This window comes from Kitasatospora sp. NPDC048722 (genome assembly GCF_040650235.1).
Lineage (GTDB): Bacteria > Actinomycetota > Actinomycetes > Streptomycetales > Streptomycetaceae > Kitasatospora.
The window spans coordinates 15,445-123,058 of record NZ_JBEZGX010000024.1 but is presented as its reverse complement, the minus strand read 5'-3'; the positions used below and the strand labels follow the sequence as shown (position 1 = coordinate 123,058).

Genomic DNA, 107,614 nt, shown 5'->3' with positions numbered 1-107,614 from the left:
CAGGGGGGACCCTGTGGGAGAGTAGGACGCCGCCGAACAATTCTTCTGAATGAACCCCCATCCGGTTTCCGGATGGGGGTTCTTCGCGTTTCCGGGCTGTTCTCGGATTTCGGACCTCGGACGTCAGAGCTGGTATTTGAAGCCGTAGTGCGACCGTACGAAGCCGAGCCGCTCGTAGAACCGGTGGGCGTCGGCGCGGGTGGCGTCCGAGGTGAGCTGGACGAGGTCGGCGCCGAGCTCGCGGGAGCGCTGGATCGCCCACTCGATCAGTTCGGTGCCGAGCCCGCTGCCGCGCTCGTCGGCGTGGATGCGGACGCCCTCGACGATCGCGCGGGTGGAGCCCTTCCGGGAGAGGCCCGGGATGAGCGTCAGCTGCAGCGTGCCGACGGCTCGGCCGGCGCGTTCGGCGACGACCAAGTGCTGGTTCGGGTCCTCGGCGATGCGGGCGAGGGCGGTGCGGTACGGGGTCAGGTCGTCGGGGCTCTCGCGCGTCGCACCCAGCGGGTCGTCGGCGAGCATCGCCACGATCGACGGCAGGTCGGCCTCCGTCACCCGGCGGATCGTCAGAACGGTCGTCTCGGTCATGATCAGAGAATAGGGGCCCAGATCTCCCGCACCACCCCCATCTACGCCCGTAGCACCCCTTCACGGCCCTTCTCGGGGTGATTCCGCGTCACTCGCCGGGCTTGGCGCTGGTGATGACGGCGAACACGGCGCCGTGCGGGTCCTGCAGCTGTGCGAGCCTGCCGACGCCGTGCACGTCCATGGCGGGGATCCGGACCGTCGCGCCGAGGGCGGTCGCGATCGCGAGGCCGGCGTCGACGTTGGGGACCTCGAAGTAGGGGAGCCAGTGGGACGAGGTGCCCCGGGCGGTGTGCTCGGGGCCGAGCTGCATGATGCCGCCGTGGGCGTCGTCGGTGCCGCCGCCTGCCGGGGTGAGGACGGTGTAGAGCGCCTCGCCGAACGGGACGTCCTGCTCCTGCCAGTCGAAGACCGCGCGGTAGAAGGACTTCGCGCGTTCGGCGTCGACGCTGTAGCACTCCGTCCAGCAGAGGCTGCCCTCCTCGGTGACCACGTCGAGGCCGCGGGTGTCGTGCGGCTGCCAGACGGCGAAGTCGGCACCGGTCGGGTCGGTGTAGCCGGCCATCCGGCCCGCGGTGAAGACGTCGAAGGGCGCGAACCGGACGCGTCCGCCGGCCTGTCGGACGAGTTCGGTGGTGCGGTCGGCGTCTGGGGTCGCGAAGTACACCGTCCACGTGGGCAGCGAGCCCTCCTCGACGAGCGGGCCGAAGGCGGCGACCGTCCGGCCGTCGAGCCGGAAGAAGCCGTAGCCGCCGGACTCGGGTCCGGCGGAGTCGCCGGACCAGCCGAACAGGGCGGTGTAGAAGTCCGCGGAGGCCCGGATGTCGGGGCTGCCGAGGTCGAGCCAGATCGGGGCGCCGGGCCGGTAGTCGGTGGTGAGCATGGCGGCACTGCTCCTCGGACGGGGTCCGTGCGGGCACGGGTGCGGTCGGTGGCCCCCCGCCCCTCCCAGCCTGGCACCTGCACCGGTGGGCCGCACGGCAGGCGGTCGCTGCCGTGACGGGCCGTGACCGGGGCGGGTGGAGGGCGGTCGGAGGCCGGAGGGGCGCGGTCCGGGAGCGGTCCGGAGGTGTCCGACCGGGGCGGTACGGTGCGTAGCGCAATGGTCCGCCCGTACCGGTCGAAGGGGGTCCCGGTGGCCAGGCAGTCGCAGGCGGGACAGGAACCCGCGCAGCGCCAGCTCGCCCAGGTGGAGGGGGTGCTGGAGCGGATCACGTACGCCAACGAGGAGACCGGGTACACGGTGGCCCGGGTGGACACCGGTCGCGGCGCGAACGACCTGCTGACCGTCGTGGGGGCGCTGCTGGGCGCGCAGGTCGGGGAGTCGCTGCGGCTGCACGGACGGTGGGGCTCGCACCCGCAGTACGGGCGGCAGTTCACGGTGGAGAACTACACGACGGTGCTGCCGGCCACGATCCAGGGGATCCAGCGGTACCTGGGGTCGGGGCTGATCAAGGGGATCGGTCCGCGGTTCGCCGAGCGGATCGTGGAGCGGTTCGGGGTGGACACCCTGGAGGTGATCGAGAACGAGCCGGGCCGGCTGATCGAGGTGCCGGGCCTGGGCCCGAAGCGGACGAAGAAGATCGCGGCGGCGTGGGAGGAGCAGAAGGCCATCAAGGAGGTGATGGTCTTCCTCCAGGGGGTGGGGGTGTCGACCTCGCTGGCCGTGCGCATCTACAAGCAGTACGGCGACGGCTCGATCGGGGTGGTGCGCAACGAGCCGTACCGGCTGGCCTCGGACGTGTGGGGCATCGGTTTCCTGACGGCGGACCGGATCGCGCAGGCGGTGGGGATCCCGCACGACAGCCCGGAGCGGGTGAAGGCGGGGCTGCAGTACGCGCTGTCGCAGAGCACCGACCAGGGGCACTGCTACCTGCCGGAGGAGCGGCTGATCGCGGACGGCGTGAAGCTGCTCCAGGTGGACGTGGGGCTGGTGATCGACTGCCTCGCGGAGCTGGTGGCGCTGGAGGGCGTGGTGCGCGAGTCGGTGCCGGGGGAGGGCGGCGAGCCGATCACCGCGGTGTACCTGGTGCCGTTCCACCGGGCGGAGATCTCGCTGGCCAACCAGGTGCTGCGGCTGCTGCGTTCGGACGCGGACCGGATGCCCTGGTTCGCGGGGGTGGACTGGCCGGTGGCGCTGGAGTGGCTGGCCAAGCGGACGGGGGCGGAGCTGGCGCCGGAGCAGGAGCAGGCGGTGCGGCTGGCGCTGACGGAGAAGGTCGCGGTGCTGACGGGCGGTCCGGGCTGCGGCAAGTCGTTCACCGTGAAGTCGATCGTGACGCTGGCGCTGGCGAAGCGGGCGAAGGTGGTGCTGGCGGCGCCGACCGGCCGGGCGGCGAAGCGGCTCGCGGAGCTGACCGGGGCGGAGGCGTCGACGGTGCACCGGCTGCTGGAGCTGAAGCCGGGAGGGGACGCCGCGTACGACCGGGACCGGCCGCTGGAGGCGGACCTGGTGGTGGTCGACGAGGCCTCCATGCTGGACCTGATCCTGGCGAACAAGCTGGTCAAAGCGGTGCCGCCGGGGGCGCACCTGCTGTTCGTCGGCGACGTGGACCAGCTGCCGTCGGTCGGCGCGGGCGAGGTGCTGCGGGACCTTTTGGCGGAGGGCGGCCCGGTCCCGTCGGTGCGGCTCACCCGGATCTTCCGGCAGGCGCAGCAGTCGGGCGTGGTGACGAACGCGCACCGGATCAACGAGGGCAGGCCGCCGTTGACGGACGGTCTGCCGGACTTCTTCCTGTTCGCGGAGGACGACGCGGAGCGGGCGGCGGGTCTGACGGTGGACGTGGTGGCGCGGCGGATCCCGCAGAGGTTCGGGTTCGATCCGCGGCGGGACGTCCAGGTGCTGGCGCCGATGCACCGGGGGCCGGCCGGCGCGGGGAACCTGAACACGCTGTTGCAGGCGGCGGTGACACCGGCCAGGGAGGGGGCGGCGGAGCGGCGGTTCGGCGGGCGGACGTTCCGGGTGGGGGACAAGGTCACGCAGGTGCGCAACAACTACGACAAGGGGCGGAACGGGGTCTTCAACGGCACAGTGGGAGTGGTGACCGCCCTCAGCGTGGACGACCAGCGGCTGACGGTGCTCACCGACGAGGACGAGGAGGTGCCCTACGACTTCGACGAGCTGGACGAGCTGGCCCACGCGTACGCGGTGACGATCCACCGTTCGCAGGGCAGCGAGTATCCGGTGGTGGTGATTCCGGTCACCATGTCCGCCTGGACGATGCTCCAGCGAAACCTCTTGTACACCGCCGTGACCAGGGCACGGAAACTCGTCGTGCTGGTGGGGTCACGGAAGGCGATCGCGCAGGCCGTCAGGGCCGTCAGCGCAGGTCGGAGGCATGCCGCGCTCGATCATCGACTTGCCACTGGATGATTATCCAACAGGATGGTTGCCTCTAATGTTCTCTTGACGTGAAGAGATTTACGGCAGAGCCTAGGATGGCGCCGATCTTGTCCGGTTCGTACCGGCTGCGGCGGCAGGTTTTGTAGGGGAGGGCCCTTTCGGGCCACCCCGGGTGCGCGGCTGTCCTCCGGATGGGGGATGGTAGAGACAGTCAGGGCACCTTGGAAGAGGATTCATTTCGTCGGTGAGGAAGACGTGAGCGACAACTCGGTAGTACTGCGGTACCAGGACGGCGAGTACGAGTACCCCGTCGTCGAGAGCACTGCGGGCAACGCCGGCTTCGACATCTCGAAGCTGCTCCCGCAGACCGGCCTGGTCACCCTGGACAACGGCTTCGGCAACACCGCCGCCTACAAGTCCGCGATCACCTTCGTGGACGGCGACAACGGCATCCTGCGGTACCGCGGCTACCCGATCGAGCAGCTCGCAGCGCAGGGCGGCTTCGTCGAGACCGCGTACCTCCTGATCAACGGCGAGCTGCCGAACGCGGACCAGCTCTCCGAGTTCAACCGCGAGATCACCCAGCACACGCTCCTGCACGAGGACGTCAAGCGGTTCTTCCAGGGCTTCCCGCGCGACGCCCACCCGATGGCCATGCTGTCCTCGGTGGTCGGTGCGCTCTCCACGTTCTACCCGGAGAGCCACAACCCGTTCGACGCGGGCCAGCGCCACCTGTCGACCGTGCGCCTGCTGGCCAAGCTGCCCACCATCGCGGCCTACGCCTACAAGAAGTCGATGGGCCAGCCCTTCGTCTACCCGCGCAACGACCTGAGCTACGTCGAGAACTTCCTCCGGATGACCTTCGCGGTCCCGGCCGAGGACTACGAGCTCAACCCGGTCATCGTGAACGCGCTGGACAAGCTGCTCATCCTGCACGCGGACCACGAGCAGAACTGCTCCACCTCCACCGTGCGCCTGGTCGGCTCCAGCCACGCCAACCTGTTCGCGTCGATCTCGGCCGGCATCTCGGCGCTCTGGGGCCCGCTGCACGGCGGCGCCAACCAGGCCGTGCTGGAGATGCTGGAGAGCATCCAGAAGGACGGCGGCGACGTCGACGCCTTCATCACGAAGGTCAAGAACCGCGAGGCCGGCGTCAAGCTGATGGGCTTCGGCCACCGCGTCTACAAGGCCTTCGACCCGCGCGCCGCGCAGGTCAAGCTGCTGGCGCACGAGGTCCTCGGCCAGCTGGGCAAGCAGGACCAGCTGCTGGAGATCGCGCTCAAGCTGGAGGAGCACGCGCTCAAGGACGACTTCTTCGTCTCGCGCAAGCTCTACCCGAACGTGGACTTCTACACGGGCCTGATCTACCGCGCCATGGGCTTCCCGACCAGCATGTTCACCGTGCTGTTCGCCCTGGGCCGGCTGCCCGGCTGGATCGCCCACTGGCACGAGATGATCAACGACCCGACGAGCCGCATCGGCCGTCCGCGTCAGATCTACACCGGCACCGCCATCCGCGACTACGTCGCCCTCGGCGAGCGCTGACGCAGAACCCCGAAGGGCCCGGCCGCACGCGTGCGGCCGGGCCCTCGTGCGTCCCCGCGCGGTGGAGCCGTGCGGATCGTTCCCGCGGGGACGGGATCGTACGGCGCACGACTCCGGGGCCGGCCGCAGCCCGGGACGGCCGCTCAAAGCGTCCCTGGCCCGCCACAACCCCGGCGCCGTGCGCGAAGGCCGTCGATTCGACGGCCGACCCGGGGCCCGCCGGAGCCCCGTCGGCGGCAGCGGAGGCACGGGGACGCGTTGCCGTTCGTCGCGTCTCCGTCCCTCGGAAAACTGCCGCACTACCAACCTAAGACGTATCAGGGTGCGAGAAGTTACGCCCGGGGGGTGTGAGCTGCCTCTCGCCACGCTCCGTGTGCGCGTCGTCCCGGGCCCATACCACACGTTCCGGCGCGGGCGACGTCACCCTCCCCGCAGTCACGGCAACCGAGCGTGATAGGAATCGTGGCATTCCGGTACGGACCGTCCCGCACCCTCGCAGCGTGGCGGCGGAACTGGGGAGGGAGCGCGCAGATGGCCAGGAACGTCGTAGTCACCGGCGGTGGCACGGGAATCGGGTTCGAAGTGGCGCGGCGGTTCGCCGAGGCGGGCGAACGGGTCGTGATCGTCGGCCGCCGCCGGGCGGTGCTGGAGAAGGCCGCGGCCGAGCTCGGGCCGAACGTCACCCCGCTGGTCTGCGACCTCGCCGACCCGGACGCGGTCGAGGCCGCGCTCGCCGAACTGCCCGAGCGCGTCGATGTGCTGGTGAACAACGCGGGCAGCCGCGAGACGGTGATCGGCGGCGGCCCGCACGCGCTGCTGGCCCGCTGGCGCGGCGACTTCGAGCGCAACGTGCTGACGGTGGTGCTGCTCACCGAGTCGATCCGCGACCGGCTCACCCCGGGCTCCGGCCGGGTCGTCACGATCAGCTCGATCGCCGCCCTGCGCGGGGCCGGCTCCTACGGCGCGGCGAAGGCCTCGCTGCACGCCTGGAACCACTTCCTGGCCGCCCAGTTGGGCACCTCGGGCATCACCGCGAACATCGTCGCCCCGGGCACGGTGGCGGGCACCGAGTTCTTCGGGCCGCGGCTGGACGAGGCCGAGGTGGCCCGCCGTGCGGCGCGCACGCTGCTCGGCCGGATCGGGGAGACGGGGGAGGTCGCGGGGGCCGTGTACTTCCTCGCCTCGCCCGAGGCCGGGTTCATCACCGGCGAGATCCTGCACTGCAACGGCGGCGAGCTGCTCGGGCGTTGAGTCCGGACGGCGGCGGGCCCGGACCGGTTTCGACCGGTCCGGGCCCGCGATCGTTGCGGGACGGCCGTCAGGAGGCGGCCGTCAGGAGGCGGCCTCGAAGCGGCGCAGCCGGAGGCTGTTGGTGACGACGAAGACCGAGGAGAAGGCCATCGTCGCCCCGGCGATCATCGGGTTGAGCAGCCCGGCGGCGGCCAGCGGGATCGCGGCGACGTTGTAGCCGAAGGCCCAGCAGAGGTTGCCCCGGATGGTGCCGAGCGTCCGGCGGGAGAGCCGGATGGCGTCGGCGGCGGAGCGCAGGTCGGCGCGGACCAGGGTGAGGTCGCTCGCCTCGATGGCGGCGTCGGTGCCGGTGCCCATGGCGAGGCCGAGGTCGGCCCGGGCGAGCGCGGCGGCGTCGTTGACGCCGTCGCCGACCATGGCGACCGAGCGGCCCTCGGCCTGGAGGCGTTCGACGACGGCGACCTTCTCCTCGGGCAGGACGCCGGCGATCACGTCCTCGGGCGCGATGCCGACCTCGGCGGCGACGGCCTCGGCCACGGCCCGGTGGTCACCGGTCAGCAGGACCGGGCGCAGGCCGAGCGCGCGCAGTTCGGCGACGGCCCGGGCGCTGGTCGGCCGGACGGCGTCGGCGACCTCCAGGACGGCCCGGGCCTCGCCGTCCCAGCCGACCGCGATCGCCGTCCGGCCGGCCGCCTCGGCGGTCCGCTTGGCCGCGGCCAGGCGTTCGGGCAGGGGCTGGGCGTGCTCCGCGAGGAGTTCCTCCCGGCCGGCGACCACGGCGTGGCCGTCGACGACGCCCCGGACGCCGAGCCCGGGGACGCTCTCGAACCCGTCGACGGGCGGCAGCCCGCCGGTCCGCTCGGCCGCGGCGGTGGCGATGGCGGCGGCGACCGGGTGCTCGGAGGCGTGCTCCACGGCGCCGGCGAGGCGCAGGGCCTCGGCCTCGGTGACGCCGTCGGCGGTGTGGACGGCGAGCAGGGTCATCCGGCCGGTGGTGACGGTGCCGGTCTTGTCGAGGACGATGGTGTCGACCTTGCGGGTCGTTTCCAGCACCTCCGGGCCCTTGATCAGGATGCCGAGCTGGGCGCCGCGTCCGGTGCCGACCATGAGGGCGGTCGGGGTGGCGAGGCCGAGGGCGCACGGGCAGGCGATGATCAGCACGGCGACGGCGGAGGTGAACGCCGCGGTCGGGCTGTCGGTGGCCAGGAGCCGGCCGACCAGGGCGGCGAGCGCGATCAGCACGACGACCGGGACGAAGACGGCGGAGATCCGGTCGGCGAGGCGCTGGGCGGCGGCCTTGCCGTTCTGGGCGTCCTCGACGAGCCTGGCCATGCGGGCGAGGCGGGTGTCCGCGCCGACCCGGGTGGCCTCGACGACGAGGCGGCCGCCCGCGTTGACGGTGGCACCGGTGACGGCGTCGCCGGCGGCGACCTCCACCGGGACGGACTCGCCGGTGAGCATCGAGGCGTCCACGGCGGAGGTGCCCTCGACCACGACGCCGTCGGTGGCGATCTTCTCGCCCGGGCGGACCACGAACCGGGTGCCGACGGTCAGCCGGTCCACCGGGAGGCGCACCTCGCGTCCTGCCTGGAGCACCGCCACGTCCCGGGCGCCCAGGTCCAGCAGGGCGTGCAGGGCGGCGCCGGCCCGGCGCCTGGAGCGGGCCTCCAGGTGGCGGCCGAGCAGGATCAGCACGGTGACGGCGGCGGCCGTCTCCAGGTAGAGCGTGGACGAGGCGTCGGTGTCGCCGACCGTCAGCGCGAACGGGTGGCGCATCCCCGGTGCCCCGGCGTGGCCCCAGAACAGCGCCCAGAACGACCAGCCGAAGGCGGCCAGGGTGCCGAGCGACACGAGGGTGTCCATCGTCGCGGCGCCGTGCTTGAGGTTCGTCCAGGCGGCGCGGTGGAACGGGAGGCCGCCGTACACGACGACCGGGCCGGTGAGGGCGAAGGCCAGCCACTGCCAGTTGGCGAACTGCAGGGCCGGGACCATCGACAGCAGCACCACGGGGATGCTGAGGACGGTGCTGATCCGCAGCCGGTCGAGCAGCGGGTCGGCGGGCGGCTCCGGCGTGGCGGCCCCGGCCGGCTCGGGCGCGGCGACCGCCGGGGGCGCCGGGAGTTCGGCGGTGTAGCCGGTGCGCTCCACCGTGGCGATCAGGTCCTCGACCGAGACGCCGGGGCCGTAGTCGATCCGGGCCTTCTCGGTGGCGAAGTTGACGGTGGCCTCGACGCCGTCCATCCGGTTGAGCTTCTTCTCGACCCGGGCCGCGCACGCGGCGCAGGTCATCCCGCCGATCGACAGCTCGACCCGGTCCGGGGCGTGCTCCCGGCCCCCCGTGCCGGTGGCGCCCTCGATCCCGGGTGCCGTCGTACTCATGCTGCTCCTAGGGACGGTGTGGCGTGGGGCGTCCGGCGGGCCCGCTTTCCGGGGCCCGCCGGACGGGGCTCAGGCGGTGCGGCCGACCAGCTCGTAGCCGGCCTCGTCGACGGCCGCGCGGACCTGCTCGTCGTCCAACGGGGTGGCGGAGGAGACGGTCACGGTGCCGGCCTTGGCGTCGGCGGCCACCTCGGTGACACCGGCCAGGGCGGACAGCTCCTCGCTGATCGCGTTCTCGCAGTGGCCGCAGCTCATGCCGGTGACGGTGTAGGTGATGGTGCTGGACATCCGGGCCTCCGGGAGGTCTGTGCGGCCCCGGGCGGCGCCCGGGTTCTCATGCTCATCACACCATACCCCTGCGGGGTATTCCGTGGAGGGGTGCGGTGATGCGGATCGCACCGTCGTCCGGGCGGTTCACGGCGGGGCGCTCACGCCGGGGCGGACGGGAACTGGGCCGGGATCGGCGCCGTCCGGTCCCGGCGGGCCAGCACCCTCAGCCACAGCAGTCCACCCAAGGAGACCACGACCAGGCCGGCCGTGTCGTAGAAGGTGTAGAGGTGGACCTGTTCGGTGGTCGGGTCCGGCATGTGGCCGAGGTCGAACAGGGCGCGCTGCCAGTCGCTCGTGGTGCTCCTCGCGACCAGCCAGACGGCGATCCCGCCCATGCTGTCCCAGAGCGCGTGCAGCAGCGATACGCCCAGGTAGGTGGCGACGACGGGGGTGGTGACGCGGAAGCGGCCGGCGCGCCGCTCGCGGAACAGCACCCCGCCGGCGATCGCCGTCCACAGGATGTGGCCGACCGGTGCCACCAGTCCGCGCAGGATCTCCGTCTCGACGAGGTCCCTGAGGGAGAGCCCCTGGACGCTCAGTACGGCGTTGAACGCGTAGCCGGCGCTCTCGAAGGCCGCGAAGCCCGCGCCGACCGTCGCGCCCAGCACCAGCCCGTACCGCAGGCCGCTCACCCGCAGTCGCCGGCAGACCAGGACCAGCGCGCCGAGCTTGACCGCCTCCTCGATCAGCCCGACGCCCACGTACATCCACACCGACGGCGAGAGCAGGTACGTCTCCAGGACGGAGGCGCCGAGGACGCCGATGATGCCGCCGACGCCGAAGCAGGCCAGGATCCGGTCCGGGCCGAGGTCGGCCGCGTGGCGCTCGTAGGCCCGGACGACCACGGTGGCCGGCACGAGGAAGCTGCCGAGCAGCACGATCGTCGGGACGAGGTTGCTGTCGGCCGTGAAGAACGTGACGACGACCGTCGCGACCCACAGGGCCGAACCGGCGAGGAGGACCCGTGGCCACTGGACCGGCTGCGCCGCCGGGCCGGTCCGGCGGTCGTAGATGCGCGAGGTGTTGCGGTACCCGGACACCGGTCATGGCCTCCATCTGCGTGGCTGGTCTGGTCGGTTGCTCGCGCAGCCGCTCGCTCGGCTGCCGTGGTCGCACTGTATGACAAATGGGGTGTTTCGGTACGGTTCGCCCTTGTCCGGAAGGGTCTGGAAGGGCGTGGAAGGGGTTCGGAAGGGTCCGCGGAGGACCCGTGCGGGGTGGTCGGCCGGGCCGTCGCGGACCGAGGGTGTCCCCGGCCGAAGCCGGGGGAGGGTGGACGCCTGGATCGTCCGATATGTTCGATATGTGTTCCCGATCCGCCGCGCCCAGTCGCCCGCGGCCCCCACGGCCGCCGGGCTGCCACCGGACCGGCAGCGCGACGCCCTGCTGGCCACGGACCTCCAGGACGTCCCGTTCTGGCGGCGGGCCACCCCGGCGCTCGCCGCGATCGTCGTGGTCGGGCTGGCCGACCTGCTCTCCGGCAAGGACCGCTACCTCGCGCCGCTGATGACCGTCGTCCCGGTGATCGCCGCGCTGACGCTCAGGCCCGGCGAGCTGTTCGCGGTCTGCGCGGTCGGGCTGCTCGCGGTGTTCGGGCTCAGCCGCTACGACGAGGTCGTCAACATCAACGACGCGCGGTTCGTCTACGGGGCGATGCTCACCTACATCGTGCTGACCCTCTTCTCCGCCTGGGTCGCCAGGATCAGGATGCGGCGCGCGGCGGCGTTCGCGGCCGTCAGCTCCGTGGCGGAGGCCGCCCAGCGGGCGATCCTGCGGCTGCCGGGGCCGGTCGTCGGACCGCTGCGGCTCGCCGTGCGGTACGTGTCGGCGGCGGACGCCTCGCGCATCGGCGGGGACCTCTACTCGGTGCTGGAGACCCCGCACGGCACCCGGGTCGCGGTCGGGGACGTTCGGGGCAAGGGGCTCGGGGCCGTGCAGACGGCGGCGGTCGTGCTCGGTGCGTTCCGCGAGGCCGCGTACGACGAGACCGGGCTGCGGGGCGTCGCGGCGCGGGTCGAGGCGAGCGTCGAGCGGCACGTGCCGGACGGGGAGTTCACGACGGCGCTGTTCGTGGAGTTCCGCACGGCGGGGGTGATCGAACTGCTGCAGTACGGGCACGTGCCGCCGATCCGGGTCGACGGGGAGGGCAAGGCGCAGGTGCTGGACTCGCCGGACCCGTGGGTGCCGCTCGGGCTCGGGCGGCTCGCGGCGGGGGAGCCGGTCAGCTGGGAGCAGGACTTCGGGGTGGACGACGTCCTCGTGCTCTACACGGACGGGGTGATCGAAGCCCGGCACCGCACGAGCGGGGAGTTCTATCCACTGGCGGAGCGGGTCGGGGAGCTGGTGCGGGGGGCCGCTCGCTCGGCGGGGGAGCTGGAGGCGGCGGTGGAGCGGGTGTACGGGGATCTGCTGGCGCACACGGGCGGCAAGCTCGGCGACGACGCCCTGCTGTTGTTGATCACTCGGACGGATGACCAGGCGGCGGAGGGGACGTGACGGGCAGGGGCGTGACGGCCGGGGACCCGCCGTCACGCCCCCGCCCGGCTAGCCCGCCGTGACGTCGGCCAGGGTGCGGAAGATCAGGGCCGTCGAGGTGGCGCCCGGGTCCTGGTGGCCCTTGCTGCGTTCGCCCAGGTAGGAGGCGCGGCCCTTGCGGGCTTGCAGGGGGGTCGTGTCGCGGGCGCCCTGTTCGGCGGCGTCGGCCGCCGCCGCGGCGGCCTCGGGGAGGCCGGCGCCCGCAGCGGCGGCGGTGCGGAAGGCGGCCACGGCCGGGGTGTACGCGTCGACGATGGTCTTGTCGCCGGGTTCGGCCTTGCCGAGGGCACGGACGGCGTCGAGGCCGGCCGAGAGGGCCTCGGCGAGGGCGGCCGGGCCCGCCGGTGCGGGCAGGGCGGCGCCGATCGCGCGGAAGGCCTTGCCGTACAGCGGGCCGGAGGCGCCGCCGACCTTGGAGATCAGCGTGGTGCCGGTCCTGGCGAGCACCGCGCCGGGGCCGGCCGGCTGGAGGCCGTCGGGTGCGGCCAGGGCGGCCAGGGCGGCGGCGAATCCGCGCTGGAGGTTGCTGCCGTGGTCGCCGTCGCCGATCGCGGAGTCCAGCTCGGTGAGCCGGCCCTGCTCCTTCTCGACGGCGGCGGCGATCGCGCGGATCCAGGTCTCGGCCAGCGGGGTGTCGAAGTCCACGTGCGTCTCCTCGCTCAGGGCTCAGGCCCGCTTGAGGGCGGGGGTGTCGACGGGGGCGTCCCAGAGGTCCAGCAGCTGTTCGTCCGCCTTGGTGAGGGTGAGCGAGAAGCCCGCCATGTCGAGGCTGGTGACGTAGTTGCCGACGAGGCTGCGGGCCACCGTGATGCCGCGCTCGGCGAGCCGGGTGGCGACTTCGCCGTAGACGACGTACAGCTCCAGCAGCGGGGTGCCGCCCAGGCCGTTGAGGAGGGCGATGACCTCGTCGCCGGGGGCGAGGTGGTGGTCGGCGAGGATCGTCTCGACGACCTCGGCGGCCAGGTCGCGGGCCGGGCGCAGCTTCTCGCGTCGGCGGCCGGGTTCGCCGTGGATGCCGACGCCGACCTCGATCTCGTCCTCCGGCAGGTCGAAGCCGGGTTTGCCGGCGGCGGGGACGGTGGCCGCGGTGAGCGCGATCGCGAAGGAGCGGGAGGCGGCGTTGACGCGCTCGCCGAGGGCGGCGACGTCGTCGAGCGGGGCGCCGCGTTCGGCGAGGGCGCCGGCGATCTTCTCGACGATGACGGTCGCGCCGGTGCCGCGGCGCCCGGCCGTCCAGGTGGAGTCCTCGACCGCGACGTCGTCGTCGACCAGGACGGTGCGGACCTCGACGCCCTCCTCGGCGGCGAGTTCGGCGGCGAGCTCGAAGTTCATGACGTCGCCGGTGTAGTTCTTGACGACGAGGACGACGCCCGCGCCGGAGTCGACGGCCTTGACCGCGGCCAGCACCTGGTCGGGCACGGGGGAGGTGAACACCTCGCCGGGGCAGGCGGCGTCGAGCATGCCGGGGCCGACGTAGCCGGCGTGCAGCGGCTCGTGCCCGGAGCCGCCGCCGGAGACCAGCGCGACCTTCGGCGCGCCGGGGCGGGCGGCCCGGGTGACCACGCGGTTGGCGACGTCCACCGTCAATTCGGGGTGGGCGGCGGCGAATCCGGTCAGTGCGTCCTCCAGGACGCTCTCCGGGGTGTTGATCAGCTTCTTCAACGCTCTTCGCTCCCTCGGTCAGGACGCTGCTGCCGTGATTGCTGTCGCCCCCGACGCTATGCCAGCCGGGGGCGCGGCGGCACGGGATACGACACGGGCGGTCCCCGTCGCCCACCCGGAGCGCTTCCGGAGCGGCTCCTGGAGCGGCCTGCGGCGCGGCTTCCGGCGCGGCTTCCGGCGCGGCGCGGCGGGTCGTAGGGTCGGGGCATGACCGAACACGTGGGTATCGTCCTCGTCTCGCACAGCGCCCAACTCGCCGCCGGGCTGCGGGAGCTGCTCGGCGAACTGGCCCCGGACGGGGTGCGGGTGGTGGTCGCCGCCGGGACGGAGGACGGCGGGCTCGGCACCAGCTACGACCTGATCGCCCGGGCCGTCGGCGAGGCGGACGGCGGGGCGGGCGTGGTCGTGCTCCCCGACCTCGGCAGCTCGGTGCTGACCGCGGTGACCGTGCTGGAGGACGCGCCGCGGCCGGGCGTGCGGCTGGTGGACGCGCCGTTCGTGGAGGGCGCGGTGGCCGCCGCGGTGACCGCCTCGACCGGGGCGGGGCTGGCCGAGGTGGTCGCGGCGGCCGAGGAGGCGCGCGCCTTCCGCAAGCTGTGACGGCCGGCCGCTACTTCGCGTCCGCGTAGCAGTCGACGACGGCGGTGGTGAGCGGGAAGCGGACCGGGGTGTCGCCGAAGACCAGCAGCCGGGCCTCGTCGGCGGCCTCGGCGACGGCGGCGGCGACCTCGTCGGCGAGGTTGGCCGGGGTGTGCACGATGACCTCGTCGTGCTGGAAGAACACCAGGTGCGGGCGGTCCTCCGGGACGGCCGCGGGCAGGGCGTGCAGCCGCCGGCGCAGCGCCGCGAGCAGGGCGAGGGCCCAGTCGGCGGCGCTGGCCTGGATGACGAAGTTGCGGGTGAAGCGGCCGCGGGCGCGGGCCCAGCGGCCGCCGGCCTCGGCGGCGGTGTCGGGCGCCTCGGTGAGGTCGAGGAAGTCGGCGGAGGCGGGCGGGCAGGCCCGGCCGAGCCGGGAGACGACCACGCCGCCGTCCTCGCCGGTGCGGGCGGCGGCCTCGACGTAGCCCATCGCGGCGGGGTAGCGGTGGCGCAGGGTGTTGAGGAGCGGGCCGATGTCGCCGCTGGTCTGCCCGTACATGGCGCCGAGCAGGCCGAGTTTGGCCTTGTCGCGGTCGCCGCGGAAGGCGCTGGCGGCGAGGGCCTCGTAGAGGTCGCCGCCGGCCGCGGTGCGGGCGAGGCCGGCGTCCTGGGAGAGCGCGGCGAGCACCCGCGGCTCCAGTTGGGCGGCGTCGGCGACGACGAGCAGCCAGCCGGGGTCGGCGACGACGGCGCGGCGCAGGATGCGCGGGATCTGCAGGGCGCCGCCGCCGCGGCTGGCCCAGCGGCCGGAGACGACGCCGCCGACGACGTACTCGGGCCGGAACCGGCCGCCGCGGGCCCAGGCGTCCTGCCAGGCCCAGCCGTGGGCGGCGTGGATCCGGGCGAGCTCCTTGTAGCGGATGAGCAACTGCGCGGCCGGGTGGTCGACGCGCTTGAGCTCCCAGGAGCGGGTGGAACTCAGCTGGATGCCCCGGTCGGCGAAGGCGCGCAGCACCTGGGTGTGCGAGTCGGGGTTGAACGGGCGCCCGCCGAGGGACCGCTGGAGTTCGGCGGCGAGGTCGGCGAGCAGTTTGGGCTGGGCCCCGGGCACGGTGGGACGGGGGCCGAGGAGTTCGGTGAGCAGGGCGTCGTGGACGTCGGCGCGCCAGGGCAGTCCGTCGTGGGCCATCTCGGCGGCGACCAGGGAACCGGCGGACTCGGCGGCGACCAGCACGCGGAAGCGGTGCCGGGCGGCCGGGTCGGTGATCGCGGCGATCCGGCGCTGCTGTTCGGCGTGGACGGCGACGACGGCGGCCAGCGGGTCGGCGCCGGGCGGCAGTTGGAGCCGGTCGGGGGCGAAGAGGGTGTCCTGGCCGTCGTCCGTCTCGGCGGAGCCCGGCTCGGGCAGGTCGTCCGGGACGGGCAGGCCGCGCAGCCGGGACCAGGCGGCGCCGAGCGAGCGGGGCGCGCCGAAGCGGCCCTCGTGGGCGAGCAGGAGGGCCTCGACGAGCCGCAGGTCGTGGCAGCGGCCGAGCCGGTCGGGCAGCCGGGGCAGCAGCGGGGCGTAGGCGCTGTCGGCGGCGGCCCAGACCCAGCGGGGCCCCGGCTGACGATCGCCTCCGGCGGCCTCCCGGGCGGCGACCGCGGCGGCGAGGTCGGGGACGGTCTCGGGCGGCCCGAGCGGGGTGCCGGCGTCGTCGAGCGGCTGGAGACGGCCGCCGGGGCCGTGCGGGTCGGGGACCAGGGCGGTTCTGGGGGCCACGGGGGCTCCTCCTCTCGGGGCGCGCGGGCGGCTCTCGGTGTCGGGAGCGGTGCTGGTGTACAGGTCCGGGTACGTGTGTGCGGACCTGCGGGGGTCCGAGGACGACGGTAGCCGGTGGGTACGACAACGCGGGCAGGCGCGCGTAGGCAGCGCGCGGGACACGGCGTATGGTCCGTGCAATGACCGAGAACCCGTTCTTCAAGCCCAGCACCCTGGTCTTCGAACTGCCGCCCTTCGCCGAGATCCGTGCGGAGCACTACCTGCCGGCCTACGAGCGCGGGATGGCCGAGCAGCTGGCCGAGATCGCCGCGATCACGGCCGATCCGCAGCCGCCGACCTTCGCCAACACGCTGGTGGCCCTGGAGCGTTCCGGCGAGGTGCTGCGCCGGGTGGAGGCGGTCTTCCGCAACCAGGTGTCGGTGGACACCAGCGATGTCGTCGACGAGGTGGACGCGAAGGTGAGCCCGCTGCTGGCCGCGCACCACGACGCGATCCACCTGGACCGGGCCCTGTTCGCCCGGATCGAGGACCTGTACGGGCGCCGGGCCGAGCTCGGCCTGGACCCGGAGTCGCTGCGGCTGCTGGAGCGCCGGCACACCGCGTTCGTCCGCTCCGGCGCCCGGCTCGGCGCGGCCGAGCAGGAGCGGCTGCGCGAGCTGAACGCCGAACTCGCCGCCCTCGCAACGACCTTCCAGCAGAACGTGAACGCCGCCACCAAGGCCGCCGCGCTGGTCCTGGACTCCGCCGACGAGCTCGACGGCCTGTCCGCCGACGCCGTCGCCGCGGCCGCCGAGAACGCCCGGGTGCTCGGCCACGACGGGAAGTACGTGCTGAGCCTGCGCAGCACCTCGGGCCAGCCCGAACTGGCGCTGCTGACCGACCGGTCGGTGCGCGAGCGCCTGCTCGCCGCCTCGCTCGGCCGGGCCGCGGACGTCAACGGCCCGATCGCGATCCGGATGGCCGGGCTGCGCGCCGAGCGGGCCGGACTGCTCGGCCACTCGACCCACGCCGCGTACGTCGTGGCCGACGAGACCGCGGGTTCGGTCGAGGCGGTGGCCGGCCTGTTGTCGCGCCTGGTGGAGCCGGCGGTGGCGATCGCCCGCCGGGAGGCCGCCGAACTGGCGCAGGCGGCCGCGGCGGACGGGATCGAGGAGCTCGCCGCGCACGACTGGGCGTACTACTCGGAGAAGGTCAGGCAGGACTCGTACCACGTCGACGCGGCCGCGCTGCGCCCGTACTTCGAGCTGGAGCGGGTGCTGCACGACGGCGTGTTCTTCGCCGCCGGGCTCGCGTACGGGCTGAGCTTCACCGAGCGGCCGGACCTGACGGCCTACCACCCGGACGCCCGGGTCTTCGAGGTCGCGGAGGAGGACGGCACCCGGCTGGGCCTGTTCGTCGGCGACTTCCACGCGCGCGCGTCCAAGCGCGGCGGCGCGTGGATGGACGAGCTGGTGTCGCAGTCCGCGCTGACCGGCCGGCGGGCCGTGGTGATGAACAACCTGAACGTCCCGAAGCCGGCACCGGGCGAGCCGGTGCTGCTGACCTGGGACGAGGTGCGCGTCCTCTTCCACGAGTTCGGGCACGCGCTGCACGGGCTGTTCTCGGACGTGCGCTACCCGCTGTTCGCGGGCACGGCGGTGCCCCGGGACTTCGTCGAGTTCCCGTCGCAGGTCAACGAGATGTGGATGGTCCGGCCTGAGGTGCTGGCCAACTACGCCCGCCACCACGTGACGGGGGAGCCGCTGCCGGCCGAGCTGGTCGAGCGGATGGCCGCGGCCGAGGGCTTCGGCCAGGGCTTCCGGACGGTGGAGTACCTGGCGGCGACGCTGCTGGACTGGGCCTGGCACACCCTGCCGCGGGGCCGGGAGGTCGCCGACGCCGAGGAGTTCGAGGCGCGGGCGCTGGAGGAGGCCGGGATCGCGGTGCCGGCGATCCCGCCGCGCTACCGGTCGGCCTACTTCCAGCACGTCTTCTCGGGCGGTTACAGCGCCGGCTACTACGCGTACATCTGGTCCGAGGTGCTGGACGCGGACACCGTGCGGTGGTTCGGCGAGAACGGCCGCTCGGTGCGGGAGAGCGGCGAGGTGTTCCGGCGCGAGCTGCTGTCGCGCGGGTTCAGCCGCGACCCGCTGGAGTCGTTCCGCGCGGTGGTCGGGCGGGCGCCGGAGACCGGGCCGCTGCTGGCGCGCCGGGGGCTGGCCTGATCACCCCGGTCGCCCCGGTCGCCCCGGTCGCCCCGGTCGCCCCGGTCACTTCGGGGTGAGCGTGACCGTCACCGGGGTGCCCGGGCGTGCGTGCGGGAGCCGGATCCGGACGGTGCCCGCGTGCCCGTCCGAGGGCTGGCGGACTTCGACCCGCGCGCCGGCGGGCGAGACGGTGACCTGCGCGCCGCGTGGGAACGCGGCGGGCGGCAGGACGAGTTCGCTGCCGCGCCCGGTGCCGTCGGCGGCCCAGCGGACGGTGTCCGGGCCGGTGCGCACGTCCGTCCCGGCGACGGCCGCCGGGTACGGGCCGAACGCGGGCCCGTCGCCGGGGGCGGGCCGCCCGGCCGGGTCGAGCGCGCAGTAGCCGCCGGTGCCGCGGCACCAGTACCACATCGTCCAGCCCCCGGCGAAGCCGTCCATCGCCGCGACCTGCTCCCGGACCAGCCGGGTGTTGCCCGGCGTGCGGGAGTCGGGCGGGCCCCACTCGCCGACCAGGACGGGCAGCCGGTGGGCGGCCGGGTAGGCGGTGATCGCGGCGGTGTAGTGCTCGACGAAGCCGTCGGACGGGTCCCAGTCGGCGCCGTTCTCGACGGCGGTGTCGTAGAAGTGCGGCGCGTAGCCGAGCCGGGGCGCGCCGGGCCGGGGGTCGTCGAAGCCGGGCAGTCGGGTGGGCACGCCCTGGCCGACCAGGACGGTCGGTTCGACGAACAGCCAGGCCCGGCGGTCGGCCCGGCGGACGGCGGCGATCAGGCGGCGGTACATGTCGGCGAGGCGGCCCTGTTCGAGGGCGGCGGAGGCGGCGGCGAGGACGGCCGGGTCGGTGGGGTCGCCGTCCACCGGGCCGAAGGGCTCGTTGAACAGGTCGTAGCCCAGCAGCGAGCGGTGGCCGCGCAGTTCGCGGGCGAGCCGGGCGTAGAAGTCGGCCTGCCAGGCGCGCAGGTCGCGGTCGTCGTAGAGGTGGCGGAAGGCGGCCTGGACGGCGGGCTGGAAGTAGCCGGCGAACCAGTCGTTCGGATCGGGGGTGAACGGCAGGCCGTCGTCCCGGGTGGCCCAGCGCGGGATCCCGCGGTCGCCGCCGCCGAACGCCGGCCCGTAGACGTCCTGGTGGAAGTCGACGAGGGCGAGCACGCCGTACCGGTCGGCCCAGCCGAGGAGCCGCTGGAGGCGGTCCAGCTCGGCCGGGTCCAGGTGGCCGCGCTCGGGCTCCAGCCGGTTCCAGGAGACCGCCACGCGGACCAGCGTGAAGCCCTGGGCCGCGATCGACCTGACGTCCGCCTCGGTGGCCTCGGCGTACTTGTCGAGGTTGAAGCCCCGCAGCTGGATCCGGCGGCCCTGGGCGTCGGTGAGCGCGGTGCGGCCGTCCGGGCCGGTGGCGGTGCCGGTCGGGAAGCGGGTTGTCGTGGCAGCCGTGGCCGCGGCGGCCCCACCGGCGGACGCGCCGGGGGCGTCGGCCAGGACGGCGGCGCCGGCGAGCAGCAGGGCAACGGCGGTGCGGCGCAGGCGCATTCGGACCTCGCACGGCGGTGGGTGGGGCCCGATGATGCCCGCGGTGCCGGGGCCGGCACAAGGGTTCAGACGGCGCCGTTCGCCTCGGTGGGTTCGGCGGGCGCGGCCGGCAGGACGGCGGTCGGCAGGTCCGCGGCGGCGGCGAGGCGGCCCCAGAGCAGGTCGGCGAGGGCCTGGACCATGCGGGTGCGCGAGCAGGGCTTGGACTCCAGCCACCAGTCGCCGGCCGCCAGCACCATGCCGGTGATGCCCCGGCCCCAGGCCTCGGCGAGCAGGTCGCGGTCGGCGCCGAGGTCGACCTGGCTCTGCACGGCCCGGGTGATCTCCTCGGCGATCTGCCGCAGCGCGGGGGCGAGCGCGTTGCCCGCGCCGGTCGGGTCGCCGGGCTCGGGGTGGGTGAGCAGCCGGTAGACCTGCGGGCGGGCCTCGATGCCGGCCAGATAGGTGTCCAGGACGTGCTCGACCCGGTCGCGGCGCTCCAGCGGCTCGGCGAGTGCGGCCCGCACGGCGGCCAGGAGACCGCCGGTGTGGCGCTCGGTCAGGGCCCGGATGAGGCCGTTCCGGTCGCCGAAGTGCCGGTAGAGGATCGGCTTGGTGATGCCGGCCTCGGCGGCGATGGCGTTCATGCTCGCGGCCGGGCCCTCGCGCTGGATGACCCGGTCGGCGGCGTTGAGCAGCTGCTCGCGGCGGGGCTCTCGGGACATGCGCTGCTCCTCGGGTCGGGTGGGCCGGCGCGGGGGCGCCGGGCGGTGCGGGGCGTTGACACCGGTTACCAATCAGTAGCAGACTCCGACGATGTTACCCGAGGTAACACCCCGGTCGGCCGTACCCCTTCTTCGGAGGCAAGCACCATGAGCAGCACGTTCTCGATGGATCCGGGTGCGGACCAGCTCGCCGTGCGCGACTGGCTGCACGGCTTCGCCGCCGATGTCGTGCGGCCCGCCGCGGCCGAGTGGGACGAGCGCGAGGAGACTCCCTGGCCGGTCATCCAGGAGGCCGCCAAGCTCGGCATCTACTCGCTCGACTTCTACGCCCAGCAGTACTTCGACCCCTCCGGCGTCGGCATCCCGATCGTCATGGAGGAGCTGTTCTGGGGCGACGCGGGCATCGGCCTGTCCATCGTCGGCACCACGCTGGCCGCCGTCGCCGTGCTGGCCAACGGCACCGACGAGCAGATCGGCACCTGGACGCCGCAGATGTTCGGTACCCCCGACGACGTCAAGGTGGCCGCGTTCTGCTCCTCCGAGCCGGACGCCGGCTCCGACGTCTCCGCGCTGCGCACCCGGGCCGTCTACGACGAGGCCAAGGACGAGTGGGTGCTCAACGGCACCAAGACCTGGGCCACCAACGGCGGGATCGCCGCCGTCCACGTGGTCGTCGCCACCGTCGACGCGGAGCTCGGTGCCCGCGGCCAGGCCTCCTTCGTCGTCCCGCCGGGCACCCCCGGGCTGAGCCAGGGTCAGAAGTTCAAGAAGCACGGCATCCGCGCCTCGCACACCGCCGAGGTCGTCCTGGACGGCGTGCGGGTGCCCGGCAGCTGCCTGCTCGGCGGCAAGGAGAAGCTGGACGAGCGGTTGGCCCGGGCCCGCGAGGGCGTGCGCAGGAGCGGCCGGGGCAACGCGGCCATGGCCACCTTCGAGGCCTCCCGCCCGGCCGTCGGCGCTCAGGCGATCGGCATCGCGCGGGCCGCGTACGAGGTCGCGCTGGACTACGCGAAGACGCGCGAGCAGTTCGGCCGCCCGATCATCGACAACCAGGGCGTCGCCTTCCAGCTGGCCGACATGCGGACCCGGATCGACGCCGCACGGCTCCTCGTGTGGCGGGCCTCCTGGATGGCCGCCAACAACCGGCCGTTCACCGCGGCCGAGGGCTCGATGTCCAAGCTGTACGCGGGCGAGACGGCCAAGTGGGTCACCGCGCAGGCGATGCAGATCCTCGGCGGCAACGGCTTCACCCGGGAGTACCCGGTGGAGCGGATGCACCGGGACAGCGCGATCTACTCGATCTTCGAGGGGACCAGCGAGATCCAGCGGCTGGTGATCGCCCGCGCGATCTCGGGGATGCCGATCCGCTAGACGGGCCTCAACGGGCCAGCCAGAACACGAGCCCGGCGCTGAGGGCGCCCACCACCGTGCCGACGACGGTCTGCGCGGTGGTGTGGTCCCGCAGCACCGTCCGGGACCAGCCGACGACGGCGACCAGCGGGGAGAGCGCGAGCCACCACGGGCCGAGCGCGATCGCCAGGCAGACCACCGCGCCGCTGGTGACGGCGGTGTGCACGGAGACCTTCCACCACACGGTGATCACCAGGATCGGGATCAGCGACGCGAACATCGCGGCCACCAGGGCGGTCAGGTCGGCCGGGGCGTCGAGCCACAGCATCACCGCGAAGGCGATCGCGACCGAGCCCATGATGAACGGCAGGACCGTCAGCCGGCTCTGCCGGTGGCCCACGTGCCGGTCCCCGACGGTGCCCCGGCGCATGGCGCGCCGGATGAACAGGGTCGGGATCACGGCCGCGAACAGCGCGGCGAAGGCCGCCCAGGCGATGCCCCGCCAGCCGTAGCGCAGGCCGCCGAGCAGCGGCAGCAGCACGATGATCACGTTCTTCGGCTCGACGCCGTCGGTGATCCGCCGGGCCCAGAGCGTGCGGGGGGCGGGGGCGGGGGCGGTCGAGGCTTCGGTCATCGGGGTCGCTGCTCCGGGATCGGTCTGGGCGGCCTGGGCGGCCTGGGGCGGTCGGGCCGGACGATCGTACGTGCGCGCGGCCGCCGGCCCGCGGTCGGGCGGGTCGGACCGGGTGCTCGGAAACGGGCGGGTCGGACCGGGCCGGTCAGAACCGGGCCGGGCGGCCCTCCAGGAACGCGGCCAGCCCCTCGTGCACGTCCGAGGCCTCCCGTGAGCGCCGCTCCCACGGCTCCAGCGCCTCCGCCGCCCGCTCCTCCGGGACGGCCAGGGCGGCCTTCACCGCGCCGATCGTCTGCGGCGAGCGCCGGGTCAGCAGCCGGGCGAACTCCAGCGCGGCGGCGTCCAGTTCGGCGTCCGGCAGGACCCGCTCGGCGAGGCCGAGCACGAACGCGTCCCGGCCCCGCACCAACTCGCCGGAGAACAACAGGTACTTGGCACGCGCCGGGCCGACCAGCCGGGCCAGCCGCAGGGTCGGCACCGCCGGGTAGACCACGCCGAGCTTGGCCGGGGTGATCCCGAGCCGGGCGTCCTCGGCGACGAACCGCAGGTCGCACGCGACGGCCAGCTGGCAGCCGCCGCCGACGCAGGCGCCCCGGACGGCGGCGATCGTCGGGTGCGGGAAGGCGGCCAGCGCCTCCTCGGCGGCGACGTTGACCGCGTGGTAGGCGTCCGCGCGCTCCGGATCGCCGTACACCTCGGCGAGTTCGGCGATGTCCGCGCCCGCGCTGAAGGTGCCGCCGGCGCCGGTCAGCAGCAGGGCGCGGACGCCCGCGTGCTCGGCGAGCTCCCGCAGCACCTCGGGCAGCGCCCGCCAGATCGCCAGGGTGACCGCGTTGCGCCGGTGCGGGCGGGCGAACTCCAGCACCGCGACGCCGTCCTCGCCGAGGTGGGCGTGCAGCCCGTCGGCACGGGCGGGCAGGGTGGTGCGCCCCCGCGTCAGCAGCGACTGGTCCGCGCGGTCCCTGTGGTCCGTGGGGTTCATGCGGGCGGCACCTCCGGGGTCTCGTGGTGCGCCCACTGTCTCAGGCGGCGCCGGCGCAGTAGTCGCCGAGGCCCCGCTCGACGAGGGCGAACGCGCGGCGGGCGCGGTCGAGGGCGGCGGGCAGGGCCTCGGCGGCGCGCTCGCCGGCCAGCATGCGGAGCTGGTTCTCGGTGGTCAGGGTCAGTCGGACGGCCAGCAGTTGGGCCCCGGCGACCCGGGCGGTGAGCTCGTCGTGGGCCGGGTCCTGGGCGAGCAGCTCGGCGGTGAGCAGCGCCTGGGCCTCGCGGCCGAAGCCGGCGGTGGCGCGCGTCGCGAGGGCCGGGGTGCCGTGCACCAGCCGGACCACGTCGAGCACGACCTGGTCGTCGTTGAGGCCGGTGGCCGGGTCGAGCCGTTCCAGTGCGGCCAGGAAGTGGTCGCGCAGGGCCGTCACCGCCGAGGCGCCCGGGGCGCGGTCGCGCACCACCCGGGCCGGCTCGTCGAGGTGCTGCTCCATCGGGCCCATGACCAGGTCTTCCTTGGTGGGGAAGTAGTTGAAGACGGTCATCTTGGACACCTCGGCGGCGGCCGCGATCTCGGCCACCGACACCTGGTCGAAGCCGCGTTCGGCGAACAGGCCGACGGCCGCGCGGAAGATCCGGATGCCGGTCTGGATCTTCTTGCGCTCGCGCAGCGGGAGCGCGTCGAGGTCGCGGTCGGGGCCGAGGTCCAAGCCGTGGTTCGTCGCCATGGCCAGACTATACCAGGCTCAAAGATGGTCCGGGATGAATATTTGCCTTGGCTGAAGAATCGATCCAGCTAAAGAATTGACTCGGTACAAGTTGACTGCCATCGTGATGGACGTGCCGCCGGGCCGCACCGGTCCGGCTCCGAACTCCACCGTCTCCGGGGGGACTCACCGATGGCATCCGAAAGCCCGATGACACCCGCCCAGCGCAATCTGGGCATGCTGCTCTGCATGGTCACGATCGTGCTGGCCATCCTCGACTCGAACATCGTGTCCGCGGCCACCGTGCCGATCGTCCGCGATCTCGACCCGGTCCACGGCGTGGACCGGCTGCCCTGGCTGATCAGTGCGTTCTCGCTGGCGGCCACCGCCCTCCTGCCGCTCTACGGCAAGCTCTGCGACGTGTACGGCGCCAAGCGCGTGCTGCTCGGGGCGGTCGGCACCTTCCTGCTCGGCTCGGCGGCCTGCGGCGCGGCGCAGACGATGGGTCAGCTGATCGCCTTCCGGGCCGTCCAGGGCGTCGGCGGCGGCGGGTTGATGAGCGTCACCATGGTCGTCATCGCCCACCTCAAGGACCCGGAGGAGCGCGGCGCCGGCAAGGGCGGCGCGATGGGCGGCATCTTCGCGGGCGTGGGCATGGCCGTCGGCCCGCTGGTGGGCGCGCTGTTCACCGACCACGTCGGCTGGCGCTGGATCTTCTACGTGAACCTGCCGCTCGGCCTGCTCGTCCTGGTCGGCACCGCCCTGGTGATCAAGCTGCCGCGGACGACCGGCCGCCGCGGTCTGGACTTCCTCGGCGCCGCCCTCGCGGCCGCCTTCGCCACCGGCCTGCTGCTGGTCACCGAGTGGGGCGGCAAGGACTACGCGTGGACCTCCCCGGTGATCCTCGGGACCGCCGCCGCCACCCTCGCCGCGCTCGGCCTCTTCCTGTGGCGCCAGGGCACGGCCGCCGAACCGGTGCTGCCGCTCTCGCTGTTCCGGATCCCGGTCGTGCGGATCGGCTTCGCCCTCCAGGGCCTCGCCGGGATGGGGATGATGGGCGCGATCGTGTACGTGATGATCTACCTGCAGATCGCCCGGGGGGTCGCCCCGACCTCGGCCAGCCTCTACCTGATCCCGATGGCCGCCGGGATGACCGCGGCCGGCGTGCTGGTCGGCCGGCTGACCGCCCGGGGCCGCGCGCCGCGCACCTTCCTGGTGGCCGGGGCCGCCTTCGGCGCGCTCGCCCTCGCCCTGCTGGGGCTCAGCGGCCCGGACACCGGTCTGTGGGCGGTCGGCCTCGAACTCGCCCTCCTCGGCGCGGGGTTCGGTCAGCTGATCGGGCAGCTGATCCCGCTGGTGCAGGACGCCGCCCCGCGGCACCAGCTCGGCGTGGCGACCACCGGCATCAGGTTCTTCCAGACCCTCGGCAACGCGCTGGGCGCGGCGCTCTTCGGCACGCTGCTGGCCCGGGTCTTCGCGGCGGGCGAGCCCGGCCGGTCGATGGGCGCGCTCCGGACGCTGACCGGGGCGGCCCGGGACCACGCGGTGCACGGCTTCACGGACGCGGTCGACGTCGTCTTCCTGTCGGCGTCCGGGGTGATGGGGCTGGTGATGCTGCTCGCGCTGCGGCTGCGGACGCCGGCCGCGGAGGTGGCGGCCGACGCGGCGGACCGGCCGGTGCTGGCGGCCTGAGCGGGGTCCGTCTCGCTGCGGAGCGGGGCCCGGTGGATCGCAGGGGAATCCACCGGGCCCCGCTCTTCGCGCGGCCGGGCCCGTCAGGCCTGGGGCTTCCACTCGGTCGCCAGGACCGCCCAGATCTGCTTGTCGTGGCGGACGCCGTTGTGCGGGTACCACTCGCGCAGGGTGCCGTCCAGCGTCATGCCGACCCGCTCGGCGACGGCGCGGCTGCGGGCGTTCCCGGCGGAGCACCACCACTCGGCGCGGTGCAGGCCCCGGGTGGCGAACGCGTAGTCGAGCAGGTGCCGGACGGCGGCGGTGATCAGCCCGCCGCCCTCGCCGGCCGGCTCGGTCCAGGCGCCGATCTCGCAGACGCCGTTCTGCGTGCTGAAGCTCACGAACATCACGCCGCCGACGAGCGTGCCGTCGCGCCAGATGCCGAAGATCCGGCCGGCGTCGGCGGCCTGCTTGTCGGCGTAGCGCTGCAGGGTGGCGCGGGCCGAGTCGAGGTCGGTGGAGAAGGTGGCCCACGGGATCCACGGGTCGGTGTGGGCCCGGGCGCGGTCGATGTGGGCCAGGAACTCCGGGGCCTGCCACGGCTCCAGCGGGCGCAGTTCGGCGTTCTCGGCGAGCGGTACGGCAAACAAGGGTGGGGCCTTTCCGGGGAGTGCGCGGGACGGGCGTTCCGCCTGGAGCATCATTCATAACAAACGTTTGGTATGTACGATAGCCCCCATGACACCGGCCCGTGGAGACCATGACGCCCGCCGCCTCGAAGTCTCCGAGGGGGTCTGGCGGGTGCTCTCGACCCGCGGCTTCGAAGGGCTGACACTGCGTGCGGTGGCCGCCGAACTGGGTGCCTCCACCGGTCTGCTGACGCACTACTTCCCCAACAAGCGGGCCCTGCTCGGCCACGCGCTGGAGGAGCTGGACCGGCGCTCGCTCTCCCGGCCCCGGCGCACCGCCCCGGCCGACGGCACCCCGCCGCCGCCCGCCGGGCTGGCCCGGCTTCGGGCCGCGCTGCTCGACGTCCTGCCGCTGGACGAAGCGGCCGTGGCCGGCAACCGGATCTGGGTCGGCTCCTGGGACGTCGCCCTGGCCGACGCCGAGCTCACGGCCGCCCACGCGGGCCGCTACGGGCGCTCGCGCGAGGCCCTGGCGGGGCACGTGGCGGACGCGCAGCGCCTCGGGGAGCTCCCGGCCGGGACGGACGCCGGGGAGCTCGCGGCGGGCGTGCAGGCCTTCGTGCTGGGGCTGGTGGTGCAGGCGCTGTTCTCGCCGGGGGAGTTCCCGCCGGAGCGGCAGGTCGCGCTCCTGGACGCCCACCTGGCGGGGCTGGCGGGGCCTTCAGGGCCTCCGGGGCCCGCCGGGCCGGACGCGGACTGAACTCCGGCGCCGGTCGTGCGCCGGAACGGCCGAATCCGCACCGAGAGGGCGGAATCGCCGGATTTCCGTCGTTAGGCGGGCGTCGTGCGTTTGGTCCTCAGTGGCGCCGAATGCCGGAGTGAGTTTCTCGCGATGCCCATGACACGCATTGTCACGGGTTATGAGCGGTGCGTGTGCGGGGGATTTCCCGGCGGCCGCGACGGCGGCCCGCGAATTGGCAGGTGGTGCCCCCAGCAGGATTCGAACCTGCGACCTACCGCTTAGAAGGCGGGTGCTCTATCCGCTGAGCTATGGGGGCGGGACGGGCGGCGCCCGGGTGGGCGTGACCGTTGCCGGGATCGGGCGGCGGGCGCGTGGGGCGCCCGGGTCCGTCCCCGTACCTGAGGGTTGGGGGTGGGGGTTGGCAAGCCCTCGCCCTGTCGGGGACAGGATAAGGGTGTCCAGTTCCTCGGCCGGGTTCGACGGCACCGCCGTTGGTGTGTCGGCTCCGGTGGAGCGGTCCGATAATCGCAGGTGAACGCCGTGTGTGCAGCGTTCTGGCAGTGTTCCGCGCCGGACGTTGTGCAGTCGTTACGGGGCTGCCGCCTCACCCGTTATGGATTCGGCACGGAGAAACTACCGCGTGCGGCGCGGGTGGGGGACCCTATTCGGCTTCCTTCGGTCGGATGACGTGGGCGGACGGCGACCGGCCCGCGTTCCCCGGCGGAGGGGCAGGGCGGGGAAGGGCTCCGATTGTTGTCATGCTCGCGAAGAGTCGGGCTCCGCGGGGGAGTGGACGGGCGAAATTCACCCCTGCGGGTGACAAGAGTTTTCCACAAGGCCGAGTTGTCCACAGGATTTCGGAACTTCCTGGCGTGGATTTCCCGTGAAGCGCACTCTCGTCCCGCACCGGTCGATTCCGTACGGTGCATCGGCGAGAACGGAGAGTGCGTTGTGAACGAGACTCAGGTGACGGTGATCGGCAATGTCGCGACGGAGGTGAGCTACGGCGAAACGGGCAGCGGCGTGCCGATGGCCAACTTCCGGCTCGCGTCCACCGAGCGGCGGTACGACCGTGAGCGCCAGTGCTGGGTGGACGGCGAGACGCAGTGGGTGACGGTGACGGCCTGGCGGGCGCTGGCGGTGAACCTGATCGGCTCGCTCTCCAAGGGGGATCCGGTGGTGGTGAGCGGGCGGCTCCGGGTGCGGGAGTGGGACGGGGGCGAGGGCAGGCGCAGCCGGGTGGAGATCGACGCCAGGTCGGTCGGGCACGATCTCAACCGCGGTACCTCGGCGTTCCGTTGGGCGTCGGGTGCGCGGGGGCATCCGCCGGCGGTGGTCGGGGCGGCGGGCGGCGAGCCCGGGGGGTCGCCCGCGGGTGAGGCGGTGCCGGGGTGGATCGCGCACGCCCTGGCCGCGCGGAAGGCCTCGGCGGCGGTCTCCGCGGCGGTCGTGGCGCCGTCCGATGGTGGGGCGGATGGGGCGGGTGTGGCGTCCGAGGGGGCGTCCGGTGACGATGGCGAGGTGTCCGGAAAGGGAAGTGAAGGTGACGTCCAGGGGCTGTTGATCTGACGCCGGGTCGATCAGAAGTGTCGACAAATACGTAGATCGAGGCGGTTGTTGCGCCCGCACGCGCAATCTCCGCCCGATAACAGAAAGTGGCCGAGAGTTTCTGGCCGATCGTCAGCTTGTGTGGAAACTGGGAGGGTTGATAACGATACAGATACGGAATCGTCCTGATTTCGCATGGCGGTTTGCGGACCTCTGGGGGTCAATAGGATTCATCTGGTTCATACCCCGCAGCGGCGCCACAGGGGGCGCGCGCGGCAAGGCAAGTCGGCGGGCTGCCCATCGGCACGGCCCGGCCCGGAGGGAAACCAGATGGTTCAGGTGCAGGGGCGGAGTCTTCCCCGCATAGCTAGTGTCATGCTCACGACCAGTATCGCGCTGGGCGGAGGTCTGTTCGCGGCCGGTGCGGCGGCTGCGGCCGCACCTGGCTCGGGCGTGACCGCCATCGTCCAGGACACGATGCTCGGCGAGCGGATCGACATCGAGGGCGGCGAGACCGTCAACGGCGGTCTGTTCACGCTCAAGACGGACAGTGGCGAGCTCCAGACCTACTGCATCGACTTCGGCAACCCCGTGTACCTCGACAGCGGGGCGCAGTACCAGGAGTCGGACTGGAAGTCGAGCTCGCTCGGCCGCAAGGACAAGGCGCAGGACGCCGCCAAGATCCGCTGGATCCTGGAGAACTCCTACCCGCAGGTCACCGACCTCGCCAAGCTGTCCAAGGACGCCGGCGTCACCGGCCAGCTCTCCCCGCAGGACGCCGCGGCCGGCACCCAGGCCGCGATCTGGAAGTTCTCGGACGGCAAGAACGCCACCCCGCAGAACTCCAAGGCCAAGCAGCTGCGCGACTACCTGATCGGCGACACGAACAAGGGCATCGCGGCCGAGCCGAAGCCCTCGCTCACCCTCGCCCCGGACTCCGTCTCCGGGAAGTCGGGCGGCAAGCTCGGCCCGTTCACGCTCAACTCCAGCGCCGCCCAGGTGAAGCTGGCGGTGGCCGGTTCGGCCGCCGACAAGATCAAGGTCCTCGACAAGGACGGCAAGCAGGTCAACGGCGCCCTGAACGGCCCGATCGCCAAGGACACCCAGCTCTTCCTCGACGTCCCGGCCGGCACCCCGGACGGTGGGGCCACCCTCACCGCTTCGGCCGAGACCGTCGTTCCGAGCGGCCGCGTCTTCCTCAGCGAGGGCTACACCCCCGAGAAGCACAGCCAGACCATGATCCTGGCCGGCTCCAGCAAGCTGAGCGTCAGCGCCACCGCCAAGGCCAGCTGGAAGCAGGGCAAGGGTGCGCTGCTCGACAGCATCGCCCAGGTCGAGTGCGACAGCAACGGCGTGCGGGTCACCGTCGCCAACGGCGGTGACGAGGCCGGCACCGTCAACGTGAAGCCGGTGGGCAAGGACCTGACCGTCCAGCCCGGCAAGACCGAGAGCCTGGTCGTCCCGGTCAACAACAAGGCCGCCTACGACATCACCGTCACCGGCCCGAACGGCTACACCAACAACTTCAAGGGCATCCTGGACTGCAAGGGCACCGGCACCACCCCGGTGACCCCGAGCTCCGGCCCGTCCACCCCGGCCGCCACCGGCAAGCCGTCCACCCCGGCCGGCACCCCGTCCGCCTCGGTGAGCACCGCCGCCCACCCGGCCCCGGCTGCCACCAGCTCGGCCCCGGGCACCGGTGGTCTGGCCCAGACCGGTGCCAGCAGCAACACCCCGATCCTGGCCGGCGTCGCCGGCGCCCTGGTCGTCGCCGGTGGTGCCGCGGTCTTCTTCCTGCGTCGCCGCGGCCGCCACGGTGGCAGCGCCGCCTGAACCGGTAGCACGCACTAGTCGCACGGCTCAGTAGCGCGACGGCCCGGCTCCCCGCACCAGCTGCGGGGAGCCGGGCCGTCGGCGTTCCGGGAGGCGTTCCGGAGGTGTTGCGGGCGGGCCGGAGCAGGCGGGCCGGAGCACGCGGGCCGCAGGTGGGCCCCGCGCGAGCCCGCCGGCCCGTCCGGGATACCCCGGTGGGGTCACCCGGGCGGTTCGGGGCTCCCGGCCGGTGCGGCACAATGGAAGGCTGCAAGCCGAATTACTCCCGACGACGCCGGAGCGATCTCACGTGGCGGAATACATCTACACGATGCGCAAGGTGCGCAAGGCGCACGGAGACAAGGTCATCCTTGACGACGTGACGCTCAGCTTCCTCCCCGGGGCGAAGATCGGCGTCGTGGGCCCCAACGGTGCCGGTAAGTCCACCGTGCTGAAGATGATGGCCGGCCTGGAGCAGCCCTCCAACGGCGACGCCTTCCTCTCGCCCGGCTTCACCGTCGGCATGCTCCTCCAGGAGCCGCCGCTCGACGAGTCCAAGACGGTCCTGGAGAACGTCCAGGACGGCGTCAAGGAGATCAAGGGCAAGCTCGACCGTTTCAACGAGATCGCCGAGCTGATGGCGACCGACTACTCGGACGCGCTGCTCGACGAGATGGGCAAGCTCCAGGAGGAGCTGGACCACGCCGAGGCCTGGGACCTGGACGCCCAGCTGGAGCAGGCCATGGACGCCCTGGGCTGCCCGCCCGGCGACTGGGCCGTCACCAAGCTCTCCGGTGGCGAGAAGCGCCGCGTCGCGCTCTGCAAGCTGCTGCTGGAGGCGCCCGACCTGCTGCTCCTCGACGAGCCCACCAACCACCTGGACGCCGAGTCGGTGAACTGGCTGGAGCAGCACCTGGAGAAGTACAAGGGCACCGTCGTCGCCGTCACCCACGACCGGTACTTCCTGGACAACGTCGCCCAGTGGATCCTGGAGCTCGACCGCGGCCGCGCCTACCCGTACGAGGGCAACTACTCCACCTACCTGGAGACCAAGCAGTCCCGTCTCAAGGTCGAGGGGCAGAAGGACGCCAAGCGCGCCAAGCGCCTCAAGGAAGAGCTCGAGTGGGTCCGCTCGAACGCCAAGGGTCGCCAGGCGAAGTCCAAGGCCCGTCTGGCCCGCTACGAGGAGATGGCGGCCGAGGCGGACAAGATGCGGAAGCTGGACTTCGAGGAGATCCAGATCCCGCCGGGCCCGCGCCTGGGCAACGTCGTCATCGAGGTCGAGAACCTCAACAAGGCCTTCGGCGAGAAGGTCCTGATCGACGACCTCAGCTTCACGCTGCCGCGCAACGGCATCGTCGGCATCATCGGCCCGAACGGCGCCGGCAAGACCACCCTGTTCAAGATGCTCCAGGACCTGGAGACCCCGGACAGCGGCACGGTCAAGGTCGGCGACACCGTCAAGATCAGCTACGTCGACCAGACCCGCTCCAACATCGACCCGAAGAAGACCCTCTGGGAGGTCGTCTCCGACGGTCTGGACTGGATCAACGTCGGCCAGGTCGAGATGCCGTCCCGCGCCTACGTGTCGGCCTTCGGCTTCAAGGGCCCGGACCAGCAGAAGCCGGCCGGCGTGCTCTCCGGCGGTGAGCGCAACCGCCTGAACCTGGCGCTCACCCTCAAGCAGGGCGGCAACCTGCTGCTCCTCGACGAGCCCACCAACGACCTCGACGTCGAGACGCTCTCCTCGCTGGAGAACGCCCTGCTGGAGTTCCCCGGCTGCGCCGTGGTCATCTCCCACGACCGCTGGTTCCTGGACCGGGTGGCCACCCACATCCTCGCCTACGAGGGCGAGAGCAAGTGGTTCTGGTTCGAGGGCAACTTCGAGTCGTACGAGAAGAACAAGATCGAGCGACTGGGCGCCGACGCCGCCCGTCCGCACCGGGCCACCTACAAGAAGCTGACCCGCGGCTGACACCCAGCTGTCACGACGGCCCGGCAGACCGCCCTCCCGGGGGGCCTGCCGGGCCGCGGCCCGCCGCCGCCGAACGGCGGCGGGCGACCGGACACCGAGGAGAACACCTGTGGCCCGCCACATCTACGCCTGCCCACTGCGCTGGTCCGACATGGACGCCTTCGGGCACGTCAACAACGTGGTCTTCCTGCGCTACCTGGAGGAGGCCCGGATCGACTTCATGTTCACCCAGGCCGCCGCGGCCGGCGCCGGGGAGTTCGCGGGCGGGTCGGTCGTGGCGCGCCACGAGATCGACTACAAGCGGCCGTTGGTGCACCGCCCGGAGCCGGTGACCATCGAGACCTGGGTGACCAAGATCGGTGTCGCCTCGCTGACCGTGGCGTACGAGATCAAGGACACGGCCGAGGACGGCAGCGACATCGTGTACGTCCGCGCCTCCACCGTGGTCGTGCCCTACGACCTGGCCGAGCAGCGCCCGCGCCGGATCTCCGAGGTGGAGCGGCAGTTCCTGTCCCGCTTCCTGGACGAGTCCGCCCCGGCGAAGAAGGGCGTGCGGAAGGCCGAAGCGGCCGTCGCCGTCGCCTGAGCGCAGAAACCTTCTACCGATGAGAGCCGAACCGCGTTGACCACCACCGACCGCCTCGCGCTGACCGACGCCGGCGAGGCCGCCGACCTGTCCGCCTTCCTGCTGCGCCTGCTGCGCTTCGACAAGGCGGCGTCGGTGCGGTTGCAGGCGGTGGCCCCGGCCGGGGGCGAGGGGGTGCTGGCGGTCTTCGGCCGGCTGCCGCTGGGCGGTTCGGGCGCGCTGGCGATCCGCACCGCGCGGCTGACCGGCCTCGGCGAGCCGGTCGACCGGACCGTCTCGGCGGGCCAACTGCTGGACGCCGTCGACGCGGAGACGGGCGCGGTCGCGCTGCCCGCGCCGGTGACCGGCCCGGCCTGGGCCGGGCTGCTGCCGCCGCGCACCGGCTGGCGGCCGGTCGGGGAGCCGGCGGTGGCCCGGGTGTACCCGGAACTGATGGCCGGCGTGCGGGAGTTCCGCGAGCGCAGCGAGGCCGTCCCGGCGCACCACCGCAGTCGCGCGGTGCTGGACGAACTGGCCGACGAGATCTGGTCCCGCCCGGTGGCGGCGCTGCCGGAGCTGCCGCTGCGGGCGGTTCACGCGGCGTACGTGATCGGCTTCCTGAAGCCGGACGCTCCGCTGACCGTGCACCGGGCCGGCGGCTGGCTGCGGCTGAGCGCCCCGACCGGGTCGGTGGCGGTCCGCACGGCGGCCGCGCCCGGCGCGGGGCTGGGGCTCAGCCCGCTCAGGTAGGCCGTCGAGGCCGCTCAGCCCTCGGTGTTGATCATCGAGGCGGCGGCGTAGGTGAGGTAGTCCCACAGCTGCTGCTCGTCCTCGGCGGGCAGGGCGAGCTCGTCGACGGCCGCGCGCATGTGCTTGAGCCAGGCGTCGTGGGCCGCGCGGTCCACCTTGAACGGCACGTGCCGCATGCGCAGCCGCGGGTGGCCGCGGTGCTCGCTGTAGGTGCGCGGGCCGCCCCAGTACTGCATGAGGAAGAGGACCAGGCGCTCCTCGGCCGGCCCGAGGTCCTCCTCGGGGTACATCGGGCGCAGCAACTCGTCCTCGGCGACGCCCTGGTAGAACCGGTGGACCAACCGCCGGAAGGTCGGCTCGCCGCCGACCTTGTCGAAGAAGCTCTCCTCGCTGAGCGTGCCACGCCGGATCTCATTCACCCGACCATGGTCGCAGACGCCGACGGGGCCGTACACCGGGACCAGAGGCGTACGACCCCGCGGGGTCGGGTCAGTGCCGTGGCACTACCGGGGAGCGACGATCAGACGTCGTCCCACTTGAACAGCTTCGCCGAGACGAGCGTCAGCACGACGGCGAATCCCAGCAGGATGCCCATGGCGGGCAGCGCGTCCATGACGCCGCCGCCGCGGCTGAGCACGGACCCGGCGGCGTCGACCAGGTGCCGCAGCGGCAGCACCTCGGAGATGGTCTTCAGCCAGCCCGGGGCGTCGTCCATCTTGAAGAAGGAGCCGGAGAGGAACGACATCGGCAGCACGATGATCTGCGAGATGCCGTTGGCCGCCTCCTCGGTCTTGGCGATCGAGCCGGCCAGCAGGCCGATCGACATGAAGGCGATCGTCGCGCAGATCACCAGCGGGATGATCAGCCACCAGTCACCGCTGAGCTTGAGCCCGAAGAACGGCGTGGTGGCGACGACCAGGAAGATCGCCGTCTGGGCGAGGGCGGTGATCACCGACACGACGACCCGGGAGGCGATGACCGAGAAGGCGCTGACCGGGGCCAGCCGCAGCCGGCGGAGCACCTTCTGCTTGCGCCAGCCGACCAGGGTCAGCGAGGCGCCGAACACGGCGCCGGTGGCGACGGCCCAGCCGAGCAGGCCGGGGGTGAGGAACTGGATCGGCTTGAGCGACTGGTCCTCGACCTGGGTCGCGTCCAGCGAGAACGCCGGCGGCTTGCCGGTGGCCTGCTGGTAGGCGGCCTGGTTGGCCTGCTGGACGATCGCGTTGAGGATGCCCTGGACGGAGCCGGCGCGGACCTGGTCGGCCGCGCTGAAGTGCAGCTCGATCCTGCCGTCCGGGCCCTGCTTGATCAGCGCGTCGAGGTCGCCCTTGCGCACCTTGGTGAGCGCGGCCGCCTCGTCGTCGGTCCTGCTGATCTCCAGGACCTTGCCGAGCTCCGCGCGGCCGTCGCCCTGCACCGAGTCCAGCACCTGCACGGCGCCGATCTGGGCGACCTTGGCGTGCGGGCTGGTGGCGCCCTTGAGCAGGGTGCCGAACAGCAGCAGGAACATCAGCGGGAACAGCATGACGAAGAAGACGGCGCTGCGGTCGCGCTTGAACGACAGCAGCATCGAGCGCGACAGGCTCCAGAAGGCGCTGACCCGCTCGTCGTCCGCGGCGGCGCCGGCCGCACCGCCGCGCTGGGCGGGCACCTTCGGTTCGGTGGACGTGGTGGGGGTCATGCCCGGTACTCCCGTCCGGTCAGCTGGAGGAAGACGTCCTCCAGGGTGGCGCCGCGCACTTCGAGACCGCGCAGGGCGTTGTGCTCGGCGAGGACGGCCAGGATCGGGGCCGGGAGGCGGGTGGAGAGGGACAGCGTGGTGCCGTCGTCCTCCAGGGAGGCGATCTCGGCGCCGGCCGCGGCGAGCAGGTCGCGCGCCCGGTCGAGGGCGAGCTGGCCGGATTCGACGCTGATCCGGACGGTGTCGTCGATCTCGCGGATCAGCGCCGCGGGGGCTCCGGTGTGCAGGATCTTGCCGTGGTCCATGATCGAGACCCGGTCGCAGAGGATCTCGGCCTCGTCCAGGTAGTGGGTGGTCAGGACGACGGTGCGGCCCTCGCGGTTGATGTCCCGCAGGAGGTCCCAGAGGTTGCGCCGGGCCTGCGGGTCGAGGCCGGTGGTGGGCTCGTCGAGGAAGACGAGCTCCGGGTCGTGGGCGAGCGCGCAGGCGATGGACAGGCGCTGGGCCTGGCCGCCGGACATCTGCTCGGTCATCACCCCGGCCTTGTCGGCCAGGCCGACCCGCTCCAGCATCGCGTCGGCCCGCTTGGGACCGACCCCGTAGAACGACGCGAAGGTGCGGATGGTCTCCCGGGCGGTGAGCTTGCGGAAGAAGGCGGAGGCCTGGAACTGCACGCCGATGCGCGGCAGCAGCTGCGGGTTGCGCGGCCAGGGGGCCATCCCCAGCAGCTCGATCCGGCCCTCGTCGGGCTTGCGGATCCCTTCCAGGATCTCCAGTGTGGTGGTCTTCCCGGCGCCGTTGGGCCCGAGGATTCCGTAGAATTCGCCGGCTTCGACCGTGAGTGACACCCCGTCGACAGCCTGCACGTCCCCGTACCGCTGGCGGATGCCGTCAGCGGATATAGCTGCAGTCATGAGCCCAGAGCGTAGGGCTTTTCTCCGACGATATGCATATCGGCGACCAGGGATTTGTGCATTGTTTGAGGAAGCGGGAACACGCAGGGCCGGGCGGATGTTCCAATCCGCCCGGCCCTGTTGACCGTCGGTCAGGCGCGGTGCACGGTGATCGTCGTCCAGGCGCCGATGTGGATCCGGTCGCCGTCGTTCAGCGGCACGGCGACGTGCGGCGCGATCGGCTCGGTGCCGCCGTTCACCGTCGTGCCGTTGGTCGAGTCCTGGTCGACCAGCACCCAGCTGCCGTCCGCCTGCTCGGCGAGCAGCGCGTGCTGGTGCGAGGCGCCCGGGTCCTCCGGCGGCACCGACAGGTCGATCTCCGGGACGGTGCCGCGGTGCTGGCTGCGCCGGCCGATCCGCAGCTGGCCGCGGCCGGTCAGCGGGACGCGGCGCTCGGGGCAGTACGGCGGGAAGAACAGGCCGGCCGCCTCGGGGCCGCTGCGGGCCATCATCTCGGTGAAGTACTCGCGGTCGGCCGCGACCACGGCGATCCAGTTGGTCCGCACCGGCTGCGGCGGGGCGGCCGCGTGCTGCTGCGGATCCGGCTGCGGTGGCATCGGCGGGGCCAGGTTGAACGACGTGCCGAAGTCGCGGTTGCCCGGGTCGGCGTAGACCGGGCCGGAGTCCTCGCGCACCGGGGCCTCCGGGAAGGCGGCCTCGGGGAAGCCGTTCGCAGGCGTGGGCCCTTCCTGCCCGTTGGCGGGCGGGTAGCCGTAGGTGTGCGGCTGCACCGGCGGCTGCGGCTGGGCCGGGGCGTGCTGCTGGGCCGGCGCGTGCTGCTGGACGGGCGGCTGCACCGGTGCCGGCGCCGGGCCGCCGTACGCCGCCGGGATGTTCAGCGGCGCGGGCGCCTGCACGGGCGGGGGCACCGGGGCGTGGCCGGCCGGGCTCTGCCGGCGCGAGGGGGTGGACAGGTCGTAGTCGTACCCGCACTCCTCGCAGAACCGGCCGGTCTGCGGGCTCCGGCAGATCGGGCAGACCGCCAGGCCCTCGGTCATGCCCTGCGGCGCCGACGCGGGCGGGGGCGGCGGCACCGCGCCCGGCGGCATCGGCGCCCCGTACGGTGCACCCCCGTGCTCCGTGTGCCCGGCGGGTGCGCCGGGCGCGGGCGCGGCTCCGTACGCCCCCGGGTGGGCCCCGGGCGGGGCCGGGGGCGGCGGTGTCATCGGAAAGCCGCAGAAGTCGCACCAGTCCTCGGCCTGCGACTCATGGCCCCTCGGGCAGATCGGCATCAGGTCCCCCTCAGTTCGTGCCGGCTTGGGGCGGCGGTCGCGCCGGGCGGCGGCCCGGTCACGTCTTCAGCGGTAACGGTCACTTCTTCACACGTACGGTCTTCGTCGACCGGGTCTCGAGGGTCATCGAGTCGGCCTCGCTCACGTTCTTACGGAACCGAACCGTACCCTCCTTCGCGTCCACGACGTCCACCACCTTCTGGAGCAGCTTGTAGGTGCCCTCGTTCCCGGTCGCGTGGGCGATCCGGACGGCGGCGCCGAGCTTGGCGGTCGCGGTGTCGACGTCCCCGGCGCGGTGCGCCTCCAGGCCCTCCTGGATGGAGGAGGCGAGCTCGGCCTGGCCGGTGTAGTGGGCGACCTGCGGGCTGATCCGGGTGGAGGAGGCGAGGTCGTCCGTCCAGACGGCCTTGACCAGGCCCTGGGAGAGCACCTCGGGGGTGCCGCCGGCGGCCTGCGGGGGCAGCACCAGGCTGACCCGGGCGGCGAGCATCTCGTTGCCGATGGAGGCGGCCGGGACCTCGACGCACACGTGGTAGTCGCGGCTCTCGTCGCCCCAGGAGCCGGTCGGGTAGTCGCCGGCCCGCGGCCCGGCCTCGGCGCGCCGGGCGGTGAGGTCCTCGACGCTCGGGGCGACCTGCTTGACGAACTTGACCGAGGCGTTGGCCGGGGTCCAGATCCGCAGTGCGACGTCGGCGACCTGCTTGCCCATGGCGCCGGCCATCATCGAGCGGAAGTCGTCGGCGAGGCCGGCCGGTTCGGCGACGATGTCGACGGTGCCGAGCAGCGCGGAGGAGATCGTGCGCAGCTCGTCGATCCGCCAGTCGGTGCCGACGCCGCGGCAGTCGGCGGTGAAGTGACCGGTGACGCGCTCGATGTTGCGGGCGAGGTCCTGCGCCGACTCGTGCTCGTTGTTGCCGTCGGTGAGCAGGATGGCGTGCCGGATGGAGATGTCGCGGCGGGTCAGGAAGAGCTTGTCGGCCTTGGCGAGCCAGGTGCCCATGGCGGTGCCGCCGGCCGCGGTGAGGCGGCGCAGGGACTCCTTGGCGTGGTCGCGGGTGGCGGCGGAGGCGATCGCGAGGGTGCCGTCGCCGGGGTAGATGTCGCGGGCCTCGTGGGTGCCGGCGACGACCGCGAAGGCGGTGCCGTCGCGCAGGGCGTCGATGGCGGCGGCGGTGGCCTCGCGGGCGCCGTTGATCTTGCTCTTGGGGTAGTCCATCGAGCCGGAGCAGTCGACCAGGATGACCACGGCGGCGGTGCCGGCGGCCCCCTGCGTCCCGGCGTCGGCGACGCCGAGCGGGCGCCCGCCGGTGGTGCCGCCGCCGGTCGCGGTGACGGTGACGATGGCGTTGACCTCGCGGGCGCCGTCGGCGAGGAACTCGTTCTGGAAGATGTCCACGTCGAACCTGGGCAGGTTCGGCTTAGCCAGTGTTGCCATGGGCCGGTGGCTCCCGTCGGGATGAAGGGTTGATGCGGGATCGGTCGGTGCACCCGCCCGGCGCGCGGGCCGGGCGGGGCGGGTGGGGACGGACCGTCGGGCCGTCAGGCGGTCGGCGGGTGCGGCGGCTGCGGCGGGACGGGCGGCACCCCGGGGGCGCCCGGCGGCCCGGCCGGCGGCGCGGGCGGTGCGGGCGGGGCGGACGGCGCCGGCGGGACCTGCGGCGGCAGCGGGGCGGCCGGGGAGCCGATCACCGGGAGGTCCGGCAGGGTCGGCTCGTAGTCCGGGTCGTCCTCCGGGTCCGGCCGCGCACCGGCCGGGGTGATCACCGGCAGGTCGAGGGCGGTCGGGGTCTGCTCGACCGCCTCGGGGTCCGGCCGGGCGGGCGGGTCGATGGGCAGGACGGCGACGGTGATGTTGTCGTGGCCGCCGGCCGCGACCGCGAACCTGACCAGGGCCTGCGCCGCCGCGAGCGGTTCGGTCCGGGCGTCCGGCCGGACGTAGTAGGCGAGGTCGGTGGCGGCCTCGGCGTAGTTCCAGAGGCCGTCGGTGCAGACCAGCAGCACCCCGGGGACGTGCGGGGTGAAGTCCAGCGTGTGCGGGACGACCTCCTCGGCGTCGGCGCCGAGCCAGCCGGTGATCGCGTGGGCGCGCGGGTCGGCGTAGGCCTCGGCCTCGCCCATGAGACCGGCCTCGACCATCCGGGCCGCCCAGGAGTCGTCCTGGGTGAGCCGGAAGGGCTCGGCGGCGGCCCGGTCGTCCGGGATCCAGTAGGCGCGGGTGTCGCCGACCCAGCCGATGGTGACCCGGCCGCCGGCCGCGATGGCGCTGACGTAGGTGCAGGCGGGCGCGTTGAGGTCGGGCCGGGCGGGCCCGGCGGCGGCCCCGGCGAGGTCGGCGACGGCCTTGGCGGCGTCGGCGATGGCCCGGCGCATCGCGGCGTCCGGGTCGGTGCCGGCCTCCAGGGCGCTGAGCAGCGACTCGGAGGCGGCGTCGACGGCGGTCTCGGAGGCCTGGTCCGGGCGGTCCGAGGAGGAGACGCCGTCGCACACGACGGCGACGACGACGGGCTCGCCGCCGGGCAGCGAGGTCGCGGCGACGGTGAAGGAGTCCTCGTTGCGGTGGTGGCGCACGCCGCGGTCGCTGACCCCGGCGACGCCCGCGAGGGCCTTCTCCATGTGGTCGCGCGGGCGCGGCTGGGCGCCGCCGCAGGCCTCGCAGTAGCCGTCGGCGCCGACCTGCGGCAGGCCGCAGTGGACGCAGACCGGCCCGTGCTGCTGCGCGGGGACGGACTCGGCGCGGGGGGAGGCCCAGCCCGCGGGCATCGCGCCCGGGGCGGGCCGGCTGTCCCGGCCGGTGCCGCAGGCGCCGCAGAAGGCGTCCTCCGGGGCCAGCGGTTCTGAACAGCTCGGGCACACGGTCTGCTGCGGCATCGGCTACACCCACGTCCTGGGGCGGGCGCGGTTGGCCCGTTCCACCATCTCGATCCTGGTCTCGGCCCGGTCGGCCAACCGGGCGAGTACCCGGTAGGACTGTTCCAGGGCGAAGCGCAGTTCCCGCTCGTCGGCGGGTCGTCCCAGCACCGTCGGCCGTCCGTCCTGGCCGGCCCCGGCGGAGCCGGCGGTGACCCAGCCGAGGGCGGCCTGGAGGACCTCGACGGACAGTTCCTCGCGCCGCCGGTCGTCCAGCCGAAGGGCCGTCAGCTGGTCGGAGCCGGCCGCGAGGTCGGCGCCGATCGGCTCGGTCGCGGCGCGCTCGCGCAGCCGGGCGCGGACGGCGGCGATGCGGGCGGCGGTGTACTGGCTGGAGGTGGCCGGGACGGACTCCAGGACGCTGACGGCGTCCGGCCGCATGCCGTCGTCGAGGCGGACCCGGGCGAGGCCGAAGGCGGCGCTGAGGTAGGACTGGTCGGTGGTCCAGACGAGCCGGTAGAACTCGGCCGCGTCGCCGCCGTCGCCGAGCAGTTCGGCGCAGATGGCGAGGGCCAGCTTGGGGGCGCTCTCGCCGGGGAAGGCGTCGTAGACCGCGTCGAAGGCCTCGGCGGCGGCCCGCAGGGAGGCCTCGTCCGGCGTGCCCGTGGTCGCGCCGGCACCTGCGGTGGAGCCGACGAGGGCGGTGAGGCCGCGGTACCAGACGACCCGCCAGTCGTCGGAGTGGTCCTGCTCCAGGGCCGCGAGCGCGGCCAGGGCCTCGCTGTGGCGGCCGAGTTCGAGCAGGGCGCGCAGTTCGCGCAGGCGGCGTTCGGCGGAGTCGGCGGGGGCGCCGGCCAGCGCGGCGAGCGCCTCCTGGGGGTCGGTGGCGAGCAGCGTCGCGAGGAAGCCCGCGTTGGGGTCGCCGGGGTCGACCCGGGGGACGGGCAGCGCGAGGGCGGCGGCGGCCGGGTCGAGCTCGGCCACCCTGAGCTGTCCGGTCTGCTCGGTGGGCAGTACCAACTCGGTGTCGACGACCCGCAGTTCGGGTCCGAACAGGGTGGAGAGTGCGGGCCTGGCCCGGCCGTCCTGGAGGGCCAGGATCTCCCGCAGCACGCCGGTGAGCTGGTCGGCCATCTCCTCGGCGGAGGCGAAGCGGCGGGCCGGGTCGGGGTCGGTGGCGCGCACCAGGAAGCGGTAGTACGACTCGTACGTGGCGAAGACCTCGACGTCCTCGGGGCCGGGCAGCGTGTCGCGGTAGGTGGTGCTGTAGCCCTGGAAGTCGAAGGTGAGCACCGCGAGGGTGCGGGCGACGGTGTAGAGGTCGGAGGCGGGGGAGGGGCCGAGGTTCGCGATCTCGGGGGCCTGGTAGCCGACGGTGCCGTAGATCGGGCCGTCGTGGTCGAGGCGGCAGACCGCGCCCATGTCGATGATCTTGAGCGCGTCGCCGCTCTGGATCACGTTGTCGATCTTGAAGTCGCAGTAGATCAGGCCCCGGGCGTGCAGGTACCCGAGCGCCGGCAGCGCCTCCAGCGCGTACGCGATCGCCACCTCGACGGGCAGCGGCTGGCGCCGGCCGTCCGCGGCGCGGCGGTCGTTGGCGATGTCCTTGAGCGACTTGCCGCCGACGTACTCCATGACGATGTAGCCGTCGGTGGAGCCCGAGCCGATGTCCAGGTGCTCGGCGAAGTTGATGATCCGGACGATGTTCGGGTGGTCCACCTCGGCGAGGAAGCGCCGCTCGGCGACGGCCGCGGCCAGCGCGTCCTCGTCGCCGGTGTTCAGCAGGCCCTTGAGGACGACCCACTTGTCGTTGACCCGGCGGTCCACCGCGAGGTAGATCCAGCCGAGGCCGCCGTGCGCGAGGCAGCCCACGACCTCGTACTGCCCGCCGACGAGGTCCCCGCGGCGCAGCTTGGGCGTGAACGAGTACGGGGTGCCGCACTTGGTGCAGAACCCGTCCGGGCGGCCCGGGCGGCCGTCCTTCTCCCGGCCCACCGGGGCCTCGCACTTGGCGCAGAAGCGCTTGCGCTCGGGCACCTCGGGGTTCTCCAGCACCGCGAGGGACGGGTCGGCCGTCTCCACGGTCGGGACGGTCACCAGGCCGGCGCCGAGCCGGCTGCGGGTGCCCGCGCTGACGCTGCCGCGGGTGCTGCGCACCGAGACCGAGCGGCTGCTGCCGGTGCGGGTCGAGCGGTGCGAGCGGGAGCGGCCGGACATCGAGCGGGAGGAGCCGGTGCGGGCCGAGCGGACGGAGTTGCCGGTGTCCGGGGCGACCCGGGCCGAGGGCACGTACGGCTGGGTGGTGCCGGTGTCGCCGCCGGGCGCGGTGAGGCCGCACTCGTCGCAGTAGCCGTCCGCGTCGATCGTGCCGGAGCAGTCGCGCGGGCAGGGGGAGCCGGGGCCCGCCGCCGCCTTCGGGGGCGCGGCGGCCTTCGCGGAGGTGGTGCCGCCCACCGGGGCCAGCCCGCACTCGTCGCAGTAGCCGTCGGCGTCGATCGTCCCGTTGCCGGTGCAATCCGGCCGTGTGCACGCCTCGCCCATCAACCTCAGCCCCCCTGTACCTGTCCGTCGACCGGCGTCTGGCCGGCCTCCTCGTGTGCGGACTCGGCGTGCGCCGGCCGCAGCGACTGCTGGAAGCGGGCCACCGCGGCGGCCGCCGCCCGCAGGTCGCAGGGCGCGCTCCACAGCAGCCAGCGCGCCTTCTCGTACCGCTCGATCACTTCCGGGTCCTCGGAGACCCGCAGCCGGGCGGCCATCGCCTTGTAGGCGTCCAGCCGGCCGCGCAGTTCCGCCCGCACGGCGAGCGGCTGGGTGACCTCGGTCAGCGACTGGCGGGCGCGGGCCAGCTCCTTGGCGGCCGCGTCCTCCAGCGCGTCCAGCAGCGGTGCCAGCCGGCCCCACTGCCCGGCCTGCCGCAACTCCAGTGCCACGACGATCCGTTCGCGCAGCGCCGAGGCCGGGCCCGGCACCGCGGGGACGTCGCTGGCGGCTATCTTCGCCAGCACCTCGCCGCGCGCCCGGCGGGCCTCGCCGAGCGTCGCGTCGGCCCGCTGGAGCAGGTCGCCCACGCCCTGGAGGCGCTCCTCGGCGTCGTCGCGCAGCCGCAGCAGGTTCTCCAGCTCCAGCCGGACGCCGTCCAGCGCCCGCCCGGCCCGGTCGAAGCGCTCGGTGTCCACCACCCCGGACGGGGAGGCGAACGCGCCGCCCTCCGGCACGGTGCCGCGCTGGGCGGGCACCCGGGCCGGGCGCCACAGCGCCAGCGGGTCGCCGCGCACCTCGGTGCGCAGGGCCGTCAGGTCGGCGTCCAGCCCGGCCAGGTCGTCGCCCAGCGGGTGGGTGGCGGCGTGGACGCCGAGCGAGGCGGCGAGCGTCCGCACCCGCTGCAGTTCGGCGAGCAGGAGGTCGATCCGGGCCGGCAGCGCGGACCACACCGCGTCGGCGGCGCTGACCACCTCCAGGACGGTGGCGTACCAGGAGTTCATCCTGGCCATCAGCGCGTCCAGGCTGACCCGCTCGACCAGCTTGGCGGGCGCGCCGAGCAGCTGCGGGCCGTCCGGCAGCGCGCCGCCCGGGACGGTCACCGCGTCGCCGGTCAACAGCTCGCTCAGCTCGGCGAGTTCGGCCGAGCCCGGCTTGGCCCTGCGGGCCCGCACGGCACGCGCCGAGGCGAGTGCCTCCGAGTACCGGTCGAACAGCGCCCACAGCAGCGGCAGGCCCTTCCCGGCGACGGCCCAGCGCTCCTGAGTCCGCCCGGACAGCTCGGCGCCGTCCAGCAGCCGCAGGCCCGGGTGGTCCTGCAGGGCCAGCAGCGCCGACTCGACCGCGTCGCGCTCCGCGCCGAGGCGCGCGAGCGCGCGGTCCACCTCCTCCCGGCTCAGTACCGGGCCAGCAGATGCCACCGCCGTCCATCCTTCCTTCACCGACCCGGCCCTGACGGGCTGCGGATCTCCCCGTGCACGACGGGTCTCCCCGTGGTGATCGTCCCGAACCCTAGCCGGTGCTCCTTCGGGCGGAGCGGGCGCGGGGCGTCAAGACGGCGTCAACGGCCCGCGTGCGCGCCGTGGGCGCCCGGCGGCCCTCCGGCGCCCCGTCGGCGGGCCGCCGACGGCCGTTCCTAGTGGGCCGTCGCGCCCGGCCAGTAGTGGTCGGCGTCGTTGAGCATGTACGGCTTGAGCCACCGCTCGTACGAGCTGCGCCAGGCGCCGCTCGCGTAGTAGTCGGCCAGTACCTGGTTGACCCGCGCGGTGAGATCGGGGCTGGTCTTGAGCATCGCGACGCCGATGACCTCGGGCTGCGCCTCGCCGTCCACGATCCGCACCGTCTGGTCCTGGGCGGCCTGGCCGGCCGCGAGGCCGTCGTCGGTCATCGTGGCGTCGACCTTGCCGAGCTGCATGAGGACCAGGCAGTCCAGCTGGTTCTCCACCGGGACGACCTGCTTGGCGACCTTCTTGACGTCCTTCAGCACCGTCGCGGCCGTGGAGCCGTTGGCGGCGCACACGGTCTTGTCGGTGATCGCGTCGTCGAGGTTCTTCGCCGGGGACGACCGGGGCACCAGCACCCGCTGGGTGATGTTGAAGTACGGCTTGGAGAAGGCCACCTGCTCCATCCGCTGGCAGTTGACCGTCATGGTGCGGACGATCAGGTCGACCCGGCCCTTCTGGATGGCGTCGACCCGGTCCGCCGTCGCCACGGGCTTGAGCACGACCTTGTTCGGGTCGCCCATGATCGCCGCGCCGATCGCGCGGGCGAGGTCGATGTCGAAGCCCTCGATCTGGCCGGTGTTCGGGTTGCGGGCGCCCCAGCGGAAGCTGTTCTGGTCCACGCCGATCACCAGGCTGTGCCTGGCCTTGACGGCCTTCACCGCCGGGCCGTCCTCGGTGCTCGGCGGGACGCTGCTGTAGATGTCGCAGGGTCCGGCCTGCGCGGCCCGTGGTGACAGCGGTGCCGCCTCCGCCGCCAGCGGCGCGGCGCCGGACGGGCCGCCCCCGCCGAGCACGGCCGCGCAGGACGCCAGCAGCGCCAGCGCCGTCACCGTGCGGGTCCGTACGGTCCCCTTGCGCATGTGTCCGTCCCCCCTCTACCGGTACTCGGCCAGTCGGCGGCCGAGGCCGCGCAGCGCCGCCACCGCGGCCAGCAGGCCGAGGACGGCGACTGCCGCGGCGGTGGTGCGCAGGTCGCCGTCGGTGCCGTCGGCGGCCTTGTGGAACTCCCGCTGCTCGGTGTCGGCGGCCTTCGCGAGCTGCTGGTCGGTCGCGTTGAACGCGGCGTCGGCGGTCTGCGGCGCCTTGGCCGGGTCGGCGGTCACCGTCAGGTCCAGGGCGCCCTGGTAGTCGGCGTCGCCCGTCTCCAGGTTCTTCGCCGCGTCGTGCCGGGAGGCCCACGTGTCGAACTGCTTCGCCGCCTCGCCGACGGTGTCCCGGGCGGAGGCCGGCGCGAGCCGGAACGCCTCCGGCAGCGAGCCGGGGCGGGACTCCTCCGGGGTGCCCGCGGGCACGGCCTGCGACAGGTGCGTCGTCGTCGCGGACCACAGCTCCGCGTACTTGGTGGTCGAACCGCGGGCGACGTAGTGCAGGTTCTCCGCCAGGCGGGCCGTCAGCACGTCCACCCGCGCGGTGTTGAGGGCGCGCAGCGGGGTGGCGCCGAGGCGGTCGCTGTCGTCCAGCGCGGAGCTCGTGGTGGCGCCGGTGACGGCCAGCCAGAGCGCGCCCGCGAGGACGGCGGCGGTGGCGCCCAGCAGGCCGACGTTGAACACCCGGTTGGTGCGGCGGAACAGCACCACCTGCACCCAGACCAGCGCGCCGAGGGTGACCACCCCGAGCGCGTACCCGGCCCAGGGGGCGGACTTCGCCTCCGCGTAGTCGTCCGAGAGCTCCTTGTTCTCGAACGCCGTCAGCTCGCCGGCGGCCGGCAGCAGCACGTTGCGCATCTGGTCCGAGGCGTAGCGCAGGTAGGCGCCGCCGAGCGGGAAGCCCTGCCGGTTGTCCGCCCGCGCGCTCTCCACCAGGCCGGCGTAGACGGGCAGTTGCTGGTTCAGCCGGGCCAGCGATCCCTGTGCGGGGGAGGAGGACGTCGTCCGGGCGGCGGCCTCGGCGATCAGCCGGGCGGCCGTCGAGAGGTCCTGCTCGTAGCGGTCCCGGACGGCCTTCGGCTCGCTGCCCGCGAGCAGGAAGCCGGTGGCCGCGGTGGTGTCCGCGTCCGCGAGCGAGCGGTGGATGTCCGCCGCCGCCTGGCTCAGCGGCTGGCTGTACGACACCACCCGCTCGGCTGCCTGCGCCCGGCTCTCCAGCTGCCACGCGCTCAGCCCCCCGAACGCCACGGTCAGCACCGCCAGCACCGCCCCGGCCAGCCGCAGCCGGCCCGGCGCGGTCCGCGCGGCGCGCGCCAGCCGGGCCTTCACACCGGACGGCGACAGCGCCGACGGCAGCCGCCCCGCCGGCGCCCCGCCCGGCCGTGGCGCCGGGGCGCCGGTCCGGCCCGGCGCCGCCGGCGGACGGTTCGGCCGTGCCGGAACCACGGCGCCCGCCGCGCCGCTACCTCTTGGTGTCGCCACCCGCCTCATCCTCCCCTGGGGCCCGGCCCGTCCTCCGGTGCCCGGCCGATGCCAGCAGTATGGCCGCGACTCCCCCCGGCCACACCCGAGTTGCGCCGATCTTGAGCTTCGCCGTGCACGCTTGGGGCCCGCTGCCTCCGCGAATTCTTCATACGCATTCCCGTACCGACCCCTCGGGCGGAGGCGGGCGGCGACCGCTGCGACGCGGATCGGGGCCCGCGCGGTTCCCGGGCGTCCGGCCCGGGAGCCGGGCCCCGGCCCGTACGTCGTCCGGCCGTCGCCGCCGGGGCTCCCGTGCCCGTGCTCCGTACGATGGGGCCATGCGCCTGCTTGGATCGATCGCCCCCGACCGCCCGCTGCTCGTCGTCGCCGTCCGCGAGGAGGCCGCCCACCTGGACGACCGGCTGCCCGTGCTGCTCACCGGGATAGGGAAGGTCAACGCCGCCGCCGCGCTCGCCACCGTCCTCGCCCGGGGCGAGAAGCCCTCCGAGGTGATCAACCTCGGCACGGCCGGCGCGCTGCGCCCCGGCTGGGAGGGCACCCACCACGTCACCCAGGTGATCCAGCACGACCTCGACTCGCCCGCCCTGCTGGCCCTCACCGGCCGCACCTACGGCCCCCCGCTCGTGGTCGGCAAGGGCGAGGGCCCGATCCTCGCCACCGGTGACCTCTTCGTCTCCGACCCGGGCGCCCGCGACCGCCTCGCCGAGCACGCCGACCTCGTCGACATGGAGGGTTACGCCGTCGCCACCGTCGCCCACCGGGCCGGCCTGCCGGTGCGCCTGGTCAAGCACGTGAGCGACGAGGCCGGCGAGGGCGCCGCCCGCTCGTGGCGCGAGTCGGTCGACGACTGCGCCCGGCACCTCGCGCAGTGGGTCGCGGCGCAGGGCTGGTGACGGCGTTTCGGGTCCGGTCCCGGTCCGGTCCCGGTCCGGTTCCGCCGTGACCAGTGCAGCGCCGCGTTGATCCTGCGGGGGTTCGTGCGGCTTTGGGTGGGCTGCCGTCGTAGGTCCAGCGGTAGGGCTTGGCGTGGTGTTCGTCGTAGGCCGAGACGAAGGTGGCGCTCGACGATGCCGGCGAAGGGAACCCCGGGCCGCACGACATAGTCCCGGCGTATGACTCCGTACATCGCCGGGGCTACCGACGACACCGGAACGTTTACCCCTGCGGGGTGATTCGATACGGAGCTGCGGAACCTAGCGTCGATCCCATGAAACGCAATCGCCGTATCAGCGCTGTCGCGGCGCTGGCGCTCGCCGCCCTCGTCACCGGAACCGGCGCCGGGTTCGCCGCCACGACCACACCGTCGGCCACGCCGGTGGCCACGCACGCGTTCGACGCCGCGCCGGCCACGGCCACGGCCACCGCGCCCACCCGGTCCTTCCACGGCGCGCTCCCCGCGCCGACCGGCCCCTACGCCGCCGGCGAGGACGTCATCCACCTCACCGACGCGAGCCGTCTTGACCCGTGGGTGCCGTCATCCGGCCCCCGCCAACTGGCCGTCACGATGGTCTACCCGGCCGTCCCCGGGACCGGGACTCCGGCCCCTTACATGACGCTCGCCGAGGCAGCCGGAATCGTCCAGCGGCAGAATCTTCCGGCGAGCTCCGGCGTCACCCCACAGACCCTTTCCGGCGTCACCACTCACGCCTTCGACGGCGCGCGGCCGCAGCGCGGCAAGTATCCGCTGGTGGTCCTCTCACCCGCGTACGAGGACCCGCGCATCACGCTCACCTCGCTCGCGACCGACCTGGCCAGTCACGGCTACGTCGTCGCGCTCGTCGGCGACACCTACGCGGACAGCGGCGAGACGCTGGCGAACGGCCAGACGCCGCCGTGCGCGATCTGCGGTGACCCGGCGCGGATCGACTCCATCCCCGCCAGCCGCGCGCTGGACGTGTCCTTCTTGATCGACCAGTTGACGCACGGCGATACCGCGTGGCGCCTGGCCCACCTCATCGACAAGCACGAGATCGGCATGGCCGGACACTCCCTCGGCGGAGCGGCGGCCGCCGACACGATGATCGCCGACCCGCGAGTACGGGCCGGAGTGAACATGGACGGCAGCTTCCACCCGGTCCCGATGCCCGGCCAGATCGACCGGCCGTTCCTCATGCTGGGTACGGCCGACAACCACCCGTTCGGTGGCGGCGACTGGGGGCAGGCCTGGGCCGCCCTCGGCGGCTACAAGAAGTGGCTGACGGTCGCCGGCGCCGACCACTTCAGCTTCAGCGACCTGGACCTGCTTCACGAGCAGGCCGGGTTCCCGACGCCGCCCCTCTCGCCGGAACGCGGGGTGGAGATCACCCGCGAGTACGTGACAGCGTTCTTCGACCAGACGCTGAAGAGGATCCACCGTCCGCTGCTGGACGGCCCCTCGCCGAACGATCCGGAAGTACTCTTCCAGCCCTAGGCGTACTGCCCGGGGACGTCGGTCAACCTGGTGATGGGCGGTTTGCTGCCGACTGCGGTGTGGGGCCGGTGGTGATTGTCGTGATGGAGCCAGGCCGGCAGGGCTTTGCGGCGGGCTGACTCGCGGGCGTGGAAGCGGCCGAAGGCCCAGCCGTCGGCCTCCACCTCGGCGACCCCGCCAGCCGACCGGCAACCCCCGAGGGAGCAACGCGGCGCTGCACTAGGGTGGCGCGGTGACCGAGAACGCCGCGCCCTCCCCGCGCCCCGACGTCCGCCCGCCCGCTGTCAACGCCGACGAGCCGACCACGCTGCTCACCTTCCTCGACTACCTGCGCGAGGCGGTGATCGCCAAGCTCGCCGGGCTCTCGGACGACGACGCCCGCCGCCCCGGGGTCGCCTCCGGGACGAGCCTGCTCTGGCTGCTCCGGCACCTCGCGGTGGTCGAGCACAACTGGTTCGAGTGGGCGTACCGGGGCGTCGGCGAGCAGCCGCTGGAAACGGACGAAGTCCCGCTCGGCGACGCGACGGTGGCCGACGCGATCGCCGCCTACCGGGCCGCGATCGCCCGGTCGAACGCCGTCGCCGCGCAGGTCGGCGCCGACCTCGACCGGCCGGGCGCGCGCACCCTGCGGCCGGACGGCGAGGCGCCGTCGCTGCGCTGGGTGCTCGTCCACATGATCGAGGAGACCGGTCGGCACGCCGGGCACGCGGACATCATCCGCGAGCAGCTGGACGGCGCGATCGGGCGTTGAGGCCGGGTGGGCTCCCGTGAACCGGAGCCCACCCGCCCGCGCCCGTCTCAGTCGAAGAGCGACAGGTCCAGCGCGGCCAGCCGCTCCGGGTCGTTCAGCACGTCGATCGCGACGATCGCGCCCGCGACCACCGTGAACGCCATGACGGACATCGGCTTGCCGTTGGGGCCGATGACCACCGCGCCCGCCGTGCCGTTGACCAGCGCCGGCCGTGCGAACGGCGCCAGCTTGCCCCACAGCACCGCCTGCCCGGCCACCGTCGACGCCCCCGCGAACACCACCGAGTGCCGGGCCCGCACCGCGCCGCCGTCCGAGCGCAGCACGACGTCCGGGTCGAGCACGGCCACCAGCGCTTCGAGGTCGCCCTCGCGCGCGGCCGCGAAGAACGCGTCCACCGCCGCCCGCTGCCGGCTCATGTCCTTGTCCGGCGCGGGCGCCTGCCCCTGCACCTTCCGGCGCGCCCGGCTGGCCAGCTGGCGGGTCGCGGCGGCGGTCCTCTCGATCAGCGGCGCGATCTCCTCGAACGGCACCGCGAACATGTCGTGCAGCACGAACGCGACCCGCTCGGCGGGTGCCAGCGACTCCATCACCACCATCAGCGCCAGGCCGACGGAGTCCGCGAGCATCACCTCCTGCTCCGGGTCGACCACGCCCGCCCGCCCGAGGATCGGATCCGGGATGCGCGGTGCGCCCGCCGTGCCGTCCTCGCCCGTCTCCAGCGGTTCCTCCCGCCGCTGCGCGCGCGAGCGCAGCATGTTCAGGCACACGCGGGAGATCACCGTGGTCAGCCAGGCGCCGAGGTTCGTGACCTCGGCGGTCTCGGTGCGGTCGTAGCGCAGCCACGTCTCCTGGACGGCGTCGTCGGCCTCCGCGATCGAGCCGAGCATCCGGTACGCGACGGCGCGCAGGTGGGGCCGGTGCTCCTCGAACTGGTCGGCTGGTGCGGTCTTCTGATTCACCGTGATTTCCCTCGTCCCCGTTGGCCCGCTGGTTGAAGCTGCAGCACTGGCAACCTAGCCGCTCCCACGGGAACGTCGGCCCCCGGGTCTAGGGTGACCGCCATGACCGCCGTGACCGCCGTGACCGCAGGGACCTCCCTGATCGCCGCCATCCGCGCCAACCCCGCCGCCGAGGACTTCCTCGCGTGGCCGGGCGACTTCAGCCTCGACGCCTACCCGCACGTCGAGGACGTCGTGCTGGCCTCCGGCGAACCGCTCGAACTCCTCGCCAAGGAGGGCGGCGGCGGCACGTACTTCTTCTGCGGGCCGAGCGAGCTGGGCGAGGACCGCCCGGTCCTGTTCGCCGACTCCGAGGGCGGCGCGGCCCTCATGGCGCTGAACCTCCGCGAACTGGTCGAGCTGCTGATCACCGTCCCCTGGTGGCAGGACTGCCGCGCGTTCACGGCGGAGGAGAGCGCGGAGGCCGCCGAGGACTACCTGGAGGACGACCCCGACCTCCCCGCCGACCGCGCCGCCGCCGCCCGAGCCCTCGGCCTCACCCTCCCCACCGAACTCGAAGCCCTCACCCGCCTCCGCGAGACGGCCACCGGCCCCGGCCGCGCCTACGTCCTCCTCAACGCCGTGGAGGGCTGCGCCTACGAGCCGCTGCTCTGAGCCACCGTCTGGCGCGGTCGGCCGGCTCGGTGGCGAACTCCCCCACCGGGGCGGGGAGGGCGGAGCGGGAAGTCGAGCCCGCCGACTTCCCGCTCGGCGCCGATCCGAGTACCCGTGCTCATGCGTCGAGCCCTTCATGTCGCGAGAGTCGGGGCGGACGGGACCGATGGGGGAGGCGGCGTGTTCGGGTGGCGTCGGGTGGGCGGGCTGGTGCTCGTGGCGGAGGCGCGGGCTCGGTTCGGCACCGTGCTCGCGCTCTCGGTGAACGCGACGGGCTACTTCACCGTGGCCAGGAAGGGCTGAGCGGTGATCCCCCGTCTCAGCTGCCGCGGTTCAGCGCGCGGGCCGCGCCGCCCGCGACGGTGGTGGCGAGGGTCCAGCCCGCTACCGTCAGGGCGAGCGCGAGGGCCTTCGTGGTGTGGGCCGGGTCCCAGGCGCCGCGTTGGCCCAGGTTGAGGAAGGGGACGACGAGGTCGGTGGTGTAGAGGAGCGGGTCCCACGAGCGGGTCCCACGCCGGACCGCCGCCGGGGCTGACGGGGCGGGGCGGGCCGGTGAGGGTGAAGTAGGTGGTGCCGGCGGCGATGAGGCCGAGGAGCCAGGCGAGGGCGCGGGCGGGCCGGTAGCCGTAGCCGACGGCGGCGTCGAGGAGGCGGCCCCAGATCCGGCCGGGCCGTCCGAGGGACTGGTAGCGGGCGCGTTCCTTGCGGATGAGGACGTCCCGGGCGGCCTGTTCCTGTCCGGCTGCCCGGTAGGCGGCGGCGACCTGGGCGTGGACGGCCGGGGAGACGGCGGTGACGTGCCCGGCGAGCCAGCCGAGGCGGACCGGGGCGGGGCAGTCGGCGGTGGGTTCGAGGCCGGTGAAGGTGGTGGCCGCGAGGTCGAGGCCACCGTCGAAGCGGGCGTCGAGGAGCCAGAGTTCGTCGTCGACGGTGGCGTCGCGCAGTCCGAACCAGAGGCCGACGCGCAGCCCTTCGCCGTCGATGCCGGGGACGTGGGAGCCGTTGAGGTTCCACCAGGTGATCTGCGCGTAGTCGAGCAGGACGCGTTCGGCGAAGCCGCAGGAGTGGAACTTGGCCGGCACGCCGATCTGCGCGCCGGTGAGGTCGAGCCGGCCGCTGATGCGGGCGCCCATCAGGTCGAGCCGGGGGAGGCGGCCGGGTTCGGGGGCGGGGCCCTGGAGGAGTAATCGGGTCAGCACCTCGGCGCGGACGGTGCGTCGGCGCGGCCAGGCGGCGGAGCGGGCCGGGTCGTCGGCCCGGGTGTCGCCGGTGCGCAGGTCGAGGCGTTCGCCCCGGCGGTAGGCGTGTCGGAGGAGTTGTTCGGTGTCCGTCCAGTTGCGCGGCGGTCGTTCCGCCATGGCCACTCCCCGGATGGTGCGGTGGTCCGATCTTCGGGGAGGGGGCGGAATCGTTCAAGATCCTGTACGAGCGTGTCAGACAAATGTGTTGCACAAGTGTCTGACTCCTGGGTATGGTCATCCCATCAACCGCTCCACAGGGGGAACGAACCACCATGAACGACGCGATCCGCTCCGAGCTCCTCATCGACGGCCGCCGGCTCTCCTACCTCGACTTCGGCGGCGCCGGGCGCCCGCTGCTCGCCCTGCACGGCCACCTCGCGGAGGGCGCCGTCTTCGGGCCGCTCGCCGCCGCACTGGGCCCGGAGTGGCGGGTCATCGCGCCCGACCAGCGCGGGCAGGGCGAGTCGGACCGCGCCGCCGACTACTCGCGGGAGGGCTACCTCGCCGACGTCGAGGCCCTGCTCGACCACCTCGGACTGGAGAGCGTCGTGCTGCTCGGCCACTCGCTCGGCGCCGTCAACGCCTACCAGTTCGCGGCCCGGCACCCCGGGCGCGTGACGGCGATCGTCAACGCCGAGGGCCCGGCCGCGCTCGGGCTGGACGGGAGCCACCCGATGGCCTTCCTGCTCCACCTGCCCTACGACGCCTCCAGTCGGGACGCCCTCGTCACCGCCCTCGGCCCCGCCGCGCCGTACTTCGAGGACCGGCTGCGCGAGAACGCCGACGGCAGCTGGCGCCTGCCCTTCCACCCGCAGGACATGTACGCCTCCGAGGCGGACGTCCACGGAGACCACTGGGCGGACTGGACGGCCACCACCTGCCCGGCCCTGGTGGTGAGCGGTACGCGGGGCGTCATCCCGGCCGAGCAGGTCGCGCGGATGATCGCCCGCCGTCCGGGGACGGTTTTGGCGGAGCTGGACGCGGACCACATGGTGGTCACCGGCGCCGCCGCCGAATTCCAGCGTGTGGTCCGGGAGTTCCTCGACACGGTGTGGCGGGTGGAGGGCGGGGCGGCGGCCTTCAGCTCCGCCGCCCCCGTTGGCCTTTCGGCACCCGGCTCGGGGTTCGTTGAGCCAAACCCCACCTTGGGGTGGACTCAGCGGGCCGCCGGGTGACGGAGGACGAGGTCGGTGGCGGTGGCCCCGTGCTCGTCGACGGCGGCGACGATCACGTGGCCGCCGTCGAGGAGGGCGAGGGGGAGCGGGCGCTGCTGCGCCGGGCGGCCGATCTCGGCGGTCGGCGATCGGGGCTCCCGTTCGGCGACGACATTGCGGAACGCTCTTCCTCCAACGGGCCCTTGGTGACCGGTCGTCGGGGTTCAGTGCATCACCGGGCGACGGCCTCCGCGTGGGCGCGGCAGCGGGCGAGGGCGGGTTTGATGCGGGGGTCGGGTGGGGTCTGGGAGGCGAGGAGTTCACCGGCGGTGACGAGGGCGGACCAGTAGTGGGCCGCGTCGCCGATGCCCGGACGGGGCTGGGTGGCCGCGAGCGAGAGGTAGGCGGCGGTGAGGTTGCCGGTGACGAACCAGCGGGTGAGGCCGTGCTGGTGGCCGGCGCGGAGGGTGCCGAGGGCGTTGACGGCGAGGAGGAACTGGTCGACGACGGCGAGGTCGCGGGCGTCGAGCGGCTTGGGGACGTCGAACACGCCGAGTGCTTCGAGGAGTTCACCGGTGTCGGCCTCGGACCTGGGGTGGGGGTCGGCGAGGAGGGCGTCGTAGCACTCACCGATGCGGCGGGTGGTCTCGTCGGCGGCGATGCCGAGGGCGTGGCAGACGGCGCGGGCCGCGGTGGCGGGCTCACGGGTGCGGCGGGCGAGGGCGGCGTAGGCGTCGGCGGGGGTGGCGCCGGTGTCGAGCAGATGCCGGGCGAGGGTGGAGAGCTGCATCGGGCGGCCTTCAGGCGGTGAGGAGGACGGGAGAGGGGGCGGGCGCGACGAGGACCCAGACGAACTTGCCGATCCCGCCCGCCCGGGGGCAGCAACCCCACTTCTCGGCCAACTCGTTGACGAGGTGCAGGCCACGGCCGTGCTCGTCGGCGGCGGTGGTGGCGAGGAGGGAAGGGCGGCCGGTGCCGGCGTCGTGGACTTCGAGGCGGAGACGGTTGCCGATGAGGGCGAAGCGGACCTCGATCAGGCGGTCGGCGGGCGCGTCGGAGTGCTGGACGGCGTTGCAGAACAGCTCGGAGAGGAGCAGTTCGGCGATGTCGGAGTACCGGTCGCCGAAGGGGAGGGCGGAGAGGTATGCGCGGAGCAGGTGGCGTGCGATGGGGGTGGAGGAGGGGCGGGAGTCGAGGCGCGCGGCGAAGGTGCGGGGGCGGCGGGCGGTTCTGAGCATGGCGAGGCACCTCGGGGGCGGATGGGAGTGAGGGAGGAGCGTGCAATCACGCTGTGCATGCAGATGATTGCGTTCCGGTCTCAATGATCCGGGGTGCGGAGGTACCGTGATGGCCGAAATCTGGTACCGGGCACACGTGTTACATGAGGGGGCCGGCGTGGCACATCGGAGACTCAAGCAGGAGCCGACGGCCAGTTCGGCCGTGATGTTCGGCGAAGAGCTGCGGTTCTATCGAGAGATGGCCGGCTTCACGCAGGAAAAGTTGGGGAAGCTCCTGCACTGCACCCGGACGAATATCACGCGGTTCGAGTCCGGCCAGCGCCGCATGCAGCCTGAAATGGTCGAGCAGGCCGATGTGCTGCTCAACACTGGCGGCGCGCTGATGCGGCTCTGGGCCCGGGTGGACTGGAGCGTGGGGGTCGAGCATCCGGACTGGTTCCAGAGCCATGTCGACATGGAGTCCGAGGCTGTGGCTGCCAGGGCCTTCGAGCTGGGGGTGATGAATGGCCTACTTCAGTGCCGTGAATACGCGGAGGCGGTGTTCGCGGCCAGTGATGCTGAGGGCCAGCCCGATGTCATCGAGGAACGAACTGCGGCTCGACTGGCCAGGCAGAAGCGGTTCCTCGAACCGGGTGGGCCGTTGCTGGTGGCACTCCTGGACGAGAGTGCCATCCGAACCGTCTTCGGCGGACCTGGAGTAATGAGGCGCCAGATGGAGCACCTGCTGACTGTTGCGAAGCTCCCGAACGTGACCATCTATGTGGTGCCGTTCGCACGTCGGCAGACCATCATCGACACGTCAATGGTGTTGCTGGACATGCCGGATGGCCAGACCTGGGTGTACTCGGAGGCTCTTGATCGCGGGCATTCCAGCGATGCGCCGGAGTTCGTGGCGAGGCATCGCCGAAGCTATGATCGGCTGCGCGGAGACTCTCTGTCAGAGGCCGATTCGCTCGCGCTGATCGCCGACGCGCTGGAAGGGTTCAGAGATGACGAAGAACGAGCTCGACGTGATCGTCTGGCGCAAGAGCAGCTACAGCGGCGGTGCCGGCGGCAACTGCATCGAGGTGGCCCTCGAATCCCTTCCCGGCGCCGTCCCGGTGCGTGACTCCAAGGACCCGCAGGGCCCGGCCCTCGTCTTCCCCGTCCCCGCCTGGGAGTCCTTCCTCGCCGCCGTTCGCGCCGGCGACTTCCCGCTCTAAACGGCCAGCCTCGGTCGCACCCGAACGATTTCGATCGGTTCCGGCGTGGTCCTGGTGCGGTGAGTAGTCGAACCGTTACGGTCGATCACTGTGCGCACATGACCTGCTCGCATCGACCGAGGCGGTACCCATGGCACAAGACCCCCGTATCGACGTAGCGCTGACGGCCCTCAAAGAGGGCCAGGCGGAGCCCACCAAGGCCGAGTTGGCGGAGATCGCCGACTCGCTCAAGCCCGGCGTCTGGTTTGCCGGCGAGCTGTCGGGCGAGCGCGGCCGCGACGCCGACGTGGTGTGGGAGCTGACCGGCGCGCCGTACAAGGGGCAGACGGCTACCGGGCAGGCGGCCGTCTACTACGCCAACCCGAAGATCGGCCTGCGGAAGCCCTTCCTCTTCGCGGACGGCTTCAACTACGGCCCGAGCGACCTGCCCGGCCTGTTCGCGTACTTCAACACCGTCGCCGACGGCCGGCCGGGCCTCTTCGACGAGCTGCTGAGCAAGGGCTACGACATCGTCCTGATCGGCTTCACCGAGCGGCACACCCACATCCAGGCCAACGCCGAGGTCGTGATCAACGCCGTCCTCCGCGCCATCGCGGAGCGCGTGGGCGACGAGCGGCTGACCGTCGGTGGGGTGAGCATGGGCGGCATCATCACCCGCTACGCGCTCGCCAAGCTGGAGACCCAGCGGATGGACCACCAGACGGCGACGTACCTCTCCTTCGACTCGCCGCACAACGGCGCCTGGATCCCGCTGGTCCTCCAGCAGATGGCGTACTTCTTCGAGGACTACACCCCGGCCGGTCCGGACGGCGCCAAGCAGGCCGATCTGGTCCGCAGCCCCGCCGCCCAGCAGCTGCTGTGGGCGTGGGTCGAGAACGCCAAGTACTCCGGCCCGGTGGCCACCGCCAGCCCGCTGCGCAAGGAGTTCCTCGACGACCTCGCGCGGGTCGGCAACTTCCCGGTGATCCCGCGCAAGCTCGGCGTCTCCAACGGCCGGCGTGACGGGGTCGGCCTCCCGCTGCCGGTGGGCGAGGTGGCGTTCGACTGGCAGGCGCTGATCGCCAGTGCCACGGCCCGGTTCCAGCCGGACAAGGGCGAGAAGCAGCGGATCGGCGGCATGCACCTCGGCCTCGCCGTGCGCCGCAGCACCGCCACCGAGGTCCCGGCGCTGGACGCCGTGCCCGGCGGCACCCTGGACTCCTTCGGCAAGGTCGCGGACGCGCTCAAGGCGAAGATCACCGAGGACTACCGCAGCGGCACCTTCGTGCCGGCCGTCAGCGCGGCGGCGCTGGACTTCGACCCGGTGCAGTGGGACGTCGACCCGGCCGCCGCGATCACCGACGACGACCTGGACCGCGGCCACCTGGACGCCGTCGAGTTCGACGACGCCAACACCGAGCACAGCCATGTCTCCCGCGTACTGGTCGACTGGATCGTCGCGCAGCTCGCCGACTGACCCTCCGCCCCGTCCGGCCTGGTCCGGAGCACCCGCGCGGATGGGCTACGATATTCCTCATCACCCAGATGCGCGGGTGGCGGAATAGGCAGACGCGCTGGATTCAGGTTCCAGTGCCCGAAAGGGCGTGGGGGTTCAACTCCCCCCTCGCGCACAGCGAACGGCCGGTCGATCTTCGGATCCACCGGCCGTTTTGTCGTTCCCGGGTCTGCGCCTGTACCCGCATGGTCAAGGGCTCCCCAAAAAACTCATCGCGCTCGAAGGCCCCGCCGTGGGAACCTCTCGCGGGGTCGAGGGTGCTTCTCAACTTGTCCTTTGCGCTCGCTAGACTCCGCCCGCCTGCGAACTTCCGTGAAAGTCACGGGAATCAGGCGTTTCCGACATGGGGGGAAAGTGTGACGTTCCTGTCCACCGACAGACGAACGCGACACAGGGGGAGGAGAGCCTCACTCGCGGCTCCCGGCGCCCTGTTGCTCGCCGTCCTGGCCACGTTCGTGGGCCAGGCCAACCCGGCTGCCGCCGCCGCGCCGCCCGCAGCCACGTCGTCCGCGAGCCCGACCGCCGCGCCGACCACCACCCCGGCCCCGGCCGCCGCGCCCACCGCCGGGCCGACGACCGCGCCGACCCCGGACCCGAAGGCCGAGCAGGAGAAGGCGGCCCGCGAAGTCCAGCAGGCCGATCCGACCGGCCCCTGTCCGGCCACCCTGGACCCGGGCGTGGTGACCACCTGCACGGTCGACTCGAACAAGTCGGCCACCTTCTCGCTCACCCTGCCGCAACAGAACGACCTGGCCTTCGTCCGGGTGGTCGGGGCAAACTCCTGGGTCTATCCGAAGCTGACCGCGCCGGACGGCTCTGCGGTGGCCTGCGATACTTCCCTCCCGACGCTCCGATGCGTCACCAGCCAGGCGGGGACGTACAAGCTGGAGGTCCGCAACAACTCCTCCTCGACCGGCATCGCGGTGTCGTACCTGCCGGTGCTCTCCGGCGCCGCCTGCAAGACGGTGGACCCGGGTGACCGCACCCTCGCTGCTCCGAAGCCGATCCGCGTCTCTTCGTCTGCGGGCTGGGCGGGCGACTGCTACACGCTTGACCTGGCCGCCGGGGAGATGCTGCGCGGCTATTCCACCTACTTCACCCAGTACGTCTTCGATGCCACCGGCAAGGAGCTGTGCAGCTCGAAGGACCGCGAGTGGATCCCGCTGCTCTGCCGCCTCACCGGGACGGCGCCGTTCCGTGTCGTGGCGCAGTACAACGGCGGAACTCAGACCGCCGACCTCACACTGGAACGGCTCTCCTCGCCGGAGGGTTGTCCGACCGTCGAGCCGCAGGCCTTCGGCACCGCCCCGGACCTGACCGTGACGGCACGTTGTCGCGTCCTCCGGGTGACCGATGCCGGCCCGTACACGATGGCCGCGGTCAGGGCCGACTACACCCGGGTCAGTGGTCAGCTGTTCAACGCAGACGGCAGCGACGTGGCCAACTGTCCTCCGGCCAACCAGAGCTGTGATCTGGCGCCCGGCAACTACACCTGGGCGGTCGGAGCCGAGACCACGTCGGCCGGTGCCTTCGGCATGGCCTTCCGGTCGACCAAGGAGACCCGGGGCTGCTCCGCGACCGTTGACAACGGCCTGGTGTCGGGCCCGGTCACCGGAACGTTCGGCCCGTCGGGGCAGGTGCTCTGCCTGACCCTGCCCACTGCCCCGGGCAACGGTGTCTACCTGCTCAACCGGGCGCCCAAGGACGGCGCCGACGTCGGCGTCACCGTCTACGATGCGGCCGGTGCGAAGCAGTGCGACAACGGCGGCTCCCCGTCCGCCGTCTGCAAGCTGACCGGGACGGCTCCGTTCCGCGCCACCATGGGCGGCGCACCGAACAAGCCGTACGGGCTGGTGATCCACCGGACCGGTGAGACGGCTGGCTGTGCCGCCTGGCCGCGGAGCGGGTTCGACGGCACGTGGGGTGCGGAGGTCGCCCTGTCCGCCGACGTGAAGCAGGCCTGTCTCGGCCTGCCCGCCGATCAGCACTCGACCGCCGAGATGGCCGATTACACCAACACGGCGAACCAGGTCAACGCCTCGCTTCAGATCGTCGACCCGCAGGGCAACGTGGCGTGCTCGACCGCCCTCAGCTCGGTCATCACCTGCGCCCTGACGGCCGGTGTCCCGTACACCGCCCTGCTGACCAGCTCGACCTGGGGCGACAACTACAAGCTGGTCCGGCGGGACATCTCGCCCACCGCGACCTGCCTCGCCCCCAACTCGACTGCGGTCGGCGGCCGGGCCGTGTCCATGGACCTGACCTCGGCCCTGGACGCCCGCTGCGTCCGCGTCGATGCCGCAGCCACGGACAAGTTCTGGCTGAGTGCACGGACGACCGGCAACCGGTACGAGCCCGGCGTGCTGGCACAGGTCGTCGACGCGACCGGTAAGACCGTCTGCGTGCAGTGGGGCAACTCCTGCAAGGTCACCGGTTCGACCTCGTACACCATGCTGGTGCTCGCCTCCGGGTACCAGGGCAAGAACATCCACGCCAACGTGGACACCTGGAAGGTCGGTACGGCAGGCGGCTGGGTGCCGGAGTGCACCCAGCACCAGCTCTCGTCCGAGAGCATCCCGTTGCAGAGCGGTGTGCTCACCGACGACTCGGCGGCCTACTGCGCGGTGATCGACCTGCGGTCGGCACAGTACTTCGAGGTCTTCGGGGTCACCAGCGTCACCGGGAGCGAGCAGCCACGCGTCGACCTGGCGGGGCCGACCCGGTGGGACGTCAACGACTCGGACTACCTGTGCGCCGGCATCATGGGCGAGTTCGGAGGGCTCGACGCCCAGTGCCAGAGCCCCAACAGCGCCGCACCCGGCCAGGGCCTGCTGATGCTCAGCCCGGGGAAGACGACGACCCCGGTCGAGTACAGCTTCCAGGGCTCCTGCAACCGGCCGGGCTGCAACACTCACCCGGGACCGGGCCTGGTCATCGGCTCGATCAACTCCGCGACCGGCGCGGCCGGGACGCTGACCCAGGCCGAGATCCGGGGCACCGGTCTCTCTCTGGGCACCAAGCTGAGGCTGATCCGCAGCGACTCGACCGGCACCGCGCGCCCGTACCTGCGGCCGCTGTCGGTCAGCCCCGACGGCACCTCGCTCCATGTCCTGGTCGACACGACGGCCCTGACGCCGGGCAGCTACGACCTGGTGCTCGACGGGATCGGCTACACCTCCGGCACGCCCTCCTACGGCTACTTCCCCAAGGCCTACACGGTGACCCCGGCCGCGCCGGCCACCAAGGGCAAGCTCGTCCCGCTCACCCCCAACCGCATCCTCAACACCGTCTCCGGTGTCGGCGCGCCCGCCGGGCGCCTCGGCCAGGGCGGCGTGCTCTCGCTCCAGGTGGCGGGGGTCGGCGGCGTCCCGACGACCGGCGTCACGTCCGTCGTCATGAACGTGACGGCCGTCAACCCCTCCAGCACCAGCGCCGTCTCGGTGTACCCGAGCGGACAGAAGGTGCCCGACCTGCCGACCGTCAGCTTCGCCGCCGGGCAGATCGTCACCAACCTGGTGACGGTGCCGCTCTCCAACGGCAAGGTGGACATCCGCAACGCCTGGGGCGACGTCGACCTCGGGGTCGACATCCTCGGCTACTACACCGACGGCGGCGCCGGCTCCCTGCTGCGCCCGGTCGCCCCGTCGCGCATCCTGAACACCGTGTGGGGCGTCGGTGCCCCGGCCGGGCGGGTCGGTGCCGGTGGCGTCGTCCCGCTCAAGGTCACGGGAGTGGGCGGCGTCCCGGAGACCGGCGTCACCGCGGTCGTGATGAGCGTGACGGCCGTCAACCCGTCGCGGACCAGCTACCTCACGGTCTACCCGGACGGCCAGCCGGTGCCCGACGCCTCGGCGGTCAACTTCGCCGCCGGGCAGAACGTGACCAACCTGGTGACCGTCCCGGTCGTCAACGGCGTGGTGGACATCCGCAACGCCTGGGGCGACGTCGACCTCGGCGTCGACATCACCGGCTACTACACCGACTCGGGCTCCACCTACACGCCGTCCTCGCTGGTGCGGCTGATGGACACCCGTGACGGCGAGGGCGTCCGCGTGGGCTCCCTGGGCGGCTCTGGCGACATGGTGAGCCTTCGGGTGGCCGGCGTCGAGGGCATGCCCGCGACCGGGGTCACCGCCGTCGTCATGAACGTGACGGCGGTCTGGCCGACGAACACCAGCTTCCTGACGGTCTTCCCGCACGGGACGGCCCGTCCGGACGCGTCGAGCATCAACTACCGGCCGGGGCAGGTCGTCTCCACGCTGGTGGTGGCCCCCGTGGTGGACGGCCGGGTGTCGTTCGTCAACCAGTGGGGGAGCACCGACGTGGTCGCCGACCTGGTCGGGTACTTCTCGTCCTGAACCGCTCGGCAGGAAGGCCGGTGGGCCCGACGTCCCGGACGTCGGGCCCACCGGCCTTCTCTCATCGGACGTTCTCGGCTGCCTCGCCGAACTCCCGGTGGGCCGAGTCCGACGCGGGCAGCAGGCCGGCCCGGACCATCGCCGTGCCGAGCTCCAGCCGCCGCTCGGGGTCGGGGCACTCCAGCCCGCACTGGACGACCTCCGCGACCACCTCCGTCGTCCCGGCCAGGAAGATCGAACCGCTGTCCACCTGGTAGAACCAGGCCTCGTAGCGCGGCGCGCCGTCGGCCACCACGTCCCAGAGCTCGCAGAAGTCCAGCACCGCCTCGTCGTCGCCGTCGGCCGACAGCCGCCGGTCGGCCGGCAGGTCCTCGCCGTCGTAGAGCCTGCCGCTCAGTGCGACCTGCTCCGCCTGGACCGGGGTGAGGGAATCCGCCGACGTGATCGGGCGGCGATTGGTGAAGACAGCCATGCGCGGAACCTACCAACCCCCACTGACGGTCGACGGGGCGTGTGGAAGCCTGGCCCGAGATTCTCGCCGACCGATGTAGAGGACCCGGGCGCCGCTCCGACTGACAGGTGACAGGGCGCCGACGGACGGCGCACGAGGCACCGAGAGGACACCCGGCACCATGAAGTACATCGCGATGATCTACGGCAACCAGGAGAAGTGGAACGCCTTCCCCGCCGAGGAGTGGCCGGCCGCCATCGCCAAGGTCGAGGCCTTCAACGCCAAGTACCGTGCCACCGGCGAACTCCTCGGCGCCTACGGCCTCGCCGACGCTGCCGCCGCCCGACTGGTCCGGCGGACCGACGGCGCGGCGGTCGTCACCGACGGGCCGTACCTGGAGACCAAGGAGTACCTGGCCAGCTTCTACCTCCTCGACTGCGAGGACCAGGAGCGCGCCCAGCAGATCGCCGCCGACTTCCCGTTCGCGGACGTCGACCCCCTCGAGCTGTGGCCGATCCTGCACGAGTCGCCGTCGAACGCGCCGGACGCGTGAGCCCGCTGAGCCGGGACACCGAGGACCTGCTGCGCGAGCTGGCGCCGCAGGTCCTCGGCGTGCTCGTACGGCGGCACGGCGGGGCGGCGTTCGACGCGTGCGAGGACGCCGTGCAGGAGGCGCTGCTCGCCGCGGCGGTGCAGTGGGCGGACGGCGGCCTGCCGGCGAACCCGGGCGGCTGGCTGATGACCGTCGCGTCCCGGCGGCTCGTCGACCAGGTGCGCAGCGACTCGGCGCGGCGGCGCAGGGAGGAGGCGCTGGCGCTCGCCACCCCGCAGTCCGCGCTGCTCGTGCACGCCGCCGACGCGTCCGCGCCCGTACCCGACCGGGACGACTCGCTCGCGCTCCTCTTCCTCTGCTGCCACCCGGCGCTCTCCGCGCAGAGCCGCACCGCGCTCACCCTGCGGGCCGTCGGCGGCCTGAGCACCGCGCAGATCGCCGCCGCGTTCCTCGCGCCGGAGGCCACGATGGCGCAGCGGATCAGCCGGGCGAAGCAGACGCTCAAGGGCGTGTCACTGAAGGGAAGTCCGGGACGTCTCGCCGATGTCCGGCACGTGCTGTACCTGATCTTCAACGAGGGCTACAGCGCGAGCGCCGGTGAGGACCTGACCGCGCCGCAGCTGTCCGGCGAGGCGATCCGCCTCACCCGGCTGCTCCTGCGGCTCGCCCCCGACGAGGCCGAGACGGCCGGACTGCTCGCCCTCATGCTCCTCACCGACGCGCGTCGCCCGGCCCGCACGGGCCCGGCGGGGGAGCTCGTGCCGCTCGGGGAGCAGGACCGGAGGACGTGGGACCGTTCGTCGGTGGCCGAGGGCGTCGCGTTGCTGGAGGGGGCGCTGCCGGGAGGGCAGCCGGGGCCGTACCAGGTGCAGGCGGCGATCGCGGCCGTGCACAGCGAGGCGGAACGGGTGGAGGAGACCGACTGGGCGCAGGTCCTCGCGCTGTACGACGTGTTGCTGAGCTACGACGCGAACCCGGTGGCCGCCCTCAACCGGGCGGTGGCGGTGGCCATGGTGCACGGGCCGGCGGCCGGACTCGCGCTGCTCACGGAGCTGGAGGCCGACCGGCGGCTGGCGCGCCACCACCGGCTCTTCGCGGTGCGCGGGCACCTGCTGGAGCTGCAAGGGGAGTCGGCGGAGGCTGCCATCGCCTACCGCGAGGCTGCGGCCCGTACGATCAGCGCGCCTGAGCGGCGGTACCTCGCGGAGAGGGCCCGCCGGGTGGCGTCATGACGTCGCCCGGCGGGCCCGGAACTCGTCGAGCCAGCCGCTGACCTGCTCGTCGTCGTGGAGGTAGGGGGCTCCGGGGCCGTGGCGGAGGTCGATCCCGGCGAGTAGATCGAGGGCCCAGGCGGCCAACTCGTCGGTGTCGTCCTCGGTCAGGTGCATCTGCTGCACGGCCCACTCGTCCGCCGCCTCCCGGGTGAGACGGCCGTCGAGGAGGGCGACGAAGCGGGCCTCGATCTCGTCGAGGGTGGGCTCGGGGCTCACGCGGCGTCCTCGCTCCCGCCCACGGGCTCGCGGGTGAGGGTGGCGTGCGGTGCGGGGTCGGCGTGGACCTCCGCGAGGTGCCGCCACCGGGCCAGCAACAAGGCCACCGGGGCGTCGGTTTCACGTGCCGCATCGCCGATCTCGGCGAGCATCGTCCGGACATCGCCCTCCGACAGGAACACCGACCACGGCAGCGCGTCGGGCAGCACCCGGCGCAGCGCGGCGGCGTCCTCGGCGCGGGCGAGCTCGGCGAGCAGGCGTGCGGTGGGGTCGACCACGGTGGAGAACCGCTCCACCCGGTCGGCGCGCGCCTGCTCGGGGTCTTCGGCGTACGCGGGGAACGGCTCCGCCTCCGGGCAGCAGATGGTGTCCTCGTCGGCGATCACCGTGATGCAGCCCCCGCAGAGCCACACCGTCTCGGGCTCCACGGGCCCCGATGCGGACACCTCGTTGTCCCGGACCGTCAGCTGCCAGGTGTCCCACGCCTCCTCGCCCTGCGCGTCCATCACGCCGTTGAGCACGTGGTCGAAGGTGAAGGCCTCGAAGCCGGGCAGGCCCTGGGCGTGGGCGCCGGGCTTCAGGAAGTGGGCGACCAGGTAGGCCATCCACTCGGACGAGTCGTAGAACTTCTCGTGCTGGTTCCACTGGATCGCGGCGCCGTCGTCCGTGGGCTCCCACTTGCACCACAGGCCGGGCTGGCCCGCGGGGGGCCTGCCGCCGTCGCGGATGTCCGGGTCGGGGCCCTGTCCCGCGAAGCCGGTGCCGTCGACGAAGTAGGGGCCGTTGTCGCGGTCCATGCGCCGGGTGTCGGCGAACTTCCGCAGGTAGGCGATCTCGTGCGCGTTGAGCGGCGGCTCGACGGCGATCCGGCCGGTGAATTCCGTGGTGTAGCCCATGGCCGGGATCGTAGCCACGCCGTCCGACACCTCGGGCCGCTCGGCCGGGCGTCGGCGCAGGGCCGGTCGGTCCGTCGCCCTGGGTGCCCGGTGCCGGCGTAGGTGATCCACGCCGTGCGGTTGGCGTCGTCGACCAGGTACCGGGTGCGGCCGACGCCGGTCACCTAGCTGCGCGCGAACCGGAGGTCGTACTCGTCGCCGACTGGTGGCGGGGCCGCGCGCTCCCCGCGCTCGGGGCTCACTCGTCGGCCTCGCCTCGGGCTCCGGGACGGCGCCGAGATCGCCCTCGGGCTCGCGGGTGAGGGCGGCGTGCAGGGCGGGGTCGGCGTGCAGCGCGGGGTCGGCGTGGATTTCGGCGCTGTGCCGCCACGGGGTCAGGAGCAGGGCCACCGGACCCGGGTTCTCCAGGGCGGCGGCACCGCGCGCCGAGTCGGCGCCGCCGGGGGCGTACGCCAGTACGGCCCCGATCTCGGCGAGCATCGTCTCGACGTGGTCCTCCGGCAGGAACACCGACCACGGCAGGGCGTCGGGCAGCACCTCGCGCAGCGCGGCGGTGTTCTCGGTGCGGATGAGCCCGGCGAGCGGGTGTGCGGTGACGTCGACCACGGCGGAGTCCTGCTCCGGGTGGTCGGCGCGGGTCAGCGCGAGGTCTCCGGCGTCGCGTCTGCGCGGTCTCCGACGGTGGCCGTCGGGTGGTCTCCGGCGGTCGCCGTCGGGTGGTGGAGCAGTCGCTGAAGCACGTCCTCATGGGCTGCCGGCATGGCATCCACACCAGCTCGGATGTCTCGCCGCAGTCGTCCCCGCCGCGGACCGCGTCGGCGTGCCCGGGCGCCCGGAGGCTCGTGACCGCCTTGAGCGGGCGTCGAGGCGGGGTTCCCCCGACCGGCGGGCGGCCCCATCATGGGCTCCCCGGGAGAGCCCCAGGAGAGCCGCCAGGAGGCAGCGATGTCGATTCCACTCCCCGTCCGGATCCAGGCCGCCGTCGTCCGGGGCGCGTACGCGCTGCCGGAGGGGGTGCGGCGGGCGATCGCGGGGGCGCCGGTCGTGCGGGACGGGCAGACGCTCGCCCTGGACGCGCAGCTGATCCTCAAGCTGCAGCGGCTGTCGAAGGCGGCCCTCGTCCTCCCGGGCGGGGTCGGGCCCTCGCGGACGGCGATGGAGTACGCGCGCTACCTGGTGGGCGGCCCGACGATCGGTCCCGTGGCCGTCCGGGAGGTCGGAATCCCCTCGGACGGGGGCGAGTTGGCGGCGACGCTGTACAGCCCGGCCGGGCTGGGGGAGCGGTCCGGGCTGCTCGTGTACTTCCACGGCGGCGGGTGGGTGGTGGGCTCCCGGGCGAGCCACGACCACGTCTCGCGGTTCCTGGCGCAGCGGGCCGGGGTGCGGGTGCTGTCGGTGGAGTACCGCCTGGCGCCCGAGCACGCGTACCCGGCGGCGGCCGACGACGCCCTCGCCGCCGTCGACTTCGCCCTCGCCAAGGCGGGCGACCTGGGCGCGGACCCGGCACGGGTGGCCGTCGGCGGCGACAGCGCGGGCGGCAACCTCGCCGCGGTCGCCGCGCAGCGGGCCGTGCGCCGGGGCGGGCCCGCGCCCGTCTTCCAGCTGCTGCTGTACCCGGCGACGGACGCGTCCGTCCGGCGGCCGTCCCGGGACCTCTTCGCCGACGGCTTCTTCCTGACCAGCGCGGACATGGACTGGTTCGCGGACCGCTACGCCCCCGAGCCGGTCGACCGCGCGGACCCGGGCGTCTCGCCGCTGCGCGCCGCCGACCTCACCGGCCTGCCGCCCGCGTACGTCGGCACGGCGGGCTACGACCCGCTGCGCGACGAGGGCGAGGCGTACGCGGAGGCGCTGCGGGCGGCGGGAGTCGAGGTGGAGCTGAGCCGGCAGCCGGATCTGATCCACGGGTACGCCAACTACATCGGGATCGGGCACCGGTTCCGCGAGGCGACGGCGGAGGCGGCGGAGGCGCTGCGGAAGGCGCTGCGGTAGGTCCTGGTTCTCGGGCAGGCCCTGGTTCTCGGGCAGGCCCTGGTCTCCTTGACGGGCCCGCGCCCCGGGAATCGCTCCCGGGGCGCGGGCCTTTCGCTGTGCGCCCCCGCCCGCCGCGCGGGGGGTTCTCGGCGGCGGGCTCTTATTGTACTGTCCGTCTAATAAGCGGGTCAGCGGGAACCCGCAGGAGCAGGCACCTGGAGGCAGCCATGGCCCTCACCGACCCGGCGGCGCGGCGGAGAAGCGACCAGCACACCGTCGCCGACGACGACGTTTCGAAACGGCTGCTGGACTCGGCCGCCACGCTCTCGTACGACCCGTCGACCGAGATCGACTGGGACGCCCCCCTCCCCGACGAGCACTACGGCCTCAACCCGGAGTGGAGCACGCTCTACGGCACCCGGCTCTGGGGCGAGATGACCGAGCAGCAGCGCGTGACCCTCACCCGGCACGAGGTCTGCTCGATCATGAACACCGGCATCTGGTTCGAGATGATCCTCCAGCAGATGGTGCTCCGCGACCAGTACCTCAAGAACCCGGCCAGCTCCGAGTTCCAGTTCGCACTCACCGAGATCGCCGACGAGTGCCGGCACTCGATCATGTTCGCGCGCGCCTGCAAGAAGATGGGCGTGCCCGCCTACCGTCCGAACTCGGTGGTCGCGCACGCCGGCCGCGCCTTCAAGTCCCTCGCGAAGGGCGAACTCGCCTACGGCGGCATCCTCGTGGCCGAGGAGGTGCTCGACGTCATGCAGCGCGACTGGATGCGCGGCGAGAACGTCCTCGACATCGTCCGCGGCACCTCCCGCATCCACGTCGTCGAGGAATCCCGGCACATGAAGTTCGCCCGTCAGGAGATCCGCGAACGCATGCGGCACGCCGGCCCCACCCGGCGGCGCACCTCCGCGACCGGCATCGCCATGGGCGCGTACGTCATCGTCACCAGCATGGTGCACCCCGGGGTGTACAAGGCCACCGGACTCGACGTCGCGCGGGCCCTCGCCGAAGTCCGGGGCAACGAGCACCGCAAGGCCATGATGCGCACCAGCTCCCGGCACCTGATGGCCTTCCTCGCCGAGACCGGGCTCCTCACGCAGCGTTCCGCGGCCATCTACCGGCGCATCGACATGCTCTGACGCCCCCTCTCGTCCGCCCCCTCTCGTCCGGCCCCTCTCGTCCGGCCGCTCCCGTCCGCAGACCCCTCCCGTCCCAGTGAGGACCCACCCCCGGCCATGGCCTACGCGATCACCCGCACCTGCTGCAACGACGCCTCCTGCGTGTCCGTCTGCCCGGTCAACTGCATCCACCCGACCCCGGACGAACCGGAGTTCGGCACGACCGACATGCTGTACATCGACCCGGCGGCCTGCATCGACTGCGGCGCGTGTGCGGACGCCTGCCCGGTCGACGCCGTCTTCCCCGTCGACCGGCTGCGCGGGCCCGACACCGTGTACGGCGACCTCAACCGGGACTGGTACCGCGACCACCCCAACGACCACGCGTGGGGCACGCCCACCTTCCCCCGCAGCCTGCCCGACGGGCTCGGGCCGTTGCGGGTCGCCGTCGTCGGCACCGGGCCCTCCGCCGGGTACACCGCGCAGGAACTCCTGCGCACCACCGGCGCCGAGATCACCATGATCGACCGGCTGCCCGTCGCCGGTGGCCTCCTGCGGCACGGCGTCGCCCCCGACCACCAGTCGACCAAGCGCATCGCGGAGAGCTTCGCCGGCGTCTTCCACGACCCGCGCCTGCGGATGTACCTCAACGTCGAGGTCGGCACGGACCTCACCCACGGTGAGCTCGCCGCCCACCACCACGCGGTGGTCTACGCCGTCGGCGCTGCGGCCGACCGGCGGCTCGGCATACCCGGCGAAGACCTGCCCGGCAGCCTCCCCGCCACCACCTTCGTGCGCTGGTACAACGCCGAACCGACCGTGCCGGCCGACGCGGTGACGCTCGACGGCGGCTCGCGGGTCGTCGTGATCGGCAACGGGAACGTCGCCGTCGACATCGCGCGCATCCTGCTCACCGACCCCGACCGGCTCGCCGCCACCGACATCGCCGACCACGCGCTCACCGCCCTGCGCGGCAGCCGGGTGCGGGAGGTCGTCCTGCTCGCGCGGCGCGGGCCGGCGGAGGCTGCGTGGACGCGGTCGGAGTTCCTCGCGCTGCGCCAACTGCCGGGGGTGGAGGTCGTGGTGGACTCGCCGGCATCCGGTGTGTCCCTGCTCGACGGGCTGCCGCTGGTGCACTTCGACGGCTCGGCGGAGCCGGAGGGAGCTCGCCGCTTGGTACTCCGCTTCTTCTCCACCCCCGAGGCCCTGATCGGGGACGACGGGGGAGTGACCGGGGTGTCCGTCCGGCGGAGTACGGGAGAGGAGGAGGTGATCCGGACCGGCCTGGTCGTACGCTCCATCGGCCACCGGGGCGTCCCGATACCCGGCCTCCCGTTCGACGAGACGACGCAGACCGTCGCCCACCGCGGCGGCCGCGTCGACGGCCTCCCCGGCACCTACGTCGTCGGCTGGGCCAAACGCGGCCCGTCCGGCGGCATCGGCGCCAACCGCGCCTGCGCCCGAGAAACCGTCGACGCCCTCCTCGACGACGCCACCGCCCGTACCCTCCTCACCCCGGCCGCCACCCGCAAGGACCTCGACCACCTCATCCGCTCCAGGCGCCCCGACACGGTGGGCCTGAAGGAACTACGAGCCGTGGACCGAGCCGAACGCACCCGAGGCGAAGCCGAAGGCCGCCCGCGCGTAAAGCTGGCCACAGTCCCGGCCCTCCTGGCCGCCGCCCGATCCAAGCCCTGACCCCACCTCGGGCCGCCCGATGTCCCGAGCATCGGTGTTCCCTTCGTTCGCTCAAGCGCGGTGCCCGCCGGCGCTACTGTTCGCGCCCCAGCGCCCGCGCAGGAAGTCGGCCCGTCCGACTTCCTGTACGCAGCTGGCGCCTTCTTCCCCCGCTGGCTTGTAGAGGCGGCGTACCGAACGCGCAGGAGAAGTCGAGGAGACCGACTTCTCACGCTCCTGCGAGGCGTTGCCCAGCAGCGCCCCAACTCTTGTGCAGCCAGCGCGAGAAGTCGGTCTCCTCGACTTCTCGCGCTACCGGCTGATCAACTAGCGCCCCCCACTACAGAAGAAGTCGGGCCTGCCGACTTTTCGTGCGCCGGCTGGTGGGTGGTGTGCGGGGTCGGGGTCTCCGAGTGAGCGAGCGCGTGAGAAGTCGAGCTGATCGACTTCCTGTGCGAGCACGGCCGGCAGGCCCTCGCGCGGGGGAGGTTGGGCGGGTCGAATCCGAGGGTGCGAGCACACGGGAAGTCGGGGTGGTCGACTTCTGTGCAGGGGCGGCTCGTAGGGCATCGCGCGGGGGAGGTTGGGCGGGTCGAACCCGAGGTGCGAGCGCACAGGAAGTCGGCTGGGTCGACTTTCCGTGCGAACTGGGCCGGGGATTCGGGGTGAAGGGGTGGTGGGGGCGTGTCTCCGGTGGGGTGGGGCCGTTGGGCGGGGCGTGAGTGATTGCGTCTCGTCGGTTGGCGGGGAAACGTTTCTGCATGGTGGTCCGGAGTTGGACGCCGGGGTACCGATCTATGCCGAGCTGGTCCGGCTCTGGTGGGCGGCCGGGAGGGCGGTGCCGGGGGTGGCGGATCCGGTGTGGGAGAGTTTGGCGGCTCCGCCGCCAGGGTGGGCGCCAGGCAGTGCCGGGGCGATAAAACCTGGATGATCCACTGTCACCGCACCGCAGTTGGGCCTAGCCTTTGAGGGCTCGCGGGGAGGGGGAGACGGTGGAGCAACTCGGGCCCGCGGATCCGCGGCAGATCGGGTCGTACGCGTTGGTCGGGCGGCTCGGGGCCGGGGGCATGGGCGCCGTGTACCTGGGCCGGTCGGCCGGTGGACGGACCGTGGCCGTCAAGGTCGTGCGGCCGGAGCTGGCCGGGGACCCGGGCTTCCGCGCGCGGTTCCGGCAGGAGGTCGCGGCGGCGCGCCGGGTGTCGGGGGCGTTCACCGCGCCCGTCGTCGACGCCGACCCGGAGGCCGTCACCCCCTGGATGGCCACGGCCTTCGTCGTGGGCGTCCCGCTGCAGGAGGCCGTGGTGCGGCACGGCCCGTTACCCGAGGGGACGGTCCGCACGCTGGCCGCCGGGCTCGCCGAGGCGTTGCACGAGGTGCACCGTGCCGGGCTGATCCACCGGGACCTCAAGCCCGGCAACGTGCTGCTGGCGTTGGACGGTCCGCACGTCATCGACTTCGGCATCTCGCGCGCCGCCGACGGCACCGGGCTGACGACGACCGGTTCGGTGATCGGTTCGGCGCCGTACATGTCGCCGGAGCAGGCGCTGGGCGAGCCGCTCACCCCGGCGAGCGACGTGTTCGCGCTCGGGTCGACGGTCGCGTACGCGGCGCTCGGGCGGCACCTGTTCGGCGAAGGTGCCGGGGCGGCCGTACTGTTCCGCGTGGTCAACACCGAGCCGGACCTGAGCGGTCTGCCGGACGGCCTCCGGCACCTGGTGGGCGCCTGCCTCGCGAAGAACCCGGTGCACCGGCCGGCCCCGCGGCAGCTCGTCGAGCTGGTCGAACGGATCGGCCGCCCCGAGACGGCCGGCGGCTGGCTCCCGAGGGCCGTCACGACGGACGTGCTCGCGGTGCGGGGCGTCCTCACCGCGACGCCGGAGTCATCGGAGCCACCGGAGCCACCGGGGTCACCGGGGTCACTGGAGCCACCGGAGCAACCGGAGCCACTGGAGCCACCGGCATACCCACCCCCGTCCGACGCCCCGCCCCGCCAACTCCCGCGCCGCCGCCTCCTGCTGGCCGTCGGTGGCGGCGTGCTCACCGCAGCGGGCGCGGCCACCACCGTCGCTCTCCTCCGCCACCGGGACGGAGCCGCCGCCCCCACGGACGCGGCGATCACCCGCCCGGCCTCCTCCTCCGTTCCCGAGGCGACCCTCGCCTGGAAGGTGAACCTGCCGTCCGCCTGCCCCCAACTCCTCTCCGCCCCCGGCGTGACGGCCTGCATCGGGCCCAACCACATCTGGGGCGTGGACGGCGCCGGCCACACCAAGTGGACGGCGGACGCCGGCTACGCGTTGGGCGGCACACCCCGGAACTTCTCGGCCCTGGGCGGCGACCGCCTCTACACCGTCGGCACGGCGTTCGTCGAAGGCGCGTCGAGGAGCGAGCTGGTGAGCGTGAACCCGGCCGACGGATCGGTCGACTGGCGGCTCCAGCAGGACCGCCCGCACGCCGTGGGCGAGCTGCTGTTCGCCGGGATCCGCGCCGGCCGGGCCTACCTGATCGGCCTCGGCGACGGTGAGGACCGGGGGATCGCGGACACCGGCTTCCACGTGTGGGCGGTGGACCTGGCCGGCCGCCGCACCGCCTGGTTCCACGGAGACCAGACGCAGCTCCTCGAACTCGCGCTCCTGCCCGGCGACGACCACGCGGCGCTGTGCGCCCAGGACACCCTGAAGATGCTGGACGCCAAGGGCGAGGTCGCGTGGGAGCGGAGGATGCCCTCCGTCGGCCTGACCGCCGCCGGCGGCCACTACCTCGTGCCCGACGCAGTCCGGGGCACCCTGACCGCCCTCGACCCGGCCACCGGCAACCCGACGTGGACGACGGACGGCGTCATCGGCGCCTCCCTGCACGGCGACGGCTTCGCGGCCTCGGCGGACGGCGCCACGGTGCACTGCCTGATGAAGGACGCGGACGGAGGCGTCTCGGTCGCCGCCCTCGACACCGGCAACGGCCGCCCCCACCACCGCACCCCGCTGCCGCCCGACCCGCCGGACGCCGCGTACCTGGGCGCCCGCCTCCTTCTCGCCGACGGCAACCTCTACCGGATGGGCCCGGACACCGTCCTGTGGGCGCTCGACCCGGCGGACGGCAAGCCCCGCTGGAAGTACTCGGGGTTGAAGGGCAAGGGCCCGAACACCCTGGCCTGGACGGCCGGCGACGGGAGGCTGTGCGTGTCCGACCCGAGCACGTCCACGGTGACCGCCCTGCACGCGAACGGAGCGTGAGCGCGACCGTGCGCGACCACCCCGCCCCCGTACCGAACGGAGCCCGATGATGCGGCAGCTGGACCCCGCCGACCCGCCCAGGATCGGCCCGTACGCGCTGCTCGGCCGACTCGGGGCGGGCGGCATGGGCGTCGTGTACCTGGGCCGGTCGGCGGGCGGGCGGACGGTCGCCGTGAAGGTCGTGCGACCCGAACTCGCCGGGGACCAGGGCTTCCGCGCCCGGTTCCGGCGGGAGGTCGCCGCCGCGCGTGCCGCGTCGTCGGCGTTCACCGCGCCGGTCGTGGACGCCGACCCGGACGGGCCCCTCCCGTGGCTGGCCACCGCCTTCGTACCGGGCATCGGCCTGGACGAGGCGGTGATGCTGGTCGGGCCGTTCCCCGAGCACGTGCTGCGCATCGTCGCCGCCGGGATCGCCGAGGAGCTGCGCGCCATCCACGCGGCCCGGCTCACCCACCGCGACCTCAAACCGAGCAACGTCCTGCTGGCGCTGGACGGCCCGCACGTCATCGACTTCGGCATCGCACGGGCGGCCGACGGCACCGTGCTCACCGCCGAGGGCGCGATCTTCGGCACGCCCGCGTACATGTCCCCGGAGCAGGCGCTCGGCCGGACGGTGGGTCCGGCGAGCGACGTGTTCTCGCTCGGCGCGACGCTGGTGTACGCCGCCTCCGGCGGGCGCGGGCCGTTCGACGGCGGGCACCCGCTGGCGGTGCTGCAGAAGGTGGCGGGCGAGGAGCCCGACCTGTCGGCGGTGCCCGGCGGGCTGCGACTGCTAATCGCGGCCTGCCTGGCGAAGGAGCCGGCGGACCGTCCGACGCCGCAGGAGGTCGTGGCCGCGCTCGCGCAGGGCGGTGCGGGGGCGGTGGTCCGAGGTCCTTGGCTGCACCCGTCGTTGGTGACGCAGATCGAGCGGGCGGCGGCCGTCCTCGCGCCGTCCGTCCCGCCACCGCCCGCCGCGCCGCCCGTGCCACCGCCCGCCGCGCCGCCCACTGCGCCGCCCGCGGCGCCCCCCACTGCGCCGCCCGTGCCACCGCCCGCCGCGCCGCCCGTCGCGACCCCGCAGCCCCAACCGGCCCACGAGCCGGGCGGGCCGACCGATCGGCCCGGGCCCTCCCGCCGCAAGCTCCTCCTGGGCCTGGCCGGGGGAGCCGTGGCCGGGGGCGGCGCCGCGCTGTACTACGCGCTCGCGTCCTCCTCGGACCGGGCCTCCGGCGACGGAGCGAAGCCCTCGAACGCCGCCCCCGGGCGTCCCGCCCCCACCGACCTCACCCGCCCGATCGACACCAAGACCGCCGCCACTCCCCTCTGGACCGCCCAACTCGACGAGCCCGCCATCCAGTTGGACGGCGAGGGCAGTACCGTCCTGGTCGCCGGGATGACCGGCGTCCGCGCCTTCGACCAGTCCGGCCGCCCCCTCTGGGGCCCGCTGCCGAACCAGCTGGCCCGGTCGTGGACCGGGCTCGGCTCCGGCGCGCTGGCGGTCGGCGGCGGCAAGGCGTACGTCGGCGGGTTCGTGAGCCTGACCGACCCCACCAACCTCACCTACGCGATCAAGGCCGTCGACCTCGCCACGGGAACCGTCGCCTGGTCGATCCCCCGGAAGGCCGTCGGCCTCATGAACGTCTCGCTCGCGGGCCTGCTCGACGGCGTCCTCTACGTCCACGGGGACGGGACCGTCACCCACGTCGCCCCGCCGGCGCCGCCGCAGTACCAGCAGGCCTCCTTCGTCCAGGCGATCGACCCGGCGACGCAGGCGGTCCGCTGGGAGACCACCTACCCCCACACCCAGGCGGTGTACGGGCGGCTCCTGGTGCCGTCCTCCGGCACTCGCGTGCTGTACAACACCGCCAGCGTCGACCGCACGATCTCCAAGCTGACCGCGCTCGACACCGCCGCCGCCGGGAAGACCGTGTGGGAGCAGCCCGCCCCCGGGGCCGGGGCCACGCTCACCTCCCTCAGCACCCTCCCCGCCTTCTCCGAGGGCCCGCACGCGTCGGCCGGCGGCCGGTTCCTGTTCCTCACCGACCACCTCTACGCCCTCGACCCGGAGGGCGGCGCGGTGGCGTGGCAGTCGCCCGGCCGGCCGGTCTTCCAGGCCGCGGCGGCGAATCCGGACGGCACCGTCGTCTACGCGGCCGCTTCGCAGTTCGAGGAACAGACGGTGGTCGTGCAGGCCTTCGACGCGAAGAGCGGCGCGGTCCGCTGGTCAGGGGCGCTGCCGATCGGCTCGATCAACCGGATCGAGGTGTTCTGCGCGGACGGCAACGTGTACGTGTGGACGCGTGGACAGGTGTGGGCGCTCGACCCGGACACCGGCGACGCCCGGTGGAGGTTCGACTTCACGCCGAGCACCGAGTCGACCGCCCTGGTGCCGTTCTGGGCGGGCGGCGGAAGGGTCTACGGTCCGACGGACAAGGGCCTGGTCGCGCTCGCGGCGGACGGGAAGGCGGCGCGGAGCTGACCGGAGGAGTCCCCAGTCCGCCGGTGCCCCGTCGGCGAGCGGGTCCGCCCGGCAGGCCTCCGCTTCGTAGAACTGCCGCGCCCAGCGCCGGAACAGCCCGATCGAGCGTTTCCCGGGCACCTGGCGCGGCTGGGCCAGGTAGCGCTTGTGGGCGAGCACCGGGCGATCCTGCTTGACGATCTGCACGGCCGTCCGCAGCGCCACCCACGACGCGGCCCGGTCCGCCGCCGCGCCGAGCACCCCGGGGACGCCCGTCGGCACGCTGCACGCCACCGCGAACCGCACCAGTGTCCGCCAGGGAGCGACCGGGGTCGGCAGCACCCACACCCGCAACCGGCCTCCCACCTCCGGCAGTTCGGCCGCGATCCGGATCGAACCGAGTCCGGCCGGCGTGACCGGCTGCTCCAGGCTGACCGCGCCGAGGCCCGGGAAGCGGGTGGTGGTCCGCTGGTGGACGGTGAACAGCGGGCCGACGACGTCCCGGGCGAGGCCGACGCAGAACCAGCCGCTCGGGTACGGCAGTGGGGCGGCGTTCGTCACGCGGTTCACCTCGGGGGCTCGACGGCGGCCGGCGTCACGGCGTCCGGTCGGACGGCATCCGGCTTGACGGCGGTGTGGACGTACCAGGCGACGTATTCCCGCACGGCGTACATCTCCACCGTGGAACGGAGGTTGAGCCAGCGCGCCGGATCGCCGAACCGGCGCAGCACCGCCCACGGCAGCCGGAAGTACGCGTGCACGGCCTCCGTCGTCGGCGTGTAGTACGGCGTCGCGTCCAGCGCCTCCTCGACCGCGAAACCGGCCTCGGCGAGCAGGTGCGGGAGGTTGCGGGCGTGGTAGACCTTCGCGCCCGTCATCACCATCGCGTCCAGGTACGGTTCGAGCAACGCCCGCGCGTCCGGCGTCATTTCGTCCAGCGGGACGGTGCTCATCGGACCGAGCAGCACCAGCCGCCCGCCCGGGCGCAGCACCCGGTGGAGCTCGGCGAGTGCGCGCGGCGGGTCGTAGGAGTGGACGAGCGTCTCCATCGAGTACGCGCCGTCGAAGGTGTCGTCGCGGAACGGGAGTCGGTGGTAGTCGCCCCACGAGAAGGTGGTGCGGTCGGACAGTCCCGCGCGGGCGCTCAGCCGGTTCGCCTCGTCGACGTGGAAGTCCAGGACGTCGACCCCGGTGACCGCGAGCCCGAACCGGACCGCCATCGCCCGCGCCACCACGCCCGCACCGGCGCCCGCGTCCAGCACCTCGGCGCCCGGCGGGAGCGCGAGCCTGCGGCCGAGCACGTCCTCCAGTTGCCGCTGCGCCCGCCAGAGGCGCCACTTCGACTGGCCGGGCTCGGTCCACCCCCAGTGCCGGGCGTTGCGCGCCACCCGGGTGTAGAACAGCCGGCTGCCCGCACGCCCGTAGACCCGGCGCAGCCCGGCGAGATCGAGTTCCTGAGCGATCATGCCGACAAGCTAGCCCCGCGTGTGAGGCGCGGACTCGCGCGCCACGCGCAGGGCTCGTTCGTGCGAAATCGTGCGACGAGCGGATCAGCCGACCATCGTCTCCCGCATGGGCCGTGCTGGCCGAGTACGTCGCCACCCCCTCGGCCGCGCGGTCGCCCGGGCCGCCGTCCTCGGCGCGGACGACCCCGCCCTCGCGGAGGCCTGGCAGGAGTTCCGGCGATCCCGCCTCGACCGGGCGGTCGTGATGATCCACCGGGCCGTCGACCGCGGTGAACTCCCCGCCGGCACGGACGCCGCCGTGGCCGTCGAGCTCCTCGCGGCCCCGTGCAGTCCCGGGCGCTGCTGGGGCACCGGCCACCGGAACCGGACCTCCCGGGGCGGTCGGCGGCGGTGGTCCTGGACGGCCTGCGGGGGCGGTGAGCCGGGCGGCCTGCTGCGGCGCGTGCCCGGCGCGGCGGCCGGTCGCGCCGGCACCGTGTCCCCCGACACCGTGACCGACGTGACCGGCATACCCCCCAGGGTGTCCACCGGCTCGTGCCCCCCGACGCGATGCCCGGCACCCCCACTGCGGCCGACGCCACCCCCTGTCGGGCGCCGACCCACGGCCGTCGGTCCGAACCCGGCGACGACCGTCGGCGCCGGGCCCGCCGGTGCCACCGGACAGCCCGCCACGGCCACGACGTCCCCCGTCGCGGGCCGCGCCCCCGAGCGCGCTCCGGCGGCACCGCACGCCTCGGCGCCACGGAGATCGTGACAGTGCGGAGGCCCTCCGCACATTGCCAGGACCCGGCAATCTTGATGCCCCTTTGACACCCGGAAACGCGCGCACGTCCGAGTGCGCACGCGCCGGACGGCGCCGCTACAGCGGCTGCTCCGGCCAGTTCAGGAGCCGGGCTCCCATGGCCGCCGTCTCCAGGGTGAAGCGCTGCAGGGCGTCGGACGGGTCGTAACCGGTCAGGGCCTTGATCCGCTCCAGGCGGTAGCCCAGGGTCCGGACGCTCAGGCCCAGGCGGCGGGCGGCCTCCGCGTTGACGTAGGCCGTCTCCGACTGGACCACGATCGTGTCCAGCAGCGGGCGGGCCCCGCCCCTCGCCTCCGTCAGCGGGCCCAGGACCGTCCGCACCAGGTCCGCCATGGCCGCGCGGTCGCGCATCAGCACCGGGAAGACGAGCAGCTCCTCCGCCTTCAACTGCCGTGCCGGGAGGGCGAGTCGCTCCGCGTAGTCCAGTGCCCCCAGCGCCTCCTCGTAGCTGCGCAGCACGCCGCTCGCGCCCGAGTGGCGGCGGCCCGTCGCCACCCGCCGGACCGGGCGGTAACCGGTGCCGGGGCGCAGGGCCAGTTCGGTGAACGCCTCCAGCACCACGCGCTCGCTGTCCGGGGCGATGCACACCAGCCGGCCGTCCTTTCCGGTCAGCAGGACGTCCCGTTCGCCGAAGCGCCCGACCAGTTCCCGTTCGACCCGGCTCGCCAGGTGGTGCACGTCCGCCGCGGGTCCGTCGACGGCGGCCACCGCGACGGCGTAGGCGCTGGCGAGCCGCAGGCCGAAGCGGTCGGCGCGTTCGGCGAGGGCGCCGAGGTCGGTGCGGCCGTGCAGCAGGTCGTCGATGAACTCGCGCCGCGCGGACTCCTCCTGGCGCACCGCCATGCGCTGGGCGCGTTCGTGGCCCTCGCCGAGGGCGGCGAGGGCGGCCTCGGTCGCGGCGAGGACGGCGTCGCCGGTGCGGCGCAGGTCGCCGACGCCGCTCGCGGCGGTGACGTCCGGCAGGGTGTGCCAGGCCCGGCGGGTGGCGGTCAGGCCATGGGCGACCACCTCGCGCAGGCCGTAGCCGGCTTCGGCGCAGTGCTCGCCGAGGGCGCGCAGGTGCTCCAGTTCGGCGCGGCGCGGGAGTCGGCCGGTGTGGGCGACCTGGGCGAGCAAGTCCGTGTAGGCGGTGGCCAGTTCGGCGGTTATGCCGGGGCCGGGTCCGGGCTGGTTCCCCGCCGTCATCGTGTTCCGCCCCGCTCTTCGTTCGTGCCGCTACCGGCGCGGAACCCTAGCAGGACCGTTGCGACCCGTCCGGCCCGGGCCCGTCCGCCGCCGAGTCGCCGGGCTCCGCCCCCGGCTCGCGGAAGTGCAGGACGAAGCGCGCGCTGCTGCCGTCGATCCGCCGCCGCACGTACAGCGCCGGGGTGCCGTCCGGGGTGCAGCTGACGCCCTCGCGCACGAGCAGCGGCGTGCCCGCCGGGACGCCGAGGAGTTCGGCGTCGGCGAGGTCGGCGCCGATCGCGCCGAACGCCCGCCAGTCGTACTCCAGCTCGACCCCGGCGGCGCGGGCGAGGTCGAGCACCAGGTTGCCGGGGCGGCCGGGCCGGACGAGCTCCGCGGGCAGCGGTCCGAACGGCACCCAGTAGCTGCACGCCGCCCGGGCCCGCCCGCCGAGGCGGATCACCGTGTCGACGCGGGACAGCTCACCCGCCCCGAGGCCCAGCTGCCGGGCGGCCTCCTCGTCCTCCGCCGAGCCGGCCACCGGCCGCGCGCCCAGCACGAACTCCCCGTCCCCGCCCTCCGGGGCACCCGGCAGCGCACTGTGCACGCTCCCGAGGTCGAAGCGCTGGCTGCGCGGGTCCACCGTGATCGAGACGCGCACCGCCGGCGGCCGGACGAACGTGCCGACCCCGCGCCGGATCTCGACGGCGGCCGCGCGCTCCAGTTCCGCCACCGCCTGCCGGACGGTGAGCCGGTTCACGCCGAACTCGGTGCTCAGCTCCGGTTCGCTGGGCAGCCGGGTGCCCGCCGGGTACGCGCCGGCGTCGATCCGCTCCTGGAGCTGTCGCGCCAGGCGGCGGTAGAGGGGGGTGCTGGGAGGGTTGGTCGCCACGGGCACGATCCTACGAAGCCCCTGGCTCGGCGGTTCCCGTCCGGCTCGACGATCCGACCTCGGCGCGGTGCCATGGAAGGTAGCCCCGGGGGGAGGGCGGCTTGCCCGCGACCCCCCGGAGCGGTTAGACATCTGGACGACACATCTAGATGTCTAGATGTCCTCTCGAAAGGCATAGGCCGCGCATGTCCCTGGTCAACTTCCGCGACTCCGCCGTCCTCGGCGACCCCGAGGGCCTGCGGGTGCGCCCCGGTGTGCTCTTCCGCTCCGCCCAGCCGTTCCCGGCCGCCGATGCCGCCACCGTCGAGCAGTTGCGGTCCTGCGACATCCGCACCATCGTCGACCTGCGCGACGGCTCCGAGACCGACCCGGCCGACTGGGCCGCCGCCGAGTCCTCCGGGATAGCCGTCGTCGCGGCCCCGGTGAACCCGGCCACCGACGGCCTCGCCGAGCGCATGCGCACCATGACCACCGCCGCCGACCTCGGCGACTTCTACGTGCTGATGGCCGAGTCCGCACCGGCCGCCGTCGTCGCCGCCGTCGAGGCCGCGGCCCGTCCGGGCGCCGTCCTGCTGCACTGCGCGGCCGGCAAGGACCGCACCGGGCTGCTCACCGCGCTGCTGCTCGACCTGCTGGGCGTCCCGGCCGAGCTCATCGTCGCCGACTACGTCCGCACCGCCGACGCGTTGCCGCAGGTCTTCGCGGGTCTCGCCGACCGCCACCGCACCGCCCTCAACGACCGGCCCGACCTGCACATCCCGGCCCCGCTGCTGCAGGCCCCGGCCGAGGCGATGGCCGTGTTCCTCGACCTGGTCCGCGCCCGCCACGGCGGCGCCGCCGCCTTCCTCCCGGCCTGTGGGGTGAGCGCGGGGACGCTGGCCGCGTTCCGGGCCAAGGCCGCCGCCGCCGTGGAGTCCGCTGCCGAGCCCGCCGCCGGCTGAGCCCGAGCGGCAAGTCCCGTTGCCGCCGCCCCGCCCCTCCTGGCAGCGTGCCTCGGCATGACCGCGCTGTACGAGATCCGGGCCGATCGCGACGAACGGACGATCGTCGTCTACCAGGCGTACGCCCCGCGCTGATCCGGACATTCGCCGACGAGTGGGTGGTCGGCCTCACCGACCTCACGCCGCAGGTGCACCGGATCGCCGACCTGGTCCGGGCCGGCCGGGCGGCACAGGCCCAGCGCCTGCTGCCGCCCGAGCGCCCGTACCGGCTGCCGGCCGCGATCGCCCGCCGCCTGGGAGCGGACTGACCCTCACACGTCCCGCCGCCGTACCAGGACGACCGTCACCGCCACCGCGGCCACGCCCCACACCCCCATCGTGATCCACGAGTCCAGCACGCTCGGCGCGTACTTGCCCATCGTGGTCGTCGAGTCGGGGTTGATGGAGAGCCGCTGCACGGTGGCCAGCGGCAGGTGGGTGCCGATCTCCTTGAGCCACCGGTAGCGGTCCCCGCCGAACATCATCGGCAGGATGAACAGCAGCATCACCAGCGAGACGATCGACGCGGTCGCGTGCCGCAGCGCCGCCCCCAGCGCCATCCCGATCAGCGCGCAGACCGGCACGATCGCCGCGTAGCCGAGGACGGCCCGCAGGCAGCCGTCGTCGGCGATGGAGAGCCCGACGTGCCGGGAGGCCAGCATCGCGTTGGTGGCGAAGAAGGAGACCGCCGACACCACCACCCCGGCGAGAGCGGTGATCCCGCCGATCAGCAGCACCTTGGCGCCGATCACCCCGCGCCTGTCGGGCACGGCGGCGAACGTGGTGCGGATCAGGCCGGTGGTGTACTCGCCGAAGACGGTGATCGCCCCGAGGCTGCCCGCCGCGACGGCCGTCAGCGCGCTCGAAATGCTGCCGAGCCCGTGGTACAGCGGGTCGTACCGGTACGCCGGCATGCCGGGCATCCGCGCGGGCGGGTGGTCGATGTACGTCAGGTCGGTGTGGACGGCGTTGACGTTGACCACGATGGCCACCAGCGCGGCGAGCGCGAGCACCCAGTAGGTGGACCGCAGCGAGCGGAGCTTGATCCACTCGGCGGCGAGCAGGTCGGTGAAGCGGGGCAGCGGCGCCCCGGGGTGAACGGTCACGGCACTCATCGGGCATCTCCGGCCAGGTACTCGACACTGTCGGCGGTCAGGGACATGAACGCCGACTCCAGGGAGGACGTACGGGGGGCGAGCTCGTGCAGCACCACGCCGTGCCGCAGCGCCAGTTCGCCGATCCGGGCGGCGGGCAGGCCGGTCACCAGGCCGGTCTCCGGCCCGTCGCGCCGCACCTCGGCACCCGCGTCCGTCAACACCGTCACCAGCGAGGCGAGTTCGGGCGTCCGCACGGCCACGCCCGCGGCCGCGTGCCGGGCCGAGAAGTCCGCGAGGCTCTCGTCCGCGATCAGCCGGCCCCGGCCGATCACGATCAGCCGATCGGCGGTGTGCTCCATCTCGGCCATCATGTGGCTGGAGACGAAGACCGTCCGCCCCTCCTCGGCGAGCCGCCGGAACAGCCCGCGCACCCACAGCACGCCCTCCGGGTCCAGCCCGTTCAGCGGCTCGTCGAAGAGCAGCACCGGCGGATCGCCCAGCAGCGCGCCGGCGATGCCCAGCCGCTGCTTCATGCCCAGCGAGTACCCGCCGATCCGGCGCCCGGCGGCCTTGCCGAGCCCGACCTCCGCCAGCACCTCGTCCACCCGCCCGAGCGGGATCCGGTTGCTGCGGGCCAGCGCCGCGAGGTGCGCCCGGGCGCTGCGCCCGCCGTGCACGTCCTGCGCGTCCAGCAGGGCGCCGACGTGCCGCAGGCCGCGCGGGCGTCCGGCGAACGGCACGCCGTCGACGGTGACGGTGCCGCTGGTGGGCGTGTTGAGCCCCAGGACCATCCGCAGGGTGGTGGACTTGCCGGCGCCGTTGGGGCCGAGGAAGCCGGTGACGGTGCCCGGCCGGACGGTGAAGGACAGGTCGTCGACGGCGAGCTTGTCGCCGTACCGCTTGTTGAGTCGCTCGATCTCGATCACGGGGACAACGGTGCCGGTCGGGTCCGTGCACGGGCATCGGGCGACGGGACACACCGCGTGGCCCCCGGGACGCACCGCGCGACCGAGGCAGTGGCCCCGGGGATTAGGCCCGCGGGCCACTGTGCGCCGCACGGATGGTCGATACGATCGGGCGATGATCATCGAAGCCCGCCCGCCGCTGCTCCGGCGCCTGCCCCCGGGCGTGTGGGTGGCGGCGTTCTGGGCGACCGTCGTCGTCTTCCGGTTCTTCACCCGCGCCGACGAACTGCGCCACCTCCTCACCTACCACGGCAACCCCGAGGACATGCCGCTCGTCGTCACGGCGGTCGTCACCACGTCCGTCGCCGCGCTGCTGGTGCGACTGCCGCTCGCCGCCATCGCGGTGGCGCTCGCGGGCGGCCTCTTCTCGCTCGGCATGTGGACGGTCCCCGAGACGGCCGTCCTCCAGTTCCTGATCGCCGACGCCGTCGTCGGCTACTGCGCCGCCACCCGCTCCCGGCCCGTCTCCCTCTGCGCCGCCGGGATGCCGGTCGCCATGCTCCTCGGACTGTTCCTCTGGGGAGCCCTCAACGGCTACCCCGTCAACCCGATGGCCTACGGCGGCATCGCCGCGACCGTCGCCATCAGCTGGCTCGTCGGCAACACGATCCACCAGAGCCGCAGCCACACCGAAGCCCTGCGCGGGCGCGCCACCGAACAGGCCGTCACCGCCGAACGGCTGCGCATCGCCCGCGAGTTGCACGACATGGTCGCCCACAGCATCGGCATCATCGCGATCCAGGCCGGCATGGGCCGTCGCGTCATGGACACCCAGCCCGCCGAGACCCGCAACGCGCTCGACGCCATCGAGGCCACCAGCCGCGAGACCCTCGCCGGACTGCGCCGGATGCTCGGCGCGCTGCGGCAGGGCGAGGGCGAGTCCGCGCCGCTCGAAGTCGCGCCCGGAATGGCCGAGTTGGACCGGCTCGTGACGAACACCGCGGCCGCCGGCGTCCGGGTCGAGCTCACCCGCACCGGCGAGCCGCGCCGGCTGCCCGCCGACGTCGACCTCGCCGCCTTCCGGATCGTCCAGGAGGCGGTGACCAACGTGGTCAAGCACTCCGGGACGAAGGACTGCCACGTCACCGTCGACCACCGCCCGGACGGGGTCGAGATCACCGTCGTCGACCTGGGCGCCGGCGCAAGCGCGGGCTCCGGCTCCGGCCCGGGTCACGGTTCCGGGTACGGCATCGCCGGCATGCGCGAGCGGGTCGGCCTGCTGAACGGCGAGTTCAGCGCGGGCCCGCGCCCCGAAGGCGGCTTCCGCGTCGCCGCCCGACTGCCGCTCCCCGCAGAGTTCCCCCTGGAGGTGGGACCGTGATCCGAGTCGTCCTGGTCGACGACCAGCCGCTCATCCGCACCGGCCTGCGCGTGCTCATCGCCGACACCCCCGACCTGCAGGTCGTCGGCGAGGCCGGCGACGGTGCCGCGGCCGTCGACCTGGTCGCCCGGCTGCGCCCGGACGTCGCCGTCATGGACATCCGCATGCCCGGCGTCGACGGCATCGAGGCCACCCGCCGCATCGCCGCCGACTCCGGCGTGGACACCCACGTGCTCGTCCTCACCACCTTCGACGACGACGACTACGTGTACGGCGCGCTGCGCGCCGGCGCGAGCGGGTTCCTCGTCAAGGACCTCGCCCTGGAGACCATCCTCGACGGCATCCGCGTCGTCGCCGCCGGGGACGCCCTCATCGCGCCGAGCGTCACCCGCCGCCTGATCGGCGAGTTCGCCGCCCGCCCGCAGTCCGCGCCGACCTCGCGCCGGCCCGTCGCTTCGGTCGTCACCGAGCGCGAACGCGAGGTGCTCACGCTGGTCGGACGGGGGCTGTCGAACGCCGAGATCGCCGCGGAACTCGTCATCAGCGTGGCCACGGCGAAGGCGCACGTCGCCCGGCTCTTCACCAAGCTCGACGCCCGTGACCGGGTCCACCTGGTCATCCAGGCCTACGAGTTCGGCCTCGTCGCACCGTAGCGCCCGGCGGCTTCGCGCGAACGGACCCCGGGCACGGCAAAGCGCCGGGGCGGGCCCGCACTGCCCGCCCCGGCGCCTGTTCTCCGGCGGCCTTCAGATGGTTCTCACGTGGTGCTCAGAGGGTGCTCGGACGGTTCAGGGAACGACCGGGTGCGAGATCTCGCAGCCGCCCGCGCCGCCGTTGTAGTCGTTCGCCCAGGTGCCCTGCATCGCGAACGAGCCGGTCGCGAACGTCACGTTCTGCGCGCCGCCCACGCCGCCGGTGCCCTTCCAGGCGCACTTGTCGGCGTTCTCGGCACCGGACGAGTCGGTCCAGCCGCCCGCCGGGTTCTGGTCGGTGACGGTCTCGGAGTACTCGTGGCCGTACACCATCGTCACGCCGTCCAGCAGGCCCGCGCTGCCGGTGTTGACGTAGTTCTGGCCGCACGAGGTGCCCATGTCGGTGACGTACGGGTCGTTGGTGAACGCGATGTCGCCGTACGGGGAGGCGGCCGCGCCACCGCTCAGGGTGGAGTCGCCGTTCCAGTCGTGCCAGGCGCAGAAGTTGCCGGAGCTGGTGTTGAAGCCGTCCGGGTGGGTGCCGGTGGGGGAGAGCACCACGTACTGGACGTTGCGGTTGGCCGCGGCGGTGGTGTTGCCGAAGTGCCCGGCGGCCTTGATCGCCTCGTTGGCGATCTGGTTGCCGGTGGCCTGGCCCGGGGCGGCGGCCGACGGGTCGACCCAGACGCCTGCCAGCGCGCCGCCGGTCGGGTAGCCGACGTGGGCGGCGGTGGACGGGCAGGAGGTCGCGCCCTTGGTGATGCCCTGGCAGTACTGCGTCATGACGCCGGACCAGGTCTCGTTGTTCGTGCCCAGGCCCTTGAACAGCTGCTGCGCGCGGACGGCGATGCCGCTCGGGTCACCCGAGAGCGTGGTGTAGCCGTTGGAGTCGGTGCCCTGGGTGCCCCACTGGGAGCCCCAGAAGACCAGGTAGACCTTGGGCGCGCCGGTGGTGACGCCGATGCCGTCGACGCCGCCGCCGAAGTTGAGGTTCGTCGTGCGCTTGCCGGCCGTGGCGGCACCGGCTTCCTTGGTCGGGACGACGCCGTGCCGGTACGGGTGGGTCTGCCCGGCGAACTCGCTGCTCGGCTGGTCCGCCTGCGCGGGTGCGGCGGTGGCGGCGAAGCCCGCGGCGGCCAGCGCCAGCGAGGAGAGGCCGGTCAGGACTCTGGAGGTGGGGGACATGCCCATCGTGAGGGTTCCTCTCTGCCGCCGGCACGGAGGTGTGGGGAGCGCCGACGGTTCATGGGGCCGAAAGGGTGGCCCGAAGCCAAGCAGAGCCGCTGAAAGCGGGTCAACGGGATCGGAAGCAAAGGAAACCCAGCCGTACCGTCGCGAACGTGAAAAGCAGGCAGGTCAGCACATGTCCATGCGCGTAGCGACGCCGTCTATCAACATTCGGAGGGGAGTTCCGCAACAGTATGGAGACCGTCCACACAACACGCCGGTTCCCCGGCCGGGTTGGGCCTCTCCGGCCGGGCCCCGTCGCCTCCGGTCAGCTGTCGGCGGGCGGCTCGACGGTGGGCGCTCGACGGTGGTGTCCTGGCCGGCGACGATCCGCCAGCCGTCGTCCAGCCGCAGGCCGCGGGCGTTCGACCGCGACGTCCGCCGCGCGAACTGCGCGGCAAGCGCGCCCGTCCTTCTCGTTGAAGGCCCGTTCCAGCACCTTCACCACCTCGGTCACGGCCTGCCGCACGTCCTCCGGGACGGACCCCACCGCCAGCACGTCGTTCGTCGTGAACGACCTCTCGCCGCTCGTGCACCGCATCGACGGATCGGACGCGACCATTCGATGAGCTCAAGCGCCCTTGAGGTCAAGTGCCGTCCCGTGCCCTGCCCCACCCGCCGATTCGCCCGGTCCGCACATGCCGGTCACGAATAGTCGGCCGCGCTGACCTCCCCCGCGCCACCCCGGCCACCCGGCCACCCCCATGACAGCCCTGCACGAGAAGTCGGCCGGCCCGAATTCCTCTGCGTCTCCATGTCGACCGGTCAACCCTGCCTTCCATGCGGCTCCTGGGCAGCAGCGAGGTGTTTCGGCCGCAGCCTTTCGCTACGGGCATGCCGCCGTCGGCCACAGGGCAGGTGCGGACGGTGCCACGGCTCCGCCTTCCGGCTGTGTCGCCTTCGTCTGCCCCGCCCGAAAAGTGGCGTACGTGGTCGGCCTCAGGCGGGTAGGCGGCGGTAGGCGGTGGCCACCTTCAGGAGCCAGGTGATCTCCTCCTGCGGGGTGGCGCCGCCGGGGTGGTCGGGTTCGGGGGGCATGCCGCTGGCCGGGGGGTGGCCGGTGGTGTGGTGGTGGAGGGCGGCATGGAGCCAGGCGGCCTCGGCGTGGGCGAGGTCGCCCGGCGCGCCCGCAGCGCCCGCACTGTCCACGCCCGCGCCGGGGGCCGATGACGGCAGGCCGTCCCGCAGGGCCAGTGCCGCGTCGCGGATCTCGAACGCCCGGTGGGCGACGTCCAGTGAGCGGTCGCCGAGGGCGAAGAGGTTGCGGATCCGTCCCGCCGGGGTGCCGAAGACGACCTGCGGCGCTGCCGCGACGAGGTCGGCCCAGAGCGGGTGGAGCCGCCACATGGCGTACTGGTCGCGGACGTAGCGGCTCACCGTCCGCAGGGGCGGCATGGCGAGGCCGAGCACGAGCAGGACGGCCGCCGCGGCCGGCAGGAGCTCGCCGACGGGGTCGTACGGCGGGACGGGTTTCCCGGTGGCGGGGTCGTGCGCGACGACGGTGTGCGCCGCGATGTAGTACACCCGGTACAGGACGTACACCGCCCCGGTCCCGGTGCTCGCCGCCATCAGCCGGACGCCGGTCCGCAGGAGGCCGCGCGGCACGTTGAGCCGGTTCGACCAGAAGAGCCGGGAGGCGAGCAGCGTCGAGGCGAAGAAGAACAGGTAGTAGACGGTGAGGTAGAGCTGCACCGGCCGGTCGGCGTAGTGCGCGTCGATGCCGTCGGGCCCGATCTGCTCGTGCTCGAAGAAGAAGACCGACAGCACCGCCATCACTACGCACGCCGCGGCCGCCGCCGTGTGCCGGACCTTCGTCGAGCGGATGCCCGTCCCGGGCGTCCCGTGGATCGCGACGACGTAGTCGAGCAGGCAGGTCGCCGCCGCGATGCCGAGGAGGTGCTTGATCAGGACGGACACCTCGGGCAGCCCGGTGCCGTCCTCCAGGAGGCGGGCGACGGGGGCGGGCCGGGTGGTGAGCGCGAGAGCCATCATGGCCGTGGTGCCCCAGAGGGCGCGGGTGGCGGGGGAGCGGAAGGCCCGGGGGGCGCGCCAGGCGACGGCGGTCCACAGGAGGGCGGGGACGAGGATCTCGAAGACGGAGCGCAGCATCTCAGCCTCGCCCTCCCGTGGACCGCCGCCCGCGCCTGAGGGGTTCGACCGGGCTGAGCATGCTGTCGACGAGCCGTTGGGAGGATTCCGTGCGCGCGCGGTCGGTGCCGGCGAGGTCGGCGAGCAGCAGGGCTATCATCTCCGCCTCCTGTTCTTCGACGGTGGTGTAGCTCGTGCGCGCCAGGCCGAGGGCCCGGGCGACGAATTCGGGAGTGAGGTCCGGCAACAGGTCGGTGAGGTGGCGCAGTTCGAGGACGCCGGTGTGCTCGCAGGCGACGTGCCCGAGCTCGTGGAGCTTGATGAGGTCCTGGTGGGCGGGGGTGGTGTGCCGTTCGTAGAAGACGACGTCGATGCTGGGGAGGGCGATCCACAGTCCGCAGGGGGCGTCCCGGCCGAGGGCGGGCAGGGGTTCCATGGCGATCGGTCGGCCCCGGTGGCGTTCGAGCGAGGCGCGGAAGCCTTCGACGGTGAACGGGACGGGCAGGTCGAGGGTGCCGAGGATGTTCTCGCAGCGCCGGCGGAGGCCGCGGGGAAGTGGCATGAGGGGAGAACGTTCCTTCAGTCGGCGGCGAGCGGCGAGCGGGCGCACAAGCAGACGGACGGGCGCACAAGCAGGCGCAGGGGCCTCAGTTCCTGTTCGAGGGCCCGGGGCCGTCCGCTCCCGACGCCCCTTCCTCCAGGGTCCTGAGCCGTTCGGCGAGCACGAGCAGCATGTTCAGGCTGTTGTCGGACAGTCCAGAGGCTCGCTTGACCAGGCTGACCACCCCGGAGTTGCCGAGGGCCTGCCGGAGGTCCCCGAACTTGTCGAGGCGGGCCAGCTGTTCGTCGACGTCGGCGGTCCTGCGGTCGTCCAGGAAGTAGGCCGCGCCCTGCCGGATGCCGAAGCCGCGGCCGAGCCAGTCGAGGGTGTCGACGGTCGGGTTGGGGCTCCGGCCCTTCTGTGTGACGCCGTGGTGGAGGTTGCGGATGGTGTCCTTGGAGATGACGTCGCGTCCGGCCAGGGTGTTGATGCGGTCGGCGAGTTCGCGGTAGGTGGGGGCGCGTCCGTCGGCCCGGGCGGCGTCGCGGGAGATCAGGTGGTCGATCTTGTCGGCGATGGCGCGGGCGCGGCACAGCGGGTGCTCGGGCACGGCGGGGCGGTCCGCGGCGGGGCGGTCCGCGACGGGGAGGTCAGCGCCGTCCGGCTCGTGTTCGTGCACGTCACCCGCCCCTCCGATCGATCCGGGGCACCAACCTATCGTGGGGGCCGGGCCCGCTGAATCCCTACGGGCGGCCGAGTTCCGTGATCCGCATGATGCGCCCGTGCGAGTCGAGGACGACGTCGTACGTGTTGCCGTAGCAGCCGTAGGGGGCGGCGGGAGGGCGGGTGGCGAGGCAGTCGTCGAGGTGGGTGAGGAGTTCGGGCAGCGGCACCGGTTTGGCGGGGTCGCCGTGCTGGCGGTCGACGAGGGCGGCGTCGACACCGGCGGCGGCGAAGGAGTAGCGCACCGGTGCGCCGACGGGCTCGAAGCGGTTCGGCGAGCAGAGGTACCGGGTGGCGCGGGCGGTGAGCCCGGGACCGTCCATGGTGCCCGCGGTGTCCGCAGCCCCGGCCGGGTCCGCGGCGACGACGCGCAGCACGGTGTGCCCGGGGTGCTCGCCGGCCGGCGAGCACGCGGCCGGGGCTGCGGACGGCAGCGAAGGGGCCGCCTCGACGGCGTCGTCGGGAGCGTCGCCGGGGTCGCCGGAGTCGTCGTCCTGGCCGCCGGCCTCGCTGGAGGCGCTCACGGCCGTGGGGTTCTCGTCGACGGGGGTGCAGGACGTGAGGCCGGCGACGGTGAGGGCCACGGCGGTGCCGGAGAGGAGGGCGGTGAGCAGGATGCGGGGCGTGGCCATGGCACCAGTCTCCCCGGCAACGTGGCGGACGTGTACATCCGGTCGTGGACGCGGACGTCCGGTTACACGTGCGCCGGCCGGGGCGCGGTTCCCGTCCCCGTCGGATGTGCGGACCCGACGGGGACGGGAAGTTCAGGGGGACGGTCGGTCCGGGAAGCCGGGAAGCCCAGGACACGCTCAGGCTGCGACCGGCCGCCCGGCCTCGTACGCCTCCCGCACCCGTGCCTGCGCCCGCGCGTCGCCGCCCAGGTGGTCGAGCCCGAGCAGGGCCGCCCCGAGCACCGGCGGCGCGACGACGACCCGCGGCTCGGCCAGCGGTGCGGCCCGCGCGAGCCGCGCCGTGACGTTGTCGAGAAGCAGCGGCTGCCGGGAGGCGAGCACGCCCCCGCCGAGCACGACCGGGGCGGGCGCGTCGAGCAGGTGCAGCCGGGTGAGCGCGACGACGGCGAGTCGGACGATCTCGTCGGCCTGCCGGTCGACGAGCTCCAGCGCGGTCGGGTCCCCCGCGTCCGCGACGGCGAACAGCACCCGGACGATCTCGTGCAGCCGCGCCGCCGGCAGGTGCCCGAGGTGGACGGCCTCGGCGACGGCACCGGCGCTGGGCAGCCCGTAGTGCTCGGCGATGGCCCGGGCGAGGGCGGTGGGCCCGCCGCGCCCGTCCTCGGCGCGCACGGCGTGCCACATGCTGTGGCCGGCGAGGCTGGCACCGCCGCCCCAGTCGCCGGTGAGCTCGCCGAGGGCGGGGAAGCGCGCGGTGCGGCCGTCCGGGAGGAGGCCGACGCAGTTGATGCCGGCGCCGCAGACGACGGCGACGCCGCGCGGGCCGTCGGTGCCGGCGCGCAGCAGGCCGAAGGTGTCGTTGACGACGGTGTTGCTGACGCCCCAGGGGTGGGATTCCAGCGCGGCGCGCAGCGCCTCCTCCTCGACGGGGAGGTCGGCGTTGGCGAGGCACGCGCTGACGTGGGTGGTCAGCCGGCCGGACCAGGACGGGTGCCCGGCGGCGCGCGCGGCCTCCTCGACCAGCGGGGCGAGGCCGGCGACGGCGGCCGCGCCGCCGATCTTCTGGGGTGCGAAGCCGCCGCCGCGGGCGGTGCCGCGGACGGTGCCGTCCGCGCCGATCAGGGCGACGTCGGTCTTGGAGTTGCCGGCGTCGATGGCGAGCACGCCGGGCAGGAGTGGTTCGGGCTGGTGGGTCATCAGGTCCCCGCGACTCGTACGTGGCCCGGCCGAGGGTGCCCGGCCGGGTGGCCCGGCCGGTGGTTCCCCGGCCGGGGGTGGGCGGTCCGCTCGCGGAGCCCGGCCCGCGACACCCTCATATCGCGGGCCGGGCCGTCCACGGCGACGCCGGGGCGCGGACGTCGGGCCGTCACGACGGGCCCGGACGTCAGGCGTCCCGAACGCCCGGCGTCCCGGACGTCAGGCCCAGGCGAGGTGCTCGCGGTTGTGGGCGAGCAGCCGGTCCGTCAGCCGGTCGGCGAGGTCGAACTGGCCGACCAGCGGGTGGGCGAGCAGCGCGTCGTACACCCGGTCGCGCCCGCCGCGCAGGGCGGCGTCGAGGGCGAGGTGCTCGTACGAGGTGACGGCCGCGACGAGCCCGGCGTAGAGCGGCTCGACGGGCCGCTGCGGGAGCGGGCGGACGCCGGCCGCGTCGACCTCGGCCGGCACCTCGATGACGGCGTCGTCGGGCAGGAAGGGCAGCACGCCGTCGTTGCGGGTGTTGACGACCTGGACGGAGGTGCCGCCGTCGGTGCCGAGCAGGGCGGCGATGAGCTGGACGGCGGCCTCGGAGTAGAACGCCCCGCCGCGCTCGCCCAGCAGTTCGGGCTTGGTGTCGAGGGCCGGGTCGGCGTACATCTCCAGCAGCTGCCGCTCGATCTCGGCGACCTGCGCGGCCCGCGAGCCCTGCGCCTTGAGTTCCTCGACGACCTCGTCGTGCTGGTAGTAGTACCGCAGGTAGTAGGACGGGACGACGCCGAGCCGCTGCACGACGGCCTGCGGCAGGTGGAGGTCGTCGGCGATCTCCTTGCCGAAGTCGCGGAGCAGCTCGGGCAGCACCTCCCGCCCGCCCGCCGCGCCGGGGGCGTCGAGCAGGGTGACGCCGCGCTCCCAGGTGAGGTGGTTGAGGCCGACGTGGTCGAGCCGGACGAGCTCCGGTGCCACCCCGAGGTGCGCGGCGAACTTCCGCTGGAAGCCGATCGCCACGTTGCACAGGCCGACGGCCTTGTGACCGGCCTCCTGCAGGGCCCGGGTGACGATGCCGACCGGGTTGGTGAAGTCGACGATCCAGGCGTCCGGGTTGGCCCGGCGGACGGTGTCGGCGATGTCCAGCACGACGGGGACGGTGCGCAGCGCCTTGGCGAGCCCGCCCGCGCCGGTGGTCTCCTGGCCGACGCAGCCGCACTCCAGCGGCCACGTCTCGTCCTGGTTGCGGGCGGCCTGTCCGCCGACGCGCAGCTGGAGCAGGACGGCGTCGGCGTCGGCGACGCCGTCCGCGACGTCCGTCGACACGGACACGACCGCCGGGTGGCCCTGCTTGGCGAAGATGCGCCGCGCCAGTCCGCCGATCAGCTCCAGCCGTTCGGCGGCCGGGTCGATCAGGACGAGTTCGCCGATCGGCAGGGTGTCCCGCAGCCGCGCGAAGCCGTCGATCAGCTCCGGGGTGTACGTCGAACCGCCGCCGACGATCGCCAGCTTGAGTGCGGACTTGAGTGCGGACCCGGTTGCGGACATCAGCCCTTGACCCCTGTCAGTGTCACGCCTTCGATGAAGGCCTTCTGTGCGAAGAAGAAGAGGAGGATCACCGGTGCCATCACGAGGAGGGTGGCGGCCATGGTGAGGTTCCAGTTGGTGTGGTGCGCGCCCTTGAAGGACTCCAGGCCGTAGGAGAGGGTCCAGGCGGCGTGGTTCTCGCTGGCGTAGATCTGCGGGCCGAAGTAGTCGTTCCAGCAGTAGAAGAACTGGAACAGGGCGACGGCGGCGATGGCCGGCTTGGCCATCGGCAGCACGACGCGCAGCAGGGTGCGCAGGTCGCCGCAGCCGTCGATCCGGGCCGCCTCGATGTACTCCTTGGGGATGGTGGTGAGGAACTGGCGCAGCAGGAAGATGGAGAAGGCGTCGCCGAAGGCCATCGGGATGATCAGCGGCCACAGGGTGCCGGTGAGGTGCACCTGCTTCGCCCAGAACAGGTACATCGGGATGATGGTGACCTGTGGCGGCAGCATCATCATCGAGATCACCGCCATGAGTGCCAGTTTCCGGCCGCGGAAGCGGAACTTGGCGAGCGCGTAGGCGACCGGGAGGCTGGAGACGACGGTCAGCAGCGTGCCGGCGCCGGCGTAGACCAGGGTGTTGCGCCACCAGGTGAGGAACCCGGGCGCCTCCCACACCTCGGTGTAGTTGCCCCACTGCCAGGAGGTGGGCCAGTAGTTCGTCGTGAGCGCCTGGCTGTCCGTCATGACGGAGGTCAGGAAGGCGAAGACGAACGGGAGGATGAAGAACAGCGCGGCGGCGATGCCCAGCGCGTGGACGGCCACCCAGTTGAGCGCGGCGCGCCGCCGGGCGGCCGCGGAGGCGGCCGAACGTCCAGAAGGCGACGAAGCCTCGGCGAGTACGGGGGTGCTGAGAGTCATGAACGGGTCCTCACTGATCCGCTAGTCCTCGCTCGCCATGAAGCCGGACCGGCGGCGCAGCAGGAGGGAGGTGACGGCCATCGCGATGGCGAACAGGACCAGGGCGACGACGCAGGCGGAGCCGGTGTCGAAGCGCTGGAAGCCGAGGTTGTACACCATCTGCGGCAGGGTCCACGTGGAGCCCTGCGGGAAGCCGGGCTCGAACTGCTGCCCGGAGTTGCCCGCGATGCCGCTGGCGACCCGCCCGGCGACGATCGCCTGGGTGTAGTACTGCATGGTCTGGATCACGCCGGTGACCACGGCGAACGTGATGATCGGCGAGATGTTCGGCAGCGTGACGTAGCGGAAGCGCTGGAGCGGCCCCGCGCCGTCGAGTTCGGCCGCCTCGTACTGCTCCTTGGGCACGTCCAGCAGGGCGGCCATGAAGATGACCATCAGGTCGCCGATGCCCCACATGGCGAGCATGGTGAGCGCGGGCTTGGACCAGTTCGGGTCGGCGAACCAGCCGGGCTGCGGGAGCCCGAGCTCGCCGAGGAAGTGGTTGACCGGGCCGGTGCCGGGGTTGAGCAGGAACGCGAAGGAGACGGTCGCGGCCACCGGCGGGGCCAGGTAGGGCAGGTAGAAGGCGGTGCGGAAGAAGCCGACGCCGCTCTTGATCTTCGTGATGAGCAGCCCGATGCCGAGCCCGAACACCACGCGGAGGGACACCATGACGACGACGAGCCAGAGGGTGTTGCGCAGGCCCTGCCAGAAGAAGGGGTAGTGGTTGAAGACGTAGTCCCAGTTCTTCAGCCCGTTGAAGGTGGGGGCCGAGAACCCGTCGTACTTCATGAAGGAGAAGTAGACGGTGGAGATCAGCGGGTACAGGAAGAAGACGCCGAAGCCGATCAGCCAGGGGGAGAGGAACGCGAGGGTGCGGGCCGCCTCCCGGCGGCGCTTCCGGCGCAGCAGGTGCTGCGTGGAGTGCGCCGCCGGGTCGGTGGGTCCGGTGCCCTCGCGGGTGCCGAACGCGAGTGCCATGGGGTGCTCCGAGTGCCGTGTTCTTCGGACTGCCGTGCCGGGCCGGTTACTTCGCCTGGGCGATGGCGGCGTCGATCTCCTTGGCGGTGGCGGCGAGGCCGGCCGCGAGGTCGGGCTGCTTGCCGGACTCGTACGCGTAGCCGAGGTTCTGCAGCGACACGATGTAGGCACCGCCGTTGGCGCTGGCCGGGGTGGTGCCGGAGTTCGGGTTCTTCGCGATGTCCAGGAAGGTCTTGAAGTTCGGGTCGCCGTTGAGCTTGGGCGAGTTGAGCGCGTCGAAGGTGCTCGGCACGTTGTGGATCGCGTTGGCGAAGCCGACGACCGCGTCCGTGTCGGTGGTCAGGTACTTGACGAGCTCCCAGGCGGCGGCCTGCTTCTTGCTGCTGCGGGCGATGCCGATGACGGTGCCGGTCTGGTAGCCGCGGCCGTAGGTGGCGGCCTGGTCGTCCGGCACCGGGAACGGGGCGGTGGCCCAGTCGAAGTCGGGCTTGCTCTCGGCGAGCGAGTTGGTGCGCCACTCGCCGTCGATGGCCATGGCGACCTGGCCGGTGTGGAAGGGGTTCTTCTCGCTGAACTCCTCGCCGAAGGTGGAGCGGTACTTCTCCAGCTTGTCGAAGCCGCCGAGCTTGTCGATGAGGCCCTTCTGCCACGTGAGCATCGCGGCGACCTTCGGGTCGGAGGCGACGGCCGACTTGCCGTCCGCGCCGAAGTAGGTCGGCCCGTACTGGCCGAGGAAGTGCTCGGTGGTGGACTCGTAGCCGTGGTAGTTCGGCATGAAGCCCAGCTGCTTGTAGCCGTCGCCGTCGGCGACGGTGAGCTTGGCCGCGGCGTCGGCGAACTCGCTGAAGGTCTTCGGCGGGGCGGTGATGCCGGCGGCGGCGAAGGCCTTCTTGTTGTAGTAGAGGCCGTAGGCGTCGCCGAGCAGCGGCAGGGTGCACTGGTTGCCCTGGAACTGCGTGTAGTTGAGCATCGCCGACGGGAAGGTCTTGGCGGCGTCGATGCCGCTCTTCCGCAGCAGCGGGTTGAGGTCGATGAAGGCCTTGGTCGAACAGAACATGCCGACGTTGTTGGTGGTGAAGGAGGAGACCACGTCCGGTGCGTCGTCGCCACCGGCCCGCAGGGCCTGGTTGACCTTGTCGTCCGCGATGTTGCCCACGGCCTTGACGTGGATGTTCGGGTGGGCCTTCTCGAAGGCGGCGATGTTGTCGTTGATCGCCTTCACCTCGTTGTCCTGGCTCCAGCCGTGCCAGAACGTGATGGTGACGTCCTTGCCGCTCGCCGAGTCGTCGCTGCCGCCGGCGTCGTTGCTGCCGGTGCAGGCGGTGGCGAGCAGGGCGAGGACGGCGCCGCCGGTGACGGCGGCGATCGTGCGGCGGCCTCTGCGGGAGGTGGTGGGGTGCACTTCGAGGTCCTCCTGGGGGTGCGCGGGCAGGCGTCATTGCCTCGTCGCCCGCGGTCGGGGGTTGGGGAGAGGTGGGTGCAGGGGTGGATCGCAGGGGAGTCGACGGGTGGGGTCGGCGGGGCAGGGGGGGGCAGGGGACGTCAGCGGGGTGTCAGTGGGTGGAGAAGACCGCCTCGCGGGCGGCCGCCAGGGCGCGCTGGAGCGCGCCGAGCAGGACGGGTGAACCGGACAGCGCGCTGCTCCGCACCTCCGGGCGGGCGATCGAGAGGCGGGCGAGTTCCTCCTGGACGAGCGAGCGCAGCCGTTCGCCGCCCGCGCTCGGCACGCCGCCGGAGAGGACCACCAGCTCGGGGTCGACGACGGCGACGATCACGGCCAGCCCGACGGCGATCCGGCCGGCCAGCTCGCGGAGGAACTCCTCGCCGGCGCCCGGGGTCGCCAGGGCCTTGGCGATGGTCTCCTCGGCGGTGGGCGCGCCGAGCCCGTGCTCACGGGCCAGCGCCCGGACGGCGGCCGCGCCGACCAGGTCCTGGAACCCGCCGAAGTTGCGGCGGCGCACGTCCCGCACGACCGGTGAGCCGGGCACCGGCATGTAGCCGACCTCCCCGGCGCCGCCGGTGAAGCCGCGGTGCAGCCGCCCGGCGATCACGATCGCGGCGCCGATCCCCGCACCGGCCCACAGCAGGACGAAGTCCTCGGAGCCCCGTGCCGCGCCCGAGGCCTGCTCGGCGACGGCGGCGAGGTTGACGTCGTTCTCGATCGACACGGGCGCGCCGATCTCCCCGGTCAGCTCCTCGACGAGCGTCGGCGAGTGCCAGCCGGCCAGGTGGGAGGCGTAGCGCAGCTTGCCGGTGACGGGGTCGGGCGCGCCGCTGACGCCGATCACGACGGTGTGCAGCGTGCCTTCGATTCCGGCAGCCCGGACCGTGTCGGCGACCGCCGCGGCGACCCGGGGGACGGTCCCGGCGGCCGGGACGCCCTTCAGCGGCACGACGTGCTCGGCGAGCGTGCTGCCGGTGATGTCGGCGACGGCGACCCGGATCCCGGTGGCCGTGACGTCCACCCCGGCGACGTACCCGGCGGCGGGATTCACCTGGTACAGCTGCGCGTTGGGCCCGGGCCCGCCCGCCGTGGTGCCGACCGGCAGGACCAGCCCCGCCGCCTCCAGGCGTGCCAGCAGCTGGGAGGCGGTGGGCTTGGAGAGACCGGTGAGCGTGCCGATCTGGGTGCGGGAGAGCGGCCCGTTCTCCAGCAGCAGTTCGAGGGCGGCGCGGTCGTTGATGGCGCGCAGCAGGCTGGGGGTGCCGGCGAGGGGGGCCTTGGCGGTGGTCTTGGTCACGCGCAGAATCCTCCTCTTCCGGCAGGTCGGGGGAGTACCCGGGGGAACTCCCCGGGGTGTCCGGGGAGCGCCCGGAGGGTGTCCCGGGTCGATGGCGCGAACTGTTAGGAAACTTTCCAGTCGCTTGGGAAGGACCGTACGGTCAGCGTCGGCGGAGTGTCAATGGCCCGCCCGGCGGTGGATGCCGAAGCGTTACCGGGCAGCACGAAGCCCCGCCCCCACGTCGGTGGGAGCGGGGCTTTCGTCCGCGCGTGCGGGCTTTCCCGGCCGCTGCGAAGGGCGTTACGGCTTGGCGAGGTCGTCCATCGGCGGCTTCGGCGACGGTATCGGCTCGGTCGCCTTGTAGCGCGCCGAGGACGGGTCGGCCAGCGACGACGGCGGCGACGGGTCCGGGGCCGCGGCGATCGCGACGCCGGTGGCCGCCGCCTCCTCCTTGACCTTGATGCCGGCGTGGTCGAAGGCCGCCTTCAGCCGCTGGCGCATCGCCCGCGCCACCGTCGCCGCCTTGCCCGGCGCCGTCCTGGCCTCGACCCGCACCACCACCGAGTCCGCCGCGACCGACTCCACGCCCAGCACCGACACCGGCTCCCAGATCAGCTCGTCGTACGGAGCCTCCTTGGACATCGCCTCGGCCGTCTCCTGGATCAGGTCCTCGGCCCGGAGGAGGTCCTCCTTGTACCCGACCTGGACGTCCACGGTGGCCGTGGACCAGCCCTGGCTCATGTTGGCGATCCGCTTCACCTCGCCGTTGCGGATGTACCAGATCTCGCCGTTCGCGCCGCGCAGCTTGGTCACCCGCAGGCCGACCTCCAGCACCGTGCCGGCGGCCACCCCGGTGTCGATCTCGTCGCCGACGCCGTACTGGTCCTCCATGATCATGAAGACGCCGGAGAGGAAGTCCGTGACCAGGTTGCGGGCGCCGAAACCGATCGCCACACCGGCGACACCGGCGCTCGCCAGCAGCGGGGCCAGGTTCACCCCCAGCGCGGAGAGCACCATGAGCGCCGCCGTGCCGAGGATGCTGAAGGACGCGACGCTGCGCAGCACCGAGCCGATCGCCTCCGAGCGCTGCTGGCGCCGCTCCGGGTTGACGACCCCGGTGTTGGCGAGCAGTCCGCCGATGCGGCCGTGCTCCTCGGCGCTCTCGTGGGCGCGCGCCATCCTGGTTATCAGCTGCGTGATGAGCTTGCGCACCACCGCGCGCAGCACCAGCGCCAGGACGATGATGAAGACGATCCGCACCCCGGAGGCGAGCCAGGACTGCCAGTGGGTGTCGAACCAGCTGGCCGCCTGCTTGGTGGTGTCCGAGACCTCCTGCGCGCTCGTCGGGATCCGCAGGTCGAGCTGCGGCACCTGCGGCGCGGTCGGGCCGGGGGACGGCGTCGTCGGCTGGGAGGACGCGTCGGCGAGGCCGAGGGCGCCGGAGCGGAACACGTGCGGGACCTTCCTTGCAGGGGGCATCACCCGGTCCCGTGCCGCAGCGAGCCCGACCCGCGGACCGTCGCCCCAGCCTAGCGGGCACCGAACGCCCGACCGGACCCGCCGAACGGCGTGCGGGCCGCCCCGGACGCCCCGTCAACGCCCCGGTGCGCTCCCGCGCGCACCCGTCCGAGCACCACCTCCGCACCGCTCCGGCACCCCCCGGAGGCGGTCCCACCACTGCTCCGACCGGCGGAGCAGTCCTCCCGGGGGGAAGCGGAGGGTCTCCTACCGGGGGCCGGGGTGCAACCCGACCTTCCGCCGGGCATATCGGGTATGACGGAAACCACACCCGGAGATCACGTCAGGTCCGTTACACAGGAGTGGTGGCGCCGTACGAAGGCGTAAGGCGACACTGGGGGAGATCACCCACCCGTTGGGTGATCCAACCGCTCGTCCCGGCGCGAGCCACGCGCCGCAGGCGTCCAAGGAGGCATCCGTGCCGCATGTCCTGGTCCTCAACGCGTCCTACGAGCCACTCGGCGTCGTATCGATGCGCCGCGCACTCATCCTGGTCCTCAACCACAAGGCGGTCAGCCTGGAGGACACCGGAGTCACTCTGCACAGCGCCACCAGCGCCCTTCCGGCGCCGTCCGTCGTCCGCCTGACCCGCTTCGTCCGGGTCCCGTTCTGCGGGCCCGTCCCGCTCACCCGCCGGGCGCTGTTCGCCCGCGACCACGGCCGCTGCGTCTACTGCGGGGCCGCCGCCACCAGCGTCGACCACGTCATCCCGCGCAGCCGGGGCGGCCAGCACCGGTGGGACAACGTCGTGGCGGCCTGCCGCCGCTGCAACCACACCAAGGCCGACCGCCACCTCACCGAACTCGGCTGGCGCATGAAGCGCCCGCCCGCGCCGCCCTCCGGCCTCGCCTGGCGGATCATCGGCACCGGCATCAGGGACCCCCGCTGGCGGCCCTACCTGGAGCCGTACGGCGGCGGCGACCAACTACGCGCCCCGCAGTGGGGCGAGTACGAGCACCACGACCATACCGAGCCCAACCACTCGGTCCCGATCGGCCGGGCGCACGGCGCCCACGCCGCCCCCGTCCGCCGCGGCGAGCAGCCGGAACCGCTCTCCGCCTGAACCAGAGCTCCACAAGGGCCTGCCCCGTCACATCTCGGTACGCCTCATGGGCCGCCGCGCACCCCACCGGGGAGCACGGCGGCCCGCCGTGTGCACGGCCGCCGCGCGGGCGACCACTGCACGGGCTACTGCTTGGGCGGAGTCCCGGCGGCCGGCGGCTGCTGGCCCGCGGCCGGCTGGGCCGGCTGCTGCTGCGCGGGCGTGGTGCCGGGGGTGCCCGGGGTCCCCGGCTGTGCCGGGGGAGCCACCGGCGGCTGCGGCTGCGCGGGCGGCGTCACGGCGTACAGCTCGATCCCCCACAGCGAGTAGCCGTACTTGGTGGCCCGGGTCACGCCCTGCACCCGCAGGAACTTGGCGTTCGCGGCGTCGAAGCGCACCGTCTCGTCGCCGCCCTTGCCGTTGTCCACGCTCGCCGCGGTCGTCCAGGTGACCCCGTCCGCCGAGGTCTGGATCTTGTACGACGCGGCGTACGCGGCCTGCCAGTGCAGCACCGCCGCACCGAGCCGGACGGCCTGCGGCAGCTCCAGCTGCACCCAGGCGTTGTCCTGCGCGGGCGAGGACCAGCGGGTCTTCGGGTCGCCGTCGGCGACGTTCGAGGCCGGGAAGTTCGACGTCTCGTCGCCCGAGGAGGTGGCCTTCGCGCCGACCGCGAGGTCCGCCCCGCCGGTCGGCGGCACCACGTGCACCTGGAGCACCTGCTTGACGACGGTCGAGCCGGCCACGTACTGCACCGGCACCTGGTACGTCCCGGACGGCGTCCCGGCCGCGGCGCTGACCAGCAGCGGAACCCCGACCTTCCCGCCGCGCGGCACCGTCACCCCGGCCGCCGGCGCCACCGTCAGGCCCTTCGCCGCCGCCGGCACGTCGGCCTGCAGGCTGCCGGCGGTGCCCTCGGGGCGGCCGGCCGTGACCGTCGCCTGGGTCTGGACGGGCGCGGCCGCGCCGGTCACGACGTCCAGGGACGGGTCGCCCAGGGTGAGCCGGGCCGCCGGGGTGTCCGCGTACCAGGGGATCACCTGGTTGACGACCGGCGGGTCGCCGCCCGGTTTCCAGGTCAGGCGGAACGCGTCGGCGGGCTGGCCGCCGGCCGGCAGCTCGTTGTAGCCCGGGTTGATCGTCCCTATGTCGAACCAGGTGCCGTCCGGGCGCCGCAGCGACACGGTCGCGGTGGCCTTCACGCTCGGGTCGGTCAGCACGGTGAGCCGGTCCACCGGCCGGGCCGCGCCCAGCTCGACGGTCAGCGGCTCGTCCTGCGCGGTCGGCGCACTGGCCGCCCGGTAGGCGGTGTCCGGGTTGCCGTCCAGCACCGCGGCCGCCGAGGAACCGGGCAGCGCGGCCGGGCCGCCGGAGACGCTCGCCGGGGCCTCGTCCGGCGCCGTCACGGTGAACTCGCGCACCGCCACCGCGGTCTTCTGAGCGGCGGTGGCGCGCAGCCGAACCGCCCGCACCACCGTGCCGGCGGGCACCTGGGCGCTGACCGTCTTCTGGTTCTTCACCACGGCCAGCTGCTTCCAGCCGCCCTCGCCGGTCGAGTACTCCAGCACGCCGTCGCGGATGTAGTCGTCCACCGCGCTCTGGGCGTCCGGCCCGTCGCCCCAGCCGCCCATCAGGACGGTGACGCCGCTGACCGGGCGCCCGGAGCCGAGGTCCACGCCGACCGAGTCGCCCGGCTGCGGGGGAGCGGAGCTCCAGTAGAAGGTGTCGGCCTGGCCGTCGGTCATCAGCGCCGGCAGGTGGTCGTGCGCGGAGCCCATCGTCGTCGTCGGGCTGATGCCGCCGCTGACCACGCCCGCCCAGTTGTCGGCGGCCCGCAGCGCGTGCTCCAGGAACGGGCCGAGCACGCCCGCGCCGATCGTCGCCGGGCTCTGCGCCAGCCGCTCGCGCAGCCGGTTCAGCTCCACCCGGGCCTTCCAGGCGGCGGCGCCGTCACCGCCGTGCTGCGCCAGCAGCATGTCGAGGGCGGCCTGCCCGGCCAGCCCGTAGTCGTGCAGCGGCGCCAGCCACGGCCCGGCCTCGGCGGCCAGAGCGGACGTCGCCTCGGTGCCGGCCAGCGTCTCCTGGGCCGAGGCCATCGCTGCGAACGCGTCCCGCAGCGGGCCCGCGGCCTCTATCAGCTTGGCGAGGTCGGGGGCCGCGCCCGAGGTGGGCTCGGCGGTCGCCCAGAACTTGTCGATCAGCGGGGTCAGGTAGCCCGACTCCTGCTTGGACAGCGGCGAGGACGAGCTGTTGCCGGCCAGCGCGGTGACGGCCGCCAGCGCCGACCCGGCCGGGGTCGCGGAGGCGCCGGTCGGCCCGGCCATCGTGCGCAGCGCGGCCTGCCAGGACTCGTCCGGCTTGTACGCGGCGGGGTTCCAGGCGAAGTCGCCGGCCGTCGACAGGGCTATCCGGGAGGCCACCGGCTGCTGCATCGCCCCGGTCAGCATCACCGCGGAACGGCTCGCCACCTCCGGGTCGCGCCCGGTGTAGGCGCCGAGGTAGAGCCGGTCCGGGTTGGCGTCGTTGACCGGGTAGTTGTCCATGGTGACCAGCGGGTGCCCGTACAGGCCCGCGGTGTCCGAGGCCTGAGCGCCGGTGATCTTCTCCGGGATCACCCCGACCCCGCTCCACGCCACCTGCACCCCGGCCGGCAACGCGTCCGCGAGCGCCTTGCGGTAGGGCGTCGAGCCCGACTGGTGGTACTCGGTCGGAACGATCGACAGCGGCGCCAGGCCCGGGTTCTTCGAGATCAGCCGGTCCTGCACCTTCGCGGCCAGCGCGGCCTGCGCCTTGGCCGCGGCGGCCGGCCCGGTGCCGTACGTCGAACGGTCGTCGGAGCAGTGCCACTCGTCGTAGCTGACGTCCAGGAACTGCAGCTGGAACGCGGAGAAGCCGAGGACGCGCAGCCCGTCCAGCTTCGCCACCAGCGCGTCCACGTCCTTGCCCGAGCTGAAGCAGAACGACTGTCCCGGGTCGACGGCGTACCCGAGCGTCACGTGGTTGGCGGCCGCCCGGCCGGCCAGCTCGCGCAGCTCGGCCGCCTTGTCCGCCGGGTACGCGTCGCGCCAGCGCGACAGCCGGTACGGGTCGTCACCGGGAGCGTAGAGGTAGAAGTTCTGCTTCGAGCGGCCCAGGAACTCCACCTGGTCCAGCCGCTGCTGCGCCGTCCACGGCGTGCCGTAGAACGCCTCCGCGGTGCCGCGCACCGGCGCCCCGGACGGCCAGTCGCGCAGCGTGATCCCCGGCAGGCCGAGCCCCGAGGCGCCTGGCGCCTGGTTCTGCCCCTGCCCGGCCGGCACCGCCGCCAGCAGCTGGCGCAGGCTCTGCGCCGCGTAGAAGGTGCCCGCCGCGTCCGCGCCCGCCAGCACCACCGCGCCGTACGTCCCGCCGCCCTGTGCGGACAGCTGACCGGCCGTCAGTACGTAGCCGCCGATCGGCATCCCGATCAGCGACGGCGCGGCACCGTCCTTCGTCCCGCCCGCGGCGGCCAGGTCGCGCAGCGCCCGGTCCACCGCGCCGCCCGCGCCCTCGGCCGGCCCGCCGACGTACACGACGAGCGAGCCCGCGGCCGGCGGGGCGTCGACGTCGGACACGGTGGTGAAGTCCGTCGCCCCGGCGATCCCGAGCACCTCGTGCACCGTGTCCACCGCGCCGTGGTCCGCCTTCGGCGCCGTCACCAGCGTCACCGCGGCCGGCACCACGACCGGCTTCCCGGCCACCGCCTGCTCCTGCGGCCGCGGGAACACCTGCGGGTTCGTCACGCTCCCCAGCGGCGTCTGCGGCGCGGTGCTCACCACGTCCGGCCCGGGCGCCCCCGCGTACGCCGCCGCCATCGGCACCGGCCCCGCGAGCAGCCCGCCGACCACGGCCGCCGCGGCGACCCCCGCCGCGATCTGCAGCGCCCGCCGCCCCGGCGCGCGGCCCCCGGCCGCCCGCTCGGCCCGGACGGACGCCAGCAGCGGCTCCGTCCCCTTGAGGTCGGCGATCAGCCGGTCCGCCGTCCTCGGCGCCAGCTGACGGCACGTCCGCGCGGTGGCCCGCCGGGCCGCCAGCGCGGCGGGGTGGTACAGGACATCGCGCAGCGCGGAGCTCTGCTCCAACTGCTGCCGCAGCCGCCGCCCGGCCGCTACGGAAACTCGGGCTTGCACAGGAGCCTCCTCGCCAGGCTGGACCACATCGCCGCAACCCCACCAGCTACCCAACCCGGTGTCAACGCCGCCGTCAGGTATGTCCACTTTGCCCAATTGATCACCTCGCCGCCCGTCCCCCGGCCACCCCTCCCACCAGCGGAACCACCCAGGGTCACCAGTCCTCCTGACGGCCGGTCGACCGCTCGCGCTCGTGTCGCACAGCGTCATCGGGCCGTCACGCGGGTAGGACTGTGGTCGTCCTGAACTGGCGTTGCCGAGACATCGCAGGAGCCGCGAGTGGCCGCTTATCTCGACCGTGACGGAGCCGACGGGCTCAAGGTGCCGGCGCAGGACGCTCCGGCCCCGCCACCCGAACTCGTGGCGCTGGCACAGGCGCACGGGGTCGATCCGAAGGACCCGGGGCCCGGCGGGGTGCCGGTCGGCGCGCGGACACTGGTGGCGGTGCTGGGGGCGCTCGGGGTCGAAGCCGGGACGCCGGAGGAGGTGCGGGCGGCGCTGGACCGTCACCGGGCCGAGCAGCAGGCCCGGTTGCTGCCGCCCTGCGTCGTCGTCCGCCAGGGGCGCCGCACCGCGCTCGACGTCCCGGCCGACGCCCGCCTCCACGTCGAGCTGGAGGACGGTGGCGTGTGGGAGCTGCCCCGCGGCCACTCCCACTGGCTCCCGGCCGACCTGCCCCTCGGCCGGCACGTCCTCACCGCCGAGTGCGGCAGCGGCACGGCGCGCGCGGCCCTCGTCGTCGCCCCCGACAAGCTCCCCGAACTGCCCACCCGCAGCTGGGGTTTCCTCGCCCAGCTGTACTCCCTCCTCTCCGAGCGCTCCTGGGGCATGGGCGACCTCGGCGACCTCGCCGACCTCGCCCAGTGGGCCGGCGGCGACCTCGGTGCGGGCTTCGTCCAGATCAACCCGCTCCACGCCGGCCTCCCCGGCGCCCCCTCCGACCCGTCCCCCTACCGCCCTTCGTCCCGTCGCTTCGCCGACCCCGTCCACCTGCGCGTCGAAGCCGTCCCCGAGTACGCCTACCTCGTCGGCGACCAACGCGCCGAGGCCGAGGAACTCGGCCGCCGGGCCGCCCGGCTCCGCGCCGAGGTGCTGGGGCACGACGGCCTGATCGACCGGGACGCCGTCTGGGCGCTCAAGCGCGAGGCGCTGGAACTGCTGCACGAGGTCCCGCGCGGCGCCGGCCGCGACGCCGCGTACCGGGCCTACCTGCGCCGCGAGGGCGAGTGGCTGGAGCGGTACGCGCTGTGGAACGCGATCGCCGAGGAACACGGACCGGACTGGCACACCTGGCCCAAGGGGCTGCGCCACCCGGACGGGTCCGGGACCGAGCGCGCCCGCAAGGAGCTCGCCGACCGGGTCGAGTTCCACCGCTGGCTCGCCTGGCAGGTCGACCAGCAGCTCGCCGCGGCCAGGGCCGCCGCCGACGGTGCCGGCATGCCGGTCGGCCTGATCCACGACCTCGCGGTCGGCGTCCACCCGGACGGCGCCGACGCCTGGGTGCTCCAGGACGTGCTGGCCGGCGGCATCTCGGTCGGCGCCCCGCCGGACGCCTTCAACGCCCACGGCCAGGACTGGGGCCTGCCGCCCTGGCGCCCCGACGCCCTCGCCGCCGCCGGCTACGCCCCGTACGCGGAACTGCTGCGGGCCGCCGCCCGGCACGCCGGCGCGGTGCGGATCGACCACGTGATGGGGCTGTTCCGCCTGTGGTGGGTGCCGCAGGGGCACGCGCCGACGGAGGGTGCGTACGTCCGCTACGACGCCGAGGCCATGCTCGGCGTGCTCGCGCTGGAGGCGCACCGCGCCGGGACGGCGGTGATCGGCGAGGACCTCGGTACGGTCGAGCCGGGCGTCCGCGAGGAACTGGCGGAGCGCGGGATCCTCGGGACGTCCGTGCTGTGGTTCGAACGGGACTGGGCGGCCGGCGGGGAGATCCTGCCACCGGACCGCTGGCGCCGCGGTTGCCTGGCCACCCTCACCACCCACGACCTGCCCAGCACGGCGGCCCGGCTCTCCGGCGAACACGTCGAGCTGCGCCACCGGCTCGGGCTGCTGGCCCGGCCGCTGGGGGACGAGCAGGCGCAGGCGGCGGAGGAGCTGGCCGAGTGGCGGGCGGCGCTGACGCGGCTGGGGCTGCTGGCGCCTGGGGAGCCGCTGTCGATGCCGGTGCTGTACCGCTTCCTGGGCGCCACCGGGGCCGGGCTGGTGGGCGTGTGGCTGCCGGACCTGGTCGGCGACCCGCGCCCGCAGAACCTCCCCGGCACGTGGGACCAGTACCCGAACTGGCGCCTCCCGATCGCCGACGGCACCGGCCACCCGGTGACCCTGGAAGCCCTCTCCACCACCCCCGCCGCGTCCTTCCTGTCCCACCTCCTGGCCCGCAGCCCGCACCACCACCCCTGAGCCGACCCCCGTCCCCGGAGCCCCGGAAGTCCCGTCAGGCCCACCCCGACGCGCGCGGCTCCGTGGGCCTGGCCTGTCCCTGTCCCTCACCCCTGCCCGGAGGGCATCCCGCACACCCCTCGTCCCATCAGGCCCACCCCGACGCGCGCGGCTCCGTGGGCCTGGCCTGTCCCTGTCCCTCACCCCTGCCCGGAGGGCATCCCGCACACCCCTCGTCCCATCA

88 protein-coding genes, 2 tRNA genes and 1 pseudogene are annotated in these 107,614 nt (G+C 73.5%); 39 read left to right on the top strand and 52 right to left on the bottom strand.

The features are described 5' to 3' along the window. Positions 1 to 123: 123 nt before the first annotated feature. Both AB0C76_RS19590 and AB0C76_RS19585 read right to left on the bottom strand, forming a co-directional pair. On the bottom strand, positions 124 to 585 hold the full coding sequence (locus AB0C76_RS19590; protein ID WP_359966593.1) for a GNAT family N-acetyltransferase: 462 nt from the start codon (positions 583 to 585) through the stop codon (positions 124 to 126). 88 nt (positions 586 to 673) lie between these two features. Continuing rightward, positions 674 to 1,465: a VOC family protein gene (locus AB0C76_RS19585; RefSeq protein WP_359966590.1), complete on the bottom strand. Its 792-nt coding sequence runs from the start codon at positions 1,463 to 1,465 to the stop codon at positions 674 to 676. Between the two features lie 252 nt (positions 1,466 to 1,717). Here AB0C76_RS19585 and AB0C76_RS19580 point away from each other — a divergent pair, with 252 nt between their 5' ends. The 3 genes from AB0C76_RS19580 to AB0C76_RS19570 all read left to right on the top strand — a co-directional run bounded on the left by AB0C76_RS19580 (position 1,718) and on the right by AB0C76_RS19570 (position 6,721). Then, the gene (locus tag AB0C76_RS19580; protein WP_359966587.1) at positions 1,718 to 3,955 is read left to right on the top strand and encodes an ATP-dependent RecD-like DNA helicase; all 2,238 of its coding nucleotides are present in this window, start codon (positions 1,718 to 1,720) and stop codon (positions 3,953 to 3,955) included. A gap of 225 nt (positions 3,956 to 4,180) precedes the next feature. Next, entirely contained in the window at positions 4,181 to 5,470 is a 1,290-nt protein-coding gene (locus AB0C76_RS19575; protein WP_359966584.1) for a citrate synthase, read from the top strand. A gap of 531 nt (positions 5,471 to 6,001) precedes the next feature. Then, complete coding sequence (locus tag AB0C76_RS19570) at positions 6,002 to 6,721, top strand: SDR family oxidoreductase (protein ID WP_359966581.1); 720 nt, start codon at positions 6,002 to 6,004, stop codon at positions 6,719 to 6,721. An 81-nt stretch (positions 6,722 to 6,802) separates the two neighbouring features. On the opposite strand, the gene AB0C76_RS19565 is transcribed toward AB0C76_RS19570, so the two are convergent. The 3 genes from AB0C76_RS19565 to AB0C76_RS19555 form a co-directional block, all read right to left on the bottom strand. After that, positions 6,803 to 9,100: a heavy metal translocating P-type ATPase gene (locus AB0C76_RS19565; protein WP_359966578.1), complete on the bottom strand. Its 2,298-nt coding sequence runs from the start codon at positions 9,098 to 9,100 to the stop codon at positions 6,803 to 6,805. A 69-nt stretch (positions 9,101 to 9,169) separates the two neighbouring features. Continuing rightward, the gene (locus AB0C76_RS19560; protein ID WP_359966575.1) at positions 9,170 to 9,388 is read right to left on the bottom strand and encodes a cation transporter; all 219 of its coding nucleotides are present in this window, start codon (positions 9,386 to 9,388) and stop codon (positions 9,170 to 9,172) included. A gap of 140 nt (positions 9,389 to 9,528) precedes the next feature. Beyond that, complete coding sequence (locus tag AB0C76_RS19555; protein ID WP_359966572.1) at positions 9,529 to 10,470, bottom strand: PrsW family glutamic-type intramembrane protease; 942 nt, start codon at positions 10,468 to 10,470, stop codon at positions 9,529 to 9,531. Between the two features lie 265 nt (positions 10,471 to 10,735). Here AB0C76_RS19555 and AB0C76_RS19550 point away from each other — a divergent pair, with 265 nt between their 5' ends. Next, positions 10,736 to 11,926: a PP2C family protein-serine/threonine phosphatase gene (locus tag AB0C76_RS19550; protein WP_359966569.1), complete on the top strand. Its 1,191-nt coding sequence runs from the start codon at positions 10,736 to 10,738 to the stop codon at positions 11,924 to 11,926. Between the two features lie 48 nt (positions 11,927 to 11,974). Here the strand turns inward: AB0C76_RS19550 and dhaL are convergent, their stop codons facing one another. Both dhaL and dhaK read right to left on the bottom strand, forming a co-directional pair. Next, positions 11,975 to 12,610, bottom strand: a complete 636-nt coding sequence (gene dhaL / locus AB0C76_RS19545) for a dihydroxyacetone kinase subunit DhaL (RefSeq protein ID WP_359966566.1) — start codon at positions 12,608 to 12,610, stop codon at positions 11,975 to 11,977. Between the two features lie 21 nt (positions 12,611 to 12,631). Beyond that, positions 12,632 to 13,627: a dihydroxyacetone kinase subunit DhaK gene (dhaK, locus tag AB0C76_RS19540; protein WP_359966563.1), complete on the bottom strand. Its 996-nt coding sequence runs from the start codon at positions 13,625 to 13,627 to the stop codon at positions 12,632 to 12,634. 207 nt (positions 13,628 to 13,834) lie between these two features. On the opposite strand from dhaK, the gene dhaM reads away from it, so the two are divergent. Further along, entirely contained in the window at positions 13,835 to 14,227 is a 393-nt protein-coding gene (gene dhaM, locus AB0C76_RS19535) for a dihydroxyacetone kinase phosphoryl donor subunit DhaM (protein WP_359966560.1), read from the top strand. A gap of 10 nt (positions 14,228 to 14,237) precedes the next feature. Here the strand turns inward: dhaM and AB0C76_RS19530 are convergent, their stop codons facing one another. After that, complete coding sequence (locus tag AB0C76_RS19530; RefSeq protein WP_359966557.1) at positions 14,238 to 15,968, bottom strand: bifunctional 3'-5' exonuclease/DNA polymerase; 1,731 nt, start codon at positions 15,966 to 15,968, stop codon at positions 14,238 to 14,240. A 179-nt stretch (positions 15,969 to 16,147) separates the two neighbouring features. Here AB0C76_RS19530 and AB0C76_RS19525 point away from each other — a divergent pair, with 179 nt between their 5' ends. Then, positions 16,148 to 18,172, top strand: coding sequence for a M3 family metallopeptidase (locus tag AB0C76_RS19525; RefSeq protein ID WP_359966554.1), 2,025 nt, complete (start codon positions 16,148 to 16,150; stop codon positions 18,170 to 18,172). A gap of 45 nt (positions 18,173 to 18,217) precedes the next feature. On the opposite strand, the gene AB0C76_RS19520 is transcribed toward AB0C76_RS19525, so the two are convergent. Continuing rightward, a complete protein-coding gene (locus AB0C76_RS19520) occupies positions 18,218 to 19,678 on the bottom strand; it encodes a cellulase family glycosylhydrolase (protein WP_359966551.1) in 1,461 nt (486 codons plus the stop codon). Between the two features lie 65 nt (positions 19,679 to 19,743). Next, entirely contained in the window at positions 19,744 to 20,382 is a 639-nt protein-coding gene (locus AB0C76_RS19515; protein WP_359966548.1) for a TetR family transcriptional regulator, read from the bottom strand. Positions 20,383 to 20,529: 147 nt separating this feature from the next. On the opposite strand from AB0C76_RS19515, the gene AB0C76_RS19510 reads away from it, so the two are divergent. Beyond that, positions 20,530 to 21,753: an acyl-CoA dehydrogenase family protein gene (locus AB0C76_RS19510; RefSeq protein WP_359966545.1), complete on the top strand. Its 1,224-nt coding sequence runs from the start codon at positions 20,530 to 20,532 to the stop codon at positions 21,751 to 21,753. 7 nt (positions 21,754 to 21,760) lie between these two features. Here AB0C76_RS19510 and AB0C76_RS19505 read toward each other — a convergent pair whose 3' ends face one another. The 3 genes from AB0C76_RS19505 to AB0C76_RS19495 all read right to left on the bottom strand — a co-directional run bounded on the left by AB0C76_RS19505 (position 21,761) and on the right by AB0C76_RS19495 (position 24,078). Beyond that, entirely contained in the window at positions 21,761 to 22,366 is a 606-nt protein-coding gene (locus AB0C76_RS19505; protein ID WP_359966542.1) for a hypothetical protein, read from the bottom strand. A gap of 145 nt (positions 22,367 to 22,511) precedes the next feature. Next, complete coding sequence (locus tag AB0C76_RS19500) at positions 22,512 to 23,348, bottom strand: enoyl-CoA hydratase/isomerase family protein (protein ID WP_359966539.1); 837 nt, start codon at positions 23,346 to 23,348, stop codon at positions 22,512 to 22,514. Positions 23,349 to 23,388: 40 nt separating this feature from the next. After that, positions 23,389 to 24,078, bottom strand: coding sequence for a TetR family transcriptional regulator (locus AB0C76_RS19495; protein ID WP_359966536.1), 690 nt, complete (start codon positions 24,076 to 24,078; stop codon positions 23,389 to 23,391). A gap of 171 nt (positions 24,079 to 24,249) precedes the next feature. On the opposite strand from AB0C76_RS19495, the gene AB0C76_RS19490 reads away from it, so the two are divergent. Beyond that, complete coding sequence (locus AB0C76_RS19490; protein WP_359966533.1) at positions 24,250 to 25,749, top strand: MFS transporter; 1,500 nt, start codon at positions 24,250 to 24,252, stop codon at positions 25,747 to 25,749. Between the two features lie 83 nt (positions 25,750 to 25,832). Here the strand turns inward: AB0C76_RS19490 and AB0C76_RS19485 are convergent, their stop codons facing one another. Further along, complete coding sequence (locus AB0C76_RS19485; protein ID WP_359966531.1) at positions 25,833 to 26,381, bottom strand: GNAT family protein; 549 nt, start codon at positions 26,379 to 26,381, stop codon at positions 25,833 to 25,835. Between the two features lie 88 nt (positions 26,382 to 26,469). Between AB0C76_RS19485 and AB0C76_RS19480 the strand changes: the two genes are divergently transcribed. Further along, positions 26,470 to 27,120, top strand: a complete 651-nt coding sequence (locus tag AB0C76_RS19480) for a TetR family transcriptional regulator C-terminal domain-containing protein (protein WP_359966529.1) — start codon at positions 26,470 to 26,472, stop codon at positions 27,118 to 27,120. Between the two features lie 222 nt (positions 27,121 to 27,342). Here the strand turns inward: AB0C76_RS19480 and AB0C76_RS19475 are convergent. Beyond that, positions 27,343 to 27,418: transfer RNA gene (locus AB0C76_RS19475), tRNA-Arg, on the bottom strand. A gap of 650 nt (positions 27,419 to 28,068) precedes the next feature. Between AB0C76_RS19475 and AB0C76_RS19470 the strand changes: the two genes are divergently transcribed. The 5 genes from AB0C76_RS19470 to AB0C76_RS19450 all read left to right on the top strand — a co-directional run bounded on the left by AB0C76_RS19470 (position 28,069) and on the right by AB0C76_RS19450 (position 33,752). After that, positions 28,069 to 28,671 (top strand): single-stranded DNA-binding protein, encoded by a 603-nt coding sequence (locus tag AB0C76_RS19470; RefSeq protein ID WP_359966527.1) that lies wholly within the window; start codon positions 28,069 to 28,071, stop codon positions 28,669 to 28,671. Between the two features lie 354 nt (positions 28,672 to 29,025). Further along, positions 29,026 to 30,483: a Cys-Gln thioester bond-forming surface protein gene (locus AB0C76_RS19465; protein ID WP_359966525.1), complete on the top strand. Its 1,458-nt coding sequence runs from the start codon at positions 29,026 to 29,028 to the stop codon at positions 30,481 to 30,483. A 289-nt stretch (positions 30,484 to 30,772) separates the two neighbouring features. Further along, on the top strand, positions 30,773 to 32,437 hold the full coding sequence (ettA, locus tag AB0C76_RS19460; RefSeq protein WP_359966522.1) for an energy-dependent translational throttle protein EttA: 1,665 nt from the start codon (positions 30,773 to 30,775) through the stop codon (positions 32,435 to 32,437). 109 nt (positions 32,438 to 32,546) lie between these two features. Continuing rightward, entirely contained in the window at positions 32,547 to 33,023 is a 477-nt protein-coding gene (locus tag AB0C76_RS19455) for a thioesterase family protein (RefSeq protein WP_359966520.1), read from the top strand. A gap of 36 nt (positions 33,024 to 33,059) precedes the next feature. Then, the gene (locus tag AB0C76_RS19450; RefSeq protein ID WP_359966518.1) at positions 33,060 to 33,752 is read left to right on the top strand and encodes a hypothetical protein; all 693 of its coding nucleotides are present in this window, start codon (positions 33,060 to 33,062) and stop codon (positions 33,750 to 33,752) included. A gap of 14 nt (positions 33,753 to 33,766) precedes the next feature. Here AB0C76_RS19450 and AB0C76_RS19445 read toward each other — a convergent pair whose 3' ends face one another. The 10 genes from AB0C76_RS19445 to AB0C76_RS19400 form a co-directional block, all read right to left on the bottom strand. Continuing rightward, positions 33,767 to 34,171, bottom strand: coding sequence for a globin (locus AB0C76_RS19445; protein WP_359966516.1), 405 nt, complete (start codon positions 34,169 to 34,171; stop codon positions 33,767 to 33,769). A gap of 101 nt (positions 34,172 to 34,272) precedes the next feature. Next, positions 34,273 to 35,433: an ABC transporter permease gene (locus AB0C76_RS19440; protein ID WP_359966513.1), complete on the bottom strand. Its 1,161-nt coding sequence runs from the start codon at positions 35,431 to 35,433 to the stop codon at positions 34,273 to 34,275. Continuing rightward, complete coding sequence (locus AB0C76_RS19435; protein ID WP_359966510.1) at positions 35,430 to 36,347, bottom strand: ABC transporter ATP-binding protein; 918 nt, start codon at positions 36,345 to 36,347, stop codon at positions 35,430 to 35,432. The genes AB0C76_RS19440 and AB0C76_RS19435 overlap by 4 nt, the downstream gene beginning before the upstream one ends. 131 nt (positions 36,348 to 36,478) lie before the next feature. Beyond that, positions 36,479 to 37,435 (bottom strand): FHA domain-containing protein, encoded by a 957-nt coding sequence (locus tag AB0C76_RS19430; RefSeq protein WP_359966507.1) that lies wholly within the window; start codon positions 37,433 to 37,435, stop codon positions 36,479 to 36,481. Positions 37,436 to 37,697: 262 nt separating this feature from the next. Then, on the bottom strand, positions 37,698 to 39,053 hold the full coding sequence (locus tag AB0C76_RS19425; RefSeq protein WP_359966504.1) for a VWA domain-containing protein: 1,356 nt from the start codon (positions 39,051 to 39,053) through the stop codon (positions 37,698 to 37,700). A 104-nt stretch (positions 39,054 to 39,157) separates the two neighbouring features. Further along, complete coding sequence (locus AB0C76_RS19420) at positions 39,158 to 40,486, bottom strand: protein phosphatase 2C domain-containing protein (protein ID WP_359966501.1); 1,329 nt, start codon at positions 40,484 to 40,486, stop codon at positions 39,158 to 39,160. Between the two features lie 3 nt (positions 40,487 to 40,489). Beyond that, a complete protein-coding gene (locus tag AB0C76_RS19415) occupies positions 40,490 to 43,006 on the bottom strand; it encodes a tetratricopeptide repeat protein (RefSeq protein ID WP_359966498.1) in 2,517 nt (838 codons plus the stop codon). A gap of 5 nt (positions 43,007 to 43,011) precedes the next feature. Beyond that, complete coding sequence (locus tag AB0C76_RS19410; protein ID WP_359966495.1) at positions 43,012 to 44,364, bottom strand: hypothetical protein; 1,353 nt, start codon at positions 44,362 to 44,364, stop codon at positions 43,012 to 43,014. A 215-nt stretch (positions 44,365 to 44,579) separates the two neighbouring features. Next, positions 44,580 to 45,527 (bottom strand): glutamate ABC transporter substrate-binding protein, encoded by a 948-nt coding sequence (locus tag AB0C76_RS19405; RefSeq protein ID WP_359966492.1) that lies wholly within the window; start codon positions 45,525 to 45,527, stop codon positions 44,580 to 44,582. A 15-nt stretch (positions 45,528 to 45,542) separates the two neighbouring features. Continuing rightward, positions 45,543 to 46,862 (bottom strand): hypothetical protein, encoded by a 1,320-nt coding sequence (locus AB0C76_RS19400; RefSeq protein ID WP_359966489.1) that lies wholly within the window; start codon positions 46,860 to 46,862, stop codon positions 45,543 to 45,545. A 473-nt stretch (positions 46,863 to 47,335) separates the two neighbouring features. Between AB0C76_RS19400 and AB0C76_RS19395 the strand changes: the two genes are divergently transcribed. Beyond that, positions 47,336 to 47,911 (top strand): nucleosidase, encoded by a 576-nt coding sequence (locus AB0C76_RS19395; protein WP_359966486.1) that lies wholly within the window; start codon positions 47,336 to 47,338, stop codon positions 47,909 to 47,911. 314 nt (positions 47,912 to 48,225) lie between these two features. Next, positions 48,226 to 49,428: an alpha/beta hydrolase gene (locus AB0C76_RS19390; protein WP_359966483.1), complete on the top strand. Its 1,203-nt coding sequence runs from the start codon at positions 48,226 to 48,228 to the stop codon at positions 49,426 to 49,428. Here AB0C76_RS19390 and AB0C76_RS19385 read toward each other — a convergent pair. Continuing rightward, positions 49,425 to 49,586 (bottom strand): annotated as a pseudogene (locus tag AB0C76_RS19385) (IS481 family transposase); the annotation flags it as partial. The gene AB0C76_RS19390 and the pseudogene AB0C76_RS19385 sit on opposite strands and share 4 nt — an antisense overlap. A gap of 74 nt (positions 49,587 to 49,660) precedes the next feature. On the opposite strand from AB0C76_RS19385, the gene AB0C76_RS19380 reads away from it, so the two are divergent. Then, entirely contained in the window at positions 49,661 to 50,179 is a 519-nt protein-coding gene (locus tag AB0C76_RS19380) for a DinB family protein (RefSeq protein ID WP_359966480.1), read from the top strand. Between the two features lie 47 nt (positions 50,180 to 50,226). Here AB0C76_RS19380 and AB0C76_RS19375 read toward each other — a convergent pair whose 3' ends face one another. Then, complete coding sequence (locus AB0C76_RS19375; RefSeq protein ID WP_359966477.1) at positions 50,227 to 51,138, bottom strand: sigma-70 family RNA polymerase sigma factor; 912 nt, start codon at positions 51,136 to 51,138, stop codon at positions 50,227 to 50,229. A gap of 102 nt (positions 51,139 to 51,240) precedes the next feature. Here AB0C76_RS19375 and AB0C76_RS19370 point away from each other — a divergent pair, with 102 nt between their 5' ends. Both AB0C76_RS19370 and AB0C76_RS19365 read left to right on the top strand, forming a co-directional pair. Beyond that, positions 51,241 to 51,792: a hypothetical protein gene (locus AB0C76_RS19370; protein ID WP_359966474.1), complete on the top strand. Its 552-nt coding sequence runs from the start codon at positions 51,241 to 51,243 to the stop codon at positions 51,790 to 51,792. A gap of 180 nt (positions 51,793 to 51,972) precedes the next feature. After that, positions 51,973 to 52,095, top strand: coding sequence for a hypothetical protein (locus tag AB0C76_RS19365; RefSeq protein ID WP_359966471.1), 123 nt, complete (start codon positions 51,973 to 51,975; stop codon positions 52,093 to 52,095). On the opposite strand, the gene AB0C76_RS19360 is transcribed toward AB0C76_RS19365, so the two are convergent. Continuing rightward, entirely contained in the window at positions 52,068 to 53,150 is a 1,083-nt protein-coding gene (locus AB0C76_RS19360) for a hypothetical protein (RefSeq protein WP_359966468.1), read from the bottom strand. The two genes, AB0C76_RS19365 and AB0C76_RS19360, sit on opposite strands and share 28 nt — an antisense overlap. Positions 53,151 to 53,305: 155 nt before the next feature. Here AB0C76_RS19360 and AB0C76_RS19355 point away from each other — a divergent pair, with 155 nt between their 5' ends. After that, complete coding sequence (locus AB0C76_RS19355) at positions 53,306 to 54,208, top strand: alpha/beta hydrolase (RefSeq protein WP_359966465.1); 903 nt, start codon at positions 53,306 to 53,308, stop codon at positions 54,206 to 54,208. 211 nt (positions 54,209 to 54,419) lie between these two features. On the opposite strand, the gene AB0C76_RS19350 is transcribed toward AB0C76_RS19355, so the two are convergent. Together AB0C76_RS19350 and AB0C76_RS19345 are read right to left on the bottom strand one after the other, a co-directional pair. Next, positions 54,420 to 54,977: a hypothetical protein gene (locus AB0C76_RS19350; RefSeq protein ID WP_359966462.1), complete on the bottom strand. Its 558-nt coding sequence runs from the start codon at positions 54,975 to 54,977 to the stop codon at positions 54,420 to 54,422. A gap of 10 nt (positions 54,978 to 54,987) precedes the next feature. After that, positions 54,988 to 55,425 carry an ATP-binding protein gene (locus AB0C76_RS19345; RefSeq protein WP_359966459.1) on the bottom strand — a complete coding sequence of 146 codons (438 nt, stop codon included), beginning with the start codon at positions 55,423 to 55,425 and terminating at the stop codon, positions 54,988 to 54,990. Positions 55,426 to 55,534: 109 nt separating this feature from the next. Here AB0C76_RS19345 and AB0C76_RS19340 point away from each other — a divergent pair, with 109 nt between their 5' ends. The 5 genes from AB0C76_RS19340 to AB0C76_RS19320 all read left to right on the top strand — a co-directional run bounded on the left by AB0C76_RS19340 (position 55,535) and on the right by AB0C76_RS19320 (position 62,480). Next, positions 55,535 to 56,533 carry a helix-turn-helix transcriptional regulator gene (locus tag AB0C76_RS19340; protein WP_359966456.1) on the top strand — a complete coding sequence of 333 codons (999 nt, stop codon included), beginning with the start codon at positions 55,535 to 55,537 and terminating at the stop codon, positions 56,531 to 56,533. Then, positions 56,493 to 56,627, top strand: a complete 135-nt coding sequence (locus AB0C76_RS19335; RefSeq protein WP_359966453.1) for a DUF397 domain-containing protein — start codon at positions 56,493 to 56,495, stop codon at positions 56,625 to 56,627. The genes AB0C76_RS19340 and AB0C76_RS19335 overlap by 41 nt, the downstream gene beginning before the upstream one ends. A 130-nt stretch (positions 56,628 to 56,757) precedes the next feature. After that, positions 56,758 to 58,083, top strand: a complete 1,326-nt coding sequence (locus tag AB0C76_RS19330; protein ID WP_359966450.1) for a hypothetical protein — start codon at positions 56,758 to 56,760, stop codon at positions 58,081 to 58,083. A 70-nt stretch (positions 58,084 to 58,153) separates the two neighbouring features. Next, a tRNA-Leu gene (locus tag AB0C76_RS19325) sits at positions 58,154 to 58,237 on the top strand. 316 nt (positions 58,238 to 58,553) lie between these two features. Beyond that, positions 58,554 to 62,480, top strand: coding sequence for a hypothetical protein (locus tag AB0C76_RS19320; RefSeq protein ID WP_359966447.1), 3,927 nt, complete (start codon positions 58,554 to 58,556; stop codon positions 62,478 to 62,480). Positions 62,481 to 62,541: 61 nt separating this feature from the next. Here AB0C76_RS19320 and AB0C76_RS19315 read toward each other — a convergent pair whose 3' ends face one another. Further along, the gene (locus tag AB0C76_RS19315) at positions 62,542 to 62,952 is read right to left on the bottom strand and encodes a hypothetical protein (protein WP_359966444.1); all 411 of its coding nucleotides are present in this window, start codon (positions 62,950 to 62,952) and stop codon (positions 62,542 to 62,544) included. Between the two features lie 160 nt (positions 62,953 to 63,112). On the opposite strand from AB0C76_RS19315, the gene AB0C76_RS19310 reads away from it, so the two are divergent. Beyond that, entirely contained in the window at positions 63,113 to 63,484 is a 372-nt protein-coding gene (locus AB0C76_RS19310; RefSeq protein WP_359966441.1) for a YciI family protein, read from the top strand. Between the two features lie 5 nt (positions 63,485 to 63,489). Continuing rightward, positions 63,490 to 64,716, top strand: coding sequence for a DUF6596 domain-containing protein (locus AB0C76_RS19305; RefSeq protein ID WP_359966596.1), 1,227 nt, complete (start codon positions 63,490 to 63,492; stop codon positions 64,714 to 64,716). Here the strand turns inward: AB0C76_RS19305 and AB0C76_RS19300 are convergent. Beyond that, a complete protein-coding gene (locus tag AB0C76_RS19300) occupies positions 64,711 to 64,974 on the bottom strand; it encodes a hypothetical protein (RefSeq protein ID WP_359966438.1) in 264 nt (87 codons plus the stop codon). The two genes, AB0C76_RS19305 and AB0C76_RS19300, sit on opposite strands and share 6 nt — an antisense overlap. Continuing rightward, entirely contained in the window at positions 64,971 to 66,476 is a 1,506-nt protein-coding gene (locus tag AB0C76_RS19295; protein ID WP_359966435.1) for a hypothetical protein, read from the bottom strand. The genes AB0C76_RS19300 and AB0C76_RS19295 overlap by 4 nt, the downstream gene beginning before the upstream one ends. A gap of 339 nt (positions 66,477 to 66,815) precedes the next feature. Between AB0C76_RS19295 and AB0C76_RS19290 the strand changes: the two genes are divergently transcribed. From AB0C76_RS19290 to AB0C76_RS19270, 5 genes are all read left to right on the top strand, one after another. Then, a complete protein-coding gene (locus AB0C76_RS19290; RefSeq protein ID WP_359966432.1) occupies positions 66,816 to 67,862 on the top strand; it encodes an alpha/beta hydrolase in 1,047 nt (348 codons plus the stop codon). 209 nt (positions 67,863 to 68,071) lie between these two features. Continuing rightward, entirely contained in the window at positions 68,072 to 68,995 is a 924-nt protein-coding gene (locus tag AB0C76_RS19285; protein ID WP_359966429.1) for a diiron oxygenase, read from the top strand. Positions 68,996 to 69,091: 96 nt separating this feature from the next. Next, positions 69,092 to 70,672, top strand: a complete 1,581-nt coding sequence (locus AB0C76_RS19280; protein ID WP_359966426.1) for an FAD-dependent oxidoreductase — start codon at positions 69,092 to 69,094, stop codon at positions 70,670 to 70,672. Between the two features lie 971 nt (positions 70,673 to 71,643). Then, positions 71,644 to 73,881, top strand: coding sequence for a PQQ-binding-like beta-propeller repeat protein (locus AB0C76_RS19275; RefSeq protein WP_359966423.1), 2,238 nt, complete (start codon positions 71,644 to 71,646; stop codon positions 73,879 to 73,881). Between the two features lie 46 nt (positions 73,882 to 73,927). Further along, positions 73,928 to 76,342, top strand: coding sequence for a PQQ-binding-like beta-propeller repeat protein (locus AB0C76_RS19270; RefSeq protein WP_359966420.1), 2,415 nt, complete (start codon positions 73,928 to 73,930; stop codon positions 76,340 to 76,342). 545 nt (positions 76,343 to 76,887) lie between these two features. On the opposite strand, the gene AB0C76_RS19265 is transcribed toward AB0C76_RS19270, so the two are convergent. Next, positions 76,888 to 77,787: a methyltransferase domain-containing protein gene (locus AB0C76_RS19265; RefSeq protein ID WP_359966417.1), complete on the bottom strand. Its 900-nt coding sequence runs from the start codon at positions 77,785 to 77,787 to the stop codon at positions 76,888 to 76,890. A gap of 106 nt (positions 77,788 to 77,893) precedes the next feature. On the opposite strand from AB0C76_RS19265, the gene AB0C76_RS19260 reads away from it, so the two are divergent. Further along, positions 77,894 to 78,541: a TetR-like C-terminal domain-containing protein gene (locus AB0C76_RS19260; RefSeq protein ID WP_359966414.1), complete on the top strand. Its 648-nt coding sequence runs from the start codon at positions 77,894 to 77,896 to the stop codon at positions 78,539 to 78,541. A 105-nt stretch (positions 78,542 to 78,646) separates the two neighbouring features. Here the strand turns inward: AB0C76_RS19260 and AB0C76_RS19255 are convergent, their stop codons facing one another. Together AB0C76_RS19255 and AB0C76_RS19250 are read right to left on the bottom strand one after the other, a co-directional pair. After that, on the bottom strand, positions 78,647 to 79,774 hold the full coding sequence (locus AB0C76_RS19255; RefSeq protein ID WP_359966411.1) for a helix-turn-helix domain-containing protein: 1,128 nt from the start codon (positions 79,772 to 79,774) through the stop codon (positions 78,647 to 78,649). A gap of 46 nt (positions 79,775 to 79,820) precedes the next feature. Continuing rightward, positions 79,821 to 80,645: a GntR family transcriptional regulator gene (locus tag AB0C76_RS19250; protein WP_359966408.1), complete on the bottom strand. Its 825-nt coding sequence runs from the start codon at positions 80,643 to 80,645 to the stop codon at positions 79,821 to 79,823. A gap of 185 nt (positions 80,646 to 80,830) precedes the next feature. Between AB0C76_RS19250 and AB0C76_RS19245 the strand changes: the two genes are divergently transcribed. Then, positions 80,831 to 81,586: a tyrosine-protein phosphatase gene (locus tag AB0C76_RS19245; protein ID WP_359966406.1), complete on the top strand. Its 756-nt coding sequence runs from the start codon at positions 80,831 to 80,833 to the stop codon at positions 81,584 to 81,586. Positions 81,587 to 81,633: 47 nt separating this feature from the next. Further along, positions 81,634 to 81,894, top strand: a complete 261-nt coding sequence (locus tag AB0C76_RS19240; RefSeq protein ID WP_359966403.1) for a DUF4291 family protein — start codon at positions 81,634 to 81,636, stop codon at positions 81,892 to 81,894. Positions 81,895 to 81,897: 3 nt separating this feature from the next. Here the strand turns inward: AB0C76_RS19240 and AB0C76_RS19235 are convergent, their stop codons facing one another. Then, positions 81,898 to 82,740, bottom strand: coding sequence for an ABC transporter permease (locus AB0C76_RS19235; RefSeq protein ID WP_359966400.1), 843 nt, complete (start codon positions 82,738 to 82,740; stop codon positions 81,898 to 81,900). Continuing rightward, entirely contained in the window at positions 82,737 to 83,648 is a 912-nt protein-coding gene (locus tag AB0C76_RS19230) for an ATP-binding cassette domain-containing protein (RefSeq protein WP_359966397.1), read from the bottom strand. Before AB0C76_RS19230 ends, AB0C76_RS19235 begins: the two co-directional genes overlap by 4 nt. A 154-nt stretch (positions 83,649 to 83,802) precedes the next feature. Here AB0C76_RS19230 and AB0C76_RS19225 point away from each other — a divergent pair, with 154 nt between their 5' ends. Beyond that, complete coding sequence (locus tag AB0C76_RS19225) at positions 83,803 to 85,008, top strand: histidine kinase (protein WP_359966394.1); 1,206 nt, start codon at positions 83,803 to 83,805, stop codon at positions 85,006 to 85,008. Further along, positions 85,005 to 85,661 carry a response regulator transcription factor gene (locus AB0C76_RS19220; RefSeq protein ID WP_359966391.1) on the top strand — a complete coding sequence of 219 codons (657 nt, stop codon included), beginning with the start codon at positions 85,005 to 85,007 and terminating at the stop codon, positions 85,659 to 85,661. Before AB0C76_RS19225 ends, AB0C76_RS19220 begins: the two co-directional genes overlap by 4 nt. A gap of 135 nt (positions 85,662 to 85,796) precedes the next feature. Here the strand turns inward: AB0C76_RS19220 and AB0C76_RS19215 are convergent, their stop codons facing one another. The 13 genes from AB0C76_RS19215 to AB0C76_RS19155 all read right to left on the bottom strand — a co-directional run bounded on the left by AB0C76_RS19215 (position 85,797) and on the right by AB0C76_RS19155 (position 99,762). Next, positions 85,797 to 86,891 (bottom strand): hypothetical protein, encoded by a 1,095-nt coding sequence (locus tag AB0C76_RS19215; RefSeq protein ID WP_359966388.1) that lies wholly within the window; start codon positions 86,889 to 86,891, stop codon positions 85,797 to 85,799. A gap of 304 nt (positions 86,892 to 87,195) precedes the next feature. After that, positions 87,196 to 87,489, bottom strand: coding sequence for a hypothetical protein (locus tag AB0C76_RS19210; protein WP_359966385.1), 294 nt, complete (start codon positions 87,487 to 87,489; stop codon positions 87,196 to 87,198). Positions 87,490 to 87,866: 377 nt separating this feature from the next. Beyond that, entirely contained in the window at positions 87,867 to 89,036 is a 1,170-nt protein-coding gene (locus AB0C76_RS19205) for an MAB_1171c family putative transporter (protein WP_359966382.1), read from the bottom strand. A 1-nt stretch (position 89,037) separates the two neighbouring features. After that, entirely contained in the window at positions 89,038 to 89,577 is a 540-nt protein-coding gene (locus AB0C76_RS19200) for a hypothetical protein (protein ID WP_359966379.1), read from the bottom strand. An 85-nt stretch (positions 89,578 to 89,662) separates the two neighbouring features. Further along, complete coding sequence (locus tag AB0C76_RS19195; RefSeq protein WP_359966376.1) at positions 89,663 to 90,235, bottom strand: hypothetical protein; 573 nt, start codon at positions 90,233 to 90,235, stop codon at positions 89,663 to 89,665. A 64-nt stretch (positions 90,236 to 90,299) separates the two neighbouring features. Continuing rightward, positions 90,300 to 90,911 carry a hypothetical protein gene (locus AB0C76_RS19190; RefSeq protein WP_359966374.1) on the bottom strand — a complete coding sequence of 204 codons (612 nt, stop codon included), beginning with the start codon at positions 90,909 to 90,911 and terminating at the stop codon, positions 90,300 to 90,302. A gap of 177 nt (positions 90,912 to 91,088) precedes the next feature. Beyond that, complete coding sequence (locus AB0C76_RS19185) at positions 91,089 to 92,108, bottom strand: BadF/BadG/BcrA/BcrD ATPase family protein (RefSeq protein WP_359966371.1); 1,020 nt, start codon at positions 92,106 to 92,108, stop codon at positions 91,089 to 91,091. Positions 92,109 to 92,327: 219 nt separating this feature from the next. Then, the gene (locus AB0C76_RS19180; RefSeq protein WP_359966368.1) at positions 92,328 to 93,641 is read right to left on the bottom strand and encodes a 6-phospho-beta-glucosidase; all 1,314 of its coding nucleotides are present in this window, start codon (positions 93,639 to 93,641) and stop codon (positions 92,328 to 92,330) included. Then, positions 93,641 to 94,540: a carbohydrate ABC transporter permease gene (locus AB0C76_RS19175; RefSeq protein ID WP_359966365.1), complete on the bottom strand. Its 900-nt coding sequence runs from the start codon at positions 94,538 to 94,540 to the stop codon at positions 93,641 to 93,643. The genes AB0C76_RS19180 and AB0C76_RS19175 overlap by 1 nt, the downstream gene beginning before the upstream one ends. Before the next feature lie 21 nt (positions 94,541 to 94,561). Next, entirely contained in the window at positions 94,562 to 95,560 is a 999-nt protein-coding gene (locus AB0C76_RS19170; protein ID WP_359966362.1) for a sugar ABC transporter permease, read from the bottom strand. Between the two features lie 46 nt (positions 95,561 to 95,606). Then, on the bottom strand, positions 95,607 to 96,962 hold the full coding sequence (locus AB0C76_RS19165) for an ABC transporter substrate-binding protein (RefSeq protein WP_359966359.1): 1,356 nt from the start codon (positions 96,960 to 96,962) through the stop codon (positions 95,607 to 95,609). Positions 96,963 to 97,113: 151 nt separating this feature from the next. Beyond that, a complete protein-coding gene (locus AB0C76_RS19160) occupies positions 97,114 to 98,301 on the bottom strand; it encodes an ROK family transcriptional regulator (protein WP_359966356.1) in 1,188 nt (395 codons plus the stop codon). A 282-nt stretch (positions 98,302 to 98,583) separates the two neighbouring features. Continuing rightward, the gene (locus AB0C76_RS19155; RefSeq protein ID WP_359966353.1) at positions 98,584 to 99,762 is read right to left on the bottom strand and encodes a mechanosensitive ion channel family protein; all 1,179 of its coding nucleotides are present in this window, start codon (positions 99,760 to 99,762) and stop codon (positions 98,584 to 98,586) included. 457 nt (positions 99,763 to 100,219) lie between these two features. Between AB0C76_RS19155 and AB0C76_RS19150 the strand changes: the two genes are divergently transcribed. Then, positions 100,220 to 100,864 (top strand): HNH endonuclease, encoded by a 645-nt coding sequence (locus AB0C76_RS19150; protein ID WP_359966350.1) that lies wholly within the window; start codon positions 100,220 to 100,222, stop codon positions 100,862 to 100,864. A gap of 125 nt (positions 100,865 to 100,989) precedes the next feature. Here AB0C76_RS19150 and AB0C76_RS19145 read toward each other — a convergent pair whose 3' ends face one another. After that, positions 100,990 to 104,988, bottom strand: a complete 3,999-nt coding sequence (locus tag AB0C76_RS19145; protein WP_359966347.1) for a beta-N-acetylglucosaminidase domain-containing protein — start codon at positions 104,986 to 104,988, stop codon at positions 100,990 to 100,992. Between the two features lie 279 nt (positions 104,989 to 105,267). On the opposite strand from AB0C76_RS19145, the gene malQ reads away from it, so the two are divergent. Then, positions 105,268 to 107,391: a 4-alpha-glucanotransferase gene (malQ, locus tag AB0C76_RS19140; protein WP_359966345.1), complete on the top strand. Its 2,124-nt coding sequence runs from the start codon at positions 105,268 to 105,270 to the stop codon at positions 107,389 to 107,391. Positions 107,392 to 107,614: the final 223 nt, after the last annotated feature.

Excerpts from the sequence above, each read along its gene's own strand:
- AB0C76_RS19590 (WP_359966593.1), bottom strand. The coding sequence starts at position 585 with ATGACCGAGACGACCGTTCTGACGATCCGCCGGGTGACGGAGGCCGAC.
- AB0C76_RS19585 (WP_359966590.1), bottom strand. The coding sequence starts at position 1,465 with ATGCTCACCACCGACTACCGGCCCGGCGCCCCGATCTGGCTCGACCTC.
- AB0C76_RS19570 (WP_359966581.1), top strand. The coding sequence starts at position 6,002 with ATGGCCAGGAACGTCGTAGTCACCGGCGGTGGCACGGGAATCGGGTTC.
- AB0C76_RS19565 (WP_359966578.1), bottom strand. The coding sequence starts at position 9,100 with ATGAGTACGACGGCACCCGGGATCGAGGGCGCCACCGGCACGGGGGGC.
- AB0C76_RS19560 (WP_359966575.1), bottom strand. The coding sequence starts at position 9,388 with ATGTCCAGCACCATCACCTACACCGTCACCGGCATGAGCTGCGGCCAC.
- dhaM (WP_359966560.1), top strand. The coding sequence starts at position 13,835 with ATGACCGAACACGTGGGTATCGTCCTCGTCTCGCACAGCGCCCAACTC.
- AB0C76_RS19525 (WP_359966554.1), top strand. The coding sequence starts at position 16,148 with ATGACCGAGAACCCGTTCTTCAAGCCCAGCACCCTGGTCTTCGAACTG.
- AB0C76_RS19520 (WP_359966551.1), bottom strand. The coding sequence starts at position 19,678 with ATGCGCCTGCGCCGCACCGCCGTTGCCCTGCTGCTCGCCGGCGCCGCC.
- AB0C76_RS19515 (WP_359966548.1), bottom strand. The coding sequence starts at position 20,382 with ATGTCCCGAGAGCCCCGCCGCGAGCAGCTGCTCAACGCCGCCGACCGG.
- AB0C76_RS19510 (WP_359966545.1), top strand. The coding sequence starts at position 20,530 with ATGAGCAGCACGTTCTCGATGGATCCGGGTGCGGACCAGCTCGCCGTG.
- AB0C76_RS19505 (WP_359966542.1), bottom strand. The coding sequence starts at position 22,366 with ATGACCGAAGCCTCGACCGCCCCCGCCCCCGCCCCCCGCACGCTCTGG.
- AB0C76_RS19500 (WP_359966539.1), bottom strand. The coding sequence starts at position 23,348 with ATGAACCCCACGGACCACAGGGACCGCGCGGACCAGTCGCTGCTGACG.
- AB0C76_RS19495 (WP_359966536.1), bottom strand. The coding sequence starts at position 24,078 with ATGGCGACGAACCACGGCTTGGACCTCGGCCCCGACCGCGACCTCGAC.
- AB0C76_RS19490 (WP_359966533.1), top strand. The coding sequence starts at position 24,250 with ATGGCATCCGAAAGCCCGATGACACCCGCCCAGCGCAATCTGGGCATG.
- AB0C76_RS19480 (WP_359966529.1), top strand. The coding sequence starts at position 26,470 with ATGACACCGGCCCGTGGAGACCATGACGCCCGCCGCCTCGAAGTCTCC.
- AB0C76_RS19465 (WP_359966525.1), top strand. The coding sequence starts at position 29,026 with ATGCTCACGACCAGTATCGCGCTGGGCGGAGGTCTGTTCGCGGCCGGT.
- AB0C76_RS19440 (WP_359966513.1), bottom strand. The coding sequence starts at position 35,433 with ATGACCCCCACCACGTCCACCGAACCGAAGGTGCCCGCCCAGCGCGGC.
- AB0C76_RS19435 (WP_359966510.1), bottom strand. The coding sequence starts at position 36,347 with ATGACTGCAGCTATATCCGCTGACGGCATCCGCCAGCGGTACGGGGAC.
- AB0C76_RS19430 (WP_359966507.1), bottom strand. The coding sequence starts at position 37,435 with ATGCCGCCGGGCGCGGTGCCGCCGCCCCCGCCCGCGTCGGCGCCGCAG.
- AB0C76_RS19425 (WP_359966504.1), bottom strand. The coding sequence starts at position 39,053 with ATGGCAACACTGGCTAAGCCGAACCTGCCCAGGTTCGACGTGGACATC.
- AB0C76_RS19420 (WP_359966501.1), bottom strand. The coding sequence starts at position 40,486 with ATGCCGCAGCAGACCGTGTGCCCGAGCTGTTCAGAACCGCTGGCCCCG.
- AB0C76_RS19415 (WP_359966498.1), bottom strand. The coding sequence starts at position 43,006 with ATGGGCGAGGCGTGCACACGGCCGGATTGCACCGGCAACGGGACGATC.
- AB0C76_RS19405 (WP_359966492.1), bottom strand. The coding sequence starts at position 45,527 with ATGCGCAAGGGGACCGTACGGACCCGCACGGTGACGGCGCTGGCGCTG.
- AB0C76_RS19395 (WP_359966486.1), top strand. The coding sequence starts at position 47,336 with ATGCGCCTGCTTGGATCGATCGCCCCCGACCGCCCGCTGCTCGTCGTC.
- AB0C76_RS19390 (WP_359966483.1), top strand. The coding sequence starts at position 48,226 with ATGAAACGCAATCGCCGTATCAGCGCTGTCGCGGCGCTGGCGCTCGCC.
- AB0C76_RS19370 (WP_359966474.1), top strand. The coding sequence starts at position 51,241 with ATGACCGCCGTGACCGCCGTGACCGCAGGGACCTCCCTGATCGCCGCC.
- AB0C76_RS19360 (WP_359966468.1), bottom strand. The coding sequence starts at position 53,150 with ATGGCGGAACGACCGCCGCGCAACTGGACGGACACCGAACAACTCCTC.
- AB0C76_RS19355 (WP_359966465.1), top strand. The coding sequence starts at position 53,306 with ATGAACGACGCGATCCGCTCCGAGCTCCTCATCGACGGCCGCCGGCTC.
- AB0C76_RS19350 (WP_359966462.1), bottom strand. The coding sequence starts at position 54,977 with ATGCAGCTCTCCACCCTCGCCCGGCATCTGCTCGACACCGGCGCCACC.
- AB0C76_RS19345 (WP_359966459.1), bottom strand. The coding sequence starts at position 55,425 with ATGCTCAGAACCGCCCGCCGCCCCCGCACCTTCGCCGCGCGCCTCGAC.
- AB0C76_RS19340 (WP_359966456.1), top strand. The coding sequence starts at position 55,535 with ATGGCCGAAATCTGGTACCGGGCACACGTGTTACATGAGGGGGCCGGC.
- AB0C76_RS19330 (WP_359966450.1), top strand. The coding sequence starts at position 56,758 with ATGGCACAAGACCCCCGTATCGACGTAGCGCTGACGGCCCTCAAAGAG.
- AB0C76_RS19315 (WP_359966444.1), bottom strand. The coding sequence starts at position 62,952 with ATGGCTGTCTTCACCAATCGCCGCCCGATCACGTCGGCGGATTCCCTC.
- AB0C76_RS19310 (WP_359966441.1), top strand. The coding sequence starts at position 63,113 with ATGAAGTACATCGCGATGATCTACGGCAACCAGGAGAAGTGGAACGCC.
- AB0C76_RS19290 (WP_359966432.1), top strand. The coding sequence starts at position 66,816 with ATGTCGATTCCACTCCCCGTCCGGATCCAGGCCGCCGTCGTCCGGGGC.
- AB0C76_RS19285 (WP_359966429.1), top strand. The coding sequence starts at position 68,072 with ATGGCCCTCACCGACCCGGCGGCGCGGCGGAGAAGCGACCAGCACACC.
- AB0C76_RS19280 (WP_359966426.1), top strand. The coding sequence starts at position 69,092 with ATGGCCTACGCGATCACCCGCACCTGCTGCAACGACGCCTCCTGCGTG.
- AB0C76_RS19270 (WP_359966420.1), top strand. The coding sequence starts at position 73,928 with ATGATGCGGCAGCTGGACCCCGCCGACCCGCCCAGGATCGGCCCGTAC.
- AB0C76_RS19265 (WP_359966417.1), bottom strand. The coding sequence starts at position 77,787 with ATGATCGCTCAGGAACTCGATCTCGCCGGGCTGCGCCGGGTCTACGGG.
- AB0C76_RS19260 (WP_359966414.1), top strand. The coding sequence starts at position 77,894 with ATGGGCCGTGCTGGCCGAGTACGTCGCCACCCCCTCGGCCGCGCGGTC.
- AB0C76_RS19255 (WP_359966411.1), bottom strand. The coding sequence starts at position 79,774 with ATGACGGCGGGGAACCAGCCCGGACCCGGCCCCGGCATAACCGCCGAA.
- AB0C76_RS19245 (WP_359966406.1), top strand. The coding sequence starts at position 80,831 with ATGTCCCTGGTCAACTTCCGCGACTCCGCCGTCCTCGGCGACCCCGAG.
- AB0C76_RS19235 (WP_359966400.1), bottom strand. The coding sequence starts at position 82,740 with ATGAGTGCCGTGACCGTTCACCCCGGGGCGCCGCTGCCCCGCTTCACC.
- AB0C76_RS19225 (WP_359966394.1), top strand. The coding sequence starts at position 83,803 with ATGATCATCGAAGCCCGCCCGCCGCTGCTCCGGCGCCTGCCCCCGGGC.
- AB0C76_RS19215 (WP_359966388.1), bottom strand. The coding sequence starts at position 86,891 with ATGGGCATGTCCCCCACCTCCAGAGTCCTGACCGGCCTCTCCTCGCTG.
- AB0C76_RS19210 (WP_359966385.1), bottom strand. The coding sequence starts at position 87,489 with ATGGTCGCGTCCGATCCGTCGATGCGGTGCACGAGCGGCGAGAGGTCG.
- AB0C76_RS19205 (WP_359966382.1), bottom strand. The coding sequence starts at position 89,036 with ATGCTGCGCTCCGTCTTCGAGATCCTCGTCCCCGCCCTCCTGTGGACC.
- AB0C76_RS19200 (WP_359966379.1), bottom strand. The coding sequence starts at position 89,577 with ATGCCACTTCCCCGCGGCCTCCGCCGGCGCTGCGAGAACATCCTCGGC.
- AB0C76_RS19190 (WP_359966374.1), bottom strand. The coding sequence starts at position 90,911 with ATGGCCACGCCCCGCATCCTGCTCACCGCCCTCCTCTCCGGCACCGCC.
- AB0C76_RS19185 (WP_359966371.1), bottom strand. The coding sequence starts at position 92,108 with ATGACCCACCAGCCCGAACCACTCCTGCCCGGCGTGCTCGCCATCGAC.
- AB0C76_RS19180 (WP_359966368.1), bottom strand. The coding sequence starts at position 93,641 with ATGTCCGCAACCGGGTCCGCACTCAAGTCCGCACTCAAGCTGGCGATC.
- AB0C76_RS19175 (WP_359966365.1), bottom strand. The coding sequence starts at position 94,540 with ATGACTCTCAGCACCCCCGTACTCGCCGAGGCTTCGTCGCCTTCTGGA.
- AB0C76_RS19170 (WP_359966362.1), bottom strand. The coding sequence starts at position 95,560 with ATGGCACTCGCGTTCGGCACCCGCGAGGGCACCGGACCCACCGACCCG.
- AB0C76_RS19155 (WP_359966353.1), bottom strand. The coding sequence starts at position 99,762 with ATGCCCCCTGCAAGGAAGGTCCCGCACGTGTTCCGCTCCGGCGCCCTC.